We start from the raw sequence: 115,343 nt of genomic DNA on the forward strand, positions 1-115,343 counted from the left end.
AGTTAGCCTCCCTTTGTGATCTTATGGCTCTGCGCCCGGATTTGATCGCGTGTCGTCTGCATTCGAACGCCGCATCGTGGGACTTTGCTGCCGATCGCAGTTGCACCTGGAAGCGTCAGATTGCGCCAAGACCAGTCGTTGATGGAGCCAAGTAAGCCCTTTGACTCCGCCCGAGCCTTCAAACAGTCTGGAATGAGAGTGCGCACGACTCCGTGATCAAGACCGCAGTTTAGCGCGAATAAAGGTGCGTGGAGGTCAGTTCCTCAAGCGACTTGTCGTCAGGCCCGCATAGGACGGTGCATACGGTTGCCACCGTCCGCCCCCGCTTCACATATCTTGCGGTTGCCGAAGTGTGTCAGGTGCGTGCTCTGCCTTCTCTGGATTTGCACACGACGTCGCTGCTGGGTGTACGGTCGGCGCTCCAGCGCTAAGCTGCGCTCGCTGCCGAGATCGCGCGCAGCAGAGCGATGTTTTCCATCTCGCGGTTGGTGCTCTCGTCCATGGTCGTGCCATAAGCTGGATTGGCCGATAGCTTTACGATGGTCACACCGCGCGATCGATCAACGTAGACGAGCTGGTTGTAGATGCCGATCGCGCTAAACTCGCCGCTATCCCCGTCGGGCAACCACCACTGATATCCATAGCCTAGATCAAGCGGATGATCAGCAAGGATCGGCTGGCCTGGTTGCAGATGGGGGGGCATCTGCATGAATCGAGGCCTGGACCCAATCTTCCGGCACGATCTGGCGGCCGTTCCACAGCCCGTTGTTGCGATGGAGCTCACCCAGCTTGGCATAATCGCGTGCGGTCATGTTCAGACCGGCGAAGGCCATCTCCATGCCCGCTGCGTCGACCAGCCAGAAGGCGTCGGATTCAAAGCCCAATGGTTCGACAAGTTTTTCGCGCATGTAGTCGGTCAGCGAGCGCCCCGTCGCCTTGACCAGCACGCGCCCAGTGCCTGCGTATCGCCGCTGTTGTATCGGCAGACTGTCCCTGGTGGGGATTCAGCCACCATGGTCGCGACGAACGTGTCGAGCGACATTGCACCGGCCATCGTCGCGCCGAGCCGGTGCACGTCCGATGTTGTATCGGCATAATCCTCATTCCAGCGCGCGCCAGATGACATTTGCAGCACATCCCGAATGCGCACCCCCGCGTAGGCCGAACCAGATTCGACGGCGATATAGTCGCTGATCGCATCATCGATGCTGCGGATACTGCCTTCGGAAACGGCGATCCCGACCAGCGCCGAGACAAAGCTCTTGGCAACCGACCAACTGATCCATTGGACCTCGCGCCCACCCGTCAAGCGATAGAGTTCATGCACGACAACGCCGTCCTTCAGCACCAGCACTGCGGATGTGTCGGTGGCGGCCAGCAAGGCTTCTGTGGATCTTTCCTCGCCGGCAAATCTGTAGGTTTGCGGCAGGCTCAATGCAGGGCCTTCAGCGAAGTGATAGGGCGTGGTCGATGCCGCCATCCGTGATACCGGCAGGATATCCTTGAAGCGGCAGAAATTGTCATACTGCGGCTGGCCGCTGAACAGTCCTAACGAGATTAGCGAGGTTTGGGTCATGGTCTCAGGCTCCGTTCAAAAGGGCAAGGTCCGCACGCAGCACCCGGTGCGAAGCTGCGCGAACTTTGTCAGGGCTCGAGGCACCGAGCCCGAGGTGCCGAAAAAATGCTGCGCCGAAAGCAAGGGCGACGGCCGAAAACGCCTGATCCCTAGGATCCGGATCATCGAGCAGGGCCGAAATCTCGAAGATCACCCGGTCATAGATGGCCGCCAGACGTTCACGCAGGGCGTGATCGCGCAAGGATAGGTGCCAAAGCTCCATGATCACGATGTTGCTCGTCTCATCGGCAAAGACCTGATCGAGCAGGACATCAATGGCTTGTTCGGCTGTACCGCCCCTTGGAAGCTTCCGGAGCTGCGCCTCGCCACGCTCCAGCAGGCGATCGATCAAGGCCGTGACCATCGCCTCGCGGTTACCGATGAAATAGCGGACCAGCGGCCGCGGCTGACCAGCCTCCTCGGCCACATCGGCAAGGGTCGTCTTGGCCAGTCCCTTGCGAACGACACAGGTCTCGAAGGCCTTGAGAATCTGCTCTCGCCTCTCCTCGCCAACTCTCGGCCTGCCCATGCTCGGTGCTCCAACAAAGAATATTGTCACAAATGACAATAAACAACGGCCGGGGGTGAGGTCAAGCGTGGGGCACAGGTTCAAAGGCCGATTTCGCCCGATAGATGAAAGCTTCAGCTGGGTGCGCCAGACGGCCTGACTCAGGCTGATTGACCGGTCCTATCACTACGCGACGTTCGCGTAATCGGAAGCGAAGGTCGCATTCTGGTCGGAGATAGCCTTGAAACGCTTGTGAAATTATCGGGGCACCTTCGAGGATCGGCGGCCAGACTCTCGTTGATAACCTGCCCTGCCATCGGCGCCTCGCACTCTTAACGTGTAGAGTTCGGCCGGCCTGAACGGTGTATCGCTCTCGTGTTGGCCGGTTGCTTCGATCCACCCGGTGTCAAGCATGCGCCGGCGGAAGGCAGGCTTGTTGAAGGCGGTTCCGGTGATGGCTTCGTGCACGGTCTGGAGTTCGCGCAGGGTAAACAGGTCGGGCAGCAGTGCGAAGGCGACGGGCGTGTAGTCGAGCTTGCCGCGGAGCCGCTCATGCGCTGTGTCGATGATGGCGGCGTGATCGAAGGCCAGTGGTTCGCCTGGATCAGTGACTGGTTTAAGCGCGAGATCGGCTTTCGATGTCACTGCCTGTTGCAGGACCGCGTGTGACAGCAGAGCAAAGTAAGCGACGCTGACTGTGCGCATGCGTGGATCACGCATCGGATCGCCGAAGGTGTAGAGTTGCTCCAGCCAGGTGCTGGCTTGGGCGGCAAGGTTCGCCTTGTCCGTCAGCACGCGCCGTGCGGCTTCGTCCAATGTTTCGTCGATGCCCACGAATCCGCCCGGCAGTGCAAGCCGGCCGGCAAAAGGCTCCTCTTCGCGGCGCTGCAGCAGGACCGACAGAATGCCATCGGCCACGGTCATCAGCACAAGGTCGACGGTGACGGCAAAAGGCGGGTAGCTCATAGGGGCACCTTATATCTTGACTGAATATAAGTCCAGTGCGCATAAGGATGGCGCGAGTCGGGGAGTCCGTCTCGCTTCGATCATCTGGGGGAGCCTCGGATATGGACAAGTTTGATTTCGGCGTCTTCATCGGACGCTTCCAGCCACTGCACGTCGGCCACGAACACGTCATCGCGCGCACGCTCGAGCAGGTCGAGCGGCTGATCGTGCTGGTAGGATCGGCCAATGTCGCGCGCGACCCGCGCAACCCTTTCACTTATGCCGAGCGTGAGGCCATGCTGCGCGCCGCCTTCCGGCACGAAGTGGCGCAGGGCCGCCTGATCATTGCGCCGATCGGCGATCACCTTTACTCTGACACTGCCTGGGTCACGCAGGTCCAGCGCAAGGTCCGCGCGCTGGTGCTCGAGCATGGCAACGGCCGCGGCTTCCAGAACCACGGGCTGAGTGACTTCCGTGTCGCTCTGGCAGGCTACGGCAAGGATGCCTCGTCCTTTTATCTCAAGCTGTTTCCTGAGTGGGAGAACCTGCAGGTCGATAGTCAGTATGGCACCTTCTCGTCGAGCGACGTGCGCCAGCGCTATTTCCAGCGCATCCCGGAAGTGCCCGCCAGCATCCTTTCCGCTGGCGTCACTGATTTCCTGCGCGAGTTCATGCTGAGCGAGACGTTCAAAGCCTTGCTCGAAGAGGCCGAGTTCCTGGCCGCCTATCCTGCGCAGTGGGGCACGGGGCCCTTCGTCACTGCCGATGCGGTCGTAGTCCAGTCGGGCCACATCCTGCTGGTCGAGCGGGGCCGAGCGCCGGGCAAGGGCCTGCTTGCGCTGCCAGGCGGCTTCGTCAATCCGGCTGAGCGCATCCGCGATGCCGCGATCCGAGAGCTGCGCGAGGAGACCGCGATCAGCGACGGCAAGGGCCAGATCCCGCCGGCAATGCTCGCCAGCTTCATTGAGGATGCGCGCACGCGGGTGTTCGATGCGCCGAGCCGTTCCTTGCGTGGGCGGATCATTACCCACGCCTTCCTCTTCCGCCTGCCAGAACGTCGCAAGCTCTTCAGCGTAAAAGGCGGCGACGATGCGGCGCACGCGCAGTGGTACCGCTTCGGCGACCTTTCCCCGGAAATGCTGTTCGAGGACCACTGGGCCATCATCGAGGAAATGGCCGACCTTTGAAGACTGACGCGCCGCGCAGGGGAGTCCTGCATCGGCCAAGCATGTGAGGAGTTCACATCATGACCAATCTGATCCTGGCAACCGACAGCTACAAGCACAGCCACTTCCTGCAGTACCCACCGGAGGCCCGCGCGATGAGCGCGTATATCGAGGCGCGGCCCAACGACTTTGCCGACGAGGTCCTGTTCATGGGTCTCCAGCCCTATCTCATGGACCATCTGGCGCGCCCGATCACTGCGGCCGACATCGACGAGGCCGAGGCGATCTGCGCCGCCCATGGCGTGCCGTTCAACCGTGAGGGCTGGCAGATCATTCTGGACGAGCATCGCGGCTACCTGCCGATCGAGATCCGCGCGCTGCCTGAAGGCATGATCGTGCCGACCGGCGTGCCGATGGTGCAGGTCGAGACCACTGATCCGCGCCTGCCATGGCTTGCAACCTTCATCGAAACCGTGCTGCTCCGCGCGATCTGGTATCCGACGACCGTTGCGACGCTCAGCCGTCAGTGCCGCCTGATCATCCGCGCCGGGCTGGAAAAGACCAGCGAGGACGTGGAAGGCCAGTTGCCGTTCAAGCTGCACGACTTCGGCGCACGCGGAACCAGCAGCGGCGAGAGCGCAGGCCTTGGCGGCATGGCCCACCTCGTCAACTTCATGGGCACCGACACCATGGAAGGGCTGATCGCGGCTCGCCGCTATTATGGCGCGGACATGGCCGGGTTCTCGATCCCGGCGGCCGAGCACAGCACGATGACCAGTTGGGGGCGGGAGCGCGAGGAGAAAGCCTACGCCCAGATGCTCGATGCCTTCGATGGCGAAGGAAAGGTCGTTGCTGTCGTCTCGGACAGCTACGACCTCGATGCGGCGCTCACCGGCATCTGGGGCGGCACATTGCGTGAAAAGGTGCTGGCCCGCAAAGGCACGCTGGTGGTCCGACCCGACAGCGGCGATCCCGTCGAGACACCGGTGCGAGCGGTGAAGACCTTGTGGGAAGCTTTTGGGGGCACCGTAAACGCCAAGGGCTATCGCGTCCTCGATCCCCACGTTCGCGTGATCCAGGGCGATGGCATGACGCCTGTCACGATTGCCCGCCTGATCGACCGGCTGATCGAGGAAGGCTTCGCCATCGACAACATCGCCTTCGGCATGGGCGGCGGCCTGCTCCAGCAGGTCAACCGCGACACCCTGCGCTTTGCGATGAAAGCCAACGCGATGCGCGATGCGGAGGGAGTCTGGCACGATGTGGCCAAAGCGCCTGCCACAGATCCCGGTAAGGCGAGCAAGGCCGGGCGGCAGGCGGTCATTGCCGAGGCATGCCGCCTGGTTGCGCGGCGGGTAGATGACGTTGATGAGAGCAACGATCTCCTCCGCCCGGTTTGGCGCAACGGGGCCATGCTGGTGCGCCACAGCTTTGACGAACTGCGGGCAAGGGCAGCTTGATACTGGAAAGGGGGGCGCCAACTCTGGCGCTCCCTTTTGCAAGCCATGTCGCGCTTTGATAGCTCTTAAGAGTAGCCGTCGTTCAGGCTTGGGTACTGAAGTGACTGGGTCTGGTAGACTGCTGCCGACTCAATCAAGAGCGATGAACGGCATATGTCGCGATGTAGCGATATAGGTCTACTCAGCTTCAAATGGACATGAAGAATTGTGCGCTGCAGATCGCTGCCTGGCTCTTCTCCGTACCACCTGAATTGCGGAATTTCAGCTTCCAGAGCCGTCCACCTGACGGGTTCACGAGGAGGTAGAGCCCTTCTCATCCAACACTTTGTGAGACTTGGCGCGAGTCTTCAGTGAACGGATCGACATCTCGGTCAGGGGCATTTGGGGGCCTCCTAAAATCGGCGAGGCTAATCGATCCCCACAGAGGCCCCCAAAATCGACCGATTGCAGTCGAACTGATGCGAAATCGTTCGGACAGAACTGCCGATATTATGGCGGATTTCCGTGGTTTTAGCAACCAAATGCGGACGCTGTCGGATTAGGAAATGGTGCCGCTTAGGTGATTCGAACACCTGACCCCATCATTACGAATGATGTGCTCTACCGACTGAGCTAAAGCGGCCTGCCTCGTGGGCTGGCGGGCGCTTTAGCCAGAGGCTTGGCTCTAGGCAATGCCATTTCGTGGGTTGGGCGACGAGAACTCCGAATTACCCCGAATGTGCGCCATTCCTTGCGTGGAATTCGGAAGAAGCGTCGGGCGGGTCAGTCTCGCCGTGGCAGGATCAGCAGGAAGCTTGCGCCCCCGTTTGCCGGTTCGAGGGTCAGCGAGCCGCCGTTCCCTTCGATCAGGGCGCGGGCGATCGGCAGGCCGAGGCCGGTGCCGCCTTGCGCGCGTTTGCTGGTGAAGAAGGGTTCGAAGATGCGGTCCCGGTCGTTGGGTGCGATGCCCGAACCGTTGTCGCGGACCATGAGGTGCAGGTCCTGTCCTGCAAGGGCGGTTTCGAGCGTGACGGTGTCTGCACCTGCGGCGCGGGCGTTGTCGATCAGGACGGTGAGCACTGTTTCGAGCGCCGAGCCATCGATTCTCAGGCGGATTTGCCCGAGGTGGGCTGGTGTTCCCGCAGCGGTGAGCTCTATCGTGAAGCCGGTGCTGGCGAACCCGTCGGCAATGCGGGCGAGCACATCGGCAAGGTCGCAGGAGGCGTCTTCGTGCGGGCGCTGCATGTCTGCTCTGGCGAGATCGAGGAGGCGCGAGATCAGGCGGTTGAGGCGCTGGGTATCGGCGGCCATGTTGGCAAGAAAGCCCGCGCGTTCCGCTTCCGACATCGCGGCGCCATGATCCTGCAACAGCTCGATGCCGCCGGAAAGACCGGTCAACGGGGTCTTGAATTCGTGCGCTAGGGCCGTGGCAAAATCGCGCAAGTAGTGCGAGCGCACCTCGATTGCCGCAGCCATCGTCGCGAAATCGCGGATCAGGCTGTCGATTTCCTGCACTCGCAAGGTGGGCTGGGGCGGGGCGGCGGGGCGGCCTTCCGCCAGCGAGCGCGTCGTTCGGCTAAGCGCCTCGAGCGGACGCACGATGGTGCGGCCAAGCGCGGCCGTGACGCCCACGAGAAACAGGAAGATCGCCGCCGTGCCAGCCGCGATCTTGCCCCGGTCCTCGTACATCCCGCGAAACAGGGCGCGCGGTGAGCGCGAAAGCAGGATCACGCCGACAACACGGCCGTCCACTATGATCGGCCGGGCGTGGTGCAAGCGGATATCGGTCGCCCGGCTGATCCATTCGAGCGCGTAGGACTGCCGATAGGCGCCGTTGTGGCGCAGGGTGGTCAACGGTTTGCCTGCCAGCGCGGCGCGCACTTCGGGGAGGGTGGCCAGCGATTTCCCGGCATCGCGCCCGGTGAGCACGATGCCCTGCCGATCAAGGAGCATGATCGCCGCGAGCGTTGTCTCCTTGGTTTGATCGATAACCGGGGACCAGGCCAGGGCCATCTCCGCAGCGGCAGGATCGGGCTTCAGCGCGGTCGGTGCAGGATCGGGGCGTTCGCCGAGCACAGGTGTGGTGCGCAAGTCGATGTGCGTCGAGATGGTGCGATCATCATAGTCTTGCGGATCGGGCGAGGGGCCTTGCGCGGTTGGCACGGCGCTGCGGGTGAAGCCGAACGCCGTGCTGGCGGCAAGCGCGCTGCCCTGTGCGATAAGTTCCGCCTCGGTGCGGCGAACCAGGGCGTTCTCATAGACCCTGAGCCCGATGGCGGCGACTCCGGGCAGGGCGGCCACCAGAAGCAGCAGGCTGAACATGATCGAGCGCAGGCGCAGCACCGGCCAGAAGCGCGCGATCAGCCGTTTCACCTGGAGCATCAGTTGCTGCAAGGGCCAAGCCGGTAGCCGATACCCGCGCGGGTTTCGATCACGTCTTGCGCGCCGCACTGGGCGAACTTGCGGCGCAAGTTGCGGATGTGGCTGTCGATCGTGCGATCGGTCACCGCAAAGCCCGGGCCGTGCAGCCGGTCGATCAGCGCATCGCGCGAAAGGATGCGGTTGCCCGCTGCCAGAAGGGCCGCGAGCAGCGAGAATTCAGTGACCGTAAGTGCAACTTCCTCGCCGTTCCAGAAGGCCTGCCAGCCTGCGGTATCGAGCCGCAGCAGGCCGTGCCTGACCTCGCTCTCAGCACCGCGTGCGGGGGGCGGGGCTGGGGCTGGGGCCACACGGCGGAGGATTGCACCTGCGCGCGCCACGACTTCGCGCGGCGAGAAGGGTTTGACTACGTAGTCGTCGGCGCCCAGTTCGATCCCCAGCACGCGGTCGATCTCTTCATCGCGCGAGGAGAGGAACAGGATCGGTACCGCGCAATCCATCGCGCGCAGGCGGCGGCACACTTCGAGGCCATCCATGCGCGGCATGTTGATATCGAGCACGAGGAGATCGGGCGCAGCGGCGGACACCATGGCCAGCGCTGCCTCGCCGTCGATCGCTTCCTCGGTGCTCATGCCCGCCTTGGCGAAGGCGAAGGCAAGCACCTGGCGGATGTGCGGATCATCATCGACAAGGAGAACCTTGCGGGGGCCGGTGCTGGTCATCGGCTGATCTTTCATGGCTTCGCGGGCCGGGTCAATGCGGGTGCGAATGCGGGCGCGGGAACTGGCGGTTCGAGCCCCAAGGCTGCGCGCAGTTCACCCGGATCGCGGTGCGTGCAATCGATCCAGCCATGATCCGCAGGGTTGAGCGCGTCCTTGCGCAGAACCGCGCGCACTTCCGCAAGGCGCAGGGCGCCCAGCACGCTCCAGCGGTATTCGGCGAGATCGCGGGTAAGCTCTGCCTGTGCGTTCTCGCGCAGCAGACGCGCCCACAAATGGATCGCTTCCGGCGCGGGGCGTTGCTCCAGCCGGGCCAGCGCTGTGATCGCAGAGACTCCCATGCCCTGAAGGTGGCAGATATCAAGCGCGGCGCCGCTACCACCGAGTTCGCGGGCGTGGGCGACGTTGTAGCGCGCGGACACCGCATCGAGATCGACGAAGCTGCAGCTCATCAGCAGCGCGAGCGCGGCAGCGGCATTCCTGTTGATGAGCCATGATGCGCTCTTGTCGCGCAGCAGGCGCCACATGACGAGCAGGAGGCCGAGCGCGACGAGGCCCATCCACAGCAGTGCGGCGATGCGAAGTTCGGTCAGCGAGTAGGCCGCGATGTAGTCCAGCGTGCGCAGGGCCGCGTTGGCTACGAGCAGGACATTCTGCATGATCCACACTACGACGAGGCGGCGGACCAGCGGCATCGACGCGGTCTTCGAACCGGGGCGTAGCGCCACCAGGACGAACCCGGCCGCGAGCAGCGCGGTCACGATCAGGGGATAGGCGCCCCGATGCGCATATTCCGCAAGCGTCATGCCTTTGGGCAAGGGCGCGATGCCCCACAGCCACAGCAGGTCCATCGCATTCTGCAGTGCGAACAAGGCGTTGAACGCGATCAGCGACAGCTGAACCGACGCCGGCGTCACACCCGGCAGGGCCAGATCGCCCCGCCCATCGAAGGTGCCGAGCACGTGGCGGCAGAGGCGCGGGCGCAGCAGGCTCCACGCCATCGTGAACCAGATCGCGGCAATGGGGAGGCGCACGATCCAGAGTTCCGGCAGCGAAAGCGACAGGAGGCTATCGAACCAATGCTCGATCACCGGATTGGCCTTGGCAAACAGGCCCAGAATCACGCAACTGCCGATTGCGGGCAGCACCAGTTGCGGCAACGCGCGGCGCATGTGCCCCCGGCTGCTGCGGCGCTTCACGCGGAGCAGGCGGCGCGCGTCGAGCCAGGGGGCAAACCCGGCGCGCAGGGCGTGCCAGATCAGTTGCTGGCACCAGCCCCAGGCATCGCCAAAGCGCGCCGTGGCAGGCATCAGCGTGCCCATGCCGGCGAAGACCCAGAACAGCGACCAGGCCAGAAACCCCGGATCGATGAACATTGCGAGGGCAGCGATGGCGGCAAGGCCGAAGCAGAGGCGTGCCGGGCCGCTGTGCGCGATGGCCGGCCGCGCGGCGGCTGCCACGGCAAGCAGGAGCAGTTGCAGCGGGCCGACCGCCATCCGGCCTGCTTCCCAATCGAACAGTGCAATATCCGCACATGCGGCGAGGCCGACCGCCGCGCCAAGTTTGAACAGGAAACTCCCCCTGTGTTTCAAGCCGATCATGCCAATCTCCAACTCATGGACATGCCGGGGGTGGAGGCAGTGCGAGGAGAGCGGCCTGCACGTGTCGTGCAATTCCGAAGCGGCCTTCGTGCAGAAAAGATGCAGACGAACACCATGATGATCGCTTGACGCATTGGCGTGCGGTGCGAAGAATGACCGTCATCTCTCGGGCGCTGCGAAGCCTCCGAATTGGTTGGATTTTCGCACGGCGCCCACTCCGGTCGGGTGTCTGCACAGGGGCTGGGGGAAGCCGTGGCGTTGGGGATCTGGGACCGCTTCAAGACGTCGCTTGGTCTTGTCGGCACGGCATCGGCCGAAGCTATCGGCAACGCGCCTATCGGCAAGATCGTCAAGCACTTCGAAGTGCTCGAGAAGCAGGAGCGCGGCTTATCAAAGCAGATCGCCGCCTATGTCTGCGCGGGGGAGCAATCCTCGCTCTTGCTCAAGCTGCAAGGCAGCGCGGTGCAGCAGGCGTGGCGCGCGCGCCACCAGATCTTTCCGATCAGGGACGAGAGCGGTCTGTTCACGGCGCTGGCGGATTGGCGGGTGGACCAGATGTTGCGGCTGGGCGAGGTGCTCGCCGCAGTTGATCCGATCAACTGGGATTGGGGCTATTTCGGCACGAAGAAATCGCCCGACTGGCTGCGGCATGTGGTGACGCAGTGGCTGGGACATGGGCGCAAGAACCAGCCGGTGGAAACGCTCGAAGAACTCGCTGCGTTCGGCGAACTGGGCCTTGGCGCCGTGCTCGATATCCTGTTCTGCCGCGATGCCGCACAATATGGCACCAACACCTCGGTTGATCGCTTTGCCGGGGTTGAGGCGTTCCTGCAGGGCAGGAGCGACGCCATCAGCGCTGCTCTTCCCGATCTGGGCGCCGATGTTCGCGCCGAAGTGATCGCAAGCATCGGCCGCTTCGGGCAGCAGGCGCGCTATCTGCCCGTGCTGCTTGAGGCGTCTATCGGCTCGTCCAAGAAAGTGCGCACCGCCGCACGGCAGGCGCTGACCGGCAGCAATGGCGCGGTACTGGCCGCCGCCATCAGTGAACGCTTTGCCAAGGCAGCACCGGGCGCGCGCGCCGAACTGGTCGAAGTTGCCGCGCTGACTCTGGGCGATCTCGCCCCGCATGTGCTGGCGCAGCTGCGGGAGGGCGAGACATCGGCCAAGGTGCTTGCGGCGTTCGACCGCAGCAGCAGTGCCGCGCCCCTTGCAAGTGGTGCGGTGGAGGCGGTGCCACAGCGGCCGGACGGCGCGGAAGGTTATACCGCGGTCGATGGCACATGGGTCGCGCTGCCTCCGGCCGAGCCTGCTCCGGAAGCGACGCCGTTCGACCGCAGGGCGCTGGATGTGCTGGCGCCAGCAGTGGACGAGTTCAACCGCATGCTTGCAGCCGGCAAGAAGGAGGCCGAGCAGTTTCGGTGGCACTGGTCTAAGAACTATTCGCCGGTCAATCGCGGCGCGCTGGAACGGATCGCGGTGCTGGCGGAAAGCACCTACCAGATCAGTACGGCCCAGACCGCCATGGGCTGGCTGAATTTCGGGCAGTTCCGTCACCCCGCGGTGGACCAGTTCCTCGATGATCCGCGCATCACGTTGTACCATCTGGTGCGCATGGCGCTCGGTGCTTCGCACCGCCACTTTTCCAGCATATTCAACGGTTATTCGGGACCGGCGGGCGCGGCTGTCGTGCGGCGGCTCGCGGCAGGGCTCGATATTCGGACTCTCTATGCCGCGTGGCTTGAGAACGGCGGCCATGACTTCGTCCGCGATCATCTGACGCAGCGCTGGTATGGACCGCTGCCCGATCTGGAAGGGGCGCTCTGGCCGCTCCTGCCCGAGAGGATGGCGTTGATCGACGAGGCGCTGGGGATGGTCCCGCAAACGGGCGGCAGCGCGATGCGGGTTACGGCGGGGCTGGAAATTCTCGGCCATTTTCCCAAGCTGCCTGCGCGCTACCGTTCGCGTCTGCTGATCCTTGCGGGCGAGACATCGAGCCACGTTCGCACCCCGGCGCGCGCGCTGCTTGCCGGTACGCCGGGGCTGGGCGAGGCCATCGCGCGGCAGTTGGAAGACGGGCGGCAGGACGTGCGTGCGCAGGCGGCAGACTGGCTTGCCCGGCGCGGTGAGAGCGGCGAAGTGCCCGCGATCCGCCGCGCGCTGGCCAAGGACAAGAGCGATCTTGCCCGCGCCGCGATGATTTCCGCGCTTGAACGGCTGGGAGAGGACGTCTCCGAATTCTTTGCGCAGGATGCGATGCTCAAGGATGCCCGCACCGGGCTCGCCAAACTCAAGATCAAGGCGCTCGACTGGTTCCCGTTCGAACGGCTGCCGCCGCTGAAGTGGGACAGCGGTGAGCTGGTCGATCCGCTGCTGCCGCGCTGGTGGGTGATGCTGGCGGGCAAGCTCAAGCAGCCCGGCGGGAATGCGCTGATGTCGCTTTGGCTGGACCGGCTTGCGCCGGGTGATGCGCACAAGCTGGGCTGGATGGTGCTCACGTCATGGATCGACGAGGACACCCGCACGCCGACCGACGAGGAAGCCAACGCCTATGCCGCCGCGAATGTCGCTGCGGTGCTGCAGAACAATATCGCCAATGCCAAGCGCTGGCCGCAAAGCGCCGATTATTTCCCGACTGATCGCGATGTTGTCTTCGCGCGGCTCAGGGCGGGGATGGCTTCCACCTATCTGGGGAGCGCAGTGGACAGCAAGGGCATCCTCGCGCTTTGTGTGAAGGTAAACGGGGCCGATGCGGCGCAGCGTGTGCGTGCGTTCCTCAAGGATCACGGCGCGCGCGTCGCGCAGTCCAAGGCGCTGCTCGAAGCGCTGGCAGCCAATGGCAGCAGCGCCGCGCTGCAGGTCGTGCTTGCTGCCTCAAACCGCTCCAAGCAGAAGAGCGTACAGGCTCATGCCGGTGCGCTGATCGATGCGATTGCCGATCAGAATGGCTGGTCGGCGGCACAGCTTGCCGATCGCACCGTGCCCACCGCCGGCTTCGATGCCGATGGCGTGGTGGAGCTCGATTGCGGCGAGGGGCGGACTTATGTCGCGCGGCTCGACGAGCAGGATGCGTTGGTGCTGCTCAACGCCGATGGCCGCGAAGTGAAGGCGCTGCCCGGCCCCCGGATCGACGAGGAGCGCCCGGTGGTCGAAGCGGCGAAGAAGCTGCTGTCGAACGCGCGCAAGGAAACGAAGCAGGTCTTCGCAGCGCAGACCGAGCGCCTGAAGGAAGCGATGTGCCTGCAGCGAAGCTGGCCGCGTGAGGATTGGGAGAGCTTCGTGGCCGGTCATCCCATCGTCGGCCGGATCGCGGCGCGGCTGGTATGGCAGGGCTACGATCACGAAGCCCAGTCGCTGGGGCTGTTCCGCCCGCTGGGGGATGGCAGCTATACCGATGCAGAGGACGGCGATGTCGATATCGCCGCCTTTGCCGAGGTCCGGCTCACCCATTCCTCGCTGCTCGATACCGCCGCTATCGCCGCGTGGCGCCGGCATCTGACGGACTACGCAGTGCAGCCGCCATTCGACCAGCTGGGCCGGGATCTGCCGCTGCTCGATCCCGCAGATTATGGCAATCGCTCCATCAGTGACCGCGAGGGCTGGATGATCGAGACTTTCAAGCTACGCGGCGTTGCGACCAAGCTGGGCTGGCAACGCGGCCCGGCGCAGGATGGCGGGTGGTTCCTCACCTACGAAAAGGCCTACCGCGAAGCAGGGCTTCAGGTGGAGATCGAATTCACCGGCAGTCCGCTCCCCGAAGAGAACCGCCCTTCCGCGCTGCAATCGCTGCACTTCCGCAAGTTGCGCGGGGCCGGCTCCGGCGGCACGGCTGTGGCGCTGCGCGATGTGCCGCCGGTGCTGCTCGCCGAGTGCTGGCGCGATTATCATGATATCGCTGCCAAGGGCACCGGCTTCGATACCGACTGGAACAAGAAGGCTTACGCATGACCGAGCAGACCGAGGCGATTCGCAGACCGGCCGAGCAGCGCTATGCCGCAGAGCTTGCCGCGCTGGCGGCGGATGACGCAGGCAGTCCGCGTCCGGCGGGCTGGCGGCTTTCGCCGCGCGCGGTGCGCAAGTTTCTGCTCGGCGATGCGCGGCTGGGCATCACGCGCAAGTTCTATGGCGATGATCCGCTGGCCGACCGCGCTATCGTCAGTCTGATGAGCCAGCAGGGGCTCATGCTGGTGGGCGAGCCGGGGACGGCCAAATCGCTTCTCTCCGAACTGCTCGCTGCCGCGGTCTGCGGCACCTCGGCGCTGGTGGTGCAGGGATCGGCGGGCACGACCGAAGACCATATCCGCTACGGCTGGAACTATGCCCTGCTACTCGCCGAAGGGCCAAGCGAGCGCGCACTGGTGCCTTCGCCGGTGCTCAATGCCATGCGCAGCGGCCGCATCGTGCGCTTTGAGGAAATCACCCGCTGCCCGCCTGAAGTGCAGGACGCGCTGATCTCGATCCTTTCGGAAAAGGCGCTGGCGCTGCCCGAACTCGGCCCGGACGCTGTGGCAATGGCGGCGCCCGGCTTCAACGTGATCGCAACTGCCAACTTGCGCGACCGGGGTGTTCACGAGATTTCCAGCGCGCTCAAGCGGCGCTTCAATTTCGAAACGGTGCACCCGATCAGCGACCCTGATTTCGAGCGCGAACTGGTGCTTAAGCAACTTGCCGAGCGGCTGGAACCCGCGGGCGTCGTCGTGCGCGGGGAACGCGAGGTGGCTGATCTCCTCGTGCGCACGTTCCAGGATCTGCGCACCGGGCGCACCGCGGAAGGCGTGAACCTCAACCGGCCCGATGCGGTCATGTCCACGGCAGAGGCGGTCAACGTGCTCCATGCTGCTGCGCTGGAGGCGGCCTATCTCGACGATGGGCGGCTGTCGGGAGTCCACATCGCGCGCCAGATCCAGGGCGTTGTGCTCAAGGATTCGCCTGAGGACGGCAAGCGCCTGCGTGCCTATGTCGATCACATCGTCAAGGAGCGCGCCGGACGGTCTGGCGTGTGGAAGGAATTCTACTCGGCGGCGCGGTCGCTCAAGCTGGGGTGACCCCTCAGGTGGATGCGCCCCCACTCCGCGATTCCGCGCGCGATCTGTGGATCGTGCCGATCCGCCACCACAGCCCCGCCTGCGCATCGCAACTGGAGCGGTTGCTGGCGGAAGTTGCCCCCGCAGCGATCCTGATCGAAGGACCGCTCGATTTCGAGCCGCTGATCGAACAGGTCTGCGATCCCCGCACCCGCGCGCCGGTCGCCATTGTCGTGCTGCGCGATGTGGAGAAGGGGGGCGGCACCCGCCGCGTCGTCAGCTACTTCCCGTTCTGCAACCACAGCCCCGAACTCATCGCGCTGCAGACGGCGAAGGCGCGCGGCATTCAGGCGCGCTTTATCGACTTGCCTTCGACCGATGCGGCGATGGTCTCGGGCGATGAGGACGCTGGCGACCGCTCGCTCGTCGGCGACGAGACGCCATTTGATGTTGGCGATTACGTTACCGCGCTTGCCCGCGAACTGGGCTGCCGCGATGGCAATGAAGTGTGGGACCAGCTCTTCGAAGCCCGCATTGCCGAGCCGGACTGGGCGCGCTTTTTCGCCGATGTTGGGCAGTACTGTGCCTGCATTCGCGGCGCGGTTTCTGCCGAGACGATGGGACGCGACGGCACACTGGCGCGCGAGGCGCAGATGCGCGCGCTGATTGCGCGGCACCGCGCGGCGATCGAAGGGCCGATCGTGGTCCTCGTCGGCGGCTTCCATGCAGCGGCGCTGATCGATCCGGCTCATGGCAAGGTGGTGGAACCCAAGGCCGGGGCAGGTGCAGGGCGGTCCTACCTTGTCCGTTATGGTATGCGCCAGCTCGATGCGCTGGCCGGCTATGGCGCGGGCCTTGCGCTCCCCGGCTTCTATGAACGGCTGTGGCAGGCGCGCGAGAGCGGCGGGGCATCGCTTGCGCTGGACCTCATCACCGGCTTTGCGGCGCACCTGCGCGGCACGGACATGGCGGCGCCGAGCCTGCCGGTCGTGCTGAACGCGGTCGAGCAGGCCGAGCGCCTTGCTGCGCTGCGCGGGCGGCCGTTTCCAGCGCGCGACGATATCGTCGATGCCGTCCGTTCCAGCTTCATCAAGGACGAGATTCCGCTGGGCGACGTCCCGCTGCTTGCCGAATTGCGGACATGGCTGACCGGCAGCGCCATTGGCGATGTGCCGCCCTCTGCCGGCTCGCCGCCGCTGGTGGAAGCGGTGCGCGAGAAGGCGCGCGGGCTGGGCTTCACCGTTGCCGATGGCGAGCGCCGCACGCGCGAACTTGATATCTACCGCAAGCCGCGCCACCGCGAGGCAAGCCGCTTATGCCATGCGCTGGCGCTGATCGGCTCCGGCTTTGCCCAGCGCACGGCTGGGCCCGATTTTCGCAATGATGCCGGGCTCGACCGGCTGCACGAGATCTGGTCGGTGTGTTGGTCGCCGCAGGTCGAAACGCGCCTGATCGAGCTGTCCGAAGTGGCGGACACGCTGATGGATGCGCTCGCCGCCGTGCTGGCCGAGAAGCTCGCGGGGCTTGCCGAGCTTGGCCGTGGGCACAGCGCGCTGGCTGCGATCGATCTCTACGCCGCGGCGTGCCGGGCAGGGCTTGGCGAGGCGGCGGAAGCGGTGCTCGATGCGGTTGAGCGCCATGTTCTTGATGATCCGGAACTCGCTTCGCTCGTTGCGGCGCTCACCGATCTGGTGCTGCTGCGCCGCAGCCGCGACATGCTGGACATCGCCGATACGGTCACGCTTGACCGGATCATGGCCGCAACCTGGCGCCGCATCCTCACCCTGCTGCCAGAGCTTGCCTGGAGCGGGGAGGACCAATTGCGCCCCGCCATCGCCGCGCTGGCCGATTTGCGCGGCCTGATGGAACTTGCACGGTCGTCCGCCGCACCGCTCGACCTTGGCCTGTTCGACGAGGCGCTGGCCCGGCTCGGAGAAGCGGAACTGGATCCCATGCTGGCGGGCGCAGTCACCGCTTTTGCCATCACCGGCGGCCAGATCGCCCCCGCCGCGCTCGGGCAGCGGCTGCGCGGCGAACTGGCGAGCGGCTATGTCGATCCTGCCGACCGGCTTGCCTTCCTCGGCGGCGTCATCGCGATCGCGCGCGAATTGCTGTGGACCACGCCTGTCATCATCACCGCGCTCAACGATGTGGTGGCCGGCGCGAGCGAGGAGGATTTCGTCGCGCTCCTCCCGCACTTGCGCCTCGCGCTCATGCCGCTCGACCCGCGCGAGACGGACCGGCTGGCCAGCGAGGTCGCCGATCTCATCGGGGCCGATCCGAACCGGCTGGCCACGCTGCTCGAGATCCCCGAGGCCGATCTTGCCGCCAATCTCGCGCTCGACCGTGAATTGCAGGCCATCCTCGCGCTGGACGGTCTCGCATGACTGATCCGCAGCTCCTGCGCCGCTGGCGCCTTGCCCTGGGCCGCTACGCCGAACGCGCGCTGCCGTCCTCCGGGCTGACCGGCGAGGACCAGCGCACCGACCGTGCGCTTGATTACCTCTATGCGCGCGAGATGGAGAAGCGCGGGCTGCGGCGCGGCAAATCTGGCGGCAAGGGCGGCTCGCTCGATCCGACCAGCCTCACCCCACTCGGCTGGCTTGGCGAGCTGCGCGATCTGTTCCCGCAATCGGTCTACGAGACCGTGCAGGCCCACGCGATCGATAATCTGGGCATGAGCGAACTGCTCTCCGACCCTGCCGTGCTTGATGCGCTGGAGCCCAACCGCGATCTGCTCAAGGCGCTGATCGCGTTCAAGGGTGCGGCCAATCCGGCGGCGCGTGAAAAGATCCGTGAAGTGACGCGCAAGGTGGTGGAGGAGATCCTGCGCCAGCTGCGCCCCCGTATCGAGGCCGCGCTGGCCGGCAGGCCCAACCGCTTTCGCCGCAGCCAATTGAAGGCGATGAAAAACTTCGCCTGGCGTGAGACGATCCGCGACAACCTCAAGAACTGGGACAGCGAGCGTAGCCGGATCGTGGCGGACCGGCTGCGCTTCCATGGGCGTAGCCGCCGGCGTCTGCCGTGGACGATCATTCTATGCGTCGACCAGTCCGGTTCGATGCTCTCCTCGACCATCTACGCCGCTGTCATGGCCTCGATCCTCACCGCGCTGCCCTCGGTCGAGGTGAAGCTCGTGGTGTTCGATACGGCCATCGTCGATCTCTCGAGCGAGGCGCACGATGCCGTCGAAGTCCTGATGTCGGTGCAGCTTGGCGGCGGTACCAATATCGGCGCAGCAGTCGAATATTGCGAGGGCCTCGCGGTCCAGCCCACGCGGACGATTTTCGTGCTGATCAGCGATTTCGAGGAAGGCGCGCCGGTCGGCCGCCTGCTTTCAGCCGTCCGCAGGATGGCTTCGGCGCGGATAACCATGCTCGGCCTTGGCGCGCTAAGCGATGACGCTGCGCCGGTCTACGATCGGCGCATGGCCGAACGGCTCGCGGGCTGCGGCATGGAAATCGCTGCGCTGACGCCGGACCGCTTTGCCGAATGGATCGGGGCGCGCATCGCATGACGGGTGCTGACCTGCGCGAGAGTCTGGTGGCCTATGACGACACCGCGCTGGCAGCGCTCGCCAATCCGGGGTTGGTGCGCCGCGCCCACCGCGATGTGGACGAAGGCAAGGTGCGGCTGGTCAGCGGATCACCGGGCAAGGCCGAAGTGGAAGCTGACGGTCATCTCGTGATCCTCGACATGCGCGGCCCCGGCGCGGCGCAATGTGCATGCAAGTCGACCGCGATGTGTCGTCACCGCATCGCGGCGGTGCTGTTCGTGCTGGCGCAGCCGGCTGGAGAAGCGGCGTCCGAGGAGGCTCCGGCGGAGGCCACTGCTGCCGAACCTGAGGATCTGCTCGCCGCCTTCGATCCTGCCGCGCTTGCGCGTTGGGCCGGGAAGGCAAGCTGGCGCGCCGCGCTGGAGATGGCGGGCGATCCGGCGACGGTCACCTCGCAGCCAAACGCCGTCGCGGTCGAATTGCCGGGCCTTGAAGACCCTGTCCTTATCCTGCGCGGTCAGGGCTTCGATGGCGTGATCTCGAAAGCGCCGAAAGCGCAGCGCAAGGCGCTTCATGCCGCCGCCGTGCTTGCCGCGCGCCGCCACTTCGGCCTCGCTACGCCTGATGCCGAGCCGGAGCCCGATGCCAATGCGCCTGCGGATGCCGTGGCTGCCTTCGTGCCCGATCCCGCCTTCCTCGCCGGCATCGCCCGCGCGCTCGGTGAGGTCGCCGCGCTGGGCTTCAATCTTGCGCCGGTCCCGCTCGAGGAATCGCTGTTCGAGCTTTCAGTCTCCTCCCGTGCGGACGCCTTGCCGCGCCTCGCCGCCATGTTGCGGACGATTGCCGCGCAGATCAGGCTGCGGCGCCAGCGCGCCTTGTCGTTCGATCCCGATACCCTGCTGGAGCAGACCGCGACTGCGTTTGCCCTTGCGCGTGCGCTGGGCAGCGGAAATGCAGACCGGCAGGCGGCGCTTGTCGGGCAGGTCCGGCGCAGTTTCGCACCGGCAGCACCGCTTGATCTGATCGGTTGCGGCGGTGAACGCTGGCGTACCGCGACCGGTGCACGCGGAGTGACGGCGTGGTTTGTCGAGCCGGACAGCGGCCGCTGGCTGAGCACGAGCCTGGCGCGCGGCCCCGGGCAGGACCCGCAGTTCATGCCCGGCGAAGCATGGCGCTACCAGTCTGTCTGGCAGGCAGCGCCGCTCGCCACATTGGCGCATGCGCGGCTGGCGCTGGAAGGCGCCAACATGTCTGTGGACGGCCGCCTCTCCGCACCAGCGGCGGCTCGCGCCACGGTTGTCGAGCCGTTCGCGAAACCGCCCGCCGACCTGCCCGGCACGGTGCGCCAGTGGACCGATCTGCGCGGGGTGCATCAGGCGCAGTCGGGGCTGGGGCTGGATGCGGGACGCGGTCCGGCAGCATGCCTGATCGCGCCCGCGCAGACCGCTGCGCCCTATTTCGATGATTTCGCGCAGCAACTGATCTGGCCGGTGCTCGATGAAACCGGTGCGTGGCTCGCGCTGACGGTGGATCACGATGATCCCGCCGCCACTGCAATCGAGGCGCTGGAGACGGCTGTGACGCATGGCTGGCGTGGGCTGGTGCTGGTCAAGATCAGTCGCGAACGCCAGGGATTGGCGGTTACCCCGCTCACCCTGATCGGCGATGGATCGCCGGTCGATCTCACGCTGTGGCAGCCGCCAGCCCGCAAGGGCGCGGGTGTGGCGCAAGGCTGGCTGGCCCGCCTGCGCCAGCGCCGGGCAGGGAGCCGGACCTTCACCCGGCTGCCGCGTGATGGCACACAAGCCGCGCTCGATGCCGTTTGGCAGCATCTGATCGACCGGCTGGAAGCAGGCCCCGGCCTGCAGGCCATGCTGGAAGGTGCTCGCGCTGCCCATGCGGAACGGCTCGATGCGTTCGGTCTGCCGGTGCTCGCCGACCTGCTCCGCAAGGCCGAGAGCGCCGAGGCGATGCTTGTGGCCGCCTACGCTCTCATGGTGGCGCGCCAGCAGCGTTCGGCCATTCCCCTGCTGGGTTGACCGGGCGCCACTGGTGCTACGAAAAGCCGAGCAGATGTTCCCCGGCCGGCGCTTGTTCGATCGTGATCCGGCGCCCGGTGAAGCGCTGCGCGATGTCGATCGCGGTCAGCAGATGCTGGCTCGGCTTGACCGTCGAGAACGCGCCGCCGTCCGCCAGTACAAAGGGCAGGATCAGCTGGTCGGCCAGGTAGGGGCCCGCGAAAGCGTTTGCCGCGAGGTAGCCGTTCATCCGTGCGGCCGATGTACGGGCAAGCCGTTCGCCGGGCACGCCGAGCTGGCCGAACCCGCTGACGAGCTCGGTCACTTCGGAATGCGCGGCCTCCAGCATCAGGATGATCCCCGGACCTTGCTCTGCCGGCAGCTGCCTGACCGAGAAGGCATCCTCCGGCCAGTCTGCCAGATCGTGCCGGGCGCGCGCCAGCATCCGCTCGGCAATCGCGAACGGCATGCCAGAGAACACCACTTGCGCCGCCACGCCCGTCCGCGCGCCGCGCGTTGTGCAGGTCTGCGGCTGGAGCGGAGCGGGCGTGATGTCTACCTCGATCCGCCCGCCGCCGCGCGGGTAGAACCCGTGCCTGACGAGCCGCGCCGAGACCTGCGGGCCCATGCGGTTGATGATCGGGAGGAACGCCCGCTCGATGAAATCGAACGGAGGCGCGAGCATGTTGTGCGTGCCGCCTTCGAGCACGAGGCGCGAGGGGGTAGATGCCAGCACCAGCGGCATGAGGATGGTCTGGAGCACCAGTCCGGTCGATCCGGCGGTCCCCACCGCGAAGTGGTATTCGCCGCCCGCCACCCGTCCGGGCCTGAACGTGAGCTCCGAAGCGCCCACGGCAAGCCCGCTGCATTCCGCGCCTGAAATCACGCACGCGGCCTCCACCGCCGTCACATGCTGGCGCATCAGGCCGGGCTTGGAGCGCTTTCCGCGCACGTTGGTAATGCGGAAGGGCTCGCCGGTGACAAGCGAGAGGGCGCAGGAATTGCGCACCATCTGCCCGCCGCCTTCGCCTTCCGAGCCGTCAATCGTAATCATTGGTCTGGCGTAATCATTGGTCTGGTCATTCAATCAAGGCCGATGGCCTGCGCCAAGGGGATCACCCCTTCACGCAGACCACCTGCTTCAGCGTGTGGACGATCTCCACCAGATCGGCCTGCGCGGCCATCACGGCTTCGATCGGCTTGTAGGCCTTGGGCGTTTCATCGATCACGCCCGCGTCCTTGCGGCATTCGACCCCGGCGGTATCGGCGATATGCTCGTCGAGGCTCACCAGCTTCTTGGCCGCGGTGCGCGACATTACGCGGCCCGCACCGTGGCTGCAGCTGTCGAAGCTTTCCGGGTTGCCCAGCCCGCGCACGATGAAGCTCTTCGCGCCCATCGAGCCCGGGATGATCCCCAGCACGCCCTTTGCCGCGCGTACCGCTCCCTTGCGGGTAACGAGCACGTTCGCGCCGAAGTGCTGCTCGCGCGCCACGTAGTTGTGGTGGCAGTTCACCGCTTCGAGTTCGGCCTCGAACGGCTTCGTGATCACCCCGCGCAGCGCAGCGATGACGTTCGTCATCATCATCCGGCGGTTGAGCGCCGCAAAGTCCTGCGCCCAGCCGACCGCCTCGACGTAGTCGTCGAAATGATCGGTCCCTTCCGGGAAGTAGGCGAGGTCCTGGTCCGGCAGGTTGATGTGCCACTTGCGCATGTCCTGCTTGGCCAGTTCGATGAAGAACGTGCCGATGGCGTTGCCCACTCCTCGCGAACCCGAATGCAGCATCACCCAGACGCGGCCCTCTGTATCGAGGCACAGCTCGATGAAGTGGTTGCCCGTCCCCAGCGTGCCGAGGTGCGTGAGGTTGTTGGTGTTCTTCAGGCGCGGATGCTTGTCGCACAGCCGCTCGAAACGCACCGCAAGGCCGACCCAGGCTTCGACGATCGCAGGCGGGGGCGCACCCCATGATCCGTGATCGCGCTGCCCGCGCCCGACCGAGCGCCCGTGCGGCACCGCCTGCTCGATCGCAGCGCGGACGCCTTCGAGGTTGTCGGGCAGGTCATGCGCCATCAGCGAAGTGCGCGCGGCCATCATGCCGCAGCCGATGTCGACGCCCACCGCCGCCGGGATCACTGCGCCCTTGGTCGGGATCACCGAGCCCACCGTCGCGCCGATACCGACATGAACGTCGGGCATCGCGGCAACGTGCTTGAACACGAACGGCATCGCCGCCGCCCGCGCAAGCTGCGCCCGCGCCTCGTCTTCCACCGGCACGCCGCGGGTCCACATCTTGATCGGCACCCCGCCGGGCACGTGCTGGCATTCAAAAGTCGTATCGGCCATCGGGGCCTCCTGCTCGTCATCATGGTATCGGGGGCAAGGCGTTGGCGAGAGCTTTCTCTTGGGCCTTGCGCCTTCCCGGAGAACCTTCGAGGCGGCCGGCCCATTCCGGCCGCCTCTGGGTTCCGCTGTTGCCGAGCTGTTCGACCGACCCGGCGCAGATACCATTGCAGGCGGCATGCCAATTGCGCTGCCAACACTGGCAGTGGCGACAATCTTATTGAAAATAAATCACTATTTGCCGAATCGGAAACTTTGGTCGCTGAGTGGAGGTGCGTTGAAGGCCCGAAAATTGATAATCTGATATAAGGTGATATACATTTAGCGCATGAAGCCCACCACCGTCATCGGTTTCCTCGGCTCGACACTCGATGCCGCCAAGTTCGGCCCGTCGCGCTGGATGAAGTGGCGGCCTTCGGTCGGGGTTTGCATGCACGAGGACTTGCGGGTCGATCGCTTCCTCCTCATCTACGGCACAATGCACCGCCGCCTTGCCGAACTGGTGCGCGATGATATCGCCTCCGTTTCGCCAGAAACGCAGGTCGAGCTCCATCTGATCGATTTCGCCGACGCGTGGGATTTCGAGGAAGTCTACGGCAAGCTTCTCGATTTCGCGCGCGGTCAGCCGTTCGATCCCGATGTCGAGGACGTGCTCGTCCACATCACGACCGGCACCCACGTCGCACAGATCTGCCTGTTCCTGCTGACCGAGGCGCATTACCTGCCGGGCCGATTGCTCCAGACCCAACCGCGGCGCGGTGGTGCACCCGATGCGGCGGGCACATGGAGCGTGATTGACCTCGATCTCTCGCGCTATGACAGCATTGCCACGCGCTTTGCCAGCGAAGCGCAGGCCAGCACATCGTTCCTCAAATCGGGGATCGAGACAAGCAACGCCGCGTTCAACACGATGATCGACGAAATCGAGCAGGTTGCCGGGCGCACGCGCGCGCCGATCCTGCTGATGGGACCGACCGGCGCCGGCAAGAGCCAGCTTGCCCGCCGGATCTTTGAACTCAAGAAGCTCAAACGGCAGACGAGCGGCCAGTTCGTCGAGGTCAACTGCGCGACCTTGCGCGGTGACAGCGCGATGTCGGCGCTGTTCGGCCACCGCAAGGGGGCATTCACCGGCGCAGCGGCTGACCGGCCCGGCCTCCTGCGCACGGCCGACGGCGGCATGCTGTTCCTCGACGAGATCGGCGAACTTGGCCTCGACGAGCAGGCGATGATCTTGCGCGCGATCGAGGACAAGCGCTTCCTGCCCGTCGGCGCGGACCGCGAGGTAGAAAGCGATTTCCAGCTGATTGCCGGCACCAACCGCGATCTGGCGCGCTGTGTCGCCGAAGGCACCTTCCGCGAAGACCTGTTCGCCCGGCTCAACCTGTGGACCTTTTCGCTGCCGGGCCTTGCCGACCGGCGTGAGGACATTGCTCCCAACCTTGACTACGAGCTTGATCGCCATGCTGAGCGCGAAGGCGAGCGGGTGACGTTCAACAAGGAAGCGCGCGAACGCTATCTTGCCTTTGCAATGAGCCATGCGGCGCGCTGGCCCGGCAATTTCCGTGATCTGGCGGCCAGCGTGACGCGCATGGCAACTTTCTCGCCCAAGGGCCGGATCGATAGCGACGTGGTCGCCGCAGAGATTTCGCGGCTGCAGCGGTTGTGGGGTGCCGAAACGGCGCGGGGCGATGGCATCGAAGCGCTGCTCGATGCCGATGCACTGGCCGCGATCGATCCGTTTGACCGGGTGCAACTGGCCCACGTCGTCGCCGAATGCCGCAGCAGCCGTTCCTTGTCCGAGGCCGGCCGCCGCCTCTTCGCCGCCTCCCGCACGCGCCGTGCGAGCACCAACGATGCGGACCGTCTGCGCAAGTATCTGGCCCGCTTCGGGCTGGATTGGGATCAGGTCAGCGCAGTGCCCTGACGAACTGCGCGGTTCTGTGCGGCTTCAGCGCTTCACGCTCAGCCGCAATCCACTGCGCACGATGAAGCCCAGTGCCAGCATGCCAAAGCTGATGAGGCAGCCGGACCAGCCGACGTAGATCACGCTGCTATAGAGCACGCCCGCGCAGGCCGCGGCGAAGATCAGCGGCAGGACCGGGTAGAGCGGCACCTTGTACGGGCGCTCCACCTCCGGCTGGCGGCGGCGCAGGATGACGACGGCGAGGCCGCTCATGGTGAGGAACAGCCAGTAGATCGGCGAGAGGTAATCGACCATCGTTGCAAAGCCCCGGCCCGAGGCGGCGCCCCACGCGATCAGCGCAAGTTCCACCGCCGTCTGCACGAGGATGGCCGCGCGCGGCACGCCCTTGCTTTGATCCCACTGCGCAAGGGCGGCCAGTGCCGGCTCGTCCTCCGCCGCAGTGTAGAGCGTGCGCCCGCCGACGATGATGAGGGCATTGAGCACCGAAAACGCGGCAATGGCGACGCAGATCACGATCACCGTCTCGCCCGCTGGCCCGAACGCGCGCGCCATCAAAGCGGCCGCGGGGGCCTCGCTGCCGGCAAGGCCTGCCATGCCAAGGCCGCGCACATAGGCCCAGTTGGCGATCATGTAGAGCGCGGTGATGAGGACCATTCCGCCAAGCAGCGCGCGCGTCATGTCTGCGGGTGTGCGCACTTCGGCGGAGAGCGTCGAGGCATCGTTGAAGCCGCCATAGGCCAGCATGATGAACACCATCGATTGCCCGAAGGCCGCGAGCGTGACCGGAGCCGCCGCGACGGTGGCAACCTGCTGCGGCGCGATCCCCTGATGCGCCAGCCATAGCGCCGCAGCGCCGAGCGCCAGCAATGCGGCGACATCCATCGCCACCATCGCGATCTGCGCGCGCGTACCCGTCTGCACCCCGCGCAAGTTGAGCGCGGTGAGCAGGATGACCATGCCGCCCGCGACGGCCGCCCGGGTGAGCGTGTCCATCGGCACGAGTTCGGCGAGGTAATCGATCCCGACGAACGCCAGAAGCGCGCCCGATGCAGAGAAGATCACCGCAAAGCGCGACCATGCGAATAGCCACGCCGCGTCGCCGCCGAAGGCCTCGCGCAGGAAGCGGTAATCGCCGCCGGTATCCGGATAGGCGGCGGAAAGCTCGGCATAGCAGAGCGCACCGATCAGCGCGAAAACCCCGCCGAGCGCCCAGGCCATCATCAGCGCGCCTTCGCCGCCAAGGCTTTGCGCCACCAGTTGCGGCGTTCGGAAGATGCCGGCGCCGATCACCATGCCCATGACGACGGCGGCAGCGGCGGTTGTGCTCAGCACGCGCTTAGGCTGGTGGTGCGGCGGAAATTCTTGCGCGGACTGCATCAAGCGGAACGGTAGAGAAATTTACCGCCGGGGAAAGGTCAGTTTGCCGATTTCACGTAGATCGATTGGCGCAGCACGCTGGATTTGCCGCCAAGGGTAAGCGTGACCGGGCCTTCCAGCTTGATCTTGAGCGATGCCGCCTGCTGTGGATCGAGTTCGAGGCGGTATTGGCCGGCGGGGAGGCGTTCGAACAGGAAGAAGCCATCGGATTCGCTGCGCGCCCGCGCGGCAAGGCTGCCATCGGAGCGGAGCAGCCGGAGTTGCAGGCGCGAGACGGCGCGGGTGCCGGTCCCGGCGCGGAAGTAGGCGGTGCCTTCGATGTCGCTCAGCGTCACGATCGCGAAGTTGCTGGTGTGGATCCGGCCCGGGCGCGGCACCAGTTCGATCCCCGGGCGCGACGGCGCAAGGGCGATGTCGGGCATGGAATCGCTGTCCACCCTGATCGACGCCCGCGCACCGTCGCCAAGCGCCGGGATGAAGGCATGCCCTTGCGCATCGGTCTGGCTTTCGTGCGTGCCGGAAAGGAAGGTCACGCCCGCAACCGGGGCCTCGTCCGCATCGCGCACGCCGTTGCCGTTGGTATCGGCAAAGGCGGTCAGGGCCGCAGCGCCGCCGCTGGTCAGCCCCGGCCGCGCGAGGAAGCCGTGTCCCGAAAGCGGATTGCGCCCGAAGCTGAAGCCGATGCGCAGCGCGACCGCGTAATTGCGCCGTGGAAAGCCGTAGGAACTGTCCAGCGCCACGTTGACCGGGCCGATGCGGCGGATCGCGGAAAGGCTCAGCGTGGTCTGGTTGTCGGTCAGCGTATGCGTCACCCCGCCGCGCAGCAGCGTGTTCTCGCCAAAGCGGCGGTCTGCCTCCAGCGTTACCGTCTGCAGTTTGACAGTGGGTGTCAGCGCATAACCGAGGCCCGCGCGGTAGCGCATTTTCGATCCCGATAGCGTGGCAAGGTCGAAGTTGCCGAGCAAGCGGCTGCTGGCGGGCGTGGAGGGGGCGCTCACGCGGTTGTAATCGAAGGTGTTGGACAGCAGCACGCCGCCGAGCGGCAAGGTGGCGCGCAGCGCGGCGTCGGTCTGGCGGCGGCCATCGGCAAACTCGATGCGCCTCACCTGCCCGGTCAGCGGCATGATGCGCGCATTGGCGCCCGATCCGAAGCGGAGCGTCGTATTGAGATTGAACTCTGTCGCGCGGCGCAGCGGATCGGAGGTGAACGCGCGCACTTCGTCGATCGCGCCGCCGGCATATTCGGCATGGTTGAGGCTGTAGCCAAGGCCGAACAGCTTGCCGCCAAGGCCCATCTCGACCGTCGTCCCGCCGCCGTCCTGCAGGCCAAGGTCAAGCCGCAAGGCGGTTGCGCCGATCCCGCTGCGCAGCCCGGTGGTGGCGAGCCAGTGCTGCTTGCCGCCGCTGTCCCAGATCGCAGCGCCGAGCGTGGCCGTGACCGCGCGCGAGAGGCCGTAGCCCAGTTCCGCCGTCGCGCGCCACTTGCCGAAATCGGGAGCCGGGCTGAAACGCGGGCCGCGCACGCCGAACAGGTTCATGTCCTTCTGCGCCGCGCCCACGCTGTAGACGAACTGGCCCGGGGCAAGGCGGCCATCGCCCACGCTGATCTTGCGCACCACTTCGCGGCGCTGCCCCTGCGGCCCGTAGAACACGAGCCGAAACACGTTGAGCCCGAAATCGACCGGAACCTGCAGGAAGGCATATTGGCCGTTCACCGGGGTCCGGGTCGATCCGATCAGGGTGTTGTTGCGATAGAGTTCGACCTCGTAGCCATCGAGCAGGTCGCCGCGCAGATCGACGGAATCGAAGATCGAGGCCTGTTCGAGCGGCGCATTGGTCACGAACGCCCCGCGTCCGCTCACCCCGCGCAGGCCGATGGGTAGCGCCCCGGTGGCGACATCGCCGAACTGGAACTCGGTGGCCTTGAGGGGGCCGAGCAGATCGCCATCAGGATCACGCCGGCCGAGTTCGAGCCGCGCTGCGGTGAGCCCGTCGCGCGTCGAGGCACTGGCGTAGGCGCGCGCGGTCATGAAGGCGAGGTCGCCGGCAAGCCGAAGGTCCGCTTCCAGCCGCGTGCCGAGATCGTCGTCGGTCAGCGCGCGAATTTCGGTCTCGCCAACGGGGACCGAAATGCCGCGCCACGGCGTTTCCTCCCGAGGGAAGCGCGCGGGGGCTTCCTTGTTGGACCGCGAGGACAACCGGTCGCGATCCGCTTCGCGGGCAAGGCGTTCCTCGAAGGGAAATGGCTCGCGGGTCTTCACCGCGATCGTCTGCGCGCGCAGATCGACCTTGAGATCGAGCGGGAAGAGATCGGAAAACCGCTCGGCCTTCAGGTAGAGCTCGCCTTCGAATGCGACCGCATCGCCCTTGCCGAGCGGGACCGGCTTGCCCGAGACAACCAGCGTGCCATCGCGCAAGTTGAGCGTGATGGTGCGTTTTTCATTGAGGAACCAGCCGCTTGCATAGTGCCCATCATCGCTCACCGCGATTGGCAGGTCGAGGAACCGGGTCAGCGCCCCGAGCGGTAGATAGACCCCTTCGCGCAGGCCATAGGCGACGATGGTGTCGCTCATCTCACCCTGCGAGGTTTCGATCTGGAGGATGAGTTCGTCATCCTCGCTGATGACCGGCGTGCCCGTGGCAGCGCCAAGGCCAGCCTGGTTGGTGACATTGGCGCGAAGCGGCGAGGCGGTCAGTGCCGCTTTCGGCGCAGCAGCGGGCGCGCCGAAGGCGGGCTCAGGAAGAGCGCGGCGGCTTTCGGCAAAGCTGCGCGAGGCTGGCTTTGCGGCAGGAGCCGGGGCTGAACTGGGGATGGTCGCCGCGACCGTCGTCAGCGGGAGGCTGGTCGGCGCGTAGGCGAGGCGTGTGGGCTTGGGCGCGGGTTCGCGCGGCAGGGCCGGGACGGCCTCAGCGGTTGGAAGCGGCGTAGCGCCAAATGCTGGACGCGGCATCGCTTCAGCGAGCTTGACCGGTGCTGGAGACGGAGCGGGCGGGGCAGGAGGCGCCACTTGCTCTGGCGTGGGCTGGTTAGGTGGTGGCGGCGCAGCAACCGGTGTTGCCGCTGCGGCCGGCGTTTCGGCGAGGGCAGGGGCCAGCGGACGCGTTGCCTCAGGCGCTGGTATGGCTGCCACCATTGCGGGCTTCACTGCTGCTGCCGCCGGTTCAACCTGCGGATCTGCTGCCTTTGCCAGCGCGGGTGCGGGATGCGGCGCTGCCGGGGCCTCCACCTTCGGCGCAGCGGGAGGTGGGGCTGGTGCGGCCTCCACGACAGGTGAAGCCAAAGGTGGAGCGGGGGCAGTTGCTGCCGGAGGTCCGAACGCTGGTGCCGGGAGCGGATCTCTTGCCGCCAGAACAGGCGGCTGCGGTGGTTCGGGTGGAACTGCGGCAGGTGTCGTTTCGACCGGTGTAGTTTCGGTATGCACAGGCTGCGTAAGGGCAGCAGGCTTGGCTACCGGCACTGGCGGCTGGGCTGGTTCAGGCGCAATCGCTTCCCTAAACTCGGCGGAAAGCACGCCGGTGCCCTCGAACGACGGCTTGGCCTCGGCTAGTTGGGACGCTGTCGGTGGAGCCTTGGACCGCGCGGCTTCCGCCTGTTTCTTGCCCGATTGCCTGGCGCTTGCCTTCCTGCCCGGCTTGGCCTCGGGCAACGGCGTCGTAGCGGCAGCAAAGCGCGGCTCCGGCAGTTTTTCCTGCCGCCGCGCCTTCTTCGCCTCGCGCACCGGATCGGGGGCGGGGCCTTCCGGCGGCGTCAGCTCACGGCGCGCGGCATCGCCCGCGAGCGCGAGGGTGGCGCCCAGCACGACCCGCAGCGAAGTGGAGGATCCGCGATCGTCTCCCCCGCGCCGCTTCACGGCACGACGAATTCCTGCCGCGCGAGCACTTTGCCGGGTGACATATCGTCATCGACATAGCTCACCGTCCAGCGCGCGCCCTTGGCAAGGAAGCGTGCTTCGGTCGCCGGATCGATCAGCACTTGCACCGCGCGCTCGGCAATTTCGGTGTAGACGCCGATGCCCTTGATTTCGGCGATCGGCCTCTTGGCGCCGGGCGCGGTGATGGTGACATCGCCGAAGGCCGAACGCGTGCCCTCGCGCGTGATCGTCAGCGAAAACGCACTTGGGCCACCGGGCTGGGCCGTCAGCTTCATGTCCTTGAAACCGGCGCTCAGCGTCGTCTCGCCCACGCGCACGATCACCGGGATCGAAATGCCGAAGCGCGGCACGATGCGCACGCCGATGCCGTCGCTCTTTTCGGCCCCGGCCGCTTCGTCGATGCTGGTGCCGCCGGTTTCGGGCGGGACGGAGACGACGGTAAAGTGCGAGCGGTATTCGCCCGGCGGCAGATCGGGCGGCACGCGCGCCATGATCCGCACCATCTGCGCCTCGCTGGCCGGTAGCGTGACATGGCGGGGCGACCAGCGCAGGAAACCGCTTGCCGTATGGACCGCATCGCGCGCGGCGGCATCCTGCAACGATGCAAGCTCGACGAGCCGTCCATCGCGTTGCATCACCATGTCGCTCACGGTGATTTCATACTCACCCGAGGCGGCCGCGCGGTTGTAAAGCCCGACGCTGGCGATGCGTGTGCGGTCGTCGATGACGACACGTTTGGGGAAGAGGTTGATATCGCCCATGCCGCCGACGGCCCCGGAAGGCAGCGCAGCAGGGGCAGGTGGCGCGTCGGCCGGTTCTTCAGCCTGCGCTGCCGCTTGGGCCAAGGCACTGGCGGGCAACGCAAAAACGAGACTGAAACCGAGTATTGCGGTGTTCAGTCGAGCCGCAAGGCCGCGATGTCCGATGTGAAGCAAGAGGTACGTCCCGGGTCAGCGAAATAGGTTAATGCCCTTATGGGGAATCCCTGATTCGCTGGCAATCGCAGACTACTGATAAGTCACAGTTACGGCATATGTGCCGGTGTAGGTGCCGGTCCTCTGGTTCGCCCCGACATTGAGCGTAGCGCCCACCGAAAGCGCGAAGCTGCGCTGGGCACTGAAGACAGCGCCGGGCGTCCAGTTGCTGCGGAAGGCGCTGAGGCGCATGTTGCGGGTGCCCTGGCGCAAGATCACCACGGTTGGCAGATCAACGCTGAACGCGCGCGCCGCTTCACCGACGACCGCAAACGTGCCGGGTCCGCGACGGATGGTCTGCACGATAGCGGTGCTGGTGACAACGCCGCCGGTGGTGGTGATCGCGCCCGAGGGTGCAAGAACCACCGTGCCGGCTGCGGTCGGCCTCGTGAGTTGGCCGAACGACAGGGCGTCGATCGGCGCGATTGTCAGCGGCGTGAGGATGGTCGCCTGCGCCGAGCCGCTCATGGTCGAGCTGCTCGGGGCTGCGAATGCAGTGCTGGAAAGAGCTGCCAGGGCGCAGGCCATGGCCGCCATTCCAGACAGGAATCGCGCGGGCGAGAACATCAGGGTTATCCGAAAGGAAATTGGCGACTGAAGCGGAATGACAGGGCCGGGGGATGCCGCAGCGGGCGGCCCCCGGCCGGATCAGTGCGATCAGTTGTAGGTGACGGTTGCCGAGTAGGAACCGACATAGGCACCGGCGGGCAGGCCCGCAGCCACGGTCAGCGTGCCGCCGACGGTGAAGCTGGCAACGCCGTTGGTGTCGAGCGCGCCCGACGAAGCCGAAGCCGTCGTGGTGAAGGGCATGTCGTTGCCGCTGAACGAGACGACGCCGCTCGTAGTGGCGATCGAGAACGAGCGGCCGGCATCGCCGGTCACGCCAAAGGCGTCTGCCGAATTGGTCGAGCCGGGAACGAAAGCAACATCGCTGCCGGTCGAGCCGACGCCAGCTTCGGTAACCGTGACCGTGCCGCCAGTGCCGGTGGTGAAGCGACCGAAGCCGAGCGCGGCGCCCGAGGTGTGGGTCAGTACGATGGGTTCGACGATGGTCGCGGTGGCGCTACCGTTGGTGCTCGAGGTGTTGCCCGAAGCCGCGAAAGCCGGCGTGGCCGAGATGAAGGCGATGGCCGAAGCGAGAATGATCTTCTTCACGTGTATGCTCCCGAATTGTGGCCATGGCGCCTCCCCCCTGGGCTGCGACACGACCGCGAAACTGCGGTACTGCGAAATCGGGCTGGATCGCCGTTATTCGGTACGTAGTCGTACGTATTCGGGGCGAGTTAATGGGTAGTTATTCGCATTTTTACTTAAAAAGTGCCCCAAAATGGGAATATAAACCAGTCAGTAATCTCTCTTTATTCGTAATTAACCATGCAAGTACCGGCCTGGATATGAATAATCGCGTTTAGTCATGCGCAATCGCATCGCCATGAGCGCCCTCATCAGGGAGCCTAGATCGCGGAAAAATTACGAAAATTTTTTTCCGCAGGTAATTTTCCGGTGCTGGAATCGGTTATCTCACCGCTGCGCGTGCCTCGCAGACGCAAAAAAGCCCGCGACCGGTGCGGCGCGGGCGGGTGGTTGCAGCGCTTTCGGCGCGGCGTCAGTTGTAGGAGGCGGTGATCTGGTAGGTGCCGTTGTAGGTGCCGATGGGCTGCGCCGCGCCAACGGCGAGCGTGCCGCCCACTGCGATATCGAGCGTGCCGACGGGAGATCCGGTCAGCGCGCCGACCGTGAACAGGGTGATCGTCATCGATCCGCCGCTGCGGGTCACCGTCGCTGCAGCCGGCAAGGTGACGAAGAACTGGCGGCCGGGTTCACCACTAACGCGGAACTTGCCGGCCTGTGGGCCAGAACTGCCCTGCGCAATCGCGGTGTTGCCCACCATGCCGCCGCTCGTCGAGACAGTCCCGGCCGTGCTCACGGTCACCGTGCCCGCCGCGGTCGGCCGGGCCATCACGCCAAATCTCAGGGGCGCTGTGGCGACGATGCTGATGGGGGTGATGATCGTGGCGCTGGCCGTTCCGGTCATCGTGGCCGTACCGCCAGGCGCCGCGAGCGCCGGGAGCGGCACTGCGAGCGCGGCAAGCGCGATCAGCAAGGAGCGGAAGCGAAAGGTCATGGCCTGGCCTGATTCGGAGGTTGGTGGCGAGAGCCCGGCTGCCGCCCGCAGGGCGACAGCCGGCGCAATCCCGGGCTCAGTTGTAGGTAACGGTCGCGGTGTAGCTGCCGGTATACGCACCGGCCGGCGCAGTGCCCGTCACGGTCAGCGTGCCGCCGACGGTGAAGCTGGCGGTGCCGGTCGTGCTGAGCGAAGCGGATGACGCCGAGGCCGAGGTGGTGAAGGCGAGGTTGGTCGCGCCCGAGGTCACGTTGCCGCCGGTCGTCGTGATCGAGAACGAACGGCTGGCGTCACCCGCGACAGTGAACTGGTCGGCCGAGTTGGTCGAGCCGGGCACGAACGTCACGTCGCTGCCAACCGAGCCAACGCCCGCGGCGGTGACGGTCACGCTGCCGCCGGTGCCGGTGGTGAAGCGGCCGAAGTTGAGGCTGGCCGAAGCCGGGTGGGTCAGCACGATTGGCGCAACGATGGTCGCGGTCGCGGTACCGGTGGCGGTCGACTGGTTGCCCGAGCCGGCAAAAGCGGGCGTCGCGGTGGCGAGAATCCCGATAGTGGCGAGAATGATCTTCTTCACGTCGTATGCTCCTGGTTTTCAGTTTCGCCCCGCGACGTCCCGGTCATGGAGCTGGTAAACGCGGTTTCATCAGGGCCTCGGTTTCCCGTTTCCTGATAAGTAATCTTCCTAAGGAGAGATGGTTAACAAACGGTTTGCCTGCGAAACCATTTGCAAGGAATTTGCGCCTGCCGACCTGAAAATCTGCACTTAGCTGGGCGATTTAGGTATCTGAAATTACGCGAATTTTATGGATTCGACGTTTGTCTCGGATGCGAAACAGGCGGCTCCGCTTTCGCGTGCCGCCTGGTAAAAAAATGCCGATTTTTCGTTAATGCTTGTTACGCTCAGTAGTACCCTCCGAAGAAGGCCATCGCGCGCGGATCAGTTGTAGGCGACTGTTGCCGAATAGGTGCCGGTATAGGCGCCAGTCGGAGCCGTGCCGGTCACGGTGAGCGTGCCGCCAACCGTGAAGCTGCCGGTCCCGGTCGCGCTCAGCGTACCACTCGCGGTCGATGCCGTGGTGGTGAAGGCGAGGTTGGTTCCGCCCGAGCTGACGTTGCCGCCCGTCGTCGCGATCGAATAGGAGCGGTTGGCATCACCTGCGACGGTGAAGCTATCGGCTGCCGTGGTCGAGCCGGGCACGAAGGTCACGTCGCTGCCGACCGAGCCGGTGCCGGTTGCGGTCACCGTAACAGTGCCGCCGGTGCCGCGCGTGAAACGCCCGAAGTTGAGGCTGGCGCTGGCGGGGTGGGTGAGCACGATCGGCGCGACGATGGTCGCGGTCGCCGTACCTGTTGCAGTTGATGTGTTGCCCGAGCCGGCAAAGGCCGGACTGGCCATGGTGAGCGCGATCAGCGCTGCGGGAAAAAGTCTATTCACCGGTTAAGCTCCTGGTCCCTTTCGCCCCGCACCGGAGAGTCGGCGAAGCTGGAGGGGCCGGGCTTCCCCGGCGTCCTCTTAGGTATATTTCCTAAGTAGGTATGGTTAATGAAAAGTAAGTGCTGCGGGAAGTGGCGCAATTTGGCTCAGCTGAGGACAATCAGCTGTAGGTTACCATGATCGTCAGCGTCGCCCGGTAATGCGCCGGTGCCGTGCCGGCAGGCACATTGAGCCGGCCGCCGACGGATATGCGATCTTCGCCCTTTTCATCGAGTTCGCCGATGCTGGTAACGCTTCCGGCGTGGCTGGCGAGGTGGACCTCAAGCGCGTCTATGGCGAGCGACGGTGCGCTGCCTCCGCTGACCAATGTCCCGCTGGCGCTGATCGCGGAAGGCGCGTTGACGGTGTAGCTGCGGCCCGGCTCCCCGCTCACGAGAAAGCGGGCGGGCGCGACCCCCGCGCAGGCACCGCCGCCCGCGCAAGCCGGCGAAGTGCCGCCGGCATAGGTCGCGCCGCCTTCCGATCCCACCGTCACCGATCCGCTCGCGAAGCGTGATGAGGTGAGCGAACCGAAATCCAGATCGTTCAGCGATACCGCAATGATCGGCGAAATGATCATCGCTTGCGCCTGCCCGAGTGCGGTCGCAGTCTGGCCGGTAGCGGCAAGGGCGGGTGATCCGATCAGCGCGGCGGCTGCAAGAAGATGGCGCGCGCGCATCACAGTTCCGCCAGCACGGTCACGACGATCGGCACCGGAATGGCCAGCTCCGCGCCGCCCGAGGTCCGCGCGACCTGAAGCGTGCCGCCGACGCGGAATGTCCGGCTGCAGATCCGGCGCTGGCAGCCGGTCAACGTCACTTGCGCGGTCTGGCCCGGAACCAATGCGGAAACGCCCGGCAGATCGGTGTCAAAGCTGGCGATCGTGCCGGTCACGCCGCCGCTGATCTGGCTTGCCGCTCCCGGCACAAGCACTGCAATCAGCAGCGAATAGTTCGTGTTGGCGTTGTTACCGCGGTCATAGGTGAAGGTGAACTGGGCGGGACCGGGCGCTGTCCCCGTCAGCGGGACAATGGCTGATCCGGTAACCGATCCGGTTGCTGAAACGGTTCTGGTGCCGGAAGTATCGGTGAAAAAGCTGCCAAAGCGCAGGGCTTGGTCTGCGCTAACGGTCGCCGATGGCGCGGCGGCGAGGGCAGGGGAGGTGCCGCACGCAAGGCTTGCAACCATGACCGCCGCCGCCATCCGGCGGATCGTTCGGTGCGGGTACGTGGTGCGAACGCAGTGCAAGCTGACCATCCCTGCGCAAACGGCGGAGATATGGTTGATAAACCTGCACTCGCGCTGCGGCAATACGCGGGAAGGCGCAGTCCCCCGTTGGAACATCCTTAGCCAAGTCGTTAACGCGAATGTTTACCGCCCGATGCCCAGCGCGGCGAGGCTGTTCGAATCGAACTTGATCCGCATCGTCGCAAACACGCCCTTGGTCGTGTTGCGCGCGCCGGCAAAATCGCGGTCGCGGAAGCCGGTGAGGTTATAGCCGATCACGACCATCACGTTATCCGCCGGGACGATGCCGATCTGCGGGCCAATCGCGTAGGAGGTCGTGCCATCGGACAAGCTGCGACGCACCGTCGCGCTGCCGCCGACTTCGATGCGCTTGCCGATGCCGATGCGCGCATCGACACCGCCGAGCGCGGTCGTGCCGGCAAGGTCAAAGCCTTGATAGCGATCGAGATTGTGCCGCGCGGCAACGAATAGGCCAATTTCCGTGCGCTGGACCATTTGCCCGTCGACCCGGCCAGTGGGGGCCCAATCCCCCGAAAAGCTGGCCACGATCCGCCGCGAGCGGGCATTGCCGTCAACCGTCAGCGCCGTGCCATCAGTGGCCGAACCGGCGCCGGTTCCGGTCGCCGCCGTCACGCCCGAGATGCGGTCGCTGCGGAATTCCAGCTTGCTCAGGAACGCGAAGGCAGATGTTGCCGGGCGGTGCGCGATCGAGATCGCGGCGCTGCCCACTTCGCTCGTCGCGCCGGTCGCATCGTGCGATCTGGCCCAGGTCACCGCGCCGCCGACCACGCTGCCTTCACCAAGCTGGCGGATCATGCCGAAGGTCACGCCCTTGCGCTTGGTCAGTTCGCCATCGCGCAGTTCGGCGCGTGCGGTCGCGCTCCAGCGGCCCGAACGCCACGTCGCGCCCAGCGTATAGGCGGTGAAGTCCTCGGCAATCGTGGACTGGCTGCTCGCGCCGACTACTGCGGTGCCGCCATTGGTGGCGCGCGCGCTCTTGCCGCCAATGACCTTGTTGCCGTCAATCGTCGCGTCGAGCGTCAGCGCCTTGCTCACCGGCAGCGACTGCGCGAGGCCATAGGATGCGAAGGCGCGCTTGCCCTGTTCCGTGATCGACTGCTGCTGCTGCTCGCCCGTAACGGGAAGGCCCTTGTTCGATTGCTGGCCGATCACCGTGGCGATCTTGGCACCGGTCCACGGCTGCACTTCCAGCCCGCCGCGCAGCGTGCGCGTTTCGCCCTGGCTGCCATTGCCGATCTCGTAATCGCTGATAACGCGGACATCGGGCGTGATCGCATAGCGCATACCAACGCGGTAGCGCGGCGCCTGATACGATGTCGCATCGCTGCGGCCGATCGAGATCGAGCCCGCCGCGCTCAGTTCCAGCTTGTTGTCGAACAGGCGCTTGGTGCTGCCCGCTTCGATCAGCGTTGTGCTGCCGCCCTTGGCGCCGGTGGGGCCGGTTGCCGCGCCCTGCGCCAGCGTCTCGCTGTAGCGGGCCACGGCAAGGCGCATTTCTGTCCCGGCGGAGTTCCACGTCGTGCCCAGCTGGATCGCGCTGCGCTTGGCGCCATCGACCAGCGAGGTGTCCTGCCACGCGGTGCCGCTCACCAGCCATTTCTGGCTGAGGCGGTAGCGCGTATCGATGCCGATCTTGCGGCGGCCCAGTTCGCCGATGCTGACCTGACCCACGCCGAAATTGGCATCGAGCGAACGGATGTAGGCCAGCACGTCGAGCCGCGCATCATGGCGTTCGGCCTCGATCATCCACGCCGCCTTGGTGCCGCTGCCCGCCTGACCGGCCGCGAGGTTGCCGCCGGTCGCATGGCTCATCGCCGCTTCCGCGCGCACTTCGGTCTTGCTGCCGATGTAGAGCTTGGCATCGACCGCGCCGAGATTGGTGCGCGTGACCGCCGCGCCCGCCGCGGCCGAGGCATCGCTGATCGCGGTCGCGCCGAGGCGGACCTTCTCCGACTTGTTGCGCCATTCCGTACGGGCGCCGGCGTTCCATGCACCGCCGTTCAGCGTGTCGATTTCGTAATCAACCACAATCTGCTGCGGATTGAGGTTCGCATCGCGGCTCAGCACCGGCTGCTTGAACGTGATCGTGCCTGCCAGCAGATCGATGTCGTAGTCGAGGAAGCGGGTGAGGGTCTGGCTGTTGACCACCACTTCCGACCGGAACCGGTCGCGCACTTCGATCGTCACCGTCTCGCTGTTGGGCACGATGGCGCGGCTGGAGAGGCGATAGGGGCCGCTGATGCCGCCACCGGGAATCTGGTCGCGCCGATGCGTGGTGGCGACCTTGGCGGCGTAGGCTTCGGTCCGCAGCTGGCCCAGCCGCGCTTCGGCTTTCACGCCGGTCATCGTGCGCTGGTAGCGGCCGAGCTGGGTGTGATCGAAGCCGGTGTTGAAATCGCCGAACATCGCCCGCACCTTGGCGCTCTCGATGCGGACATAGAGCTTGTTGACGCTTGCGGCGTCGAAGCGGCGGTCGGATCCGTCGGCGAACACAGTGTAATAGGCCTTGGGATCGAGCCCGCCCAGCAGGCGCTGCTCGGCGCGCTGCTTGGCGCTGTCATAGGCGATCGTGGTCAGCCATTTGCCCTTGATCCGGCCCTTGGCGTAGAACGCGACGCGGCCGTGATCGCCAAGATCGCTGTCGAACTTGCCGGTGCGGTGCATGTGATCGGCAATCGTCTTCGCGCCCACTGCGCCCTCGGCAAGGCCCACCAGCGTCCACTTCGCTTCACCCGGCACGACCCAGGTTTCGAGAACCTGCTGGCGCTTCACCTCGCGGTCGGTGAACTGGAACGTGAGGTCGAGGCCGCCGCTGACCATCGTCGGGGCGAGTTCGATCAGCGCGATGCCGTCGTCGCCCTTGACGATCCACGTCGGCGGCGTGCGGTCGAGGCCGGAAAGCACGCGGCTCTGCATGGCATCGAGCGCCGCCGCGCTTTCGTAGGGCGCAGAGAGCGTGATCGGGCCGGAAATGCCGGCATGAACCGGGCGGCCGGTGCGATCGAGCACGCGCACCGCCACCACCGGGCGGGTGGCGCCATCGGCTACGAGGTGGGTGCGCTCGGGCACCAGCTCGACCTTTGCCGGGGTCGCGCCAAAGTGCACCGTGCGGCTCAGCGTCTGCACCACGGCGCCGCTGGGATCGCGGACTTCCGCGTCGAAACGGGTATCTTCCCCATTCAGCGGCAGGCCGCGCCAGACGCTGACGGCAAAGCCCTCGGGCGAGCTCTGCGCGCCGTCGAAGGCGAGCTTGTCGACCGGCTTGCCATCGATCTTGAGCGCCACGGTCTGCCCCTTGCGGTGGCGGATCACCACGCGGGTCGTCGGTGCGCGCGGGTTGTAGTCAGCCGTGGGGAACACGAACTCGGTGGGCCCGTCGCCCTTGGCGATCCAGTCGGTATCGCCGCCCGCGGCAGTACGGTCGCTGTCCGCAACCGGCTTGGCGGCCGCTGCAGCAGCTGCGGCAGCGAGCGTCTCGGCAGGCACGGTCGCCGCGAAGTTGGCGACGACGAGGCTGCCACCCTGGCCAATCACGAACCGGCTGGAGGCGCTGCCGGCGCTGCGGGTGGAGCGTGTGCAATCAACGAACTTGCCGCCCTTGGGCAGCGTAACTGCTTGTGCCTCAACGACATGCGTGCCGGGCATCAGCCCTTCGAAGTGGTAGCGACCTTCGGCATCGGTAACGGCGAAGCTGCCATCCTCGAGCACGAGGCGCACACCGCCGATGCCGGGACGGGGCGCTGCCTTCGTGTTCGGCACATCGCAGCCGCCCAGCGTAATGCGGCCGATCAGCGTCATCGTCGAGGCAAGGTTGTCGCGCTCGATGCGTACTGCAGAACTTGCCGTTGCGGTTAGTCCACGAGCATCAACTGCGTCAATTCGGTTAATGGCATTGCCGGCTGAGGCGTCCGGACGCACCGTCATCGCATAAGTCACGGTGCGGCTTGCACCCGGTGCAATTGCGCCGACGGCAATGGTCATGGTGCGGCCATCGGGCGCTACGGTAACAGCGTCGGACGCCGGTTTTGCGCCGTCGATGCGGATCGTGTTCACGCGCAAGCGCAGGTTGGCCGATGGCGTGTCACTCAGCACGACACCGCGTTTCGCGCGCCCCGGATCGGTGTTCCGCATGGTAATCGTGTAGAACACGGCATCGCCCGGTTGGGCGACCTGCCGTGAGGCAACCTTGCTCAGGCTCACCGCAACGGGTGGCCGGTCCACCGGTATGTCGACGCGAACTGGTGATGGGTTTGTAAGTGCCAGATTCTCACCATAAGATGCTGGCAAAATAACCAGATCGCCCCCATCGGGGCGCACCAATCCAATGAAGTTCTTGGGCGTCAGCGCAGATGGCGCCGTATACGGGTCAGGTGGGACAACCACCAGCCGGTAGGTGCCGAGCGGTGCGAGCGGGAAGCGGTATTCGCCCTCCGGCATCTGCCAGGTGCGGCCTGCGCCGTCGGTTATCAGCGAGCCTGTGACGATCGTCGAGGGCCAGGTCGTCACGCCGTCATCGGCAAAGACGCGTGCCGGCTGGCCGGTAGCGACATCGACCAGCGTGACCCGTGCGCCGTCGATCGGAGCCGCATCTTCGCTATCGAAAACAAGACCATAAGGGTCGGCGAGCACGTCCACATCGGTCTTGATGACGGTGCCGTCACCGGTCGCGCCATTGTAGGAAACGGTGACCTTGTCGCCAGCAGAGACGCTGAGGCGGCAATCGCCGTCCCTCGGCTGCGGCGGGATCGCGCTGGTGGGGATCGCCCCATAGAAAACGCCGCTGTCCGCAGCGGTTTCGGTGACGGTCAGCTGTTCCTTGTCTCCGCTCGCCGATGTGATCGTGACCTTGACGGTATCGATCAGCCCCGGATTGAGGCCGGTGTGGAGCCGGAAGAGGCGGAAAACGACCGGTTGGCCGACAACGATACTGGAAATCGCCGCGGGCTCGGATGGATCGGCGCCCTTGGGGTCGATATTGACGCTGGGGAGGGGCGTGCCGCCGCAACTGCCGGCGTTGATCGCCAGCGTTTCGCTGCCGTTGGGCAGGGGCAGCACGAAAATCTTGGTAGCTTCCTGCACCACATCGAACGACACCACGTTGGAGTCGGCGGTCAGTTCAGTGCCGCTCTGGCTCCAACGGGCATATGCGGTGTTGGTGATGGTGTTTGCCGCGGCGGGAACGCTGGTCATGGCAAGCAGCGCTGCAAAGAGCAGCGCGGCGATTGCCCAGATCCTGTTCCTCAATGCCAGCATGGCGTTTGTTCTTTGTTTTCAAGACAAAAGGAGGGTGTGGCGGCGGCCTACCCCCGGGTCTGCCGCCGCCGTCCTGTCCTGGTTCATCGATTGATTGGGAGGTGCCCGCCTAGGGCCCGCTCAATTAATCGTGGCTTGGAACACCACTGTCTTGGTTTCCCCGCCGGCCACCGAAGCGAGCGTGCCGCTCACGGTGTTGGAGGCCATCGTGCCCGTACCGGTCGTGTCGGCCGCGCAGGTCGCAACGCCGCTGGCGATGGTCGCCGTGCCGTTGGTCTTCACGCCGAACGACGAATCGTAGGTCAGGTTCGCGGGAATGGGGTCGGTCACGGTGATCGAGGTTGCCGTGGCGCTGCCCGAGGCGTTGCTGATCGCGATGCAGTACTGGATCGTCGCGCCCGGGATCATCTTCGGGTTCACCGTCAGGTTGATCGGATCGCTGATGATGCGCGAAGACTTGATCGCGCTGAGCGTCGCGGCGGAGACCGTGTAGTCGTCCTTGGCCGAGAACGCGGCATCGCGCGCCGTGTCGGTCGCGCCGGCGCTGTCGGCGAACACCGTATCCATGCCAGCGGAGTTGGCACCGGAGGTCTGGACAAGCGCAGCACCCTGGCTGCCAGCCCCACCGGCCTCGCGGCCCGTTGCGGTGAGCGTGACTGCGGCCACGGCGTTGTTGGCCTGGGCCAGCGGCACGTCGGCCACGACGAATACGGTGGACGAAGCATCGGCCGCCACCTCATCGAGGTAGGTGACGAGCGCATCCCCGGCGTCATACGAGCCGACGGTACCGGTCGTGGGGTTGTCGCGGTAGATCCGCACGTTGGTCACGTCGAATGTGTCGGTATTCGAGTGCGCGCCGGCGTTGCCCGTCTGCTGGGCTACGCTGAGCGCGAGGTCGAGCGCGGCGTTCGAGGTGTTGACCACGGTGAAAGCCGTCACCTGGTTCGTTGCACCCGGCGTGACCGTCGTCGTCGTCGTGCCGACTTCGGCAACGGTCAATTGGATACGGCGGTCGACCGTGAGCGTGTCGGACGCGCTCGTACCGGTCTGGGCGATGCCGCCGACCTGAAACGCCACCGACACAGTGTTGGTGATCGTCGAGCCGGCGGTGGTACCGGCCGCGTGGGCCGGATTGGCGCCGAGAGCGGCAAGGGCGAGAACGCCCGCCGCACCCAGCAGTCTGCTGCGATACGTCATTTTCTTATGCTCCACTGGGTTGCCTGCGAATATTCCGGTCGCTCACAGGCCTGGCGACCCCCCGTCTCGCCGTTTTAGCGAACGATTCCGTGGTATTGGACTTCACCCGAAGCGCCCGGAGCGATCGTCGGGATTGTCCAGCGAACATGCGTCACATCGGCTGCGGTGGCTGAGCGCGACGCGCCGTCGGTGCCGGTGACCTTGAGGCTGCCGAGCTGCCCCCAGGTCTTGCCGCCATCGATGGAAACTTCCGTGCCCGGCGCGCTCTCGCTCGCAAGGGCGACCGCCGAAGGCAGCGGGTTGGTGACGACGAAGTTGGTCACCGCCTGCGCGCCGTCGTTGTGATAGCGCGTGGTGAACAGCAGGTGGTCGCCGGGAATGACGACCTTGGGCTCGACCAACTGGGTCTTGCTGACGCCATTTTCGGTCACGATCTTCTCGAGCATGACATCGCCCTTGAGCGTGACCGGAGACGGCGCCGACTGGGCAGCCGCGAGAGCCGGGCCGGCCATGGCAACCATGGTGGCAGCGCCAGCAAGAGACTTGATGAGGAATGAAAGCTTCATGGTTTGCCTCCCTGGCTAATCAGTTGATCTTGACGGAGAAAGCGACGGTCTTGGTGGTGCCGCCGGTGATCTTGCCGAGTGTGACGTCGATCCCGCTGGCGCCGCCGACGCCGGCATCGCCATCGACCCCATCGGTGAGGGCGGCAGAATCGAGCTTCAGCGAGCCGGGCACGTAGGTCGTCCCGTCAGGAATGGTGTCGATCACGTGCAGGCCGTCGAGCGTACCGCTTCCGGTGATCTTGGCGGCAAGCGAATAGGTTACGATGGCCCCAGGAACCGGCTTGGCGGTACCGAATGGATCAAGGATCGTTGCCGACTTGCTCAGCGAAATGTTGGCAAGGCTGGCGATCAGCGCAGCGAGCGAATTGGCCGAGGCCGTGGTCAGGCCGACGACCGCATCGCCGCCGCCTTCGCCCTTGCCCGAGAAGCTGGTGCCGGGGGTGCCGCTGCCGGTCTGCGCCGTGGCGGTGAGACGGACCTGGCTGGTCTGCGCGTCGGTAGCGCCCGCGGGCAGGTCGACGAGGACGAAGACCTTGGTGCTCTTGTCCGGGGCAAGCACTGGTGTGGCCAGCGCGCCGGCAGTGAGCACGGTGTCAACGCCGGGATCATAGACCCCGTTGCTGTTGCTATCGAGGACGACGGACTTGATCGTGCCGTCGAAGCCATTGCCGGAAGTCTTGGGGTCGGCTGCAAGGTTGAACGCTTCGGGGCCGTTGCCGCTGTTGGTAACCGAATAAATGAGCACCGCCGGCTCGCTGGTTGCAGTGGCGGGCGCTGTGCTGAGCGTCGCCACGGCAACGTCGAGAAGTTCGTCGACCTTGACCGTCACCTTGTTCGACGTGACCGATCCGGTGGTCGAACCAGACTGGTAGGTCGCGGTGGCGGTGTTCTCGATCAGCGTGCCCGCGAGCACGCCAGTGGCATGCGCGGTGTTCGCGAGAGGCGCGGTTACGGAAAGGGCGACAAGCGAGCATCCAGCGATGCCCGCAGCCCGGCTCAAGGGGGAGAGGTACGTATTCATACGTGGGCCTTTCCACCGGGTGTGGTTAACATCAGGTAAGAGCGGGGCGGCCCGGAGTGGCGGAAGGCCGACAGGAGCGGCTTATGACTTTCGCGCTCGCGTTAACCAACCATGGTTAAGCTGTGTCAGGATGAGGGCCATAAAGAACTTGAAAACATTGATAAATTTAGGGTGCGTTGGCCCGGCCAGGCCAAATTGTTACCGCGCAATTGGCTAGGGGAAGCGCCAGATGCCCTTGAAAATATTTTTAAAAATGGTCCGAAACGGTTATGAAACCTCGTTACCAAAGATGAACTGACGGCCCCCGGCAATAATTGGTTACCGCATCGCGCCGGAAGGTAACGAGCCAGCGTGCGAACCCGTCCACCACCGGGCGCACTGATGCTCAGCGCTTGTCCGCGCGCGCGGCGCAGCCTAGAGGGACGGAATGCCGGGAGAAATTCTAGACAATCGTGGGCGCGGTTCCGCCGGGTTCACCTGGCCCGCCATCCATCCGGAAGGGCGCAAGTTCGGGGCTATTGCCGCCGCGCTATGCCTGGCCGGCGTGCTGCTGGGCGGATCGCTGCTGGGCTGGCCACTGGCCGTGCTGACACTCGGCGTGCTCGCCTTCTTCCGCGATCCGGAACGCGTGACCCCGCGTGATGACAGCATGATTGTCGCGCCTGCGGACGGTCTCGTCACCCAGATCCGCACGGTTGTCCCGCCCCGCGAGATGACGGCGGACGATGGTAGCGGCCGGCCTGCATTGGCGGATGGGCCGGTGACACGCATCTCGATCTTCATGTCGGTGTTCGACGTCCACGTGAACCGCACGCCGATCGGCGGGACGATCCGCCGCGTGGTCTATATTCCAGGCAAGTTCCTCAATGCCGATCTCGACAAGGCGAGCGAGGAGAACGAGCGCCAGCACTTCGTGGTTGAGCGCGGTGATGGTGTGCGCGTGGGCTTTACCCAGATCGCCGGCCTTGTCGCGCGTCGCATCGTGCCGTTTGTGAAGGCGGGCGACATAGTTGCGAGCGGTCAGCGCGTTGGCCTTATCCGTTTCGGCAGCCGCGTCGACGTTTACCTGCCCGCCGGAACCGAGCCGCGCGTACTGATCGGGCAGCGCATCGTTGCCGGTGAGACGGTTCTGGCACTGCTCGGACAGGCCCCGATGATCGAGGGCGTGCGCCAGTGAACGAGGTGCCTCCGCCCGGCAAACGTGCTGCGGCAAGGGACGGAGCTGACCGGGAATTTTCGGGTGAGGATTTTGGCCGCCACCGTCTGCCGCGCGGGCTGACCTTGCGGGCGCTGGTGCCCAATGCGATCACCTCGGCGGCGCTTTGCAGCGGCCTCACCGGCATACGCTTTGCCATTGGCGGCGATTTTCATTCGGCTGTTCTGGCGGTCATGCTCGCCGGCGTTCTCGACGGGATCGACGGCCGGGTTGCCCGGCTGATGAAGGCGCAGTCGCGCTTCGGGGCGGAGCTCGACAGTCTCTCCGATGCGATTGCGTTCGGGGTCGGTCCGGCCCTGATCCTTTATCTGTGGTCGCTTAGCTCCGTACCTCGCTACGGCTGGTTTGCCGCGTTGGCGCTGGCGGTATGCTGCGCGTTGCGCCTGGCGCGTTTCAATGCCTCGATCGATCTGCCGGGCCAGCCGCACAAATCGGCAGGTTTCATGACCGGCGTGCCCGCTCCGGTAGGGGCCGCCCTTGCTTTCCTGCCGCTTTACTTGTGGTTTGCCAGTGGGCTTGAAGAGTTTCGCCAGCCCATCGTGGTTGGCCCTTGGGCGCTGCTCATCGCGTTCCTGATGATTTCCAATCTGCCGACGCTTGGCTGGGGAGCGCTCCGGCCGCGCCGCGCGATCCGGCTCGAGGTGATTGCGCTGTCCGGCATGATTACCGTGGCATTGCTGACCGAACCCTGGCTGACCCTTGTGGGGATCTGTGCGCTCTATCTTGCGCTGATGCCGGTGGGCGTATGGCGATATCGCCGGATCAGGCTGCAGCGCGCAAACGCGAACCCGCTGAAACCTGAGCAGGCCTGACTAGGCGCACAGGCGCGCGCCGCGTCCGTACCGGCAAACGCGGCGCCGAGGGCAGCGACGTCGTGGTAATCTCCACCAGGAACTCCCGGTCCGCCGCGAGTGCGCGCGAATCCGCCAGCAGCCTGCGCACGGCGGGCAATTGGCCACGCACGGTGACAGCGATCGCCGCAAAAGCCACGCAGCCAGCACCGGCCATGACAAGCGAGGCGAGGAGGGAGACCATGGACATGGAAACGCTGCCTTTCGAACGTGGGCGAACCGCTTGACAGGCGGTGGATACCCTGTGGATAAGATGGGGAGAGAATCGGAAACTCCAAGTCTTCCCTCTCGATGAGAACAATGTTCTCTTTTTGTTCCGTACCGTCAAGCCGATTCGGTATGGCCCTGCGAAATTTTCGACAAAGTTGAATCCGGCAGCGCGGATTCCGACGGTGCGGTTCTCGTAAGCAAGCTGCGCATTGGATGCGCTGGAACTGATTCGCCCGGAAATATCTGGTGGTTACAGCAGTCTCGCCGAGTTGCGGTCCCCGCGCACGGGGCGCGCGAGGACCGCTGCAGCGGTCTGGGAGGGCGCCTGATCAGGGCCGCGACCGCCAAGGCCGCTTGGGTATGCGGCCGGCTTGGCCGCCTGGGTGTGCGGCCAATCACGTTGAAATCACACAAGTGAACCCGGCCAAGGTACTTGGCCAAACGAAACGGCAATTCCGGTCTGAAACCGGTCGGCGCTCGGCAAGATCCGCTTGCCAAAGCAGTAAGCCAGATAAGCCAGAGAAGTCGCGATCCATCCCGTGAGTCTTGAAAACGCCGGGAAACATGGCGACTGGCGGAGTTGCCCGTCGACAACTTTATGGCTGTATCCAGATTTTTTGACAAGTAGTATTCACTGCCTATTTGACACTTGTCAGCCGGACTTGACGCCCTGTCGCGGCAGTTGTGCAGGGTTGCGGGGCCACTTGCTTGTAGACGCTGCGCTTTTCCGGCGCTAACGGCGCCATCGCTACATCGCGATTCGGGCATGGTGCCTGCGGAGCGCTGCGGCAATCCACATGGAATGCGCACATACCGGTGCCGCGTTGGGGTTTCTCCCGCCCGCGGTTCCTGCATTCCAGAGGCTCAACCGGAAAGGAAAGTCCTATGGCGGCTCCCGTCGTCACCATGCAGCAATTGATCGAGGCCGGCGCACACTTCGGCCACCAGACCCACCGCTGGAACCCGCGGATGAAGCCGTACATCTTCGGCGCCCGCAACGGCATCCACATCCTCGACCTCTCGCAGACCGTGCCGCTCTTCGCCCGCGCGCTCGAGTTCGTTTCGGCCACCGTGCAGGGCGGCGGCAAGGTGCTGTTCGTCGGCACCAAGCGCCAGGCGCAGGAGCCGATCGCTCAGGCCGCGCGCGCTTCGGGCCAGCACTATGTCAACCACCGATGGCTGGGCGGCATGCTCACCAACTGGAAGACCATCTCGGGCTCGATCAAGCGCTTCAAGGCGCTCGAAGAGCAGCTCTCGGGCGACACCGCGGGCCTCACCAAGAAGGAAGTGCTCCAGCTGACGCGTGAGCGTGACAAGTTCGAGCTCTCGCTCGGCGGCATCCGCGACATGGGCGGCATTCCTGACGTGATGTTCGTGATCGACGCGAACAAGGAAGAGCTGGCGATCAAGGAAGCCAACGTCCTCGGCATCCCGGTCGTCGCGATCCTCGACTCGAACGTCTCGCCCGATGGCATCGCGTTCCCGGTTCCGGCGAACGACGACGCCAGCCGCGCCATCCGCCTCTACTGCGAGGCCATTGCTGCTGCCGCCACCCGCGGTGGCCGCGATGCCGCGATCGCTTCGGGTGCGGACCTCGGCGCGATGGCCGAGCCGCTGCCGGAAGAAGCTGCGGTCGAGCCGACCGAAGCCTGATTGTATCGGTTCAGGTGGCGGGGCCTTTCATGGCACCGTCACCGAACTGACCCGCATACCCCTTACGGGCCGCGCCAGGTAGCTGTGACCGGGCTGCGGCCTCACCCATATTCACGAGACAAGAAGGATCACCGCAATGGCCTATACCGCCGCTGACGTGAAGAACCTGCGCGAGCGCACTGGCGCGGGCATGATGGACTGCAAGAAGGCGCTGAACGAGACCGGTGGCGATTTCGAAGCCGCGGTTGACGCGCTGCGCGCCAAGGGCCTTGCCGCCGTTGCCAAGAAGTCGAGCCGCACGGCTGCTGAAGGCCTCGTCGGCGTTGCCGTTTCGGGCACCCGCGGCGTGGCCGTCGAAGTGAACTCGGAAACCGACTTCGTTGCCAAGAACGAGCAGTTCCAGGATTTCGTGCGCAAGACCACCGAAGTCGCGCTCGGCCTCTCGGCTGACGACGTCGAGGCGCTCAAGGCCTCTGCCTATCCCGATGGCGGCACCGTTGCCGACAAGCTGACCAACAACGTCGCGACCATCGGTGAGAACCAGCAGGTTCGCCGCATGAAGACCGTTGCGGTCTCGTCGGGCCTCGTCGTGCCCTACATGCACAACGCTGCTGCGCCGGCGCTCGGCAAGATCGGCGTGCTCGTCGCGCTGGAATCCGAAGCCGGAGCCGATGTGCTCGAACCGCTCGGCAAGCAGATCGCGATGCATATCGCGGCTGCTTTCCCGCTGGCTCTGAAGGCCGAGGACCTCGACCCCGAAACGATCGCGCGTGAACGCAAGATCGCGGCGGAAAAGGCTGCTGAAAGCGGCAAGCCCGCTGAAGTGCAGGCCAAGATGGTCGATGGCGCGGTCGCCAAGTATGCCAAGGACAACGCGCTGCTCTCGCAGCTCTTCGTCATGGACAACAAGACCCCGGTCGCGCAGGTCGTCGAGGCTGCCGGCAAGGCTGCAGGCTCCAAGATCACGCTGGTCGACTACGTCCGCTTCCAGCTCGGCGAAGGCATCGAGAAGGAAGCCACCGACTTCGCGGCTGAAGTCGCCGCGGCTGCCGGCATCAAGTAAGCACTGCACACCTCGCGGCGCTTCCCGCCTTGCGGGGAGCGCCGCTGTGCATCTGCACACAAACCTGTGCCCGATACCCTTGGCACGAGCCGCCCCGCGCGTATAAGAGCGGCGCTTCCCTCTCTGACGAGTTCTTCCAGACGATGAGCCTTCCTCCCATCAAGCGCGTACTTCTCAAGCTTTCGGGCGAAGTGCTGATGGGGAGCCAGCCCTTCGGCATCGATACCGATTTCGTCGCGCAGATGGCTGAGGAACTGAAGTCGGCGAAGGAAACAGGGCTCGAGCTGTGCCTCGTCATCGGCGGCGGCAACATCTTCCGCGGCATGGCGGGCGCCGCCAAGGGGATGGACCGCGCGCAGGCCGATTACATGGGCATGCTCGCCACGATCATGAACTCGCTCGCGATGCAGAGCGCGCTGGAAAAGATCGGCGTTGAAACCCGCGTTCAGTCCGCCATCCAGATGGACGAAGTGTGCGAGCCGGTGATCCGCCGCCGCGCCGAACGGCACCTTCAGAAGGGCCGTGTGGTGATCTTCGCAGCAGGCGTTGGCGCCCCCTATTTCACCACCGATTCCGGTGCTGCGCTCCGCGCCGCCGAGATGAAGTGCGATGCCCTGTTGAAGGGCACCAGCGTCGACGGCGTCTATGACGACGATCCGAAGAAGAACGCGAACGCCAAGCGCTACGACATGGTCGATTTCGACACGGTGCTGGCTGATAATCTCAAGGTGATGGACGCATCCGCCGTGGCGCTGTGCCGCGACAATGCCATCCCCATCGTGGTGTTCTCGATCCGTGAGCGCGGCAATCTTGCCCGCGTTCTGGCCGGTCAGGGCACGCAGACCATCGTTCAGAAAATCAGCGCATAAAAGGAACGTTTGCTCATGGCCAAGTATGACAAGGCCGATCTCGAACGCCGCATGAAGGGCGCGGTGGAATCGCTCCGGAGCGATCTTTCGGGCCTGCGTACTGGCCGTGCCAATACCGCACTGCTCGATCCGATCATGGTCACCGTCTACGGCGCGAATACGCCGCTCAACCAGGTCGCCTCGGTCTCCGCGCCCGAGCCGCGCATGCTGTCGGTGCAGGTATGGGACAAGTCGAACATCGGCCCTGTCGAGAAGGCGATCCGCTCGGCCGGTCTCGGCCTCAATCCGATCAACGATGGCAACACGCTGCGCCTGCCGATCCCGGATCTTACCGAGGAGCGCCGCAAGGAACTGGCGAAGCTTGCCTCGCAGTATTCTGAGAAGGCCAAGATCGCCATCCGCAACGTCCGCCGCGACGGGATGGACGCGCTCAAGGCCGACGAGAACAAGAAGGAAATCTCGGAAGACGAGCGCAAGCGCTTCGAAACCGAACTGCAGAAGCTGACCGACGAGCAGATCAAGGCTGCGGACGAGGTCAGTGCGGCCAAGGAAAAGGAAATCCTGGGCAAGTGAGCTCCGCTGCGGCGCCTCAGGGAAGCGAAGCGGTTGCCGGCCAGACGGGCGGCGGCTACTCTGGTCCGGCGCGCCATGTCGCGATCATCATGGATGGCAATGGGCGCTGGGCGAAGAAGCGCTTCCTGCCGCGCGCCGTGGGCCACAAACGCGGCGTCGATGCCGTGCGCGAAGTCGTCCGCGCCGCGCGCCATATGGGGCTTGAAGCGCTCACGCTCTATGCCTTCTCGTCCGAGAACTGGAAGCGGCCCGAGGACGAGATCGCCGATCTCATGGGCCTGCTGCGCGCCTTCATCCGCAGCGATATCGACGAGTTCGCCGCCAACGACGTGCGGCTGAAGATCATTGGCGATTACAAGGTCCTGCCTGCGGATATCGTCGATATGATCGAGGATGCGCTGGCCCGTACCGCGCATGGCCGCAGCACCACGCTGGCGATCGCGCTGAATTATGGCTCGCAGCAGGAAATCGCCCGCGCCGCGGCGGCTGCGGCAGCCAAGGGCGAAGTGACCGTCGCCGCGATTGAGGCCGAACTCTACACCTCGGACCTTCCGCCGCTCGATCTCATCATCCGCACCTCGGGCGAAGTGCGCCTCTCGAACTTCCTGCTGTGGCAGGCGGCCTATGCCGAGATGTGGTTCACCGACATTCTCTGGCCCGATTTTACCCCCGGCCACCTGCGCGAGGCGCTGGACCATTACGCCACCCGCGAGCGCCGCTATGGAGGGCGTTGAGCCGGCTCCGGCCGAGCCCACCAAACCGCGCAGCGATCTGCCGGTGCGCGTGGCTTCGGCGGTGGTCATGCTTGGGATCGCGGGGTTTGCGCTGTGGCAGGGCGGCCTCGTGCTCAAGGGCTTCATCGCGCTGGTCGGCTTCGGCGTGTTTGCCGAATATGCCATGCTCGCCGCGAAGATCGCGCCAGATCCGGCGCGGATGGTAACGGCGGTTCTCACTGGCGGGCTCTACATCGGCTGGGCGGCGTTCGCGCTGATCGTCATGCCGCCGGTGCTGCTCATCGCGGTGCTGGGCCTCGTCATCTGCACCGATACCGGCGCCTACTTCGCTGGTCGCGCCATTGGCGGGCCGAAGATCGCGCCAAGCATCAGCCCGTCCAAGACCTGGGCCGGCCTTGCCGGCGGCATGGCGGCGGCGGCGCTTTGGGCAACGCTTTACATCCTGTTTGCCGCCTATGTGCTGTCTGCGATGAGCCCCACCGGGCCGAGCCTTGCCGAAGCGTTTCGCACCACGCGCATTGGCATGGCGGCGCTCGCGGGGGCAGGGCTTGCCGTTGCGGCGCAGGCGGGCGATTTCTACGAAAGCTGGCTCAAACGCCGCGCCGGCGTAAAGGACAGTGGCCGCCTCATTCCGGGGCACGGCGGTTTGTTTGATCGGGTTGACGGACTGCTCCCGGTCGCCATCATAGCGGGAACAGCCTGGGCTGCAGGCGGGGGAGCGGTTGGCGCATGACGCGCACGATAACAATTCTGGGCGCTACCGGTTCTGTAGGCGCCTCCACACTCGATCTGGTGCGGCGCAACCGCGACATGTTCCGGGTTGTCGCGCTGACGGCCAACGGCAATGCCGCGATGCTCGGCGAACTGGCGCGTGAATTCGGCGCTGAAGTGGCCGTTGTCGCTGATGAAGGCTGCCTTCCGGCGCTGCGTGAAGCCCTTTCCGGTAGCGGTATCGAGGCGGCGGGCGGTGCGGCTGCTGTCGTCGATGCAGCGGCACGCGGGGCGGATATCACCATGGCTGCCATTGTCGGCTGTGCGGGTCTTGCGCCCACCATGGCCGCGATCGAATGCGGCAAGGCCGTCGCGCTCGCCAACAAGGAAGCGCTCGTTTCGGCGGGCGAGGTGATGACCGCTGCGGTCAAGCGCACCGGCGCGACGCTGCTGCCGGTGGACAGCGAACACAACGCGATCTTCCAGTGCCTTGCCGGCAATGATCCCGCGCATGTCCACGCGATCACGCTGACGGCGAGCGGCGGCCCGTTCCGCGAATGGGAGATGGAGCGCATCCACCGCGCGACGCCCGCCGAAGCGGTCAAGCATCCCACCTGGTCGATGGGCGCAAAGATCAGCGTCGATTCGGCGACGATGATGAACAAGGGCCTCGAATTCATCGAGGCGTACCATCTGTTCCCGGTCGGCGTCGAACGGCTGCGCATCGTGATCCACCCGCAGTCGATCGTCCACTCGATGGTCGAATACCGCGATGGCTCGACGCTCGCGCAGCTAGGCCCGTCAGACATGCGCGTGCCGATCGCCTCCGCGCTTGCCTGGCCTGCGCGGATGAACACGCCCTGTGCCCCGCTCGATCTCGCCGCCATTGGCAGCCTGAGCTTCTTCAAGCCCGACGAGGAGCGCTTCCCCGCCACTCGCGTGGCGCGCGAGGCGGTCATCGCCGGCGGCGCGGCGCCTGCCGTGCTCAACGCCGCGAACGAGATCGCGGTTGCCGCCTTCCTCGCCGGTCAGATCGCGTTCACGCGCATCGTGCAAAGTGCCGAGGACGTGCTGGCGCGCGGCGTGCCCCGGCCTCCGGTGACCCTCGAAGAGGTGATCGCGGTGGACCGTGAAGCCCGCATCCGCGCGGCCGAGATGATGGAGACCGTGTCCTGAACGCTGCCGTGCAAAGTCCCGGGATCTTGCTCACCGTGCTGGCCTTCGTGCTGGTGCTGGGGCCGCTCGTCTTCATCCACGAGTTGGGGCATTATCTAGTCGGCCGTCTGTTCGGCGTGAAGGCAGACAGTTTTTCCATCGGTTTCGGCAAGGAAGTTGCCGGCTGGACCGACAAGCGCGGCACCCGCTGGAAGCTCTCTGCGCTGCCGCTTGGCGGCTATGTCCAGTTCGCGGGTGACATGAACCCCGCTAGCACGCCGAGCGCTGAATGGCTTTCGCTCCCTGCCGAAGAGCGCGAACGCACTTTTCAGGCCAAGCCGGTGTGGCAGCGCGCACTGATCGTGCTGGCCGGACCGCTGACCAACCTGCTGCTGGCGGTCGTGATCCTCGCCAGCTTCACGCTCGCCTATGGCAAGGTCTTGATCCCGCCCGTGGTTGGCATGGTGCAGGAAGGCTCGGCTGCTGCGAAGGCTGGTGTGCAACTGGGTGACCGCGTGGTCTCGCTGCAGGGTTCGCCGATCGACAGCTTCCTCCAGATCCGCCTTGCGGTCGCGCAGCATCCCGGTGAGCCGCTTGATCTCGTGATCGAGCGCGGCGGGCGGCGCATCGCGCTTCCGGCCGTCGCGGCCTACAAGGAGGTCAGCGATCGGTTCGGCAACACGCAGAAGATCGGCTACCTCGGCATTGGACCCGCATCGGCAGAGCGCGTCTCGGTCGGTCCGGTTGAGGCTGTCGGCGATGCGGTGGTGCAGACGCGCGACATCATGGGCATGATGATCACCGGCATCAGCCAGATCGTGACCGGCAAGCGCGAGATCAAGGAACTCGGCGGGCCGATCAAGATCGCCAAGTATTCGGGCGAACAGCTGGTCTCGGGCTGGGCGAACTACGTCTGGTTCATCGCGCTGATCTCGATTAACCTCGGGTTCATCAACCTGTTGCCAATTCCGGTACTCGATGGAGGCCACCTCGCGTTCTACGCGATCGAGGCGGTCAGCCGCCGGCCGGTCAGCCAGCGCGGGCAGGAATGGGCCTTCCGCACCGGCCTGGCTCTGGTCGCTGCGCTGATGCTGTTCGTGACCTTCAACGACGTTGCGTCACTGCGCGTATTCGGAGGGTGAGAAGAGTTACGTCGACCCGGTCTGGTTTGCGCTTCATGGCGCAGCAGTTTGGGAAGCCGGATTTTCCACAAAATGCGGGGCAATTACGGTCTGCCGCGGTGAGCTTGCTTGATTGGCGGGCTTGCTTCGGGCAGGAGGCGGCATCGCGGGGCGTGACGGATTGTTGCCGTCGCGCGCCATGGTGCGGGGCGGAGCGGCGGGTGCCGCTTCGCTGCACGAACAAACGGGATGGCGCTTGGTGATGAATGCTTGCAACTTGCCCCGGACCGCACGTGGCATGACTGGTCAGAACAATCTGGCAGCCACGCTGGCGGCGCTCGCGGCAACCACCTGCCTTGCCGGGATGCCCGTGCTCGCCAGCGCCCAGACGGCTGAGGCGCCTGCCGCGGCACCGGCTGCCGCACCTGCTTCGGCTGCCGCTGCTCCCGCGCCGGCTCCGGCGCCAGTCGAACTCGTCCGTTCGATCACCATTTCGGGCGCCCAGCGCCTCGAACCTGATACGATCCGTTCGTACATCCGCCTCAAGGAAGGCGACAAGTACACCCAGGCCGCCGCCGACCAGGTCCTCAAGGACCTCTACGCGACCGAGCTTTTCGCCGACGTGCAGGTGCGCGACAATGGCGGCGACGTGGTGATCGAGGTCAAGGAAAATCCGGTCGTCAACCGCATCATCCTCGAAGGCAACAAGCGCCTGAAAGAGGACAAGATCCTGCCCGAGATCAAGCTCGCGGCACGCCAGATCTTCACGCGTTCCAAGGTCCGTGCGGACGTTGCCCGCATCATCGAGCTCTACAAGCGCCAGGGCCGCTTCGCCGCCTCGATCGAGCCCAAGATGGTCATGCTCGATCAGAACCGCGTCGATATCGTGTTCGAGATCAACGAAGGCCCGAAGTCGCGCGTTCGCCAGATCAACATCATCGGCAACGAGAAATTCAGCGCCAGCCAGCTGCGCGGCGAGATGGTGACCAAGCAGTCGCGCGTGTTCCGCGTGTTCTCCAGCGGCACCAGCTACGATCCGGATCGCCTTGCGTTCGACCAGCAGAAGCTGCGCCAGTTCTACCTGACGAACGGTTATGCCGATTTCCGCGTCGTCTCGGCCGTGGCGGAACTCACGCCCGACAAGCGCGATTTCATCATCACCTACGTGGTCGAGGAAGGGCAGCGCTATCATTTCGGCGACGTGAAGGTTGATAGCCAGCTGCGCGATTTCGATGGCGATGCGCTGGCCAAGCGCCTGCCGCTCAAGCCCAAGCAGTGGTACAACGCCAAGCTGGTGGAAGACACGGTCGACAGCCTGACCGAGACGGCAGGCAGCTTCGGCTATGCCTTTGCCGACGTGCGGCCTGACTTCAACCGCAACAAGGACGACCTGACGATGTCGGTCACCTTCCGCATTGCGGAAGCACCGCGCGTCTATGTCGAACGGGTCGACGTCAACGGCAACACCCTGACGCAGGACAAGGTCGTCCGCCGCGAATTCCGTGTGGCCGAGGGTGACGCGTTCAACTCGTTCCAGATCAAGCGTTCGTCGAATCGCATCAAGTCGCTCGGCTACTTCCAGGAGAAGTTCGAGGTCGAGCAGAAGCCGGGTTCGGCGCAGGACCGCATCATCCTCGAAGCCAACGTCGAGGAGAAGCCCACCGGGCAGCTGCAGCTTTCGGCTGGCTTCTCAAGCCTTGAGAGCTTCATCTTCCAGGCCTCGATCCAGCAGAACAACTTCCGCGGGCGCGGCCAGACGATCGGTCTTTCGGGCGATTTCTCGCGCTATTCGCGCTCGGTCCAGGTGAGCTTCACCGAGCCCTATCTGTTCGATCGCAACGTTTCGCTTGGTGTTGATATCTATCGCCGCGATTTCAACAGCTTCAACTTCTTCAACGCGAACCGCAACACGACCTACAAGCAGTCGACCACCGGCTTCCAGGTCCGCGCCGGTCTGCCGTTGACCGAGTACATGTCGCTGATCGGGCGCTACACGCTCAACCTCGAGAACGTGACGCTCGACCAGAACACGTATTACCTGCCCGATGCCAACGGCAACCTGCAGTGCTCGATCTACCTTGCCGGCCGCTATCTGTGCGATGCCATTGGCAAGCGTACCAGCTCGATCATCGGCGCCAGCGTGGTCTACGATACGCTCGATAACCGCCTGCGCCCGACGAGCGGCTCGCAGTTCGTGGTGGGTGTCGATGTCGCGGGCCTCGGCGGTTCGGTGCGCTATGCGCGCATCAATGCGAATGCTTCGCGCTTCTTCGCGCTGGGCAAGGGCTTCGTGTTCTCGGTGCGCGGCGAGGGCGGGGCGATCAAGGCGCTCGGCAACCGCACCAACGATCCCACGATCGACGATGTCCGGCTGACGGACCGCTACTTCCTCGGCCAGCCGCAGCTGCGCGGTTTCGACATTCGCGGCGTCGGCCCGCGCGTGCTGCGCAAGTTCTACAGCGGGTTCGATCCCAAGGATGGCAGCGGCGGCGTGACGAGCCCGGATCGCAACCAGTGGGTCGATGACGCGCTGGGCGGCAAGTACTACTACCTCGGCCATGCCGAACTCGAGATCCCGCTGGGTTCAGGCGCGCGCGAACTGGGCCTGCGTCCTTCGATCTTCGTCGATGCGGGTGCGGTGTTCAGCGTGGCCAAGCCAGCCGTGTTCGGCACGACCCTGCTCTATCAGGATAACATCACCGGCCGCCTCACGACGTCTTCCTCCGATTCCGCAGGCAAGGCAAACAACGTGGCCCAGAAGTTCGACGAGACCTTTGTTGGCAACAGCCCGAAGCCGCGTATTTCGATCGGCTTCGGGGTCAACTGGAACTCGCCGTTCGGACCGTTCCGCATCGACGTGGCCAAAGTCCTCAGCAAGGTCGATGGCGACGATACTCAGACAGTCAACTTCAACGTAGGAACCCAGTTCTGATGCAAAACCGTATTATCGCGGCATTTGTTGCCGCCCTCGCGCTTGGCGCGGCGCCCCATGCCATAGCGCAGGCAGCGGGCGTGGCCGCTCCGGCTTCGAGCACCCCCGGCGGCATCGTCGCCCCCGGCATTGCTTATGCCAATGCCCAGGCCGTGGTCGGCGCTTCGGCTGCCTACAAGACCGCGATGGTCCAGCTTCCGGTGACCTACAAGGCGCAGATCGATGCGGTGAACACCCGCCGCAACCAGATCGCTGCCCAGCTCAAGCCGCTCTACGACAAGTTCGAAGCGGATCAGAAGGCTGCCAAGCCCGATCAGGCCGCGCTCCGTACGCAGGCCGCGCAGATCCAGCAGATCGAGCAGTCTGCCGAGCGCGAGATCCAGCAGATGGCCGAGCCGCTCAACGTGGCGCAGCAGTACATCATTGAGCAGATCAGCGACAAGCTCACCGCCGCCACCCAGGCCGCGATGACCAAGCGCAAGATCACGCTCGTGCTCGATTCGCAGAGCGTCCTGAAGGCCGATGCGGTCTACAACCTCAATCAGGATATCCTGAACGAGCTCAACACGCTGATCCCCAGCGCCCAGCTCGTCCCGCCCGCCGGCTGGTTGCCGCGCGCGCAGCGTGAAGCTGCCGCGCAGCAGGCCGCAGCGCAGGGCGGTGCGACTGCTCCGGCTCCCGCGGCTGCCGGCAAGCCGCCCGAAGGCCGCTGAGGCGATCGCGAGATGAGCGAGGATACGACCGAAGCGGGTGCGCCCGCTTCGCTCAGCCTGGACATCCGGGGGGTGATGGCGGCGCTTCCGCACCGCTATCCCCTCCTGCTTGTCGATCGGGTGGTCGAACTGGTCGTGGGTGAGCGCATCCACGCCATCAAGGCGGTCTCGATGAACGAGCAGTTCTTCCAGGGCCACTTCCCCGGACGGCCGATCATGCCGGGTGTCCTGCAGATCGAAGCGCTGGCGCAGGCCGCTGGCGTGCTGGCGGTAGAATCGCTCGGTCTCGCCGGCACGGGCAAGCTCGTCTATTTCATGGCGATCGAGGAAGCCAAGTTCCGCACGCCGGTGGAGCCGGGCTGCCTGCTCGATCTCCACGTCGAGTTCACCCAGAAGCGCGCCCGCGTCTGCAAGTTCGCCGGCAAGGCCATGCTGGGCGACAAGATCGCAACGGAAGTCAGCTTCACCGCGATGATCGCGGATAGCTGATCGGTTGCCTTTTCGGTGCGAACCGTATAGGGGCGCGCCTTTCCGAGATTCCCTGAGGCCGGTCGGAACCGGCTTCGCATTGTGGAGCGAGACCCATGAAGGCCAATACCCACCCCGATTACCACATGATCAAGGTGCAGATGACCGACGGCACCGTGTTCGAGACCCGCTCGACCTGGGGCAAGGAAGGCGACACCATGGCGCTCGAAATCGATCCGTTGTCGCACCCGGCGTGGACCGGCGGCACCCGCCAGCTCGATCAGGGCGGCCGCGTGGCGCAGTTCAACAAGCGCTTTGGCGGTCTCACGCTCAAGAAGTGAGCGCTGGATCGGACGTGAATTACCGGAAAAGGGCGGCTTCGGTCGCCCTTTTTTCGTGAAATGCGTCTGCACCGGCTCTTGCCTTCACCACGCGGCGGGATGAAAGAGCGCGCATGGCTGTTCTGACCAATGCCCTCGACAAGCTGCTTGGCTACCAGATGCGCCGCGCGACTGCGGTGCTCATGGCCGATTTCGTGCGCACCCTCGCCGATTTCGACATGCGCCCTGCCGAAATCACCACGCTGCTGGTCATCGCCGAGAATCCCGATTGCTCGCAAAGCGAGGTAGGCGAGGCAATCGCGATCAAGCGCGCCAACATGGTGCCGATCATCGCCCGCCTGATCGAGCGCGGCCTTGTTGCGCGCACCCGGGTCGATGGGCGAAGCCTTGCCTTGCGGGTGACCGGCAAGGGGGCAGAACTCGCCGCCGAAGCTTGGCGCCGCATCGCCGAACATGAAGCCCGTTTTCGGGACCGGCTCGCCCCGGCAAACCTCGATACGGTGCTTGCCGCGCTTCCGGTCTTGCGCTCGGCGGTCGATGATGGTGGTCCCGCCGACGGGCAATAGTCCGTCACATCGGCTGCCTCACTAACCATTGGTACTGTAACCAGAATACACAGGGGCCGCGGATTCGGCGCGAACCTCTCATTTTTGGCGGTTGTCGCGTTAGGGTCCGCTGCCAAACCTCTCCCTCGAAGCCGGGACTACGCACTGCGGACTAACCGCGGGCTCCGGCCGTCCATTGGATGAGAGGAGAATGCCATGCGGTATACGCACGTACTGGGCTGGTCGTCACTCGCGGCGGTTGCCGTTTCCCTGGCCATGCCTGCCCACGCGGCGGAAGCCGCTGATGCCGCCGATCAGGGCGGCACTTCGGCGGAAGCATCGGGCAAGGACGTCATCATCGTGACCGCCACGCGTCAGGCGGCCGACAAGCAGAAAGTCGGCGTCGCGCTGACCGCGATCACGTCGGAGGACATCGCGCTCCTCGCGCCGCGCACGCTGCAGGATATTCAGGGCACCGCGCCCAACGTGTTCATCGGCAGCGGCACCGCCGCACCGGGGCAGAGCGCCATCTTCATCCGCGGCCAGGGCTATGCCGACGTGGAAAAGACGCAGAGCCCGCCGGTTGGCGTGATCCAGGACGGCGTGTTCTTCGGCAACAACACCGGCCAGCTGCTCGACATGTTCAACGTCTGCTCGGTCGAAGTGGACCGCGGGCCGCAGGGCATCTTCTACGGCAAGAACACCACTGCCGGCCTCATCAACCTCACCCGCTGCGCGCCCACCCGCAAGCTCGGCGCCAGCTTCGAACTGGGCTATGGCTCGTTCAACGAGTTCTACGGTCGCGGCGTGCTGAATGCGCCGCTGGGTGACAAGGGCGGCATCGCCTTCTCCGGGCAGTATCGCCGCATCGACGGCATCCTCAACAATGTGTTCACCAACAAGCGCGCTGGTGGTTCGGAATACCGCGCCTTCAACCTCAAGCTGAACTACGACCTCACCGACTGGCTCAAGGCGGACCTCAGCCTCGATCACATCCACCAGTCGGGCGGCGGCACGCCGGTCCAGTTCGGCAACAAGCTGTCCGCCTCGATACTGTCCGGCGGCAACCCGGCCGCCGTCTGGCCGAGCTACAACGCCGAGACCGGCAGCCCGGATGGCCTGAAGCCGCGTGAGATCGGCAATAACCTCGGCGCCGACAAGGACCGCCTGAACACCAACATGGCGAGCCTCACGCTCAAGGCGCAGACCCCGATCGGCGAGCTCGTCTCCCAGACTTCGTACATGTCGTCGGGCGATACGGTGAACCAGGACTTTGACGGCACCTGCAAGGGCGCGCCGGGCTGCACCAGCGTCGGCAACCCGCTGCTGGCCGCAACCGGCAGCCAGCTGCTGACCTTCCGCGACCAGACCTACAAGCAGTTCACCCAGGAAATTCGCCTCCAGGGCAAGGCGGCGGACGGTCTCATCGATTACATCGCCGGTGCCTACTACTACAATCACAAGATCACGCTGCACCAGAATACCAATGCCGTGATCGATCAGTTCTCCGGCGAAAAGGACCACAGCTGGTCGTTCTTCGGCAACGTGGACATCAACCCCACGCCCACGATCAAGATCTCGGGCGGTGTGCGCAACATCTTCGAGGCCAAGCGCTTCAATACCGAGTATACCCTGTTCGGCACGATCCCGATTGTCCCGCGGATCGGTGACCGCCGCAGCTGGCAGAAGCTGATCACGCGCTTCAATATCCAGTGGCAGGCTGCGCCCGATGTGCTGCTCTACGTGAACCGCTCGGAAGGTTTCCGCTCGGGCGGCTTCTCGATCCGCGGTACGCTTTCCGAACAACAGGCTGCCTCGACAAACTGTGGCACGGTCGGCGGCTGCCCGGGCAACAACTTCCTCTCGTTCCTGCCGGAAACCAACACGACCTATGAAGGCGGTATCAAGACCCGCTTCTTCAACCGTGCGGTCACCTTCAACGCGGCTGGCTTCATCAACGACATCAAGGACTTCCAGCAGTCGCAGGTTGTCGTGACGCCCGGCTACGGCCCCGGCACCAACACCTATGTCGTCAGCTTCCCCAAGGTCCAGATCAAGGGTCTCGAGTTCGAGCTCGATCTCGATGCCGGCAAGCTGAGCGAACCGCTGAAGGGCCTCTCGCTTTCCGGCACGCTCGGCATTCAGGATGCCAACGTTAAGAACGGCAAGGTCAACGGCCAGACATCATCGATCGGTCCGGCCGCGCAGGGCGGTGCCCCCGGCACCGTTGCCGACTTCACGGGCGTGCTGCTCCAGCGCGTACCGAAGACGAGCTACACCGTCCGCGGCAGCTACGTCCGCGATCTCTCGGATGATGCGAAGATCTCGCTGACAGCGGGCTATTCGTGGCTGTCGAGCTTCTCGCTCGGCACGTTCGGCACGCTCAACGATATCCAGCCCAGCTACGGCCTGCTCGATGCCTCGGCCTCGCTCAACTACAAGGGCTACTTCCTGCGCGTGGCGGGCAAGAACCTGACCAACGTGGCCTACCGCACGCAGTCGCTGCCCACCGTGTTCTTCCAGGGCTGGGCGGCCCCGGCGACGTTCACCGTCTCGGTCGGCGCGAAGTTCTGATCCTCGCGTAATCGCTGAACACAAGGAACCCCGGCGGATGGCCTCCGTCGGGGTTTCTGTTTGCCTGCGGTGCACCCCTCGCATCTGCAAATAGGCTTCTGTAGAGGGGTGTCGGCATTGATCCTTCCTGCCCGCAAGATTCCGCTTCCCATTTGGCGCTCATTCTGCAAAAGCGCGCGTCCGCAGTGCCGATCATTTGGTGCTGCGTGATCCTGTGGCGATCGTAGCTCAGTTGGTTAGAGCGCCGGTTTGTGGTACCGGAGGTCGTGGGTTCGAACCCCATCGGTCGCCCCATTTCTCCCCATCGAGAGACATATCTCGTCCCTGCACCTTGGTTCAGGCGCGCTAACCCCTTGCTCCCTATGCGGGCAGGTGGCAGAGGTAAGCCTTGCAAGGACAGGTTCGACTGCCCTGCCGAGTTTACGGACGTACCTGTCAGCCCATGCACGGCTTTGCCAATCCTGCCCGTTTCCTGCGCATGGCGCGCTGGCTGATGCCGCTGATGCTGGTGCCGGGTCTGATCCTTGCTTTCGGTGCCGTGGCCTGGGGCCTGTTCATGGTCCCGCCGGACCGGCTGATGGGCCAGACGGTGCGGATTCTCTTCATTCACGTTCCCTCGGCATGGCTTGGCATGGCCGGCTGGTCGACCATCGCGATCGCCAGCCTCGTCGAACTCGTCTGGCGCCATCCGCTTGCGGGAATCGCCGCCCGCGCGGCCGCCGTGCCGGGCGCTGCCTTCACGGCGATCTGCCTCGCCACCGGCTCGATCTGGGCGCGGCCGACCTGGGGCACCTGGTGGGTGTGGGATGGCCGGCTGACCAGCTTCCTCATCCTCCTGTTCCTCTATTTCGGCTATATCGCGCTTGCCGGCGCCGCGCAGCGCGATGCTGCGGCAGGTGAGGGGGCGAGCCGCGTTACCGCGATCTTCGGCCTCGTCGGCGCGGTCAACATCCCGATCATCAACCGCTCGGTGGTGTGGTGGAACAGCTTGCACCAGCCGCCGTCGATCACTGCGGGCAAGTCGTCCATCGACGCCGCGTTCCTCTACCCGCTGCTGATTGCGGCGCTGGGCTTCACCCTGATCTTCGGCGGGCTCGTGCTGGCGCGCATGCGCATGCTGCTTGCCGAAATCCAGACCGAGGCGCGTCTGCGCCGCAAGGCGATGGCATAAGCGGGCTCCTGATGCACGAACGTCTCGATCAATGGCATTTTGTGGTGGCGGCACTCGCCATCGGGGTGATTGGCACTCTGGTCCTTGTTGGCTGGACGCTGCTTGCCATGCGCCGCGCTGAAGCGCGCCGGGACAAGGCTCGCGGCAAATGAACACGCAGACAAAGCCCCCCATGATCAAGGCAAAGCATCAGCGCCTCGTGCTGATCGTCTTCGCAGTGGCCGCGCTGATCGGCGCAGGGCTGCTCGCCGCCTATGCGCTCAGCAAGCAGGCTGCCTACTTCTACCTGCCGAGCGAACTCGTGGCGAAGCCGCCTGAAGCCGGCCGCGCGGTGCGCCTCGGCGGCATGGTCGAAAAGGGCTCGATCAAGACGCAGCCCGATGGCGTGACGATCAATTTCTTCGTCAAGGACGACAAGGCCCGCGTGCCCGTCCGCTTCTCCGGCATCACCCCCGATCTCTTCGTCGAAGGCTCGGGCGTTGTCGCGGAAGGGCGCATGGAGGGCACCACCTTCGTCGCCGACAACCTCCTCGCCAAGCATGACGAGAAGTATGTCCCGCGCGAAATGAAGAACATGAGCACGGCTGAGGCCAAGGCCGTGATCTCGGAGACGAAATGATCGCTGAACCCCATGATTGCTGAGCTGGGTCTTGCCGTGCTGTGGATGGCGGCGGCGCTTGCCGTGCTCCAGTTGGTTGCTGGCGCGCTCGCGCTTCGGCCAGCCACTGCGCATCTCGCTGGCGTGGTCCGCCCCGTTGCGATACTGCAGGGCGCGCTGGTCGCCTGCGCCTTCGCCGCACTGATCTGGCTGTTCCTGAGCACCGACTTGTCGGTCAAGCTCGTTGCGGAAAACAGCCATTCGGCGAAACCGTTCATCTTCAAGCTGGCGGGCACCTGGGGCAACCACGAAGGCTCGATGCTGATGTGGGTGACGATCATGAGCCTTGCGGGCGGTTTCGTCGCGCTCATCGAAAAGCGCCTGCCTGAAAACACGCTGATCGCCACGCTGGCCGGTCAGGCCTTCGTCAGCCTTGGCTTCTATGCGTTCCTTTTGCTCGCCTCGAACCCGTTCGAGCGCCTGCCGGAGCCCGCGCCTGAAGGGGCCGGGCTCAATCCGCTGCTGCAGGACATCGGCCTCGCCTTCCATCCGCCCACGCTCTACGTCGGCTATGTCGGCCTCTCGATCGCGTTCAGCTTCGCGATTGGTGCGCTCGTCACGCGCGATGTCGGCCCCGCGTTCGCCCGCGCGATGCGTCCGTGGGTGCTCGGCGCGTGGATCTTCCTCACGCTCGGCATCACCGCCGGTTCGTACTGGGCCTACTACACGCTCGGCTGGGGCGGTTGGTGGTTCTGGGACCCGGTAGAGAACGCCTCGCTGATGCCGTGGCTCGCCGCCACCGCGCTGCTTCATTCGTGCAGCGTGCTCGCCGCGCGCAATGCGCTGCGCACGTGGACGGTGATGCTCGGCGTGGTTGCCTTCTCGATGTCGATGGTGGGCACCTTCCTCGTCCGCTCGGGCATTCTCACCTCGGTCCACGCCTTCGCGGTCGATCCCACGCGCGGCACTTTCATCCTCGCGCTGCTGGCGATCTACATCGGCGGCGCGCTGCTCCTCTTCGGCCTGCGCGCCAGCACCGTAACCGAAGGCGCGCGCTTTGCTGTGTTCAGCCGCGAATCGAGCCTTGTGTTCAACAACGTGATGCTCTGCGGCATTCTCGGCATCGTCCTCGTCGGCACGCTTTATCCGCTGCTGACCGAGGCGATGGGCGTGAAGGTCTCGGTCGGCCCGCCCTATTTCAACCCGGTCTCGTCCGTCTTCGCGATCCCGATGATGATGGTCATGGCGGTTGGCCCCGTGCTGCGCTGGCGTGAGGACAAGGGTGGCCGGATCACCTGGCAAGTCGCCGTGCCCGCGCTGGTGTCCGCCGCCGCGCTGCTCGCCGTCGAACTGATCTTCGCTCCGATCAACTTGCTGCCCGCGCTCGGCCTCGCCATCGCGCCGGGTCTTGCGGTCGCCTCCTTCCAGCCGCTCGTCGGCCGCAACCTGCGCCGCACGCCGCTGCCGATCTATGGCATGGTGGTCGCGCACTTCGGCATCGCCGTCGCCTTGTTCGGCATGGCAAGCGAAGGCGCTTTCTCGACCGAGCGCCTCGCCGCGATGAACCCCGGCGACAGCCAGCAGGTTGGCCCGTTCAAGGTCACGCTGCAGGATATCGGCCCCATCGCCGGCCCCAACTGGACCGCGCTCGAAGCCACCGTCTCCGCCAGCTATTCGGGCGGTGAGCCGACCATTCTCCATCCGCAGGCGCGCACTTTTGCCAATCCCCCGGGCAACCGCACCGAAAGCGCGCTGCTCACCCGTTGGAACGGCCAGCTCTATGCGGTGCTCGGCGAAGAGGGTGACGATGGGCGCTGGCAGATGCGCTTCTGGTGGAAGCCCTTCGTGCCGATGATCTGGTATGGCGGCGCACTTGTCGCGCTCGGCGGTCTGCTTGCCCTCCTTGGCCGCGTTGCGCGCGATGTGAAGCGGCTCGTGGCTGTCGACAAGATCGCCTACCGCCGCGAAAGGCAGGGCCGATGAGCGAGCCTGTCCCGAGCAAGCGTCCGGGCATCGCCGTCTGGCTCCCGCTGGGCCTGTTTGCCGCCTTCCTCGTGCTCGTCGTGGTCGGGCTCTACTGGCCAGCTGACCGCGAGGTTTCGAGCGCCTTCATCGGCAAGCCGCTCCCCGCCTTCGATCTGCCGCCCGCTTCGGAGGACCGCCCCGGCCTCGCCACCACGGTGTTCAAGCAGGATGGCAAGCCGCGCCTCCTCAATGTCTTCGCCAGCTGGTGCTTCCCCTGCAAGGTCGAGGCGCCACAGCTCGCCGCGCTGGCGCAGCAGGGCGTGGAGATCGACGGCGTTGCCATTCGCGATCGCAAGGAGGATGTCGCCGGCTTCCTCAAGCAATACGGCAATCCCTTCAAGCGCATCGGCAAGGATGATCTCAGCCAGGTACAGCTCGCCATCGGCTCCTCCGGCGTGCCCGAGACGTTCGTTATCGATGGCAAGGGGATCATCCGCTACCAGCACATCGGCGATATCCGGCAGGAAGACATCCCGCTGATCCTGCGCAAGCTGGCGGAGGCAGGTCAGTGATGCGCGGTCTGCTGCTCGCCTTGCTGGCATTGTTCGCACTGTCGGCGCCCCTTGCCGCGCAGGATATGCTCCCGCCCGCGCCCTATGCCTACAAGCAGCTGGCGGACCCCAAGCAGGAAGCCAAGGCGCAGGCGCTGATGGAGACGCTGCGCTGCCTCAAGTGCCAGAGCCAGTCGATCGCCGATTCCGATGCGCCGATGGCCGGCGACATGCGCCATCAGGTGCGCACCCGCATCGCCGCCGGTGAGGATCCCGAGGCGATCCGCCAGTGGCTGATCGAGCGCTATGGCGATTACGTGAGCTACACGCCGCAGGTGAAGCCGATCACGTGGCCGCTGTTCGCCGCGCCGCTCCTGTTCCTCGCGCTGGCGGCGTTCCTGCTGCGCGGCCGTTTTCGCCGGAGGAAGGGCGCATGACCTGGGTCTTCATTCTCGTCATCGCGGTGCTTGTCCTCGGCGTGATGATCTTCGTGCTAAAACTGCCGCGCACCGGCTGGGAAATCACCGCCGCCGCGCTGCTATTCGGCGTTTCGGGCTATGCGCTGCAAGGCCATCCCGGCCTTGCCGGTGCCCCGCAGGCCCCGGTCGAAAACGCCAAGCTCGCCGATCAGACGCTCATCAAGGAACGCCAGCAGATGGGCGCCGCCTTCGGGCAGGGCCAGTCGTGGCTCATCCTCGCCGATGCGCTGACCCGGCAGGGCCAGTTCGGCGCGGCATCCGAAATCCTGCGCAAGGCCATCGCCAAGTCGCCCAACGATGCGGACTTGTGGGTTGCGCTCGGCAACACCCTCGTCGGTCACACCGATGGCGTGATGACGCCCGCCGCGCAATTCGCGTTCCAGAAGGCGGCGAACATCGCGCCGGATCATCCCGGCCCGCCGTTCTTCATGGGCCTTGCGCTCGCGCAGGGCGGACGACTTGCCGAGGCGCGGGCGCTCTGGGCCGAGCTCCTCGCGCGCTCTCCTGCCGATGCACCCTACCGTGCCGACCTGCAGGAACGGCTCCAGCGGCTCGACTCGATGATCGCGGAACAGGCCCAGATGCAGGGGGCTGTGCAGGGCGCTCCGGCTGTACCGCCACCCGGCACCAAGTCTTCGCAGCAGTAATGCCTGTTTTTCAGTAACTTGACCTGCCGCAGCGGCGTTACTGACAGTGCTGTGCATCCCATTGCGAGCGCCATGGGCCGGTGCTAAAGCGCGCCGCCGTCCGGGGTCGATTGTGCTATTGTGCCATGATCTCGGTGGTTTGGGCCAAGGCCCGGGGGCTTGCTGACAATGAACGAAGCCGTGGTTGACGCAGCACCCGAGAGCGGAGCCCCGTGCGCCGCGGATGCGTCAGTGCCAGCAGTGAAGCAAGTCGGCGCGCTCGGCCTTGCGGTCGGCGCGATCGGTGTCGTTTTCGGTGATATCGGCACCAGCCCGCTCTACGCGCTGCGCGATACCTTTGCCGGGCACCATCCCCTCCCGCTCGACCGGCTGCACATCTTCGGCATCGTCAGCCTGATGTTCTGGTCGATGATGCTGATCGTGACGCTCAAGTACGTCACGGTCATCATGCGCGCGGACAACAAGGGTTCGGGCGGCAGCCTCGCGCTTCTCGCGCTGATCAATCAGCAGGGCACGGGGCGCCGTTGGGGCAAGGGCGTGGTCCTGCTCGGTGTGCTCGCCACGGCGCTGTTCTACAGCGATTCGATGCTCACGCCGGCCGTCTCGATCATGAGCGCGGTCGAGGGCATCTCGGTCTACAACGGCTCGCTGCATGGCGTGGTCGTGCCGCTCGTGGTCGCCATCGTGATCGCGCTGTTCGTCATCAAGAGCCAGCATACCGGCTCGCGCATCAACTGGGCATCGCGCTGGGCGGGGCCGTTCATGCTGCTCTACTTCGCCACGATCTCGCTGCTCGGCCTGCGCAGCATCGCGCAGGATCCGGGCGTCATCTTCGCGCTCTCGCCGCAGTGGGCGCTGGCTATGTTCATGGCCGATCCGTGGCACGGCTTCATCGCGATGGGCACCGCCGTGCTCGCGGTGACCGGGGCCGAGGCGCTCTATGCCGATATGGGCCAGTTCGGCCGAGCGCCGATCCGTGTTTCGTGGCTGGTCTTCGTGCTGCCGTCGCTGGTGTTCAACTATCTCGGGCAGGCCGCGCTGCTGCTGCGCGATCCCAGCGCGATCCACAGCCCGTTCTACCTGCTCGCACCTCCGGGCTTCGAATGGCCGCTGCTGCTGATCGCGACGACCGCTGCTGTGATTGCCGCGAAGGCCGTGATCTCGGGCGCGTTCCTCGTCACGCAGCAGGCGATCCAGCTCGGCTTCATCCCGCGCATGACGATCCGCCACACTTCCGCGAGCGCGGGCCAGATCTACATCCCCACGATCAACTGGGTGCTGATGATCGCGGTGATCGTGCTGGTGCTGGTGTTCGAGCGTTCGCGCAATCTCACCGCCGCCTATGGCATCGCGGTGACGGGTGCGATGCTGATCGACAACATCCTGCTGGCGGTGGTGCTGTTCAAGCTGTGGCGCTGGAAGCCGGTGTTCGCTGTGCCGCTGCTCGGCCTGTTCTTCGTGATCGATGCAACCTACCTCGGCGCGAACCTTGCCAAGATCCCCGATGGCGGCTGGGTGCCGCTCTTGATGGGCACGGCGATCTTCACGCTGCTTACCACCTGGTCGCGCGGGCGTACCCTGATGCGCCAGCACATGGCCGAAGGCGCGCTGCCGCTGGAGGTGTTCACCCGTTCCGCCCACACCAGCGCCGCGCGCGTGCCGGGCACCGCGGTGTTCATGGCCTCAGCGGCGGCGGGTGTGCCTTCCGCACTGCTTCACAACATCAAGCACAACAAGGTGCTGCACGAGCGCGTGGTCGTCCTCACCGTACAGATCGCCGACGTGCCGATGGTCGAGGCGTCAGACCGGGCGCAGGTCAAGGACTTCGGGCAGGGCTTCTACCGGCTGATCCTGCGCTTCGGCTTCATGGAAGAGACCGACGTTCCGGCGGCGCTGGGCAGCGTTTCAGTCTGCGGTGAACCATTCGACATGATGCGCACCAGCTTCTTCCTCTCCCGCCAGACGCTGATCCCGGCGGACGTGCCCGGCATGGCGCTGTGGCGTGAAATGCTCTTCGCGTGGATGCTGCGCAATGCAGCGGACGCGATGGGCTTCTTCCGCCTGCCGACCAACCGCGTGGTCGAACTCGGCAGCCAGCTGAAGATCTGAGGGAGCCGCTCCTCGTCATGGCGAGGAGGCTCAGCCGACGACGCCGTCCAGGGCGGCCAGAGAGCCAATCCCATCCCCCAAACGAAAACGGCGCGGGAGCCCGAAGGCACCCGCGCCGCTTGTCGGCAACCTAAAGCTGAAGGATCAGCCGAGGTTCGCGCTCACCATGCAGTAGAGCATCGGCAGCGAGAGCAGCAGGTTGGTGCGGCTGGCATAGAGCGCGCGGGGCGCCACAGCGGCCTTCTCTTCGGCGGTCGCTTCGACGATGCCGAGGATCTTCTTCTGGGCCGGCCAGATGATGAACCACACGTTGAACGCCATGATGATGGCGAGCCACATGCCGACGCCGATCAGCTTGACGTTACCTTCGCCGCTGAACATCAGCGCTTCATGGCCGTAACCGTCGACGATCGAGATGCCGAGGCCGGTAATCAGCGTCAGCAGAGCGCCGTAGCGGAAGAAGAAGAACACCTTCGGCGCGATGTGGCCGGTGATCGCGCCCTTCTGCTCGGCCGGGATCTTGGGCATGGTCGGCACCTGCACGAAGTTCAGGTAGTAGAGCAGGCCGATCCACAGGATGCCGAAGAAGGCGTGCGCCCAGCGAAACAACGAATTGCCGTCAACCGGCGCGCTGGCGTGGAACGCGATCATCACGCCGATCGCGGCGGCAAGGCCGACCACGAGGACGAGATGAAGATTTCCGAAGAACTTTGCCATTTATGTTTCCCCCGAAGAGATGGTTTTTGATGGCTGTCCGGCCACCCAGCCGGTCCGCAGTGGTTCATATGCGGGAAAAGGCCCGCTTGTCATTGCATTTTAGTGCGAGGCATTAACCAGTTGGCGGGTTCTGTTCGACCTCCGCCTCAGCTTCCTCGCCAAGGCCATGCCGCAGCAGCATCGGGATCTGGGCGAAGGTGAACAGGAACGAGAGCGCGCTCACCCCCCACAGCTTCACGAGCAGCCAGGTGTCGAACGACACAACGTGGCGCAGCACTTCGTTGAGACCGGCGAGGAACAGGAAGAACCACGCCCAGTTGCGTGAAAGCTTGAGCCAGCCTTCCTCAGAAAGCCCGTCGAACGCGCTTTGCAGCAGGGTGCGCAGCATCGCCTTGCCGCGGAACAGGCCGCCAAACAGGGCGGCAGAAAACAGCAGGTAGATCGCGGTCGGCTTGATCTGGATCCACACCGGATCGCCGAGGAACACCGTCAGCGAACCGAAGCCCACGATCAGGATGGTCGAGAGCCATAGCATCGGTGAGATATGGCCCAGCCGCCACTTCGAGATCACCAGCGCCGCCACAGTCGCGGCCATGAACACCACGGTCGACTTGGTGACAGCCACGACCGCACCAAGGCTCTGGCTGCCTGCATCTTTCGGGCTGAACCAGCGGTAGGCGAGGAAGAACACCAGCAGCGGCCCGTAATCGACCAGCAGGTTGATCCAGGAGGACTTGGGGGCGGATTTGGGCTTGCTGTCGTTCACCGCAGCACTCCTGCGATCACCTTGGCGACAAGGTCGGGATCGAACGGGCGCAAGTCGTCGATCTTTTCGCCAACGCCGATGGCGTGGATGGGGAGGCCATACTGCTCCGCCGCCGCGACCAGCACGCCGCCGCGCGCAGTGCCGTCTAGCTTGGTCATGATGAGGCCCGAAACGCCAGCCACTTCCTTGAAGATCTCGATCTGCTGCAGCGCGTTCTGCCCGTTGGTCGCATCGAGCACCAGCACCACATCATGCGGCGCTTCCGGATTGAGCCGGCCCAGCACGCGGCGCACCTTGGCAAGCTCGTCCATCAGCTCGCGCTTGTTGTGCAGCCGGCCCGCGGTGTCGACGATCAGCGCGTCGATGCCCTTGTCGGTCGCGGCCTTCACCGCGTCGAACACGATGGAAGCCGGATCGCCCCCTTCCGCGCCCGAGACGATCTCGATGCCCAGCCGGTCCGCCCACACGCGCAGCTGGCCGATCGCGGCGGCGCGGAAGGTATCGCCCGCCGCCAGCATCACCGAATAGTCCTGCTCCTGAAACAGGTGTGCCAGCTTGGCGATGGTCGTCGTCTTGCCCGAACCGTTGACCCCGATCACCAGGATCACCTGCGGGCGCGGGAAGGCGATGATCTCGAGCGGCTTGGCCACCGGGCGCAGGATCGCCGCGATTTCCCCGGCGACGGCTTCGGCCAGCGCAGCCTCGTCCACGCCCTTCTCGAAGCGAGTGGACGCGAGTTTCTCGCGGATGCGCCCGGCAGCGCGCGGGCCAAGGTCCGAGAGGATCAGCGCGTCCTCAAGGTCATCGAGCTGCGCATCGCTGAGGCGCGTGCCTCCCGCGAGGCCTGCGAGGTTCTCGGTCAGGCGTTCGGATGTCTTGCGCAGGCCGCCGAGCAGGCGATCCGTCCAGCCACCTGCCTCGTTCGTGGTTGCGCTCTCGTCGGGGGTCATTCCAGCAGGCCTTCGCGGATACGGGTCGGGGTCAGCGTCAAGAGTGTGCCCGGCGCGGTGCCATCAGGCAGCCGGTAGGGCGCGAATTCGGGGGAATGGCCGGTTCCGTCGCGCTCGGCAAGCACTTCGCGCGGCACGCCCACCAGACTTTCCAGCCAGCGCGCGCGGGTCGCGGCCACCGCGGCACGCACTTCGGCGGCCCGCTCGCGCACCAGCGGCGGCGGCACCTGCGGCATGCGCGCGGCGGGGGTGCCGGGGCGGGGAGAGTAGGGGAACACGTGGCCATGCACGATCCCGCAGTCCTCGACGATGGCGACATTGGCCGCATGCATTGCCTCATCCTCGGTCGGAAATCCGGCGATGAGGTCCGCGCCGATGGCGATATCGGGCCGCGCGCTGCGCAGCCGCTCAGACAGGGCGACAGCCTCCTCCCGCGTATGGCGGCGCTTCATGCGCTTGAGAGTCAGATCGTGCCCAGCCTGCAGCGAAAGGTGCACATGCGGCATCACCCGCGCCTCGCCGGTGATCAGCTCGAACAGCAGTTCGTCGATTTCCACGCCGTCGAGCGAGGAGAGCCGGAGGCGGGGGAGGGCAGGGAACTCGGCAAGGATAGCGGCGACCAGATCGCCCAACCTCTGGCCATCGGGCAGGTCCGCGCCCCAGCCGGTTACGTCCACGCCCGTCAGCACCACTTCCCGCGCGCCCGCTGCGAGGTGGCTTTCGACCACTCGCAGCACTGCGCCGATCGGCTGCGATACGCTCTTCCCGCGCCCCTCGGGGATGATGCAGAACGTGCAGGCATGATCGCACCCCGTCTGCACCGGCACGAATGCGCGGGTATGGCGAGACGCCGTGGGAGGGGCGGGTGTGATCAGAGCAGGTCGCGCCTGCCACGCCGCCGCGTCCAGCTTCACCGCATTCGCCACCACGCCGTCCACTTCCGGCATTTGGGTGAAGTCGTCCGGCGTGATCGTCGCGGCACAGCCGGTCACCAGCAGCCGCGCATCGGGGTTGGCCGCGCGCAGCCGCCGCACTGCCCTGCGCGATTGCCGCACGGCTTCGGCCGTCACGGCGCACGAATTGACCACGACCGTGCGCTGCGCCGCGCCGTCGATCAGGCTGCGGATCGCCTCGCTCTCGGCCAGGTTGAGCCGGCAGCCGAGCGTCACCACGCTATCGCTCACAGCGGATATGCATCCTCATCGAAGCTGCCGGCAAAGCTGAAGGCGGCAGGTCCCGTCATCAGGATCGAGCCGCCCGCCTGCCACGCGATTTCCAGCGGACCGCCCGGCAGGTCCACACGCACCGGGCCCGTCACCAGCTTCCGCCTGATCGCCAGCACCGCCGCCGCGCAGGCGCCTGTCCCGCAGGCTCGGGTCAAGCCGGCCCCGCGCTCCCACACGCGCAGCTTGATGTGGCGCGGCCCCAGGACTGAGGCGACGCCGACATTCACCTTCTCCGGAAACAGCGGATCGGTTTCGATCATCGGCCCCAGCCGCGCAAGATCGACCGCATCCACGTCGGGCACGAAGAACACCACGTGCGGATTGCCCACATTCACCGCCGCCGGATTATCCAGCTCTTCCCAGCCAACCGGCATGGACAGGGTATCCATCGCATAGGCCAGCGGGATTTCGTCCCAGCCGAACCTTGCCGGACCCATATCGACACTGGCGCCGCCCGCGGTTGCCGTCGCGGTGATCGTCCCGCCCAGCGTCTCGATCCGCTGCGCGCCGCCCAGCAGCAGGCCAACCGCGCGTGAGGCATTGCCGCAGGCTTCCACTTCGCTGCCATCGGCGTTGAAGATGCGCATGCGCACATTGGCGGCGGATGAAGGCTCCAGCACGATCAGCTGGTCGCAGCCGATCCCGGTGCGCCGATCGGCAAGCGCAGCGGCCCGCGCGGCGGACATTGCCACGGGCTCCGCTCGCGCGTCGATCACGATGAAATCGTTGCCGAGGCCGTGCATCTTGTGAAAAGCGACAGACATGGCGCCCGTCTAAGACTCTGCGCCGCCGGGCGCAACGGGTTCAGGCGCTGCGCGCGTTCGGCGTTTCAGGTGCCGGATCGCTGTCTGTCACGCTCGTCAGCAGGCCTTGTGCCGCCAGTTCGCGCCGCACCGCCTCTGCCGAAGCCGGCTGGCCATAGAGATAGCCCTGACCCTTGAACTGGCCGAACCGGCGCAATGCGCTGAGCACTTCTGCGCTTTCAACGCCTTCTGCGGTGATCGGCAGCGCCATTCCCCGGCCAAGCGAGGAGATCGCCTCGACAATCGAAGCGCTGTCCGCACTGCGCGCCAAAGAAGAAACGAAGCTGCGGTCGATCTTGATCCGGTCGAACGGCAGCGTGCGCAATTGGGCAAGGCTCGAATAGCCGGTGCCGAAATCGTCGAGACTGATGCGGATGCCCTGGTTCTTCAGGCTGGTGATGAGCGAGCGGACCACCGCGATGTTCTCGTGCAGGCAGGTCTCGGTAATCTCGATCTCCAGCCGGGTCGGCGGGAAATTCGCCGCGACCAGCAGCTTCAGCAGGCGCTGGGCAAACCACGGATCCCGCAGCTGCAGCGGCGAGATGTTGACCGAAAGCGTAAGGCTCGCATCCCACGCCTTGGCATCTTCCAGCGCCATCGTGATGAGGGTTTCGGAAAGCTCGGCGATCAGGCCGATCTCTTCGGCCACCGGGATGAACACTTCCGGGCCCACCATGCCGTGGCGCGGGGATATCCAGCGGGCGAGCATCTCGAAGCCGGTGATCTCGCCCGATTCGAGGTCGATCTGCTTTTCGTAGTACGGCACGAATTCGCCGCGCTTCAGGCCCTCGCGGATGCCCTGCTCAAGCTCGCCGCGGAAGCGCAGTTCCTTTTCCATGCTCTGTTCGAACCACGCGAAGCGGTTCCGCCCGCGCCGCTTGGCCTGATACATCGCAAGGTCTGCACGGTGGAGCAGATCCTGCGCCACCTGCGCCGAACTGTGGACCGCGCCGCCCGCGCCCTGCGCAATGCCGATCGAAGCCGTGACTTCCGCGCGCAGCCCGCCCGAAACGATCGGTTCGGCCAGGCCATTGTTGATCCGCACAGCCAACCGCTCGATCGCGCTTTCGCTGCCCGTCGCGAAAATTGCGGCGCAGATGAATTCATCGCCGCCGAGCCGCGCGACGATGGCGCGGGGCGGCATCAGGGCCTCGATCCGGCGCGCGGTCTCCACCAGTACTGCATCGCCCACCTTGTGGCCGAGCAGGTCGTTGGAGCGTTTGAACTTGTCGAGGTCGATCATCATGACCGCCACGCCTTCATTGCACTCCGCTGCCTCGTCGATCAGCCCGGCGATCGCCTCGTCAAGGCTGCGGCGATTGAGGCAGCCGGTCAGCGCGTCGGTGCGCGCCAACCGCGTCGCGTTTTCCTCGGCCTTGCGGCGTTCGGTGATTTCGGTCTGCAATTCGGCATAGCGGCGCCAGCCGAAGATCAGCAGCGCGATGTTGAGGATGAGGGCATTGGTTAGCAGCACGTCCGGGCTGCCGACACCGTAGATCCAACTGCGGACAATGCCGGTCATCACGGTCGACCCGGTGCCGACGAACAGGAAAATGGCCGCAACAAGGATGCCGAGCGCGACGAGATCCCGCTCAGCGCGTTCGAGCGGTGCCGCGTGCCCCGCCTGATCAGTCTTGTCTTGCCCAGTCGTCGCCATGATCGGCTTGCTCAATTCCTTCGGGTCCGATCCGGATGTTTAGCCATCTGGCCTGAAATTTCGGTTAAGATCGTCTTGCTTTCGGGCTGCAAAGCGAAGCACTTGCCCCGCCGCGCCAATTGGCGTAAGCGCGCCCCAACTGCGATGGGCTGCATGCTCGGCGCAGGTCAGTTTTATCCCGGTTCTCCGTGATGGACGCCATACGCTGGTCGGCGAGGTTTCGCCCACCGGCGTTTTTCGCGTTTTGCCATTGGTCCACCGGGAAAAGGAGCGAAACCGCGTGTTCGATAGTCTGTCAGACCGGCTTGGAGGCGTTTTTGATCGCCTGCGCGGCCGCGGCGCGCTGCGCGAGGAAGACGTCCAGGCGGCCATGCGCGAAGTGCGCATCGCGCTGCTCGAGGCAGACGTTGCGCTCCCGGTCGTTCGCCGCTTCGTCGATTCGGTAACCGAGCAGGCCACCGGCCAGCAGGTGCTCAAGTCGGTCACACCCGGCCAGCAGGTCGTCAAGATCGTCAACGACGCGCTGGTCGAGATGCTGGGCTCGGAAACCGCCGATCTCGATCTCGCCGCCACGCCGCCCGTCGTTATCATGATGGTCGGCTTGCAGGGCTCGGGCAAGACGACGACGACCGCCAAGATCGGCAAGCTGCTCAAGGAAAAGCAGGGCAAGAAGGTCCTGATGGCCTCGCTCGACGTCAATCGTCCGGCGGCGCAGGAACAGCTTGCGGTGCTGGGCGAGCAGGCAGGCGTCGCCACGCTGCCGATCGTGGCTGGCCAGTCGCCCGTCGATATCGCCCGCCGCGCGCTCAATGCCGCGAAGCTGCAGGCGGTCGATGTGCTGATGCTCGATACCGCGGGCCGCCTCCACGTCGATCAGGCGCTGATGGACGAGATGAAGGCGGTCGCCGAAGTCTCGACCCCGCGCGAAACGCTGCTGGTGGTCGACTCGCTGACCGGTCAGGACGCGGTCAACGTCGCGCAGAACTTCGCCGGAGAGGTCAATCTCACCGGTGTCGTGCTGACCCGCATGGACGGCGATGCGCGCGGCGGTGCGGCGCTTTCGATGCGCGCCGTCACCGGCAAGCCGATCAAGTTCGCGGCGACCGGTGAAAAGCTCGACGCCATCGAGCAGTTCAACCCGGAGCGCGTCGCCGGCCGCATCCTCGGCATGGGCGATATCGTCTCCATCGTCGAAAAGGCCGCCGCGACGGTCAAGGCCGACGAGGCCGAGAAGCTCGCGCAGCGCATGGCCAAGGGTCAGTTCGACATGAACGACCTGCGCACGCAGCTTCAGCAGATGCAGCGCATGGGCGGCCTCGGCGTGCTCGCGGGCCTCATGCCCGGCATGAAGAAGGCCAAGCAGGCCATGGCCAACTCGGGCATGGACGACCGCGTGTTGCTCCACATGGATGCGATCATCGGCTCGATGACGCCCAAGGAGCGCGAGCGCCCCGAACTGCTCAACGCCAAGCGCAAGATCCGCGTCGCGAAGGGCTCCGGCACGCAGGTGCAGGACGTCAACAAGCTCATCAAGATGCACATGGAAATGGCGAAAGCCATGAAGCAGATCCGCAAGATGGGCGGGCTCAAGGGCCTCGCTGCGATGTTCGGCGCCGGTGGTCCTGGGGGCGGCATGGGCGGTCTTGGCGGCGGCGGCGATGCTGGCGGCGCTGGTCCCGGCCAGCTTCCTGGCGGCGGCATGGGGGCAGGGATGGGCGGAATGCCCGGCCTCCCCGGTTTGGGCGGCGGCAACATGCCCGCCAACCTCGGCGATCTTCTTCGGAAAAAGTGATTTCGGTTTCAGTTTCAAGTTTACTCGGAAAGGTTTGAATTATGTCGGTTTCCCTTCGTCTTTCGCGTGGCGGTTCCAAGAAGCGCCCCTACTACAAGGTCGTCGTTGCCAACAGCCGCTCGCCCCGCGACGGCGCCTACCTCGAGCAGGTCGGCACCTACAACCCGCTCCTCGCCAAGGATGATGCGAACCGCGTCCGCCTCGTCGAAGACCGCGTGCGCTACTGGCTCGGCGTTGGCGCGCAGCCGACCGACCGCGTCGCCCGCATGCTCGACAAGGCTGGCATCAAGGAACGCGCTGCCACGGTGAACCCGGCCAAGGGCGAACCCGGCAAGAAGGCCAAGGAGCGCGCTGAAGACCGCGCCAAGAAGATCGCCGAGGCCGAAGAAGCCAAGCGTGAGGCCGAAGAGGCCGCAGCTGCTGCTGCCGCTGCTCCGGCTGCCGAAGAAGCACCGGCTGAAGAAGCCGCTGCCGAACAGGCCGAAGGCTAAGTCCGCATGATTGGTCGCCCCGTCACGCTTGCCGCGATCAGCGGTGCGCATGGCGTGGGCGGCGAAGTGCGGCTCAAGCTGTTCGGGGAAGGGGTGGAGAGCCTCAAGTCCCACCTCAACGCTCACCGGGCCTTCAACGACGGTGCCCTCACGCTCACTAAGCTGCGTGATGACGGAAAGGGCGGCGCGATCGCCCGTTTCGCTGAAGTGGCAGACCGCACTGCGGCTGAAAAATTGCGCGGCACCGTGCTCACGGTGCCGCGCGCCAGCCTCCCGCCGCTGGCGGAAGGCGAATACTATTACACCGATCTGATCGGCCTCGCCGCCGTCTCGACCGAGGGTGAGGCGCTCGGCACCTGCATCGCGGTCGAGAATTTCGGTGCTGGCGATGTACTCGAAATCGAGCGCGCCAATTCCAAACGCTTCATGGTCCCCATGCGCCCCGAAGCCGTGCCCGAGTGGAACGGCGAGCGCCTGGTGATCGCAGCGGCCTACGCGGCCGACTGACAGGTCTGCGGGTCGCAGCAAGTCTCGCTGCATTTGGCCGTAACCGGCGGCGAAATGAGATCACGCACCAGCTTGCGCAGATCATCCCAAAGCGTCGGCACCGGGCGGCCATTGCGCGCCAGATCTTCGCGCGCCTGCAAGGCTGCCTTGTGGGCTTCGGCCCAACCCCGGCTCCACAGTTCATCCATCATCGCTCATCTCCATTGCTGATGGGGGCATTGTGCCGGCTCGGCGCGTGCATGGCCAACAAATGCTCTGGCATATCCTATAAGGTGCCCTTATTTGTGAAGTATGCCTGAGCTTCCCCCTTTGTCCGCCGTTCGTGTGTTCGAAGCCGCCGCTCGGCTGGAGAATTTCAGCCGAGCGGCGGAAGAGCTGGGGATGACGCAGGCCGCGGTCAGCTATCAGGTCCGCCAATTGGAAGACCGCGTCGGCAGGCCGCTGTTCATCCGCGATAAGGGCCGCGTTCGCCTGTCCGAAGCCGGTCGCCGCCTCGCCCCGGCGATTTCCGCCGCGCTGGCCGATATCGCCGCCGCCTTTGCCGATCTCGGCGCGGATGACACCGGCATTCTCGCCATCAGCACGATCCCCTCGTTCGGCGGCACCTGGCTCAGTTCCCGGATCGGGCGCTTTCAGGTCGCCATGCCCGATCTTGCGCTGCGCCTCGCCACCACCGGCCGCATCACGGATTTCGCGCGGGACGGTATCGACGTCGCGATCCGGTCGGGGCAGGGGCCATGGCCCGGCCTCCATGCCGAATTCCTCATGCGCTACCATGTCACCCCGGTCTGCTCGCCGGGCTTCATTTCAGCGCATGGCATCCGCGAACCGGCAGACCTGCTCCGTGCCGAGCGCCTCGCACCCGAGGATCCGTGGTGGGCAGGTTGGTTCGCGGCGGCTGGCGTTCCCGCGCCGCCCGTGCCCCCGCGCGCGGGCATCGCGCTCGATAGCCAGCTGGAGGAAGCCCGCCTCGCCGGTTCCGGCTTCGGCGCGGCCTTGATGACCCCGATCTTCTGGCGCGACGAACTCGCCGCAGGCACGCTCGTCCAGCCCTTCCCGCAAGTCTATCTCACCCCCGCATCGCTCTGGCTGGTGCGCCCTGAGGGCCGCCACAGCGTGCGCAAGATCGAGCGCTTCCGCGAATGGCTCGTCGCCGAAATGGCTGCCGAACGCGCGCGCGGCGCCGCGCCGGAGGCCGTCTGGACGCCGCCCGATTGGTCATGAAGCGGTAACACTTGAGCTGTATATGGACGAATAGATGAACGCGCCTTTCGCTTCGTCCGTATCGGCAACAGCAGACCCGCTGTGGCTCTCCCTTTCAACTTACGAAGTCGGCCCTGCAGACGCAGCGCTGCCGTTCACCCAGCGCCTTGCCCGCGAAAACGGCTGGAGCCCCGCACACGCCGCGCGCGTGTTCGAGGAGTACCGCCGCTTCCTCTACCTCGCGATGACCGCCGCGCATCCCGTCACCCCGTCCGATGCCGTCGATCAGGCCTGGCACCTCCACCTCACCTACACGCGCGACTACTGGGAGCGCCTCTGCCCCGAGGTGCTCGGCCGCGCCCTCCATCACGGCCCCACTAGGGGCGGCCGCGAGGAAGGCGAGCGTTTCTTTGACCAATATGCCCGGACCCTGCGCAGCTACGAGGCCGCATTCGGCCCCGCGCCCGAGGATATCTGGCCCGATGCGCGCCGCCGCCTAATGATCGATCCCAAGGCGCGGCGCGTGCACCCCCATGAAGCGCTGATCCTGCCCTACCGCTGGCTTCTCGGCGGCGGGCTGGCGGCGCTCCTGACTTATGCTCTCTGGAGTGTTCTATGACCGGTCTTGGTCCTTTTGACCTCAATGGCCCTGAATTTCTGCTGCTTTATGGCGAACTTGCGCTGATCGCGCTGGTCGCGGGGTTCCTGATCCCCCGCTATCTGCGCCCTGAAGGTCGAACTGGCTACCGCCCTAACGAGGACGAGTTGGCGCTGCTCGCCGGTGGCCGCGAACGCTTTGCAGAAACGGTCGCGGTTCGACTGTTGTCTGCCGGTGCGGCCAGCATGCAGAGCGACGGCATGCTGCAAATCCGCGATCAGACTGGTGGCGGCACTGTGGCGGAACGCCGCGTTATCGCGCTAGGCTCGCCAGTGCGTTGGCGCGATCTGCTCCTTGCCGTCACTGGGCCCGCAGAGAATGCTGAACACAAGCTCAGCCAGCGCGGGTTGCTGATGGACCCTGCCACCCTGCTCCAGATGCGCCTGCTCCAGACCGCGCCTTCGGCGCTCCTGTTCCTATTCGGTGCGGCCAAGTGGGGTATTGGCACGCTACGCGACAAGCCAGTCGGTATGCTCACTGCGCTGCTTGCTGTCACGGCGGTCGTAGCCGCTTTGCGTTTTGCAGCGGTTGATCGCCGGACCCGCGCCGGCAAGGCGGCCCTGGCTGACGCTCGCTTCGCAGCCGCCCGCCTTCGCCGTGCCACGCCCAACGACGAGACCCCGTTGGCCGTTGCATTGTTTGGTACCAGTGTGCTCATCGGCTTGTACCTCTCCGATTTCCACCGCATGCGCAGTGCCGGAAGCGGCGGCGACACCACTAGCAGCAGCGGCTGCAGCGGCGGGGGAGGGGGCTGCGGCGGCGGCGGCTGCGGCGGCTGCGGGAGCTGAGCCCGGTCCCGTCCCGACACCAGCGCTCGCAATGGCGAGGAAAAGATGCAAACCTGCCAGCCTCACAAGGGAAGGGCAGCACATGCGGTTCAAGGCAAGACTTCTGGCAATGCTCTTCGCTGCAATGCCGCTTCCCGCGCTGGCCCAGTCCGCCGACCCCGCCGCGCTCGACGCCGAAATCGATACGATCCTCAAAAGCTGGATGTCCGAAAACCACATCCCCGGCATGGTCTTCGGCGTGGTGAAGGATGGCCGCCTCGCCTACGTGAAGAGCGAGGGCGTGCAGGACCTCGCGGCAAAGCGCCCCGTCACGCCGGATACCCTGTTCCGCATCGCCTCGATGACGAAGGCATTCACCGCCATGTCGATCCTCAAGCTGCGCGACGAGGGCCGCCTTGCGCTTGATGATCCGGCGGACCGCTATGTTCCCGAAATGCGCGGCTGGACCTATCCCACCAGCGATTCCCCGCGCATCACGATCCGCGATCTGCTCACTCACAGCGCCGGTTTCGTGACGGACGATCCGTGGGGCGATCGGCAGACGGTCCTCTCGCAAACTGCCTTCACCGCCATGCTGCGCGCAGGCATACCGTTCACCCGCGCCCCCGAAATGCGCCATGAATACGCCAATCTCGGCTACGCGATCCTCGGCCGCGTGATCGCCAACATCACCAAGGCACCCTACCGCCGCTTCGTCGAAACGCGCCTGCTCACCCCGCTGGGCATGACTGCCAGCGGCTTTGACGTCTTCGCGCATCCCAAGGAAAAGCGCGCCGTGGGATACCGCTGGGAAAATGAGGCCTGGGCCGAAGAGCCGACGATGAAGGACGGCGCGTTCAATGCCATGGGCGGCCTTGAAGTCAGCGCGACAGACTACGCCAAGTGGCTCGGCTTCATCGTGTCCGCCTGGCCCCCGCGCGACGGGGAGGACGTCGGCATCGCCAAGCGCGCCACAGTCCGCCAGATCATGCGCGGGGCCAACAACGCCAATGTGTTCCACCGCTATGCGACGGACGGCGACAAGCAGTGCCCCGGCGCCATCGCCTATGGCATGGGCTGGCGCGTCATCACCGATTGCGATTATGGCACCGTCCTCGCCCACGGCGGCGGATACCCGGGCTATGGCAGCCACGTCCTGGTCCTCCCCGAGTACGGCGCCGCGCTCTTCGCGCTGACCAACAAGACCTATGCCGGCCCCAGCCAGCCGGTTTGGGATATCGCCGCGCTGCTGACGGCCAAGGGTGTGCTGGTGAAGCGCACCGAACCCGTCTCGCCGGACCTCGCCGGGTTCTACACCGCCGCGCAGACCGTTTGGACCTCCGGCACCATCGACGCCCTCCAAGGCCGCGTCGCCATGAATTTCCCGATGGACCGCACCGCTGTGAACTGGGCCAAGGTCCTCGCCGAAACCAAAGCCCAATCCGGCACCTGCGCCACCGCCGCGCCGATCACCGCTGAGGGCGCGATGAGCGGCACCTTCACGTGGACATGCGAGAAGGGCACCATCAAGGGCACAGTCCTCCTCGCGCCGACCAAGCCGATCACGCTGCAATCGCTGGGCTTCGCCTTCGAGGGGAAGGATTGATCCAACCGGGGATGCAGTCCATTGGCGAAAGCCATGACCTTCCAAGCCACCGTCCTCACGCTCTACCCGGAGATGTTCCCCGGCCCACTCGGCGTTTCGCTGGCGGGCCGCGCCATGGCGGAAGGCAAATGGGCGCTGGATACCGTCCAAATCCGCGATTTCGCTGCGGACAAGCACCGCACCGTCGATGATACGCCCGCTGGCGGCGGCGCGGGCATGGTGCTGCGCGTTGATGTGCTCGCCAAGGCCATCGACCACGCGCGCGAAGGCGCCGCAGACCGCCCCGTCATCGCGCTCACCCCGCGCGGAAAGCCCCTCACTCAGGCCCGCGTGCGCGAGCTTGCGGATGGCCCCGGCGTCATCCTCCTGTGCGGGCGATTCGAGGGTTTCGACGAGCGGATCTTCGAGGGAAGGGCGGTCGAGGAAGTCTCAGTCGGCGATATCGTGCTCTCGGGCGGAGAGCCTGCTGCGCTCATGCTCCTCGATGCTTGCATTCGGCTGCTTCCCGGCGTAATGGGCGCGGCTTCCAGCGGTACCGAAGAGTCGTTCGAGAACGGCCTCCTCGAGTATCCGCACTATACCCGCCCCCAGGAATGGGAAGGGCGCACGATCCCTGAAGTGCTGCGATCGGGGGATCATGCGAAAATCGCTCAGTGGCGGAAACGCCGTTCTGAGGATGACACTCGGTCACGCAGGCCGGACCTTTGGGAGCGCCACACCGGCGTTCGGGTCCAGTCTGCCTCTGGCGCGCAGCATGAAGTGCAGGACGATTGAGTCATGAACATCATTCAGCAGCTCGAAGCTGAAGCCATCGCCGATTTCAAGGCGAAGAAGACCATCCCCGATTTCCGCGCCGGCGATACGCTGCGCGTCGGCGTGCGCGTCGTTGAAGGCGAGCGCACCCGCGTTCAGGCCTACGAAGGCGTGTGCATCGCACGCTCGAACCGTGGCCTCGGCTCGAACTTCACCGTTCGCAAGATCTCGTTCGGCGAAGGCGTGGAGCGCGTGTTCCCGCTCTACTCGCCCAACATCGACAGCATCACCGTGGTCCGCCGCGGCGTGGTGCGTCGTGCCAAGCTCTATTACCTGCGTGGCCGCACCGGCAAGTCGGCGCGTATTGCCGAGCGCAAGAACATTAAAACCAGCACGGAAAGCTGACCGGGGCGGGCTACATAGCCCACCGCCTGGGGCACCGCAGCGTGCTTCAAGAGGCGCCCCGGCAGAACCGCCGGGGCGCCTCTTTTCGTTTTGCCATACCTTCCCGCCCAGATTTCCCAGCAAGGACCATCGCTCTCATGCGACTGCTGACCTCACTGCTGGCCGCAAGCGCGCTTGCAGCCGCCGCGCCCGTTCTTGCCGCCGAGACGAAGGATAGTGCCGTGACCGCACCCCAAGCTGCCCCTGCGCTGACCCTCGAACGCGTCTTCGCGAGCCCCGGCCTGGCGGGGCCGGTGCCGCGCGCGGTCAAGCTTTCGCCCGATGGCCGCTATGTCACCGTGCTCCGCAACCGCCCGGACGACCGCGAGCGGTATGATCTCTGGGGCTTCGACAGGAAGGCCGGCCAATGGCGGATGCTGGTCGATTCGAAGAAGCTCTCCTCGGGCCGCGAACTCTCCGAAGCGGAAAAGATGCAGCGCGAGCGCCAGCGCATCGGCGATCTGAAGGGCATCGTCAGCTACGAATGGACCGCAGACAGCAGCGCCGTCCTCGTCCCCATCGACGGCGAACTGATCCTTGCTGGCCTCGATGGTTCAGTTCGCAAGATCGCCGGCACCAAGGGCGGCGAGCTTGATCCCTCGCTCAGCCCGAAGGGCGCGCATGTCGCGTTCCTGCGAGACCAGCGCCTCTTCGTCGGCCCGGTCGATGGCAGCAGCGAGCCCAAGGCCGTCACGCCTGACGAAACCGCCGCCACCGTCCACTGGGGCGAGGCCGAGTTCGTCGCGCAGGAGGAAATGAACCGCTTCAAGGGCTACTGGTGGTCGCCCGATGGCGCGCGTCTTGCCGTCGAGCGCTTCGACGAGGCCAAGGTCGGCACGGTCACCCGCGCCGCCATTGGCGCCGATGGCACCAAGACTTTCGAGCAGCGCTATCCCGCCGCCGGCACGCCCAACGCCGAAGTTTCGCTCTGGGTGATTGGCGCAGATGGCCAGAGCCGGGTGCAGGTCGATCTCGGCAGTGACAAGGACATCTACCTCGCCCGCGTCGATTGGGCGCCCGATGGCAAGGCGCTTTACGTCCAGCGCGAGGACCGCGCGCAGAGCCGGCTCGACATGCTCAAGGTCGATCCCGCCACCGGCAAGGCCGAAGTCCTCTTCACCGAGACAGCCGCCAAGGACAGCTGGATCAACCTCTCGGACGGCTACCGTTTCCTCGCGGATGGCAGCCTGATCTGGACGTCCGAGCGCGATGGTTTCGCGCACCTCTACCACTACAAGGCGGGCGCATTCACCCAGCTCACCAAGGGTGAATGGGTCGTCACCGATCTCCTCGGCGTCGATCAGAAGAGCGGCCGCATCACCTTCATCGGCACCAAGGATGATGTCCTCGCGCCGCAGGTCTATGCCTTCGATCTCAACCACCCGGAAAAGATCGACCGGCTGACCGATCTCGCCTTCCACAACAGCGCCGCGATGGACCGCAAGGGCCAGACCCTCGTCGTCACGCGCAGCGCAGACAATCAGCCGCCCCAGTCCTATCTCGCGGACGCCACCGGCAAGCGCCTCGCGTGGATCGAGGAAAACCGCGTCGAGGGCATGCACCCCTATGCGCCCTATCTCGCCAGCCACCGCGCAGCGCAGTTCGGCACGATCCCGGCGGAAGACGGCACCCCGCTCCACTGGATGATGATCACCCCGCCGCTCGAGCCCGGCAAGCGCTACCCGGTGTTCTCCTACCACTACGGCGGCCCGCACGCGCAGGTCGTCGCCAAGGGCTGGCAGGGCGCGCTGGCGCAGGCCATCGCCAGCAAGGGCTATATCTACTTCGCGATCGACGGGCGCGGCTCGGACAATCGCGGCGTGAAGTTCGAAAGCGCGATCAATCGCGCGATGGGCTCGGTCGAAGTGGCCGATCAACTGGCCGGTTCGCACTACCTCAAGTCGCTGCCCTTCGTTGATGCGAAGCGCGTCAGCACGTTCGGCTGGTCCTACGGCGGCTACATGACGCTCAAGATGCTCGAACAGCATCCGGGCGAGTGGGCGGCGGGGGTCGCGGTTGCCCCCGTCACGCGCTGGGAGCTCTACGACACGCACTACACCGAGCGCTATCTCGGCGATCCGAACAAGGAGCCGAAGGTCTATGAAACCTCGGGCGCCCTCAAGGATGCCGCGAAGATCAGCGATCCGCTCATGCTCATCCACGGCATGGCCGACGACAACGTGGTGTTCGAAAACTCGACCGCGCTCATCGCCAAGCTGCAGGGCGAGGCCGTGCCCTTCGAAATGATGCTCTACCCCGGCTTCACCCACCGCATCGGCGGGCCGAAGGTCAGCAAGCATCTCTACGAAACCGTATTCCGCTTCCTCGACCGTCACGGCGTGGGTAGCGGGCAATAGTCATCTGGGGCCGCAAAGGCCGCCGCAAGGAGAGTACAATGGGTTACCGGGTAGTGGTCGCAGGCGCGACCGGCAATGTCGGGCGCGAGATGCTCAACATCCTCGCCGAGCGCGAGTTCCCCGTGGACGAGATCGCGGCGCTGGCGTCCTCGCGTTCGCAGGGCACCGAGATCGAGTTCGGTGAGACGGGCAAGATGATCAAGGTCCAGAACATCGAGAACTTCGATTTCACCGGCTGGGACATCGCGCTGTTCGCCATCGGCAGCACCGCCACGAAGGTCCACGCGCCCCGCGCAGCGGCAGCCGGCTGCACCGTGATCGACAACTCGTCGCTCTACCGCATGGACCCCGATGTGCCGCTGATCGTGCCCGAAGTGAACCCGGATGCGGTCGACGGCTACAAGGCCAAGAACATCATCGCCAACCCCAACTGCTCCACCGCGCAGATGGTCGTCGCGCTCAAGCCCCTCCACGACAAGGCGAAGATCAAGCGCGTCGTCGTCGCGACCTACCAGTCGGTTTCGGGCGCGGGCAAGGAAGGCATGGACGAGCTGTTCGAGCAGAGCCGCGCGATCTTCGTCGGCGATCCGATCGAGCCGAAGAAGTTCACCAAGCAGATCGCCTTCAACGTGATCCCGCACATCGACAGCTTCCTTGATGATGGTTCGACCAAGGAAGAATGGAAGATGGTCGCCGAGACCAAGAAGATCCTCGATCCTAAGATCAAGCTGACGGCCACTTGCGTGCGCGTCCCCGTGTTTGTCGGCCACTCCGAAGCGATCAACATCGAATTCGAAGAGGAAATCTCGGCCAAGGAAGCGCAGGACATCCTGCGCGAGGCGCCCGGCGTCATGCTGATCGACAAGCGCGAGGACGCTGGCTACGTCACGCCCATCGAATGCGTCGGCGATTTCGCGACCTTCGTTTCCCGCGTGCGTGAAGACCCGACCGTCGACAGCGGCCTGTCGCTGTGGTGCGTCTCGGACAACCTGCGCAAGGGCGCCGCGCTCAACGCAGTGCAGATCGCCGAACTCCTCGGCCGCCGCCACCTCAAGAAGGGCTGAGCCTTTCTGTAAAGCCCCTCCCCGCACGGGGAGGCTGGCACAAAAGCCCCTCCCCGTGCGGGGAGGGGTTGGGGAGGGGTAACCCACCCCTCGGCAAGGGTCCCCCCACTTCGGCGCAAAGCATTTCCAACCTCTGCGATAGAGATTCTTGGATTGCCGCCGCGCCGCTGCGGTTCTAATCCTCCCGGCACGAAAGGGACCCGACCACGGGACCTGCCGGGGGATTGCCATGTTGGCCCATTTCGATCTGCTGCACGGCGTCGCCGGCCTGCTCGTGGGCTTTCTCGTCGGTCTGACCGGCGTCGGCGGCGGATCTCTGATGACGCCGATCCTCGTGCTGATGTTCGGAGTCGCGCCCGGCACCGCTGTCGGCACCGACCTGCTCTTCGCCTCCGTCACCAAGATCGCCGGGTCCGCCATCCACGGCAAGCGCGAGACGGTGGACTGGCACATCATGCGCCGCCTCGCGATGGGCAGCGTCCCTGCGGCTGCGATCACGCTGTTCCTGATCTCGGACTTCGGCAAGCTGAGCAAGGCATCAAGCCACATCGTCCTGCTGTGCCTTGGCGCCATGCTGATCGTCACCTCGGTCGCCACGCTGTTCCAGAAGCAGCTCGCCGTCATGGCCAAGCAGCATGAGCGGCTTGACGACCGGCAGGCCCTGATCCCCACGGTGATGCTCGGCGCGCTGCTGGGGGTTGCGGTCACGATCACCTCGGTCGGGGCGGGGGCCATCGGCGTCACCGTCCTGCTCATGCTCTACCCTGCGCTGCGTGTGGCGAAGATCGTCGGCACCGATATTGCGCATGCCGTGCCGCTCACGCTCGTCGCCGGTTTCGGTCACTGGGTGATCGGCGATGTCGACATGGGCCTGCTTGCCAGCCTGCTTGTCGGCTCGCTCCCCGGTGCGGTAATAGGGAGCATGCTGTCCTCCCGCTCCCCCGATCACGTGCTGCGCCCCGCGCTGGCCGCCGTCCTGATGATCTCCGGCATCCGGCTCCTCACGCAATGAGCGAGAATGGGAGCGAGACCTACCCCGGCTTCGACGGCGCGCCCCTCGTGCTCCACCGCATGGGTGAAGGGCGCCCCGTCATCCTGCTCCACGGCCTGTTTTCCTCGGCGCATGTCAACTGGGTAAAGTTCGGCACCGCGGCGCAGCTCGCCGCTGCGGGGATCGAGTGCCTGATGCCGGACCTGCGTGCGCACGGTGCCAGCGCCGCCCCGCACGATCCCGCCGCCTATCCGCCCGATGTCCTCGTGCGCGATCTTGAAGCCCTCGTCGCGCATCTCGGCCTTACGGACTACGATCTTGTCGGCTTCTCGCTCGGCTCGCGCACCAGCGTCCGTGCCGTCATCGCCGGTCTCTCCCCCCGGCGGCTGGTACTCGCCGGCATGGGGCTCGAAGGCCTCGCCGGCTGGCTGCGGCGGCAGGCTTTCTTCAGCGAAGTGCTCGACAAGTTCGGCACGATCCGCCCGGGCGAACGTGGCTATCCGGCGCAGCAGTTCCTGAAGACCATGGGCACCGATCCGCAAGCCGCGCGCCTTCTGCTCGGGACGATGGACGATACCGATCCGGCCGCGCTCGCCGCGATCACCATGCCCACGCTCGTCCTCTGCGGCGATCAGGACAACGACAACGGCAGCGCCGACCGCCTTGCCGAAGTGCTCCCCAATGCCCGCCGCGCGACTATCCCCGGCACCCACATGAGCTGCGTGACCGAACCCGCGATGGGCGTCGAACTGGTTTCATTCCTGACCACTTGACGGAGATTTCCGGGGGGCTAACGGTGCGCGCCAAGGGCTGCCCGCAGATGCGGCCCACCCGAACCGTCCGGAGAGCCGTTCCCATGAAAAGCCTCGTTTCCCTCGCCGCCATCGCGGCCGCCCTCGTCGCCGCGCCCGCCATCGCCCAGCAGGCCCCCGACGCCGCCACTGCCGAAGCATGGATCAAGGCCGCCGATCAGGCCTACTTCGATGAGACCGTCCGCGCCGGCCGCACCCAGTGGGTCTACGAAACCAACATCACCGACGATACCGAAGCGCTCGTTGCGGCTTCCAACGCCGAATCCAACACGCTGATGGTCAAGACCGCCGCCGAAGCCGCGCGCATGGCCAAGGTGCCCGGCCTTACCGCCGAAGACCAGCGCAAGCTCGTCATGATGCGCACCCAGATCACCAGCCCGGTGCCGACCACCCCCGGCGCGGCGGAAGATTTCGGCACCCGTCAGGCCCGCATTCAGGGCCTTTACGGCAAAGGCCACGGCACGCTCAACGGTCAGCCCGTCAACGGCAGCGATATCGAAGCGGCGATGGGCACCAACCGCAATCCCGACCAGCTCAAGGAAATGTGGCTCTCGTGGCACGACAATGTCGGCAAGCCGATGAAGGACGACTACGCCAAGATGGTCGAGCTTTCGAACGCCGGCGCGCGCGAACTCGGTTTTGCCGATACCGGCGCGCTGTGGCGTTCGAATTACGACATGGACCCGGCCGCCTTCGCCGCGCTCACCGAGAAGATCTGGAACGACGTCCGCCCGCTCTACGTCCAGCTCCACTGCTACACCCGCGCCAAGCTCAACGAGAAGTATGGCGACGCTGTCCAGAAGAAGACCGGCCCGATCCGCGCCGATCTCCTTGGCAACATGTGGGGCCAATCGTGGGGCAACATCTACGATGTCGTCGCCCCCAAGGGCGCGGGCGATATCGGCTACGACATCGGCGATCTGCTCAATGCCAAGGGCTATGATCCCGTGAAGATGGTCAAGACGGGTGAGGGCTTCTACTCCTCGCTCGGCTTCGCCCCGCTGCCCGAAACCTTCTGGGCCCGCTCGCAGATCACCAAGCCGCGCGACCGCGAAGTGGTGTGCCATGCTTCCGCGTGGGATATCGACAACAAGGACGACCTGCGCATCAAGATGTGCACCAAGGTCAACGCCGATGATTTCGTGACGATCCACCACGAACTCGGCCACAACTACTACCAGCGCGCCTACAACCAGCAGCCCTCTCGCTACTACATGGAAGGCGCGAACGACGGCTTCCACGAGGCGATCGGCGATACCATGGCGCTGTCGATCACGCCGGAATACCTCGTCCAGATCGGCCTCCTCAGCCGCGACAAGGTGCCCAGTGCCGACAAGGACACCGGCCTCCTCCTGCGTCAGGCGCTAGACAAGGTGGCGGCGATGCCGTGGACTCTGCTGGTCGATCGCTGGCGCTGGGGCGTGTTCGATGGTTCGATCAAGTCCGACAGCTACGAAGCCGCGTGGAATCAGGTCCGCCTCAAGTATCAGGGCCTCGTCCCGCCGGCCGAGCGCCCGGCTGATGCCTTCGATCCCGGCGCCAAGTTCCATATCCCGGCGGTCGTGCCCTACACGCGCTACTTCCTCGCGCGCGTGCTGCAGTTCCAGTTCTATGAAGCAGCCTGCAAGGAAGCCGGCTGGCAGGGCCCGCTCCACCGCTGCAGCTTCTATGGCAACAAGGCCGTCGGCGCGAAGCTCAATGCCATGCTCACGATGGGCGCCAGCAAGCCCTGGCCCGATGCGCTGGAAGCCTTCACCGGCACCCGCGAGATCAGCGGCAAGGCGATGATCCGCTACTTCGCGCCGCTCCAGAAGTGGCTCGAGCAGCAGAACAAGGGCCAGAACTGCGGCTGGTAAGGCCTTCGATCCTCCCCATTTTTGCGGCACGCACAAATGGGGAGGTGGCAGCCCACAGGGCTGACGGAGGGGGTATTCTCGTCCAGACCGTTGGGGAGGAGAATCACCCCATGCTCAAGACCGTGCTTGCCCTGCTCGCTTCATTTGCGCTCACCACGCCCGCCCTTGCCGCCGAGCCACCGGTCGAGGTCATGGTCCTTGGCGCCTATCATTTCGGCAATCCCGGCCTCGACGTGAATAACGTCAAGATCGACAGCGTGCTCACGCCGGAGAAGCAGCGCCAGCTGGAAGCCGTCGCGCAGGCCTTGCTCACGTTCCGGCCCACGCGCGTCATGGTCGAGCGGGAGAGCAGCGCGCCCGATCTGGCGGTGGCCGATTATGCCGCCTTCACCCCCGCCAAGCTCCTCACCGAAGCCAACGAGATCACCCAGATCGCCTATCGCGTCGCCCATCTCGCCAAGCTGCCGATGGTCAGCGGCATTGATGAGCAGCCCGGCGAGGGCGAGCCTGATTACTTCCCCTACGACAAGATGCAGGCCGCCGCGCAGAAGTTCGGCCAGCAGGCGCTGATCGACGAACCCCAGGCCGCGCTCCGGAAACAACTGGCGAAGTTTGAAGTCGATCAGAAAACCGCCAGCGTCGCTCAGCTGCTGCTGCGCGTGAACACCGATCCAAGTTACACGCGGATGGACGATTACTACGCTTGGCTGCGCATCGGCGATCACGACAATCAGGCCGGCGCCGATCTCAATGCCATGTGGTATCTGCGCAATGCCAAGATCTGGGGCAAGCTGCTGTCCGTCGCCAAGCCGGGAGACCGCGTGCTCGTCCTCTTCGGCGCAGGTCACGGCTACTGGCTGCGGCATTTCGCTTCCGCCACGCCGGGCGTCGTGGCGGTCGATCCGGTGCCGCTGCTGAAGAAGGCTGCCGCCGGGAAGCGCTGACAGGCGCTAGATCCCGTTGTACCAGGCCCAGCCGCCGCTGATGTTGCCGAGGTCCTGAAACCGGTCGCTCACCACGATGCGGCGCAGGAACTTCAGGCTCTTGTAGCCGATCTGCCGCTCGAGCCGCAGCCGCAGCGGCGCGCCGTGGCCGATGGGCAGGTCTTGCCCGTTCATGCCATAGGCAAGGATCGTCTGCGGATGGAGCGCGTCGATCATGTCGATGTTGTCGGCATTCTTGTCGTAGGTGTAGAATTCGACATAGCGCGCCGAAGGCTGCATCCCGCAGGCCGTGAGCAAGCTGTGCAGCGGCACACCGGTCCACTCGGCAATGGCGGACCAGCCTTCCTCGCATTGGTGCTTGGTGATCTGCGTCCTGCGCGGCAGGCGCTTGATGTCGGCCAGTGAGAAACTGGTGGGCCGGTCAACGAGACCCGTCACCTCGAGCCGCCAATCAGCAAACGCGCCCTTGCGCAGCACCGCATAATCGCGCCCGGCTTCGGGATCATGCGCGCCGGTGCTGGCGATTGCCGGATCGTACGTGCCGGTGGCCGGCATCGAAGTGACCTCGCTGCGATCATATTCGCGCACCAGCGAGGTGGGGGAAAGCAGGCTGCGCTGCATCGCATACGTGAAGTTGTCGCCCATCCGCAGCAGGTTGCCATAGGTCGGCGGCTGGCTCTCGCCGCAGCCCGTCAGCAACAGCGCGCTGCTGGAAGTGAGGCCGCCGATCAGGCCGCGGCGCGAGAGCAGGAAGCGGTCATTCGCCATGTCAGGCTCCCACAATCATGGCGCGCAGGTGCCGCACCGGGCCGGTCAGGGCGATCATCATGAGGTGGACCAGCAGGAACATGGCGATGACGCTGAAGGAAAAGAAATGCAGCGTCCGCGCCGATTGCGTGCCGCCGAAGATGTCGAGGAGCACCGGCCAGTTCGCGGCAATCGCGGGTGACATGGTGACGCCGGTCAGCACCATAAGCGGCAGCGCAATGAACACGATCAGCGCATAGGTGAGCTTCTGGAGCAGGCCATAGGGCGCGCCCGGCGGCGGTGCGGGCATGGGCAGCGTGAGGTGCGCCTTGATGTCTTGCCCCAATGCGCTCCCGGTCAGTTCGCCGCGCCGGGGCAGTAGCCGCTGCCGCGCATGGCCGGTCAGCGTGCCCAGCGTGAGATAGGCGGCGAGGCCAAACAGAAACGCCCACGCACCTAGGAAATGCAGGCTGCGCGCCCAGCCATTCTGGTTCCACGGTTCTGCCAGCCGGTCCGCCGTCGCGGCGCCGCCGGGCCCGGTGAGGAACGGCGTCTGCGCAGAGAATTGCTGGGTGTGGTAGTTGGGGCCGAGCGGCACTTCGAACAGCGGACGCATCAGATCGTTGCCGGCCTGCCCCCAATAGAAGCGCGGGTGGACCATCAGGATCGCTACGCCCGAATAGAGCAGCACCAGAACCGCCAGCGCGATCATCCAGTGAGTCAATCGCACCCAGCGGCTATGGCCGCGTCGCTCAAATTCCCCCGTGGTGCTCATGCGCCGCCTCCGAGGGGGGAGGCTATCACTGGCCGGAGGCTTGTAAAGGCCTGCCGGATAGGCCCAGCGGAAATCATTTTCCTACAGGTCGCTTCATGAGGCATTGGCGGGCTCAGATCTTTGCACCGTGGCCCGGCCATGCCGCTACGCTCGCCCACCATCCCCGCCGGAGGCCATCTCATGCGCCCGCCAGAATTGTCCAACAGACTGCGTCCCGCCGGCTTCGGAAACCCGTGCGCCGTTTCGGGATATTATGCTGTTAAATCAGCAGGAAAGATGGCCAAGCCGGGGACTGGCAGTTTGCTCTCAGGACTGTGTCAACCGTGTCAACTTGGCCGCTTAACGGAAAGGCGGCTCGTTAAACGCGCGCAGCTTGCGGCTGTGGAGGCGAGCGCCTTCGGCCCGCAGCAGTGCGCAAGCGGTCGTGCCGATGGCGAGGTGGCTGGAGATCGCCTCTTCATAGAACCGGTTGGCCTGCCCCGGCAGCTTCAGTTCGCCGTGGAGCGGCTTGTCCGAAACGCACAGCAGCGTCCCGTAGGGCACGCGGAAGCGGTAGCCCTGCGCGGCGATGGTCGCGGACTCCATGTCGATGCCAACCGCGCGGCTCAGGCTCAGGCGGCGGGCGGAGTGCGAATAGCGCAGCTCCCAGTTGCGATCATCGGTGGTGACGACGGTGCCGGTGCGCATCCGCCGCTTGAGGTCCGAACCGCCCGCACCGCTGACGATTTCCGCCGCCCGGGCCAGCGCGACCTGCACTTCGGCGATGGCGGGGATGGGGATTTCCGGCGGCAGCACCGGATCGAGCACGTGGTCGTCGCGCAAGTAGGCATGGGCGAGCACGTAGTCGCCGATCTTCTGGGTGGGGCGCAGGCCGCCGCAGTGGCCGATCATCAGCCACGCCTCCGGGCGCAGCACCGCAAGGTGGTCGCAGATCGTCTTGGCGTTCGATGGGCCGACGCCGATGTTGACCAGCGTGATGCCCGAGCGGTCCGGCGCGACGAGGTGGTAGGCGGGCATCTGGTGCCGTCGCCACGCCGTATCAGACATGCGGGCGCGGGCGTTGTCGGTCTGCTCGGTCAGATGCAGCCCGCCCGCGCCGGAGAGCGCGGTATACTCGCCGGTGCCAAGCTGCTTGCCCGCCCAGTCCACGAACTCGTCCACATAGCGGTGGTAGTTGGTGAACAGGATGTAGCGCTGGAAGTCCTCGGCCGGGGTGCCGGTATAATGCGTCAGGCGGGCGAGGCTGAAATCGGTGCGCAGGCCATCGAACAGCGAGAGCGGCAGCGGCCCATCGCCAACGTTGTACTCGCCGTCCGCGATCTCGTCTCCGATATGGGCGAGGTCGGCGTTCGGGAAATGCCGCGCCAGCTCCTGCGGCCCGATGCTTCCCATCTGCGCGCCAAGGCTGCCATCGAGCACATAGGCAAACGGGATTTCCTGCCGCGAGACGGCGGCTTCCACCGTGACATCGAAGCCCTGCAGGATGATCGCCAACTGCTCGGCCAGATAGTCGGCAAACAGCGTCGGGCGCGTCACCGTGCAGGTGTAGGTGCCCTTCTGCGTGAGCCGCCCGAACGAGTGACCGGTCGGCTCGATGCTCGGCTCCCCGCCGAAGTGGATGCGCAGCTCCGGGTAGCAGTAGCTGCCATCATGCCGGCGCTCCTCCGGCGGCAGCGTACCCTTGGCGGCAAAGGCCATGACATCCGCGCGAAGCCGGGCGACCGAGGCGTTGTAGATGCGCGAAAGCTCGTCGAGCACGGAGGTGATATGATCCATCCCCGCGAGTGTACCTGCCCGCCGTGACCTTTGGAAGTCAGGCGATCAGCGCATTCGATTGAGCACTTTGGTCGAGACGACGTGGGCCTTCAGGTCTTCCGGATAGAACCACACCTCGCGCAAGTTGCCAGTGGCGTAGCGCTCCACCTGATCGCCGAAGTGGGGCGAGGCGGGATCGGCGCTCGTCCCGCCGATGCTGACGGCGCGGGCGCGGACCTTGGGTCCAAACTCGACCACCGCGACGAAGCTGTTGCCGCTGGTGCCGTACATCCGCTTGGTGCCCGGATAGCGCGCCGCGCCGAACGAGGCGAGGCTGCCCCAGTTGCCGCTGGCGAACGCGATCGGGGTGCTTGGCTTGCTATCGTCGAAGGTTTGCGTGATCGCGCCGTCGTTGCGCTGATAGCGGTTGATCGCGCCCCACTGCACCTGCCACGATCCGAAATCAGTCACGAGCCGGTTTACCGCATCATCGAGCGCCGCAAGCCGCTGGGCATCGGTGATGCGGTTGTTCATCTGCTCCCACAGGCTTTCCTCATCGCCGTCGCTCATCGAGGAAACCCGGTTCCACAGCGCTTCGGCATAGCCGACGGCGAGGCTGGTGGCGGTCGAGTTCAGCGCCCACTTGTGATCCCAGCCCTTCAGCAGCGCGATGGGCCCGTCGCGCTTCGCATCTGGCGCCGCGGCATTTGCGGCGAACAGCGCGGGTAGCAGCCGGTCGAACGCGGGGAGGGCGGGGTCGTAGGCTGCGGCCATCAGCTTCTCGAGCGTGAAGTCATGCCGGTCGCCGAGCACAGCGAGCGCGTGGGCTTCGCGTGCATTGGCGCCAACCTCGTCCATGTAGCGCGGGTAGGCATCCTTCTTCGGACTGTCCGCTCCGGCTGCGGTCCACGGCGCATTGTTGACGTTGAACACCCAGCCGTTGGCGGGCCTCAGCACGTTGGGCAGGCTAGAGACCGGATGAAGCCCCTGCCACCGCGCCGCCGGATTGCTGCCATCGACGGGCCTGCGCCAATCAAGGCTATTGTCGCGGACGGGAATGAACTGCGGGTGCAGATAGGCGATTTCACCCTTGGTATCGGCGAACAAGGTGTTGTTGCTCGAATTGGCCTGCAGGCTGGCCACCCTGAGAAAGCTGTTCAGATCGCTCGTCTTGGTGCGCAGGAAGCTCTGCTCCAGTGCGGGGACCGGCCGGTTCATCAGGCCATAGGCGATCCACTTGCCACCTTCCTCGCGCACCACCGGACCATGTTCGCTGGCATAAGTGGTGAAGCTGCGTTCGGCAAACGAGCCGTCCGGCTGGCGAACCTTCAGCGAGACGGTCTGCGCCGAGAAAGGCTTCACCACTTCCCCGACGCGGTAGGCCGGCGCCTTGCCGGGCTCCTGCACCACGGTCTCGGCGAATTCGTCGATCCGGTCGGACCCGGTCGTCGTGTGCATCCACCCGGCGTTCTGGTTGAAGCCCTGATAGATGAAGAACTGCCCCCAAGTCGCTGCGCCATAGGCATTGAGGCCTTCGCCGCTCGTGACCTGCTGTTCGGCACGGAAGTAAAAGCTGGTGTGCGGATTGATCAGCAGCAGGGCATGGCCTTCAGCCGTGCGGGAAGGGGCAATCGCGATCCCGTTGGAGCCGGCGGGTTCTTTCAGGATGCGGCCGCGTTCATCGTCAGTCATCGCCACCTTGCGGGCGCCGTAGAACGCTTCGAGCTGCGAGACCGGGACGCGTTCGATATCGCCGCCGATGCTGCCTTCGGTGAAGCTCAGCGCCATCCACGGTTCGAAATGCGTGAGGACTTTGGGCTTAACCTCCGGATGATCGGCAAGGTAGGCATTGAGCCCGGCCGCCCAGGCGTCCATCAGTTTGCGCAGCCACGCCGGGCTCTTCGCATAGTCCGCCTTGAGCACCGCCGGGTCGATCCACAGGCGCTGGCGCAAGTCCTGCCAAAGCGCGCTTTCCCCGTCCGCTTCGGCCAGACGGCCGAGGCTCACCAGATAGTTGCGCTCGATTCTCGGGAAGTCGTCCTCTGCCTGCGCATAGATCATGCCATAGATGGCGTCGGCATCGGTCTTGCCGGTGACATGCGCGATGCCCCATTCGTCCCGTTCGATCTTCGCTTCGCCGATTATTGCAGAACTTTTCGCAGCGGAGTTAACGGGGGTTAGTCCGATGAGAAGTGCCGCAACTGCGACGGCGTGTGCATGTTTCATGGTCTACTCCCGGCAAACACTTGTCAGAAATGATCCGTAAGTGACTGGGATCAAGTCCTGTTTCTATAAAAGTTCAATATTCCAACCCCGTAGGTTCTAACGATATTAGTTAACGCCTTAGGGCATTTACGCAGGCAATGTACTTAAAACGTCCTTCGGCACGCTCCGCACATATGGCGTAAAGCCAAGGAGATGCGCGATGGGGATCATAGGCACTACTGGCACGGGACTCGACCGTGCCATCGATCTGATTGCAGGCGATTACGGCCTCAACATGGGACTGTCCGGCAGCGCGATCCGCGAAGGGGCCGCCGCTGCCGATGCCATGAACGGGATGATCGTGAGCGCGATCAAGGCGCTCGGCCTCGCCAACGATGGCGAAATCACCGTTTCGGACATCTATTCGCTCAACTCCTATCTTCGATCCAACGGATACAGCAAGTTCACCACTCTCTACGGTACCGAGAAGGCCGGCGTCGAGAGCGGTTTCCAGCGCATTTCCGGTGAAGGCGCCGTGACAAGGCTGTTCGGCGAGGCAGGTGTCGACCGGGTGCTCGAGGGGGTCTACGAGCTCGCCTTCGAAATCAAGGATGGCCACCTGACCTCCCCCCGCAACTACTGGGGGCCAGGGGTCGATGATGTGGCCCATTGGCTCAACACCCTGCTTGCGCCCGAACTTGCTGCCGGGACATTGAAGAACGGCAAGGCGGATCCGCAGGCGCACGGCACCACCGGCACCGGTCTCGATCTCCTCACCGAGCGGCTGCTTGACGATATTGGCCTCAATCACCGCATCTCGCAGAAGCAGATCAACGATGCCGCCAAGGCCGCCGACGGCATGGCCAAGATCATGCTGCAGGCGATCAAGGAAACCGGCGTCGCCGACGACAACAAGCTCGACCCGATGGACATGGTCGACCTCAATCGCTGGATCATCGTCAACAAGCTCGACGAGTGGACCAAGCTCCACGGCGACGACAATGGTGCATTTGAAAGCGGTCTGCACTACGCGCAGGGCGATGGCGGGCGCGACTACATCTACGGCGACCTTTCGGTCGATACCGTGGCCGACGGGATCTACCACATAGGGTTCAAGATCAGCGGCGACCGGTTCGAGAACGAGGACGGCAACGCCAACCAGCGCATCAGCGATACCTCGGATTGGATCAGTCTGCTGCTGGCCAAGGACCTTGCCTCGGGCGCGCTCCATTCGAGCCATGCACCGGTCGATGCGGTGACGCTCAAGCCGTCGCTCGTGTTCAGCAGGGGCGGCATGGTGACCGATGATGGCACCAAGGGTGCGATCGATCTTGGCAAACTTACGCCGAGCAGCGTTGCGGAAGGCACCATCGCGCTCGATTTCGTCGCCAACCATCCGGATGACGGCCGCACGCATGTCGTCTTCTCGAAGGACGGTGCCTCCAACGCTGACGGGGATATTGCGGCCTTCATCCGCGACGGCGAGCTTTATGTGCTACTGCAGGATGGCAGCCGCGACTGGTGGCTCAAGGCCGATGGCATAACGATTGATGCTGGCCGCCAATACTCGCTGGCCATCACATTCGGCCAGGACGGGCTTGGCCTGTTCCTTGACGGCAAGCGGGTTGCCGCGGATGTCGATGCCACGAGCGGGCTTGGCCCCAACGTACGCGGCCTGGTGCTGGGCGCGGGCACGTGGGGCCGCGATGCAAAGCATCTCACGCAGATGGACGATCACCTCGATGGCAAGGTCGGCAATCTCGCAATCTACGACCGCATCCTCGATCCTTTCGAACTGCGGGCGATCAATCACTCCGGCGCGCTTCCGGCGGAATGGAGCGGTGCTGCGGCATTCGAGGGCGATCAGCCGGCGGTACGCGCCGGCACGGGCCTGAAGGGCGAAGTCTTCGATCGCGGCACGAGCTTCGATTCGATCGACGATCTCATCGCCCAGGCAGCCACCAAGGGCGCCGACCATCACCTCACGGCATCGACGGTGAACTTCGGCGGCTTCAAGGAAGTTGCCACGCTCGGCCAGTTTCTCGACGGCAAGGCGCAACTGACCGATGGCGGCGCGGATAGCGCGATGAACACCATCGGGCTCCGGCTCCAGGGCTATATCTGGCTGGAAAAGGGCCAGCACCTCGTCAACGTGCGTTCGGACGACGGCTTCTTGCTCAAGCTTGGCGGTGACGAGCTTTCCAGTTTTGCCGGCAATCGCGGCTTCAGTGGCACGAGCGAAACGATCAACATCCAGAAGTCCGGCCTCTATGCGGTCGACCTCTACTACTTCGACAACACCGGCTCGGAAGGGCTGCGCCTCGAACTAGATGGCGATCCGGTCAGCGCAGGCCGGCTCTATGCCTCGATCGATGACTACAAGGCTGCGCTGGCTGCGAATGGTGCAATGCCGGTGGGCGGGCTGCCTTATGCCTATGATGGCCCGCAAGGCACGACCGGCACCGGGCTTGACCAGCTCATCCAGATCATCGGCGAGGATGTCGGCCTCAAGAACAACATCTCCGCCAGCCAGATCCGCGAAGGTGCCGCCGCAGCCGACAAGCTCAACCACATCATCATCGATGCGATCAACGCTACCGGCGCACTGGATGACGGGCACCTCACGGTGGCGGAGACCTATGACCTCTCCGCCTGGATCCGCGAGAATCAGCAGGCTGCTTTCATCGCGGCCCATGGCAACGACGAGAACATGGTCGAGACCGGCTTCCATCTGATCCAGGGCGATCGCGGTGCAAGCTATCTGCTCGGCGACAGCGCGATCGATACGGTGATGGACGGCATCTACCACATCGGCTTCGACACCAATTGGGACCGCTTCCTCAACGAGGACGGGAATGCCAATGCCCGCGTGGAAACGGTGACCTACTGGCTCAACGAACTGCTCGGCACGACCCCGCTACCGGCCCCGGGGCCCGGCACGGCGCCGCTGGTAGGCAGCGCCGCGCAGCCCAACGTGACCGTGACGTCCGGCCTCAACGTGAGGCTCGCGGCCGAGGCAAAGTCGCTGACCCTGGCCGGGACGGCGATGAACGCAGCGGGCAATTCGAACGACAATGCCCTCACCGGCAACGATCAGGCGAACCTGCTGGAGGGCGGCTCAGGCAACGACACGCTCAATGGCGGCAACGGCAACGACAGCCTACTTGGCGGCACCGGAGCCGACACGATGGTGGGCGGTGCCGGCGATGACAGCTATTGGGTCGACAATGCCGCTGACGTGGTCAAGGAGATCAACGGGATCAGGGGCGGGATCGATACGGTGCACATCGCATCGAGTGCCAACCCGGTCTACACACTCGGCGATAGCGTCGAGAACCTGATTGTGGATGTCGGCACGTCCGAGAAGATCACCGGCAACACGCTGGCCAATGCCATCACGGGCGGCACTGGCGTCGACACCATCTACGGCCTCGACGGCGACGATTTCCTGAGCGGCGGCGCGGGCAACGATACGCTTGTGGGCGGCTCCGGCAATGATGTGCTGGAGGCGGGCGGCGGGGTAAACACCCTGATCGGCGGCCTCGGAAACGACACTTACGTGGTCGTCTCACGTGCCGATACCATCACCGAAAATGCCAACGAGGGCACCGACACGGTCCGTTCCTCGGTCGACTACACGCTTGGCGCCAACCTCGAAAAGCTCGAGCTCACCGGGTCGGCGAAAGTTGCGAACGGCAATGCGCTGGCCAACACGATCACCGGCAACAGCGAGGCCAACTACATCGACGGCAAGGCCGGTGCCGACGCGATGATGGGCGAGGGCGGCAATGATACCTATGTGGTCGACACGCTTGGCGACCGGGTGATAGAGAACGCCAACCAGGGCATCGATCTGGTCATTTCGAGTGTCAGCTATGTGCTTGCGGACAATGTCGAAAATCTGCGGTTGGCAGGGACCGGGCCGAATTCGGGCGTGGGCAACGACCTGTCGAACTGGTTGAGCGGCAACGATGCCGACAACGTCCTCACCGGTCTTGGCGGCAACGATACCCTGCTCGGTCTGGGCGGAAATGACATTCTGCGCGGCGGCACCGGGGCCGACAAGCTGACAGGCGGAGCGGGAGCGGACACGTTTGCCTTCTCCGGCTTCTCGGAATCAGGCGTGGACGCCAATCGCCGCGACACGATCACGGATTTCAGCCACGCGGAGCATGATCTGATCGATCTCTCGAAGATCGACGCCAACGCGGGTGATGCCGGGGAAGGCGCATTCAAGTTGATGGCGGCCTTCGACGGCACGCACGGCGCACTGACCGTGACCGCGCAGGGTAGCCAGTGGCTCGTCTCCGCAGACTACAACGGTGACAAGATCGCCGACTTCGCGATCATGGTGACGAGTGCCACGGCGCTGGTGGCGGCCGATTTCGTGATGTGAGGGGAGGGCGCGGCGGATCCTGCGATCTGCCGCGCCGCACCAAACAAAAAAGGGGCGCTTCCTTGCCGGAAGCGCCCCTTTTTGTTGCCGTCAGGCCTTGCCTCAGGCGTCAGCGCCCTCGGCGCGATCCTCGAGCAGGTCAGCCGGGATTTCGCCCGGTTCGGCATTCGGGTCGTAGGCTTCGGTGAAGCCGCCGACTTCGGTATCGAACATCGCGTCGATGACGTCGACGCCCTGCGACTGCAGCGCGGCTTCGTCGGGCGAACGGGCGACGTTGACCTTGACCGTCACGCTCACTTCGGGGTGCAGCGCGACCTTCACGGTCGAGATACCGATGCTCTTGATCGGGCGTTCCAGCACGACCATGGACTTCGACACCTTGGCGCCCTGTTCGACCAGCGCGTCGACGATGTCGCGCACCGAAACCGAACCATAGAGCTGGCCGGAGTTGGACGAGGCGCGGATCAGCACCACTTCCTTGCCCTCGACGTTTGCCGATTCGGTCTTGGCGTCTTCACGGCGTGCCGCGTTGTCCGCTTCGATGCGGGCGCGGTTGGCTTCGAAGACCTTGCGGTTGGCTTCGTTGGCGCGGAGAGCCTTCTTGTTGGGCAGCAGGAAGTTGCGCGCGTAGCCGTCCTTGACGGTCACGACGTCGCCGATGGAGCCCAGCTTCTCGATGCGCTCGAGCAGGATGATCTGCATGTCTCGCGCTCCTTACTTGACGATGTAGGGAAGCAGGCCGATGTGCCGGGCGCGCTTGATCGCCTGGCCCAGCTCACGCTGCTTCTTTGCCGAAACGGCGGTGATGCGCGAAGGCACGATCTTGCCACGCTCGGACATGAAGCCCTGAAGCAGGCGCACGTCCTTGTAGTCGATGACAGGGGCGCCCTTGCCCGAGAACGGGCACGACTTGCGGCGACGGAAAAACGGACGAGCCATGGCTTATTCCCCTTCGCGTTCGCGGCGGCGGGTCCGCTCGCGGTCGTTCTTGCGCATCATCACCGAGGGGCCGGCTTCGTGCTCGTCGACGCGGACGGTCATGAAGCGGATCACGTCTTCGTTGATCGCGGTCTGGCGTTCGAGCTCTGCGACCACGCCAGCGGGGGCGTCGATGTCGAGCAGCACGAAGTGCGCCTTGCGGTTCTTCTGGATCTTGTAAGCCAGCGAACGGAGACCCCAGGTCTCGGTCTTGACGACCTTCCCGTTGTTGGTCTCGACGATTTCGGTGGCGGTGGCGGCAAGCGCGTCAACCTGAGCCTGGCTCAGATCCTGACGCGCAAGGAAGACATGCTCGTAAAGCGGCATGAGGCCTTGCGTCCTTCATCAATCTAACCGATCGCTGGCTGATCCGCGGTATTGCGGGGCCCCTCCGGCTTTCTTCAGGTTTCCGCGACAAGGCCGTCACCTCGCCGCGGAAGCGATGCCCCTTAGCGGGAATTGGTGAGGATGCAAGGCGAAACTCGGCGCTCAGGCCGCATGGCGCGCTGGTGGAACCTCGGGTTTGCCACGAGCGGGCTTGCCATGAGCAGCCACATCGGTTTCGGGTCGGCCCATCTCGATCCGTTGCAGATGCCCGATCGCAAAGTCCGCCACAAGGTTCGCGAACACGTTCTCATGCAGCGGCAATTCGAACTCTAGGCCGGAGGTCTTGTCCTTCGACCACACGACAAGAGCGATCTTCGGTGCCAGTTCGGGCAGGAACAGCGTGACCGTATCGCCGATGCGCTGGCGGGGAATGCCCTCGATCCGCGCGCCGTGCGTGGTCATGTCCTTAAGCATGACGGTTGACCGCGTCACCCCGTGCTTGCAGCGCACCGGAAGCTCGAACCCCACGCGCCGCGCGCGCCGGTGGTTGAGATGCTCCACTCCCTCGAACTCGTCGAACATGGCCTGCTCCTGCCGCTGGCGTTTACCACATGCATTCAGAACGGCCGGAACAGGCCAAGGTTCAGGGCTTACGCATTAATCCCATTGGGCTTTGCAGTTTGATCCGGATCGGTTCATTGTCGTTCCAGCAATCTTTCGGAAATATGGGCTGGGTCGGGGATTGCTGCGCACGCATGTGCCGCAGGGGAGGCATCGGTGGGGGATGAAAGCAAGAGTGCGATCGCGATGAGCCGCCCGGGGCTGTTCAGCCGCTTTGCCGATGACGCGACCGAGCGCCGCTATTCGGAGCGCGCGCGCACGCTGCGCCTGCCGTTCGTGCGGCTTTACGGCGTGATCTTCATGGTCGTGGCGCTGGCCTATTCGATCGTGAACCCGATGTTCCTCGCGCCGACAGACAATGCCCAGCTGGCCATTTTGCTCGGCCTCGCGCTGCTGGCCTGCGGTGCCTACATCGGCGTGACGTTCTGGGATGGGTACATCCGCTATGCTCTGATCGATTTCATCGCGCTGCTGACGATTTCGCTGCTGGTCGGCAAGATCAACGTCGTGCTGTTCGAGCATCTTTCCAGCCTCGATGCCACGTTGCACGCCGTGGGAACGGTCAACCGGCTTATCATCACGGCCTTCGCTGCCGTCACGCTGGCTGGCCGGCCGCGCATGTTCATTGCCTGGCTCAGCTTTGATGCGCTGGTGTGGTTTGCGCAGATCAGCAGCGGGCAGCCGCACCTCTCGGCGGTGGTCTATGCCGTGCTCAGCTTTTCCAGCGGCGCAGTGGTGATGATGGCGATCAATCTTGCTGTCGGGCGCACCAGCCGCGCGGCGTTCCAACTGGCGGATTCGCTCGATGCAGAACGCGAGAGGAACGAGGAGCTGGTGCTGAACATGTTGCCGCCTGCCGCCGTCAACCGTATCCGCAGCGGCCTGCTCGTCGCCGATTCCTACGCCGACGCCAGTGTGATCTTCATCGACATGGTCGGCTTTTCCACCTTGGCCAAGCGCGTCTCGCCCGGGCACCTCGTCGAACTGCTGAATGCCTTCTTCAACCACGCCGATGCCTGCGCGCGCCAGTTCGGGGTTGAGAAGGTCAAGACGGTCGGCGATGCCTATCTCGCCATAGCGGGCGGCAACGTGCCTTCGGGCAACAGCGCCGATGCCGCGATCGCCTTTGCCCGCGCGGTGATCGCGGGCGTTGCTGAAATGGGGCGGGGTGCGGGCATGGAAGTCGCTCTGCGCGCCGGCATCCACAGCGGCCCGGTGGTCGGCGGCGTGATCGGCGAGACGCGGATGGCCTATGACTACTGGGGCGACACGGTGAACATCGCCGCACGGCTCGACGGCACCGCGCCCGTGAACGGCATTGCCGTTTCCGAGATAACCTGGCTTCGTGCGCGGGACCGCGAAGGCTTCGGCGCGCCTGTGACCATTGCGCTCAAGGGCGTGGGCGATGTCCTTGTCTATCACATGCAGCCGCCGATTGGCGGGCAGGTGGAACAGGCCGCTTAGGGGGCGTAGCGCATCGCCACGTCGCAGCGGGCATAGCGCGTGCCGTACTCGGCCATGATCCCGGCATCGTGCCGGAAGCCCAGCTTTTCGTAGAGGTGGATCGCCGCCGCGCAGGTGTGGTTGGTGAGGAGATAGAGCGGATCAGCGCCGATCCGCTGTGCCCGTGCGATGGTCGCCGCCAGCAGGAATGCGCCAGCACCAAGCCCGCGCGCACTTTCGAGCACCCCCATCTTGGTAAGTTCGTAACCGCCACCGCCCGTCGGCTTGAGCGCACACGTACCAACCACGCCGAGCCCTTCCGTCTCGACGAACAGGATCGTGCCGCCCGGTGCGATGATCTTCTCGTGCGGATTTTCCAGCACTTCGCGATCCACCGGCTCGAGCACGAACATCGCCTGAATCCATTCGGCGTTGATGTCATGGAAAGCCTGCGCAAGGTCGTCGCTGTACTCGCGCAGGCGCAGCGGCGTCTTGCGGGCAGGGCCGACGCGAGCGAGCAATGGCTGGGCCGCAAGGGCGTCCTCGATCCGCTCAAGATCCCGCAGGAAGTCCCCGGGCACAGCTGCAAGCAGTGATTGCACCGCGCCTCCGATGCGCGGCCAGACGTCAGTCATCGCTGCGGCGTGAGCTTCCTCGCCAGCAGGCGTCAGCGAGACGAGACGTTGGCGCTGGTCGCGACCGGGCACGGTATCGACAAGGCCCAGCTTGGTGAGTTGGCCGATCGCGCGTGTCACTCCCGGCTGGCTGATGCCGATGGCGGCAACGAGTTGATTCACGCTCTTCGGTCCGCGCGCCAGCGCAGTAATCAGGGCCATATGGCCTGGCTGGCAGGGCAGGCCCGCCTCGCTTATCGAGATGGCAGCCTCCGCCTGCATGCGTTCAGCAAGTCTTTTCAATCGGCTGCCGAGATAGACTGGCCCGGCTTCGCGCAAGATATCGGTCACGGCATTCTCACTTATATAACACGTTATATATCATGTTATATAAGTGGTGATGTCAAGCCTGCAACTGCTTTTCGACAAGCGCAATCGCCGCAGCAATGGCTGCATCGATGGGGAGGTCCGAGGTGTCGAGCAACGCAGCCCCATCGGCCTGCCGCAGCGGTGCGGCGGCGCGGGTGCGGTCGCGTTCGTCGCGGGCGGCGAGGTCCGCCTCGATTTCCTCGCGGGTCACGTTCTCGCCGCGCTTCTGCATTTCCGCCCAGCGGCGCAGCGCACGGGCCGCTACGCTCGCGGTTACGAAGAGCTTTGCCTCGGCTTCGGGCGCGATGACGGTGGCGATATCGCGGCCATCCAGCACCGCCCCGCCGGGCTGGCGTGCGAAGGCCTGCTGGCGCGCAAGCAGCGCGGCGCGCACGGCGGGATGGATCGAGACCCGGCTGGCGAGCGCCCCTGTCTCTTCGCTGCGCAGGGCATCGTCTTCTAGCAGGCTTTCCGGAAAATCGGCGGCGGCGAGGGCGTGGTCCGGATCATCGGGATTGCCCGCGGTGAGGAATACCTGGCGACCAACGGCCCGATACAACAGGCCGGTATCGAGGTGCGGCAGGCCGTAATGCGCGGCAAGCGCCTTGGCGATGGTGCCCTTGCCCGAAGCGGTGGGCCCGTCGATGGCGATGATCATGCGGCTTCTCCTGCCTGTCCGGAAGCCTTTGCCAACAGCGCTTCGAACACAGGGAAGCTGGTGGCGATGGGGCGGGTGTCGTCGATGTCCACACCGGCGCGGCTGGCGAGGCCGGCCACGGCCATGCTCATCGCGATGCGGTGGTCGAGGTGAGTGGCAACGGGGGCGTTGTCCGTGCCGCGCAGCGGTTCGCCGCCAGTGCCGTCGATGATCAGGCCGTCGTCGGTTTCGGTCACGGTCGCGCCGGCCTGCTCCAGCGCCACGCGCATCACCGTGATCCGGTCGCTTTCCTTGACACGCAGTTCTTCAAGACCGGTCGTGACCGTGCGCCCACTCGCAAGCGCTGCCGCCACGAACAGCACCGGAAACTCGTCCACCATGCTCGGCACAACCGCCGGATCGACTGCAATGCCGGTAAGCGCCGAGTGCCGCACCCGCAGGTCCGCCACCGGCTCGCCGCCAACATCGCGGCGATCGAGTTCCTCGATCTGCCCGCCCATATCGCGCAGCACGCCAAGCAGCGCGGCGCGGGTCGGGTTCAGGCCGACGTTCTCGATCACGAGGTCCGAACCCGGCACCAGCAGTGCCGCCACCACAAAGAACGCAGCGGACGAAGGATCGCCGGGCACTTCGATGGTCTGAGGCCTCAGTTCAGCCTCGCCGGTGAGACGAATCGTGCGCGTGCCGTCCGCCGCAACTTCAACCGTGAGGTCTGCGCCAAAGCCTCGCAAAATGCGCTCTGAATGGTCGCGCGTCGGCACCGGCTCGATCACCGTGGTCACGCCCGGCGTGTTGAGCCCCGCCAGCAGGACGGCGCTCTTCACTTGCGCCGAGGCAACCGGCAGGCGGTAGCTGATCGGCACGGCAGGCGCGATGCCGCGCAGGGTCAAGGGGAGGCGGCCACCCGGCGCCGAAGTGAAATCCGCGCCCATCTGCGAGAGCGGATCGATCACGCGGCCCATCGGGCGCTTGGACAGACTGGCATCGCCGATGAACGTGGCGGTGATCGCATGGCTGGCGACGAGGCCCATGAGGAGTCGTGTAGATGTGCCCGAATTGCCCATGTCGAGAGCCTGCTTCGGCTGGAGCAACCCGCCCACGCCGACGCCGTCGATGACCCACTCACCATGCGCCAGCCGTTCGATGCTGGCCCCCATCGCGCGCATCGCGGCGGCGGTCGACATCACGTCCTCACCCTCCAGCAGCCCCGTAACGCGCGTGCGCCCCACTGCCAGCGCACCGAGCATGATCGAGCGGTGGCTGATCGATTTGTCGCCCGGCACGCGGATCCGCCCGGTGAGTGGCCCGCTGGCCGTGAAGCGGCGAGGGCGCGGAGCGGAGGTTTCGGCTGAATGCACTTTGGCGGGTCTTTCCGGGGTCTGGTACGGTCGTGGAAATGGGCGCGCTTTTGACAGCGCCCCGCGCCTATGGCAAGGCGCGCGCCGCGCTTGATTCTAAGGACTGCCGTCCCCATCAAGCACCGCTATTGAGCCGTCCGCACCTGCCGCGGGCGCCAGACTTAAGGATTACGCATGGTCAAGCCTGAATGGGGCGCAAAGCACGGCTGCCCGAAGTGCGGCACCCGCTTCTACGACATGGGCAAGGATGACCCGGTCACCTGCGTCGAATGCAAGTACAGCTGGACGCCTGAACCGGTGCTCAAGTCCAAGCAGCCGATCCCCTACGAGGAGATTCAGAAGGAGAAGGCCGACGTCGCGCCCGACGTCGATCTGGCCGACGAAGATCTCGACATCGACGAGGATGCCGATTCGCCCGACAACGACGTCGATCTTGGCGGCGATGACGATCTTGGCGTCCCCGGCCACGACGGCGAGGACGAAGAAGTCTGAGTTTCCACGCGCCGGAGCGTTCGGGCCCCCCCACTTTTTGAGGTGGCGGCCCGGCGCTCCGGCAGTGAATTTCCGCTGTTGCAAATTTTGTGTTGCCAGCGCGATGGGCCTCGCATAAAGGCGCGGTCCTCCGGCGGTTCGCCCGCCGGTCCGTAGTGCCTCCAGCGGCACTTCGCGAAATGGTTATGGGGCCTTAGCTCAGCTGGGAGAGCGCCTGCATGGCATGCAGGAGGTCAGCGGTTCGATCCCGCTAGGCTCCACCATTTCTCCTCACATCGGCAATCAGTGCTTGGCACGGGGCGAAACCCGCCGCGCGAAATGCGGTGCCATTGACGCACATCACACCCCTCCTTAGGCATGCGCGGTATCGGGTTCATCGGCGATACAATCTTCGCCGGATAACAAAGGCCATGCAGCGGCGGCAAAGCTCCGGATCAGACCGGAGCCGGCGTCAACGTGCATTTCAGGGGTGCCATTGCTGATGAACACGTCTCGTCCGTCCCTCCGCCGCAGGCTGAGCGCTGCTATCGGCATTGTCGCCTGCGGTTCACTCGCGGCGACAAATGCCAGCGCGCAGTTCGGCGGGTTCGGCTTGCCTTCATTGCCGAGCGTGCCGACAAGCTCGTCGAAGAGCTCTGACGGCTGCCCCAAGGGCAAAAGCAAGAGCGAAGGCTCGGCGGTGCTGGGCGGCCTGATCGGGCAGGGCCTTGGCCGTGCTGCGGGCTCGGCCGGGGTTTCGAGCTACTTTCCGATCGCAGACGTTGCGGGCACGCTGACCAACGCCATCGCCTGCAAGCTGGATCCTGCCGAACAGAAGCAGGCCGCCAACGCCACGATCGAAGCGACGCGCGGCGAGACGAGCGATGTCGAGCCGCCGCCCGTGGGTGCGTCCTCCTCTTGGACATCCGAAACGCGCGAGAACGTGTCGGGCACCTCCACCGTGGTCGCGCGCAATGACAACGATCAGGGCGGCATGCAGTGCATCACCGTCAGCGACGTCATCATCGTCAATGGCGAGGAGACCACCGCCAACAAGCGCATGTGCCGCAAGCCCGGCCAGGCGCGTTATGCGCTGATGGCCTGAGCGATGGGCCGCTTGCGCAGCCTTGCCCTTGGTGCTGCCGGGATTGCGCTCATTGCCGCCAAGCCCGTTGCCGTGGTGATGGACAAGGACAATCCCTCCTGCCCCGCCGCGCCCGATTGGGGGCAGGCCAAGGCGATTGCGCTGACCGCGGCCGACATGGGCGGCAAGCACGTGCTGATCGCCGACGGGATCATCGATTCGACCCTGCCCAAGCGTCTCAAGGCCGCGCTCGATGCGGATGAGCGGATCGAGGAGATCTGGATCAAGTCGCGCGGCGGCGATGCGCGTGCCGGCAACCTCGCCGGCAAGGTGATCCGCAGCTATCCGGGCATGGTGACGCGCATTCCCCGGGGCTGGACCTGCTTTTCCGCGTGCAACTTCGTGTTCATGGGCGGCGACCGGCGCTTCGTCGATCCCGGCGGCGTGTTCATGGTCCACATGTTCACCCATACCGGCGACCGCGACACGATCGAGATTTCGGTCGAGGAGGGCAGCGCCGAGACCACCCGCCTGATCGGCCAGATCGAACAGGACAGCGCGCTGCTTGCCAGCGAGGACAATGATTTCCTCATCCGCATGGGCATCAGCCGCAAGTTGCTGACCGAAGTAATGTACAAGCAGCAGGCCGTGGCGACCGCGGCCAACAAGACCACCCGCTATTGCCTGAGCCAGGACGAAGTGCGCAAATATAACGTGGTGCCCAAGGAGACGGCAGGCTAGGGGCGTCGGCCCGCTGCGAATCGGCGGCGGCTCCTGATCCGAAAGCTGCGTTCCTCCATGCCTGCCCAGACCTCCCTTGCGCCTGCGGTCGGCATCGACTTCGGCACGACCAACTCAGTCGTCGCCCGCGCCGCGGCTGCCGGCAGCGTCGATCTCGTCCGGTTCACCGCGCCCGATCAGGCTAGCGCGGTGTTCCGGTCCGCGCTGTGCTTCTGGCAGGACGACGCCCTGCGCGGCGGATTGGGCCACGAAGCAGGGCCTTGGGCCATCGCCGAGTTCCTTGCTGATCCGCAAGGCTCGCGGTTCCTGCAGTCGTTCAAGTCGGTAGCGGCCAGCGCGACCTTCGAGCACGCTCCGGTCTTCAACAAAAGGCTGACATTCGAAGTTCTTGGCCAGCGGTTTCTGGATCACCTGATCGATCATGCGGGCGATGCCTTGCGCGATCTGCCGGAACGGATCGTGGTGGGGAGGCCGGTGCGCTATGTCGGCGCGCGGCCCGATCCGGTGCTGGCGCGGTCGCGCTATAACGGGATGTTTGCCCGGCTGGGGTGCGAGATCCACTATGTCTATGAACCGCTCGGCGCTGCCTACGGCTTCGCTTCGCGGCTCAGCGATCCGGCAACCTTGCTGGTGGCTGATTTCGGCGGCGGCACGAGCGACTTTTCGATTGTCCGCGTCGAAGCGCCGGATGCGCCGCGCCGCTGTGTACCGCTTGCTTCGGCTGGTGTCGGCATCGCGGGCGACCGGTTCGATTTCCGCATCATGGACCAGCTTGTCCTGCCGTTGCTGGGCAAGGGCAGCACCTACCGCTCGTTCGACAAGGTGCTCGAGATCCCGCCCGGCTACTTTGCCGATTTCAGCGATTGGTCCCGGCTGGCCCTGATGCGCAACCGGCGCACGCTGGCGGAACTGGGCAAGCTGCGCATGGCCGCGACCGATGCGGAGGCGATTGGCCGAATGATCGCCGTGGTCGAGAACGAGCTTGGCTACGGCCTCTATGAAGCGGTCGGCGCTGTGAAGCGTGATCTTTCAAGCCAGACCCACGCCGCATTCACGTTCGAGGGGGAGGGGCTTTCCGTGAGCGCAGATGTCAGCCGCGCCGACTTCGAACGCTGGATAGCGCCCGATCTTGCGCAACTTGAGGCCGGCGTCGACCGCGTGCTGGCGCGGGCGGGGATGGAGCCGGGGCAAATCGACCATGTCTTCCTGACTGGCGGCTCATCGCTGATTCCGGCCGTGCGCCGCCTGTTCGAACAGCGTTTCGGCGAATCGCGCATTGCCAGCGGCAATGAATTGACGTCCATTGCCCACGGCCTTGCGCTGATCGGCAGCGCGCCCGATCTTGCCGAATGGACGGTCGAGGAAGTGGAGGAAGCATGAGTGTCGCATTCCGCCGCGAAAGCGATGACGAACATCTCGAGCCGAAATTCGAGCTGCCGATCCCGCCTGGGCCGAACCTTGTCACCGAGCGCGGCCTCGCGCTGATCGCGGCGCGCGTCGAAACGCTGGAGGAGGAGCTGGCCGGGCTCTCCGATGAAACCGAAATCAAGCGCGTGAAGCGCGATCTGCGCTACTGGCGCACCCGGCAGGCGACTGCGCAGGTCATGCCAATTCCGGACGGCGGCGTTGTCGCGTTCGGTTCGAAAGTCACTTTCACGCTGAACGGCAAGGAGCGCACGATCACGCTCGTTGGTGATGACGAGGCTGATCCCGCCGCTGGCCTGCTCTCGTTCACCGCGCCGCTCAGCCGCGCGCTGATGGAGGCCGAGGTGGGCGACGAGATCGACTTTGGCGGAAAGCCGGGCGCGATCGAGGTGCTGGGCGTCGGCGCCTAGACCTTCAGGCCAATCTCGCGCAGCCGTTCGTGGAGGTATTCGTCGGCGGTGATCGGGACCGGATAGCGATCCGGGTTTTCCGCGCTCACGCAGCCGGGCAGAGTGCGGATCGCGAAATCGCTGCGCAGGTGCAGGAAGAACGGCATCGAATAGCGGCTGTGCGCGGCGCGCGTGCCGTCGGGGTTGCGCACGCGGTGCGTGGTTGAAGGCAGCACGTGGTTGGTGAGGCGCTGCAGCATATCGCCGATATTGACCACCAGCGCCCCCCGCGGCGGCGAGGCGGGAATCCAGCGACCATCGCGGGTGAGCAGTTCGAGGCCTGCTTCCTCGGCCCCCAGCAGCAGCGTGATGAGATTGATGTCCTCGTGCGCGCCTGCGCGGATCGCGCCGCCCGTCTCGCCGGGAATCGGCGGATAGTGGAGCAGGCGCAGGATCGAATTTCCACCTGCGATGGCCGGATCGAACCAATCCGGCGCGAGGCCGAGCCTGACCGCGATGTGCGAGAGGATCTCGGCGCCAATGCGGTCGAACTCGGCGTAAAGCGCGGTGAAGGTCTCGCGGAAGTCTTCGGGCGCATCGGGCCAGACATTTGCGGGCATCGTCGCCGCAAGCGGGTCACCCGCCGCCAGTTCGCGGCCGACATGCCAGAATTCCTTGAGATCGTGATGCGCCGCGCCCTTGGCGATCTCGGTGCGGAACGGGGTGTAGCCGCGCTGGCCGCCGCCGCCAGCGATGTGCCAGCGCCGCTTGTCCGCCTCGCCTTGTGCGAAGAAGGCACGCGTCAGTTCCCACCCGCGCGCGACCAGCGCCGAATCGAGCCCGTGGTCCTTCACCAGCGCGAAGCCGAAGTGCTGAAAGCTGGCGCCGAGATCTTGAGCCAGATTGCCCGATGGGGCGGCCAGCGAAAGGACGGGGAGGGTATCGAGGTTCATGGCTTGCGTGCGATCCAACAGCGATTATGAGCCCTCCCATATCCCGATCCCGGAAGGCATGCATGAGCAAAATCAAGGCGACCGAACAGGCCTGGCTGATGAAGTCGGAACCCGACGTTTATGGCTGGGATGACCTCATTGCCGAGGGTGAGGGCACTTGGGACGGTGTGCGCAACCACCTCGCCGCGCGCAATCTGCGCACCATGCAGGTTGGCGATCTGGCCTTCTTCTATCACTCGAACATCGGCAAGGAGATCGTTGGAATCGTTCGGATCAGCGTGGCTGGCCTGATTGATCCCACGGACCCGGACGGCAAATGGGCGGCCGTAAAGGTGCAGCCCGTCGCCAAGCTCAAGACGCCGGTCACTCTGGCGACGATCAAGGCAACGCCCTCGCTCGCGGAGATGGAGTTGCTGCGGCTTTCGCGGCTCTCGGTCTCGGCCGTTCGCGCCGGTGAGTGGGACATCGTGCTGGATATGGCTGGCGGCACGACTGAAGCTTGACCACCATGCGGCCTGAACCTGCCAGTTGTGTGCCGGATCGAAACAGTTTTGCATTGGAGTGAGGCGCACCGATTCGGGGCCTCCCCGAATGGTAAATAAAGTCTTAAGACGACGGCATGTTCCTGCGCCGCGCCCCGAATCCTGAACTTGCCGGACATCCCTTCCGCCGCACGCTTCCCGCGCATGTGCTGAGGCCGCTTCCGATGTTCGAACCCGAAGTGGAAGCCGCGATTGCGGCGCTGCAGTTGCCTGAAGGGGTGCGCTCCAAGCCGGTCGATCCCAAGCGGATCACACGGCAGGATGTGAAGGACTTCCTGCTCGCCTACTGCGCCTGCTTCATGGCGGTTTCGGCGTTCATCTTCTGAAGCCTACTCGAAAGTGTGTTCGATCTCGCCCACATGGGCCAGTTCGGCCTTGTGGAGCACCCGCGCGAGCCATGCAGCGATGATGCACATCGCCGCGCCAAGCAGCAGCTGATCGGCCAGCGCCACGCCCCCGGCGCTGAGGCCGATGGCGATCAGCGAGCCCACGACCATCGCGCCCGCGTTGACGATGTTGTTCGCGGCAATCGTCCGCGCGGTTTCAGCCTTGTCGACCACCGTCGTCAGGAAGGCATAGAGCGGAACTACGAACATGCCGCCCGAAATGGCGATGCCGAGCAGGCTGAGCAGCAGCGGCACCGCAAGCGGCTGCATCACGAACTGCGGCACATCGAGCAGCGCCGAGCCGACTGTGTGCTGCCACATCTTGCAGACGAAATGGAACGCGACGACGAACAGGCCCATCACGATCACCGAGGCCGGGCCGAAACGCGCTGAAACAGTGCCCTTCAGGAGGTGATTGATCGAAACCGAGCCGATCGCGACCCCGATCGAGAACACCACGAGGAACAGGCTCGCGACTTCCTTGCTGGCGGACAGCACATTCTTGGCGAGCGGTGGGAACTGGATGAACAGCACCGCACCGATGGTCCAGAAGAAGCTGATCGCGGCGATGGCAAGGAAGACACGCGGGTGGCGCGTCGTCATTCGCACCAGCGTGATCGAAGAGCGGATCACGTTGAAATCAAGCGGAATGGGCTCCATTTGCGGCGGTGCCGACGGCACGAACTGTGCGGTGCAGAAGCCGATCATGGCGGTGCCGATGCAGATCATCGCGGCCCACTCGACCGGGATCCAGCCCGCGAAGATCGTGCCGGCGAGGATCGCGATATAGGTGCCCGCTTCGACCAGGCCAGTTCCGGCGAGCACTTCTTCCGGACGGAGGTGCTGGGGCAGAATCGCGTACTTGATCGGGCCGAAAAAGGTTGAATGCACGCCCATTGCAAGCAGGGCTGCCAGCATGAGCGGGATGGCCACGATCTGAACCGCCATGCCGCGCCATGCCATGAACAGCCCCGCCGCGCCGACCAGCATGATGGCGATTTCGGCTGCCTTCACGATGCGGATGAGCCGGGCCTTGTCGCGCATGTCAGCCAGTTGTCCGGACAGTGCGGACAGCAGGAAGAAAGGCAGGATGAACACCGCCGAGGCAATCGCCGAGAAGCGTGCTTCTGCCGCCTCGGAGTGGTATACGGTGTACACCACGTAGAGGATCATCGCGTTTTTGTAGAGGTTGTCG

At 65.2% G+C, this 115,343-nt stretch carries 99 protein-coding genes, 3 tRNA genes and 1 pseudogene (1 of these 103 running past the window's edge); 59 read left to right on the top strand and 44 right to left on the bottom strand.

What is annotated here, in order from left to right; translation table 11 throughout:
- Window positions 1-427: 427 nt before the first annotated feature.
- From NSE01_RS21550 to NSE01_RS15860, 4 genes and pseudogenes are all read right to left on the bottom strand, one after another.
- Entirely contained in the window at window positions 428-625 is a 198-nt protein-coding gene (locus NSE01_RS21550; RefSeq protein ID WP_218033286.1) for a hypothetical protein, read from the bottom strand.
- A gap of 37 nt (window positions 626-662) precedes the next feature.
- A pseudogene (locus NSE01_RS21560) lies at window positions 663-1,576 on the bottom strand (serine hydrolase domain-containing protein).
- A gap of 4 nt (window positions 1,577-1,580) precedes the next feature.
- A complete protein-coding gene (locus tag NSE01_RS15855; protein WP_147160631.1) occupies window positions 1,581-2,228 on the bottom strand; it encodes a TetR/AcrR family transcriptional regulator in 648 nt (215 codons plus the stop codon).
- Between the two features lie 153 nt (window positions 2,229-2,381).
- Window positions 2,382-3,089: an NUDIX hydrolase gene (locus NSE01_RS15860; protein ID WP_147160632.1), complete on the bottom strand. Its 708-nt coding sequence runs from the start codon at window positions 3,087-3,089 to the stop codon at window positions 2,382-2,384.
- A gap of 101 nt (window positions 3,090-3,190) precedes the next feature.
- Here NSE01_RS15860 and NSE01_RS15865 point away from each other — a divergent pair, with 101 nt between their 5' ends.
- Both NSE01_RS15865 and NSE01_RS15870 read left to right on the top strand, forming a co-directional pair.
- Window positions 3,191-4,255 (top strand): bifunctional nicotinamide-nucleotide adenylyltransferase/Nudix hydroxylase, encoded by a 1,065-nt coding sequence (locus NSE01_RS15865; protein ID WP_147160633.1) that lies wholly within the window; start codon window positions 3,191-3,193, stop codon window positions 4,253-4,255.
- 59 nt (window positions 4,256-4,314) lie between these two features.
- Window positions 4,315-5,694 carry a nicotinate phosphoribosyltransferase gene (locus NSE01_RS15870; RefSeq protein ID WP_147160634.1) on the top strand — a complete coding sequence of 460 codons (1,380 nt, stop codon included), beginning with the start codon at window positions 4,315-4,317 and terminating at the stop codon, window positions 5,692-5,694.
- 546 nt (window positions 5,695-6,240) lie between these two features.
- On the opposite strand, the gene NSE01_RS15875 is transcribed toward NSE01_RS15870, so the two are convergent.
- From NSE01_RS15875 to NSE01_RS15890, 4 genes are all read right to left on the bottom strand, one after another.
- Window positions 6,241-6,316 (bottom strand) — tRNA-Thr (locus NSE01_RS15875).
- Window positions 6,317-6,456: 140 nt separating this feature from the next.
- Window positions 6,457-8,055 carry a sensor histidine kinase gene (locus tag NSE01_RS15880; protein WP_246135245.1) on the bottom strand — a complete coding sequence of 533 codons (1,599 nt, stop codon included), beginning with the start codon at window positions 8,053-8,055 and terminating at the stop codon, window positions 6,457-6,459.
- Window positions 8,055-8,774 carry a response regulator transcription factor gene (locus NSE01_RS15885; protein ID WP_147160635.1) on the bottom strand — a complete coding sequence of 240 codons (720 nt, stop codon included), beginning with the start codon at window positions 8,772-8,774 and terminating at the stop codon, window positions 8,055-8,057. Before NSE01_RS15885 ends, NSE01_RS15880 begins: the two co-directional genes overlap by 1 nt.
- Before the next feature lie 11 nt (window positions 8,775-8,785).
- Entirely contained in the window at window positions 8,786-10,372 is a 1,587-nt protein-coding gene (locus NSE01_RS15890; RefSeq protein ID WP_147160636.1) for a DUF4153 domain-containing protein, read from the bottom strand.
- A gap of 252 nt (window positions 10,373-10,624) precedes the next feature.
- Between NSE01_RS15890 and NSE01_RS15895 the strand changes: the two genes are divergently transcribed.
- The 5 genes from NSE01_RS15895 to NSE01_RS15915 are packed head-to-tail and all read left to right on the top strand — an operon-like array spanning window position 10,625 to window position 20,928.
- Window positions 10,625-14,317 (top strand): DUF4132 domain-containing protein, encoded by a 3,693-nt coding sequence (locus NSE01_RS15895; protein WP_147160637.1) that lies wholly within the window; start codon window positions 10,625-10,627, stop codon window positions 14,315-14,317.
- Window positions 14,314-15,414 (top strand): ATP-binding protein, encoded by a 1,101-nt coding sequence (locus NSE01_RS15900; RefSeq protein ID WP_147160638.1) that lies wholly within the window; start codon window positions 14,314-14,316, stop codon window positions 15,412-15,414. Before NSE01_RS15895 ends, NSE01_RS15900 begins: the two co-directional genes overlap by 4 nt.
- Before the next feature lie 8 nt (window positions 15,415-15,422).
- Window positions 15,423-17,780 (top strand): DUF5682 family protein, encoded by a 2,358-nt coding sequence (locus NSE01_RS15905; RefSeq protein WP_147160639.1) that lies wholly within the window; start codon window positions 15,423-15,425, stop codon window positions 17,778-17,780.
- The gene (locus NSE01_RS15910) at window positions 17,777-18,910 is read left to right on the top strand and encodes a VWA domain-containing protein (protein ID WP_147160640.1); all 1,134 of its coding nucleotides are present in this window, start codon (window positions 17,777-17,779) and stop codon (window positions 18,908-18,910) included. Before NSE01_RS15905 ends, NSE01_RS15910 begins: the two co-directional genes overlap by 4 nt.
- A complete protein-coding gene (locus NSE01_RS15915) occupies window positions 18,907-20,928 on the top strand; it encodes a YehQ C-terminal OB-fold domain-containing protein (RefSeq protein WP_147160641.1) in 2,022 nt (673 codons plus the stop codon). Before NSE01_RS15910 ends, NSE01_RS15915 begins: the two co-directional genes overlap by 4 nt.
- A 16-nt stretch (window positions 20,929-20,944) precedes the next feature.
- Here the strand turns inward: NSE01_RS15915 and rtcA are convergent, their stop codons facing one another.
- Window positions 20,945-21,961 (bottom strand): RNA 3'-terminal phosphate cyclase, encoded by a 1,017-nt coding sequence (rtcA, locus tag NSE01_RS15920; protein ID WP_147160642.1) that lies wholly within the window; start codon window positions 21,959-21,961, stop codon window positions 20,945-20,947.
- 61 nt (window positions 21,962-22,022) lie between these two features.
- The gene (locus tag NSE01_RS15925; protein WP_147160643.1) at window positions 22,023-23,249 is read right to left on the bottom strand and encodes an RtcB family protein; all 1,227 of its coding nucleotides are present in this window, start codon (window positions 23,247-23,249) and stop codon (window positions 22,023-22,025) included.
- A gap of 325 nt (window positions 23,250-23,574) precedes the next feature.
- Between NSE01_RS15925 and rtcR the strand changes: the two genes are divergently transcribed.
- On the top strand, window positions 23,575-25,170 hold the full coding sequence (gene rtcR / locus NSE01_RS15930) for an RNA repair transcriptional activator RtcR (protein ID WP_147160644.1): 1,596 nt from the start codon (window positions 23,575-23,577) through the stop codon (window positions 25,168-25,170).
- A gap of 24 nt (window positions 25,171-25,194) precedes the next feature.
- Here the strand turns inward: rtcR and NSE01_RS15935 are convergent, their stop codons facing one another.
- The 4 genes from NSE01_RS15935 to NSE01_RS15950 all read right to left on the bottom strand — a co-directional run bounded on the left by NSE01_RS15935 (window position 25,195) and on the right by NSE01_RS15950 (window position 31,861).
- Window positions 25,195-26,502, bottom strand: a complete 1,308-nt coding sequence (locus NSE01_RS15935) for an APC family permease (RefSeq protein WP_170233869.1) — start codon at window positions 26,500-26,502, stop codon at window positions 25,195-25,197.
- A gap of 83 nt (window positions 26,503-26,585) precedes the next feature.
- Window positions 26,586-30,398, bottom strand: a complete 3,813-nt coding sequence (locus NSE01_RS15940) for a hypothetical protein (protein WP_147160646.1) — start codon at window positions 30,396-30,398, stop codon at window positions 26,586-26,588.
- Window positions 30,395-31,180, bottom strand: a complete 786-nt coding sequence (locus tag NSE01_RS15945; protein WP_170233870.1) for a fimbrial biogenesis chaperone — start codon at window positions 31,178-31,180, stop codon at window positions 30,395-30,397. Before NSE01_RS15945 ends, NSE01_RS15940 begins: the two co-directional genes overlap by 4 nt.
- Before the next feature lie 246 nt (window positions 31,181-31,426).
- The gene (locus tag NSE01_RS15950; RefSeq protein ID WP_170233871.1) at window positions 31,427-31,861 is read right to left on the bottom strand and encodes a DUF4402 domain-containing protein; all 435 of its coding nucleotides are present in this window, start codon (window positions 31,859-31,861) and stop codon (window positions 31,427-31,429) included.
- Between NSE01_RS15950 and NSE01_RS21895 the strand changes: the two genes are divergently transcribed.
- Window positions 31,860-31,991, top strand: coding sequence for a hypothetical protein (locus tag NSE01_RS21895; protein WP_281289524.1), 132 nt, complete (start codon window positions 31,860-31,862; stop codon window positions 31,989-31,991). The two genes, NSE01_RS15950 and NSE01_RS21895, sit on opposite strands and share 2 nt — an antisense overlap.
- Before the next feature lie 59 nt (window positions 31,992-32,050).
- Here NSE01_RS21895 and NSE01_RS15955 read toward each other — a convergent pair whose 3' ends face one another.
- The 10 genes from NSE01_RS15955 to NSE01_RS16000 all read right to left on the bottom strand — a co-directional run bounded on the left by NSE01_RS15955 (window position 32,051) and on the right by NSE01_RS16000 (window position 44,298).
- On the bottom strand, window positions 32,051-32,548 hold the full coding sequence (locus NSE01_RS15955) for a DUF4402 domain-containing protein (RefSeq protein WP_170233872.1): 498 nt from the start codon (window positions 32,546-32,548) through the stop codon (window positions 32,051-32,053).
- A 451-nt stretch (window positions 32,549-32,999) separates the two neighbouring features.
- The gene (locus NSE01_RS15960; protein ID WP_147160650.1) at window positions 33,000-33,518 is read right to left on the bottom strand and encodes a DUF4402 domain-containing protein; all 519 of its coding nucleotides are present in this window, start codon (window positions 33,516-33,518) and stop codon (window positions 33,000-33,002) included.
- 76 nt (window positions 33,519-33,594) lie between these two features.
- Complete coding sequence (locus NSE01_RS15965; RefSeq protein WP_147160651.1) at window positions 33,595-34,092, bottom strand: DUF4402 domain-containing protein; 498 nt, start codon at window positions 34,090-34,092, stop codon at window positions 33,595-33,597.
- A gap of 363 nt (window positions 34,093-34,455) precedes the next feature.
- Window positions 34,456-34,953, bottom strand: a complete 498-nt coding sequence (locus NSE01_RS15970; protein WP_246135246.1) for a DUF4402 domain-containing protein — start codon at window positions 34,951-34,953, stop codon at window positions 34,456-34,458.
- Window positions 34,954-35,113: 160 nt separating this feature from the next.
- Entirely contained in the window at window positions 35,114-35,671 is a 558-nt protein-coding gene (locus NSE01_RS15975; protein ID WP_147160652.1) for a DUF4402 domain-containing protein, read from the bottom strand.
- Window positions 35,671-36,180: a DUF4402 domain-containing protein gene (locus NSE01_RS15980; RefSeq protein ID WP_170233873.1), complete on the bottom strand. Its 510-nt coding sequence runs from the start codon at window positions 36,178-36,180 to the stop codon at window positions 35,671-35,673. Before NSE01_RS15980 ends, NSE01_RS15975 begins: the two co-directional genes overlap by 1 nt.
- Window positions 36,181-36,363: 183 nt before the next feature.
- Window positions 36,364-41,514: a COG1361 family protein gene (locus NSE01_RS15985; protein ID WP_147160654.1), complete on the bottom strand. Its 5,151-nt coding sequence runs from the start codon at window positions 41,512-41,514 to the stop codon at window positions 36,364-36,366.
- A gap of 120 nt (window positions 41,515-41,634) precedes the next feature.
- Complete coding sequence (locus NSE01_RS15990; RefSeq protein WP_147160655.1) at window positions 41,635-42,711, bottom strand: DUF11 domain-containing protein; 1,077 nt, start codon at window positions 42,709-42,711, stop codon at window positions 41,635-41,637.
- 74 nt (window positions 42,712-42,785) lie between these two features.
- Window positions 42,786-43,277 (bottom strand): DUF11 domain-containing protein, encoded by a 492-nt coding sequence (locus NSE01_RS15995; RefSeq protein WP_147160656.1) that lies wholly within the window; start codon window positions 43,275-43,277, stop codon window positions 42,786-42,788.
- Between the two features lie 19 nt (window positions 43,278-43,296).
- Entirely contained in the window at window positions 43,297-44,298 is a 1,002-nt protein-coding gene (locus NSE01_RS16000) for a hypothetical protein (protein ID WP_147160657.1), read from the bottom strand.
- Window positions 44,299-44,725: 427 nt separating this feature from the next.
- Here NSE01_RS16000 and NSE01_RS16005 point away from each other — a divergent pair, with 427 nt between their 5' ends.
- The 25 genes from NSE01_RS16005 to NSE01_RS16120 all read left to right on the top strand — a co-directional run bounded on the left by NSE01_RS16005 (window position 44,726) and on the right by NSE01_RS16120 (window position 69,547).
- Window positions 44,726-45,475: a phosphatidylserine decarboxylase gene (locus NSE01_RS16005; RefSeq protein ID WP_147160658.1), complete on the top strand. Its 750-nt coding sequence runs from the start codon at window positions 44,726-44,728 to the stop codon at window positions 45,473-45,475.
- Window positions 45,476-45,561: 86 nt separating this feature from the next.
- Window positions 45,562-46,326, top strand: a complete 765-nt coding sequence (locus tag NSE01_RS16010; protein ID WP_246135253.1) for a CDP-alcohol phosphatidyltransferase family protein — start codon at window positions 45,562-45,564, stop codon at window positions 46,324-46,326.
- A gap of 1,134 nt (window positions 46,327-47,460) precedes the next feature.
- Window positions 47,461-48,228, top strand: a complete 768-nt coding sequence (rpsB, locus tag NSE01_RS16015; protein WP_147160660.1) for a 30S ribosomal protein S2 — start codon at window positions 47,461-47,463, stop codon at window positions 48,226-48,228.
- Window positions 48,229-48,364: 136 nt separating this feature from the next.
- On the top strand, window positions 48,365-49,291 hold the full coding sequence (gene tsf, locus NSE01_RS16020) for a translation elongation factor Ts (RefSeq protein WP_147160661.1): 927 nt from the start codon (window positions 48,365-48,367) through the stop codon (window positions 49,289-49,291).
- Window positions 49,292-49,434: 143 nt separating this feature from the next.
- Window positions 49,435-50,160 carry a UMP kinase gene (gene pyrH, locus NSE01_RS16025; protein ID WP_147160662.1) on the top strand — a complete coding sequence of 242 codons (726 nt, stop codon included), beginning with the start codon at window positions 49,435-49,437 and terminating at the stop codon, window positions 50,158-50,160.
- 15 nt (window positions 50,161-50,175) lie between these two features.
- A complete protein-coding gene (gene frr / locus NSE01_RS16030) occupies window positions 50,176-50,733 on the top strand; it encodes a ribosome recycling factor (RefSeq protein WP_147160663.1) in 558 nt (185 codons plus the stop codon).
- An 89-nt stretch (window positions 50,734-50,822) separates the two neighbouring features.
- Window positions 50,823-51,467 carry a polyprenyl diphosphate synthase gene (uppS, locus tag NSE01_RS16035; protein ID WP_246135254.1) on the top strand — a complete coding sequence of 215 codons (645 nt, stop codon included), beginning with the start codon at window positions 50,823-50,825 and terminating at the stop codon, window positions 51,465-51,467.
- Complete coding sequence (locus NSE01_RS16040) at window positions 51,454-52,200, top strand: phosphatidate cytidylyltransferase (protein WP_147160665.1); 747 nt, start codon at window positions 51,454-51,456, stop codon at window positions 52,198-52,200. The genes uppS and NSE01_RS16040 overlap by 14 nt, the downstream gene beginning before the upstream one ends.
- Window positions 52,197-53,354 carry a 1-deoxy-D-xylulose-5-phosphate reductoisomerase gene (locus NSE01_RS16045; protein ID WP_147160666.1) on the top strand — a complete coding sequence of 386 codons (1,158 nt, stop codon included), beginning with the start codon at window positions 52,197-52,199 and terminating at the stop codon, window positions 53,352-53,354. The genes NSE01_RS16040 and NSE01_RS16045 overlap by 4 nt, the downstream gene beginning before the upstream one ends.
- Window positions 53,355-53,362: 8 nt before the next feature.
- On the top strand, window positions 53,363-54,475 hold the full coding sequence (rseP, locus tag NSE01_RS16050) for an RIP metalloprotease RseP (RefSeq protein ID WP_246135247.1): 1,113 nt from the start codon (window positions 53,363-53,365) through the stop codon (window positions 54,473-54,475).
- Between the two features lie 277 nt (window positions 54,476-54,752).
- Window positions 54,753-57,386, top strand: coding sequence for an outer membrane protein assembly factor BamA (gene bamA, locus NSE01_RS16055; protein ID WP_147160667.1), 2,634 nt, complete (start codon window positions 54,753-54,755; stop codon window positions 57,384-57,386).
- Window positions 57,386-58,099 carry an OmpH family outer membrane protein gene (locus NSE01_RS16060; protein WP_147160668.1) on the top strand — a complete coding sequence of 238 codons (714 nt, stop codon included), beginning with the start codon at window positions 57,386-57,388 and terminating at the stop codon, window positions 58,097-58,099. Before bamA ends, NSE01_RS16060 begins: the two co-directional genes overlap by 1 nt.
- A 12-nt stretch (window positions 58,100-58,111) precedes the next feature.
- On the top strand, window positions 58,112-58,588 hold the full coding sequence (fabZ, locus tag NSE01_RS16065) for a 3-hydroxyacyl-ACP dehydratase FabZ (RefSeq protein ID WP_147160669.1): 477 nt from the start codon (window positions 58,112-58,114) through the stop codon (window positions 58,586-58,588).
- A gap of 95 nt (window positions 58,589-58,683) precedes the next feature.
- On the top strand, window positions 58,684-58,908 hold the full coding sequence (gene rpmE / locus NSE01_RS16070; protein WP_054123190.1) for a 50S ribosomal protein L31: 225 nt from the start codon (window positions 58,684-58,686) through the stop codon (window positions 58,906-58,908).
- Between the two features lie 113 nt (window positions 58,909-59,021).
- Window positions 59,022-59,474, top strand: a complete 453-nt coding sequence (locus tag NSE01_RS16075; protein ID WP_147160670.1) for a MarR family winged helix-turn-helix transcriptional regulator — start codon at window positions 59,022-59,024, stop codon at window positions 59,472-59,474.
- 195 nt (window positions 59,475-59,669) lie between these two features.
- Window positions 59,670-62,027: a TonB-dependent receptor gene (locus tag NSE01_RS16080; RefSeq protein WP_147160671.1), complete on the top strand. Its 2,358-nt coding sequence runs from the start codon at window positions 59,670-59,672 to the stop codon at window positions 62,025-62,027.
- A gap of 217 nt (window positions 62,028-62,244) precedes the next feature.
- Window positions 62,245-62,321, top strand: a tRNA-His gene (locus NSE01_RS16085).
- Between the two features lie 148 nt (window positions 62,322-62,469).
- Window positions 62,470-63,198: a heme ABC transporter permease CcmC gene (gene ccmC, locus NSE01_RS16090; protein WP_147160672.1), complete on the top strand. Its 729-nt coding sequence runs from the start codon at window positions 62,470-62,472 to the stop codon at window positions 63,196-63,198.
- Window positions 63,199-63,209: 11 nt separating this feature from the next.
- Window positions 63,210-63,350, top strand: coding sequence for a hypothetical protein (locus NSE01_RS21350; protein ID WP_170233874.1), 141 nt, complete (start codon window positions 63,210-63,212; stop codon window positions 63,348-63,350).
- Window positions 63,347-63,817, top strand: coding sequence for a cytochrome c maturation protein CcmE (gene ccmE / locus NSE01_RS16095; protein WP_147160673.1), 471 nt, complete (start codon window positions 63,347-63,349; stop codon window positions 63,815-63,817). The genes NSE01_RS21350 and ccmE overlap by 4 nt, the downstream gene beginning before the upstream one ends.
- Before the next feature lie 12 nt (window positions 63,818-63,829).
- Complete coding sequence (locus NSE01_RS16100) at window positions 63,830-65,779, top strand: heme lyase CcmF/NrfE family subunit (RefSeq protein ID WP_147160674.1); 1,950 nt, start codon at window positions 63,830-63,832, stop codon at window positions 65,777-65,779.
- Window positions 65,776-66,333, top strand: coding sequence for a DsbE family thiol:disulfide interchange protein (locus tag NSE01_RS16105; RefSeq protein WP_147160675.1), 558 nt, complete (start codon window positions 65,776-65,778; stop codon window positions 66,331-66,333). The genes NSE01_RS16100 and NSE01_RS16105 overlap by 4 nt, the downstream gene beginning before the upstream one ends.
- Window positions 66,333-66,749 carry a cytochrome c-type biogenesis protein gene (locus NSE01_RS16110; RefSeq protein WP_147160676.1) on the top strand — a complete coding sequence of 139 codons (417 nt, stop codon included), beginning with the start codon at window positions 66,333-66,335 and terminating at the stop codon, window positions 66,747-66,749. Before NSE01_RS16105 ends, NSE01_RS16110 begins: the two co-directional genes overlap by 1 nt.
- On the top strand, window positions 66,746-67,438 hold the full coding sequence (locus NSE01_RS16115; protein WP_147160677.1) for a tetratricopeptide repeat protein: 693 nt from the start codon (window positions 66,746-66,748) through the stop codon (window positions 67,436-67,438). Before NSE01_RS16110 ends, NSE01_RS16115 begins: the two co-directional genes overlap by 4 nt.
- Window positions 67,439-67,606: 168 nt before the next feature.
- On the top strand, window positions 67,607-69,547 hold the full coding sequence (locus tag NSE01_RS16120; protein WP_147160678.1) for a potassium transporter Kup: 1,941 nt from the start codon (window positions 67,607-67,609) through the stop codon (window positions 69,545-69,547).
- 144 nt (window positions 69,548-69,691) lie between these two features.
- On the opposite strand, the gene NSE01_RS16125 is transcribed toward NSE01_RS16120, so the two are convergent.
- From NSE01_RS16125 to NSE01_RS16150, 6 genes are all read right to left on the bottom strand, one after another.
- Complete coding sequence (locus tag NSE01_RS16125) at window positions 69,692-70,264, bottom strand: urate hydroxylase PuuD (RefSeq protein ID WP_147160679.1); 573 nt, start codon at window positions 70,262-70,264, stop codon at window positions 69,692-69,694.
- A 112-nt stretch (window positions 70,265-70,376) separates the two neighbouring features.
- Complete coding sequence (locus NSE01_RS16130; protein ID WP_147160680.1) at window positions 70,377-71,030, bottom strand: inner membrane-spanning protein YciB; 654 nt, start codon at window positions 71,028-71,030, stop codon at window positions 70,377-70,379.
- Window positions 71,027-71,980 (bottom strand): signal recognition particle-docking protein FtsY, encoded by a 954-nt coding sequence (gene ftsY, locus NSE01_RS16135; RefSeq protein WP_147160681.1) that lies wholly within the window; start codon window positions 71,978-71,980, stop codon window positions 71,027-71,029. Before ftsY ends, NSE01_RS16130 begins: the two co-directional genes overlap by 4 nt.
- Entirely contained in the window at window positions 71,977-73,164 is a 1,188-nt protein-coding gene (locus NSE01_RS16140; protein ID WP_147160682.1) for a MiaB/RimO family radical SAM methylthiotransferase, read from the bottom strand. Before NSE01_RS16140 ends, ftsY begins: the two co-directional genes overlap by 4 nt.
- Window positions 73,161-73,970 (bottom strand): diaminopimelate epimerase, encoded by an 810-nt coding sequence (gene dapF / locus NSE01_RS16145; RefSeq protein ID WP_147160683.1) that lies wholly within the window; start codon window positions 73,968-73,970, stop codon window positions 73,161-73,163. The genes NSE01_RS16140 and dapF overlap by 4 nt, the downstream gene beginning before the upstream one ends.
- A gap of 40 nt (window positions 73,971-74,010) precedes the next feature.
- Window positions 74,011-75,666, bottom strand: a complete 1,656-nt coding sequence (locus NSE01_RS16150; RefSeq protein ID WP_147160684.1) for a putative bifunctional diguanylate cyclase/phosphodiesterase — start codon at window positions 75,664-75,666, stop codon at window positions 74,011-74,013.
- Between the two features lie 280 nt (window positions 75,667-75,946).
- Here NSE01_RS16150 and ffh point away from each other — a divergent pair, with 280 nt between their 5' ends.
- Genes ffh through rimM form a run of 3 tightly spaced genes read left to right on the top strand, consistent with a single transcriptional unit; the run spans window position 75,947 to window position 78,456 of the window.
- On the top strand, window positions 75,947-77,458 hold the full coding sequence (gene ffh / locus NSE01_RS16155) for a signal recognition particle protein (RefSeq protein ID WP_147160685.1): 1,512 nt from the start codon (window positions 75,947-75,949) through the stop codon (window positions 77,456-77,458).
- A gap of 41 nt (window positions 77,459-77,499) precedes the next feature.
- Window positions 77,500-77,949 (top strand): 30S ribosomal protein S16, encoded by a 450-nt coding sequence (gene rpsP / locus NSE01_RS16160; protein WP_147160686.1) that lies wholly within the window; start codon window positions 77,500-77,502, stop codon window positions 77,947-77,949.
- A gap of 6 nt (window positions 77,950-77,955) precedes the next feature.
- Window positions 77,956-78,456 carry a ribosome maturation factor RimM gene (gene rimM / locus NSE01_RS16165; RefSeq protein ID WP_147160687.1) on the top strand — a complete coding sequence of 167 codons (501 nt, stop codon included), beginning with the start codon at window positions 77,956-77,958 and terminating at the stop codon, window positions 78,454-78,456.
- Here the strand turns inward: rimM and NSE01_RS16170 are convergent.
- Window positions 78,441-78,647, bottom strand: a complete 207-nt coding sequence (locus NSE01_RS16170) for a hypothetical protein (RefSeq protein ID WP_147160688.1) — start codon at window positions 78,645-78,647, stop codon at window positions 78,441-78,443. The two genes, rimM and NSE01_RS16170, sit on opposite strands and share 16 nt — an antisense overlap.
- A gap of 118 nt (window positions 78,648-78,765) precedes the next feature.
- Between NSE01_RS16170 and NSE01_RS16175 the strand changes: the two genes are divergently transcribed.
- The 12 genes from NSE01_RS16175 to NSE01_RS16230 all read left to right on the top strand — a co-directional run bounded on the left by NSE01_RS16175 (window position 78,766) and on the right by NSE01_RS16230 (window position 91,911).
- On the top strand, window positions 78,766-79,680 hold the full coding sequence (locus NSE01_RS16175; protein WP_307725992.1) for a LysR substrate-binding domain-containing protein: 915 nt from the start codon (window positions 78,766-78,768) through the stop codon (window positions 79,678-79,680).
- 34 nt (window positions 79,681-79,714) lie between these two features.
- The gene (locus NSE01_RS16180) at window positions 79,715-80,278 is read left to right on the top strand and encodes a glycine-rich domain-containing protein (protein ID WP_147160690.1); all 564 of its coding nucleotides are present in this window, start codon (window positions 79,715-79,717) and stop codon (window positions 80,276-80,278) included.
- Window positions 80,275-81,105 carry a TIGR04222 domain-containing membrane protein gene (locus NSE01_RS16185; RefSeq protein WP_147160691.1) on the top strand — a complete coding sequence of 277 codons (831 nt, stop codon included), beginning with the start codon at window positions 80,275-80,277 and terminating at the stop codon, window positions 81,103-81,105. The genes NSE01_RS16180 and NSE01_RS16185 overlap by 4 nt, the downstream gene beginning before the upstream one ends.
- Window positions 81,106-81,214: 109 nt before the next feature.
- Complete coding sequence (locus tag NSE01_RS16190; RefSeq protein ID WP_246135248.1) at window positions 81,215-82,690, top strand: serine hydrolase domain-containing protein; 1,476 nt, start codon at window positions 81,215-81,217, stop codon at window positions 82,688-82,690.
- 33 nt (window positions 82,691-82,723) lie between these two features.
- Window positions 82,724-83,464 (top strand): tRNA (guanosine(37)-N1)-methyltransferase TrmD, encoded by a 741-nt coding sequence (gene trmD / locus NSE01_RS16195; protein ID WP_147160693.1) that lies wholly within the window; start codon window positions 82,724-82,726, stop codon window positions 83,462-83,464.
- Between the two features lie 3 nt (window positions 83,465-83,467).
- Complete coding sequence (gene rplS, locus NSE01_RS16200; RefSeq protein ID WP_147160694.1) at window positions 83,468-83,848, top strand: 50S ribosomal protein L19; 381 nt, start codon at window positions 83,468-83,470, stop codon at window positions 83,846-83,848.
- 137 nt (window positions 83,849-83,985) lie between these two features.
- Complete coding sequence (locus tag NSE01_RS16205; RefSeq protein WP_147160695.1) at window positions 83,986-86,244, top strand: S9 family peptidase; 2,259 nt, start codon at window positions 83,986-83,988, stop codon at window positions 86,242-86,244.
- A gap of 38 nt (window positions 86,245-86,282) precedes the next feature.
- Complete coding sequence (locus NSE01_RS16210) at window positions 86,283-87,308, top strand: aspartate-semialdehyde dehydrogenase (protein WP_147160696.1); 1,026 nt, start codon at window positions 86,283-86,285, stop codon at window positions 87,306-87,308.
- Window positions 87,309-87,537: 229 nt separating this feature from the next.
- Window positions 87,538-88,320, top strand: coding sequence for a sulfite exporter TauE/SafE family protein (locus NSE01_RS16215; RefSeq protein WP_147160697.1), 783 nt, complete (start codon window positions 87,538-87,540; stop codon window positions 88,318-88,320).
- Window positions 88,317-89,072 carry an alpha/beta fold hydrolase gene (locus NSE01_RS16220; RefSeq protein ID WP_147160698.1) on the top strand — a complete coding sequence of 252 codons (756 nt, stop codon included), beginning with the start codon at window positions 88,317-88,319 and terminating at the stop codon, window positions 89,070-89,072. Before NSE01_RS16215 ends, NSE01_RS16220 begins: the two co-directional genes overlap by 4 nt.
- Window positions 89,073-89,155: 83 nt before the next feature.
- Complete coding sequence (locus tag NSE01_RS16225; protein WP_147160699.1) at window positions 89,156-90,967, top strand: M2 family metallopeptidase; 1,812 nt, start codon at window positions 89,156-89,158, stop codon at window positions 90,965-90,967.
- A 110-nt stretch (window positions 90,968-91,077) separates the two neighbouring features.
- The gene (locus tag NSE01_RS16230; protein WP_147160700.1) at window positions 91,078-91,911 is read left to right on the top strand and encodes a DUF5694 domain-containing protein; all 834 of its coding nucleotides are present in this window, start codon (window positions 91,078-91,080) and stop codon (window positions 91,909-91,911) included.
- Between the two features lie 6 nt (window positions 91,912-91,917).
- Here NSE01_RS16230 and NSE01_RS16235 read toward each other — a convergent pair whose 3' ends face one another.
- The 4 genes from NSE01_RS16235 to NSE01_RS16250 form a co-directional block, all read right to left on the bottom strand.
- Window positions 91,918-92,679 (bottom strand): molybdopterin-dependent oxidoreductase, encoded by a 762-nt coding sequence (locus NSE01_RS16235; RefSeq protein ID WP_218033289.1) that lies wholly within the window; start codon window positions 92,677-92,679, stop codon window positions 91,918-91,920.
- A 1-nt stretch (window position 92,680) separates the two neighbouring features.
- Window positions 92,681-93,433, bottom strand: coding sequence for a cytochrome b/b6 domain-containing protein (locus tag NSE01_RS16240; RefSeq protein ID WP_147160701.1), 753 nt, complete (start codon window positions 93,431-93,433; stop codon window positions 92,681-92,683).
- 339 nt (window positions 93,434-93,772) lie between these two features.
- Window positions 93,773-95,209 carry an AMP nucleosidase gene (locus NSE01_RS16245; RefSeq protein ID WP_147160702.1) on the bottom strand — a complete coding sequence of 479 codons (1,437 nt, stop codon included), beginning with the start codon at window positions 95,207-95,209 and terminating at the stop codon, window positions 93,773-93,775.
- 45 nt (window positions 95,210-95,254) lie between these two features.
- Window positions 95,255-97,414, bottom strand: a complete 2,160-nt coding sequence (locus NSE01_RS16250; protein WP_147160703.1) for a penicillin acylase family protein — start codon at window positions 97,412-97,414, stop codon at window positions 95,255-95,257.
- Between the two features lie 199 nt (window positions 97,415-97,613).
- Between NSE01_RS16250 and NSE01_RS16255 the strand changes: the two genes are divergently transcribed.
- Complete coding sequence (locus NSE01_RS16255) at window positions 97,614-101,789, top strand: hypothetical protein (protein WP_147160704.1); 4,176 nt, start codon at window positions 97,614-97,616, stop codon at window positions 101,787-101,789.
- 102 nt (window positions 101,790-101,891) lie between these two features.
- Here NSE01_RS16255 and rplI read toward each other — a convergent pair whose 3' ends face one another.
- The 4 genes from rplI to NSE01_RS16275 form a co-directional block, all read right to left on the bottom strand.
- Window positions 101,892-102,491, bottom strand: coding sequence for a 50S ribosomal protein L9 (gene rplI, locus NSE01_RS16260; RefSeq protein ID WP_147160705.1), 600 nt, complete (start codon window positions 102,489-102,491; stop codon window positions 101,892-101,894).
- A gap of 12 nt (window positions 102,492-102,503) precedes the next feature.
- Window positions 102,504-102,728: a 30S ribosomal protein S18 gene (gene rpsR, locus NSE01_RS16265; protein ID WP_054121790.1), complete on the bottom strand. Its 225-nt coding sequence runs from the start codon at window positions 102,726-102,728 to the stop codon at window positions 102,504-102,506.
- A 3-nt stretch (window positions 102,729-102,731) separates the two neighbouring features.
- The gene (gene rpsF, locus NSE01_RS16270) at window positions 102,732-103,094 is read right to left on the bottom strand and encodes a 30S ribosomal protein S6 (RefSeq protein ID WP_067908416.1); all 363 of its coding nucleotides are present in this window, start codon (window positions 103,092-103,094) and stop codon (window positions 102,732-102,734) included.
- Window positions 103,095-103,256: 162 nt separating this feature from the next.
- Window positions 103,257-103,676: a PilZ domain-containing protein gene (locus NSE01_RS16275; RefSeq protein ID WP_147160706.1), complete on the bottom strand. Its 420-nt coding sequence runs from the start codon at window positions 103,674-103,676 to the stop codon at window positions 103,257-103,259.
- 195 nt (window positions 103,677-103,871) lie between these two features.
- On the opposite strand from NSE01_RS16275, the gene NSE01_RS16280 reads away from it, so the two are divergent.
- Window positions 103,872-105,179 (top strand): adenylate/guanylate cyclase domain-containing protein, encoded by a 1,308-nt coding sequence (locus tag NSE01_RS16280; protein WP_147160707.1) that lies wholly within the window; start codon window positions 103,872-103,874, stop codon window positions 105,177-105,179.
- Here NSE01_RS16280 and NSE01_RS16285 read toward each other — a convergent pair.
- Genes NSE01_RS16285 through aroA form a run of 3 tightly spaced genes read right to left on the bottom strand, consistent with a single transcriptional unit; the run spans window position 105,176 to window position 108,157 of the window.
- Window positions 105,176-106,123 carry a bifunctional helix-turn-helix transcriptional regulator/GNAT family N-acetyltransferase gene (locus NSE01_RS16285; RefSeq protein ID WP_246135249.1) on the bottom strand — a complete coding sequence of 316 codons (948 nt, stop codon included), beginning with the start codon at window positions 106,121-106,123 and terminating at the stop codon, window positions 105,176-105,178. The genes NSE01_RS16280 and NSE01_RS16285 overlap by 4 nt on opposite strands.
- A 52-nt stretch (window positions 106,124-106,175) precedes the next feature.
- Window positions 106,176-106,799: a (d)CMP kinase gene (locus NSE01_RS16290; protein ID WP_147160708.1), complete on the bottom strand. Its 624-nt coding sequence runs from the start codon at window positions 106,797-106,799 to the stop codon at window positions 106,176-106,178.
- Complete coding sequence (aroA, locus tag NSE01_RS16295) at window positions 106,796-108,157, bottom strand: 3-phosphoshikimate 1-carboxyvinyltransferase (RefSeq protein WP_147160709.1); 1,362 nt, start codon at window positions 108,155-108,157, stop codon at window positions 106,796-106,798. The genes NSE01_RS16290 and aroA overlap by 4 nt, the downstream gene beginning before the upstream one ends.
- A gap of 174 nt (window positions 108,158-108,331) precedes the next feature.
- Here aroA and NSE01_RS16300 point away from each other — a divergent pair, with 174 nt between their 5' ends.
- From NSE01_RS16300 to NSE01_RS16325, 6 genes are all read left to right on the top strand, one after another.
- Window positions 108,332-108,649 (top strand): FYDLN acid domain-containing protein, encoded by a 318-nt coding sequence (locus NSE01_RS16300; RefSeq protein ID WP_147160710.1) that lies wholly within the window; start codon window positions 108,332-108,334, stop codon window positions 108,647-108,649.
- Between the two features lie 187 nt (window positions 108,650-108,836).
- Window positions 108,837-108,912 (top strand) — tRNA-Ala (locus tag NSE01_RS16305).
- Window positions 108,913-109,130: 218 nt separating this feature from the next.
- Entirely contained in the window at window positions 109,131-109,733 is a 603-nt protein-coding gene (locus tag NSE01_RS16310) for a hypothetical protein (protein ID WP_174812059.1), read from the top strand.
- A gap of 3 nt (window positions 109,734-109,736) precedes the next feature.
- Window positions 109,737-110,453 (top strand): COG3904 family protein, encoded by a 717-nt coding sequence (locus tag NSE01_RS16315; RefSeq protein WP_246135250.1) that lies wholly within the window; start codon window positions 109,737-109,739, stop codon window positions 110,451-110,453.
- Window positions 110,454-110,510: 57 nt separating this feature from the next.
- Window positions 110,511-111,833, top strand: a complete 1,323-nt coding sequence (locus tag NSE01_RS16320; RefSeq protein WP_147160711.1) for an Hsp70 family protein — start codon at window positions 110,511-110,513, stop codon at window positions 111,831-111,833.
- Window positions 111,830-112,288, top strand: a complete 459-nt coding sequence (locus tag NSE01_RS16325; protein ID WP_147160712.1) for a GreA/GreB family elongation factor — start codon at window positions 111,830-111,832, stop codon at window positions 112,286-112,288. The genes NSE01_RS16320 and NSE01_RS16325 overlap by 4 nt, the downstream gene beginning before the upstream one ends.
- Here NSE01_RS16325 and NSE01_RS16330 read toward each other — a convergent pair.
- Complete coding sequence (locus NSE01_RS16330; RefSeq protein WP_147160713.1) at window positions 112,285-113,220, bottom strand: isopenicillin N synthase family dioxygenase; 936 nt, start codon at window positions 113,218-113,220, stop codon at window positions 112,285-112,287. The genes NSE01_RS16325 and NSE01_RS16330 overlap by 4 nt on opposite strands.
- Window positions 113,221-113,282: 62 nt before the next feature.
- Between NSE01_RS16330 and NSE01_RS16335 the strand changes: the two genes are divergently transcribed.
- Complete coding sequence (locus NSE01_RS16335; protein WP_147160714.1) at window positions 113,283-113,723, top strand: EVE domain-containing protein; 441 nt, start codon at window positions 113,283-113,285, stop codon at window positions 113,721-113,723.
- A gap of 116 nt (window positions 113,724-113,839) precedes the next feature.
- Window positions 113,840-114,088: a hypothetical protein gene (locus tag NSE01_RS16340; protein WP_147160715.1), complete on the top strand. Its 249-nt coding sequence runs from the start codon at window positions 113,840-113,842 to the stop codon at window positions 114,086-114,088.
- Between the two features lie 3 nt (window positions 114,089-114,091).
- Here the strand turns inward: NSE01_RS16340 and NSE01_RS16345 are convergent, their stop codons facing one another.
- On the bottom strand, window positions 114,092-115,343 hold the 3' portion of the coding sequence (locus tag NSE01_RS16345) for an MFS transporter (protein ID WP_147160716.1). 77 nt of this gene lie beyond the right edge of the window; the window shows 1,252 of its 1,329 coding nt (coding positions 78-1,329); its start codon lies off the right edge, out of view — the gene reads right to left on this strand; its stop codon occupies window positions 114,092-114,094.

The organism is Novosphingobium sediminis (genome assembly GCF_007991615.1).
Lineage (GTDB): Bacteria > Pseudomonadota > Alphaproteobacteria > Sphingomonadales > Sphingomonadaceae > Novosphingobium > Novosphingobium sediminis.

Bases quoted from the DNA above. Each gene is read 5' to 3' on its own strand.
- NSE01_RS15860 (WP_147160632.1), bottom strand. From the start codon at position 3,089: ATGAGCTACCCGCCTTTTGCCGTCACCGTCGACCTTGTGCTGATGACC.
- NSE01_RS15865 (WP_147160633.1), top strand. From the start codon at position 3,191: ATGGACAAGTTTGATTTCGGCGTCTTCATCGGACGCTTCCAGCCACTG.
- NSE01_RS15870 (WP_147160634.1), top strand. From the start codon at position 4,315: ATGACCAATCTGATCCTGGCAACCGACAGCTACAAGCACAGCCACTTC.
- NSE01_RS15880 (WP_246135245.1), bottom strand. From the start codon at position 8,055: ATGCTCCAGGTGAAACGGCTGATCGCGCGCTTCTGGCCGGTGCTGCGC.
- NSE01_RS15885 (WP_147160635.1), bottom strand. From the start codon at position 8,774: ATGACCAGCACCGGCCCCCGCAAGGTTCTCCTTGTCGATGATGATCCG.
- NSE01_RS15890 (WP_147160636.1), bottom strand. From the start codon at position 10,372: ATGATCGGCTTGAAACACAGGGGGAGTTTCCTGTTCAAACTTGGCGCG.
- NSE01_RS15900 (WP_147160638.1), top strand. From the start codon at position 14,314: ATGACCGAGCAGACCGAGGCGATTCGCAGACCGGCCGAGCAGCGCTAT.
- NSE01_RS15910 (WP_147160640.1), top strand. From the start codon at position 17,777: ATGACTGATCCGCAGCTCCTGCGCCGCTGGCGCCTTGCCCTGGGCCGC.
- NSE01_RS15915 (WP_147160641.1), top strand. From the start codon at position 18,907: ATGACGGGTGCTGACCTGCGCGAGAGTCTGGTGGCCTATGACGACACC.
- rtcA (WP_147160642.1), bottom strand. From the start codon at position 21,961: ATGATTACGATTGACGGCTCGGAAGGCGAAGGCGGCGGGCAGATGGTG.
- NSE01_RS15925 (WP_147160643.1), bottom strand. From the start codon at position 23,249: ATGGCCGATACGACTTTTGAATGCCAGCACGTGCCCGGCGGGGTGCCG.
- rtcR (WP_147160644.1), top strand. From the start codon at position 23,575: ATGAAGCCCACCACCGTCATCGGTTTCCTCGGCTCGACACTCGATGCC.
- NSE01_RS15945 (WP_170233870.1), bottom strand. From the start codon at position 31,180: ATGGGCGATATCAACCTCTTCCCCAAACGTGTCGTCATCGACGACCGC.
- NSE01_RS21895 (WP_281289524.1), top strand. From the start codon at position 31,860: ATGGTCGAGCTGCTCGGGGCTGCGAATGCAGTGCTGGAAAGAGCTGCC.
- NSE01_RS15950 (WP_170233871.1), bottom strand. From the start codon at position 31,861: ATGAGCGGCTCGGCGCAGGCGACCATCCTCACGCCGCTGACAATCGCG.
- NSE01_RS15960 (WP_147160650.1), bottom strand. From the start codon at position 33,518: ATGACCTTTCGCTTCCGCTCCTTGCTGATCGCGCTTGCCGCGCTCGCA.
- NSE01_RS15975 (WP_147160652.1), bottom strand. From the start codon at position 35,671: ATGCGCGCGCGCCATCTTCTTGCAGCCGCCGCGCTGATCGGATCACCC.
- NSE01_RS15980 (WP_170233873.1), bottom strand. From the start codon at position 36,180: ATGGTTGCAAGCCTTGCGTGCGGCACCTCCCCTGCCCTCGCCGCCGCG.
- NSE01_RS15985 (WP_147160654.1), bottom strand. From the start codon at position 41,514: ATGCTGGCATTGAGGAACAGGATCTGGGCAATCGCCGCGCTGCTCTTT.
- NSE01_RS15990 (WP_147160655.1), bottom strand. From the start codon at position 42,711: ATGACGTATCGCAGCAGACTGCTGGGTGCGGCGGGCGTTCTCGCCCTT.
- NSE01_RS15995 (WP_147160656.1), bottom strand. From the start codon at position 43,277: ATGAAGCTTTCATTCCTCATCAAGTCTCTTGCTGGCGCTGCCACCATG.
- NSE01_RS16000 (WP_147160657.1), bottom strand. From the start codon at position 44,298: ATGAATACGTACCTCTCCCCCTTGAGCCGGGCTGCGGGCATCGCTGGA.
- NSE01_RS16005 (WP_147160658.1), top strand. From the start codon at position 44,726: ATGCCGGGAGAAATTCTAGACAATCGTGGGCGCGGTTCCGCCGGGTTC.
- rpsB (WP_147160660.1), top strand. From the start codon at position 47,461: ATGGCGGCTCCCGTCGTCACCATGCAGCAATTGATCGAGGCCGGCGCA.
- tsf (WP_147160661.1), top strand. From the start codon at position 48,365: ATGGCCTATACCGCCGCTGACGTGAAGAACCTGCGCGAGCGCACTGGC.
- pyrH (WP_147160662.1), top strand. From the start codon at position 49,435: ATGAGCCTTCCTCCCATCAAGCGCGTACTTCTCAAGCTTTCGGGCGAA.
- frr (WP_147160663.1), top strand. From the start codon at position 50,176: ATGGCCAAGTATGACAAGGCCGATCTCGAACGCCGCATGAAGGGCGCG.
- uppS (WP_246135254.1), top strand. From the start codon at position 50,823: ATGGATGGCAATGGGCGCTGGGCGAAGAAGCGCTTCCTGCCGCGCGCC.
- NSE01_RS16040 (WP_147160665.1), top strand. From the start codon at position 51,454: ATGGAGGGCGTTGAGCCGGCTCCGGCCGAGCCCACCAAACCGCGCAGC.
- NSE01_RS16045 (WP_147160666.1), top strand. From the start codon at position 52,197: ATGACGCGCACGATAACAATTCTGGGCGCTACCGGTTCTGTAGGCGCC.
- bamA (WP_147160667.1), top strand. From the start codon at position 54,753: ATGACTGGTCAGAACAATCTGGCAGCCACGCTGGCGGCGCTCGCGGCA.
- NSE01_RS16060 (WP_147160668.1), top strand. From the start codon at position 57,386: ATGCAAAACCGTATTATCGCGGCATTTGTTGCCGCCCTCGCGCTTGGC.
- fabZ (WP_147160669.1), top strand. From the start codon at position 58,112: ATGAGCGAGGATACGACCGAAGCGGGTGCGCCCGCTTCGCTCAGCCTG.
- rpmE (WP_054123190.1), top strand. From the start codon at position 58,684: ATGAAGGCCAATACCCACCCCGATTACCACATGATCAAGGTGCAGATG.
- NSE01_RS16075 (WP_147160670.1), top strand. From the start codon at position 59,022: ATGGCTGTTCTGACCAATGCCCTCGACAAGCTGCTTGGCTACCAGATG.
- NSE01_RS16080 (WP_147160671.1), top strand. From the start codon at position 59,670: ATGCGGTATACGCACGTACTGGGCTGGTCGTCACTCGCGGCGGTTGCC.
- ccmC (WP_147160672.1), top strand. From the start codon at position 62,470: ATGCACGGCTTTGCCAATCCTGCCCGTTTCCTGCGCATGGCGCGCTGG.
- NSE01_RS21350 (WP_170233874.1), top strand. From the start codon at position 63,210: ATGCACGAACGTCTCGATCAATGGCATTTTGTGGTGGCGGCACTCGCC.
- ccmE (WP_147160673.1), top strand. From the start codon at position 63,347: ATGAACACGCAGACAAAGCCCCCCATGATCAAGGCAAAGCATCAGCGC.
- NSE01_RS16100 (WP_147160674.1), top strand. From the start codon at position 63,830: ATGATTGCTGAGCTGGGTCTTGCCGTGCTGTGGATGGCGGCGGCGCTT.
- NSE01_RS16105 (WP_147160675.1), top strand. From the start codon at position 65,776: ATGAGCGAGCCTGTCCCGAGCAAGCGTCCGGGCATCGCCGTCTGGCTC.
- NSE01_RS16110 (WP_147160676.1), top strand. From the start codon at position 66,333: ATGCGCGGTCTGCTGCTCGCCTTGCTGGCATTGTTCGCACTGTCGGCG.
- NSE01_RS16115 (WP_147160677.1), top strand. From the start codon at position 66,746: ATGACCTGGGTCTTCATTCTCGTCATCGCGGTGCTTGTCCTCGGCGTG.
- NSE01_RS16120 (WP_147160678.1), top strand. From the start codon at position 67,607: ATGAACGAAGCCGTGGTTGACGCAGCACCCGAGAGCGGAGCCCCGTGC.
- NSE01_RS16125 (WP_147160679.1), bottom strand. From the start codon at position 70,264: ATGGCAAAGTTCTTCGGAAATCTTCATCTCGTCCTCGTGGTCGGCCTT.
- ftsY (WP_147160681.1), bottom strand. From the start codon at position 71,980: ATGACCCCCGACGAGAGCGCAACCACGAACGAGGCAGGTGGCTGGACG.
- dapF (WP_147160683.1), bottom strand. From the start codon at position 73,970: ATGTCTGTCGCTTTTCACAAGATGCACGGCCTCGGCAACGATTTCATC.
- NSE01_RS16150 (WP_147160684.1), bottom strand. From the start codon at position 75,666: ATGGCGACGACTGGGCAAGACAAGACTGATCAGGCGGGGCACGCGGCA.
- rpsP (WP_147160686.1), top strand. From the start codon at position 77,500: ATGTCGGTTTCCCTTCGTCTTTCGCGTGGCGGTTCCAAGAAGCGCCCC.
- rimM (WP_147160687.1), top strand. From the start codon at position 77,956: ATGATTGGTCGCCCCGTCACGCTTGCCGCGATCAGCGGTGCGCATGGC.
- NSE01_RS16170 (WP_147160688.1), bottom strand. From the start codon at position 78,647: ATGATGGATGAACTGTGGAGCCGGGGTTGGGCCGAAGCCCACAAGGCA.
- NSE01_RS16180 (WP_147160690.1), top strand. From the start codon at position 79,715: ATGAACGCGCCTTTCGCTTCGTCCGTATCGGCAACAGCAGACCCGCTG.
- NSE01_RS16185 (WP_147160691.1), top strand. From the start codon at position 80,275: ATGACCGGTCTTGGTCCTTTTGACCTCAATGGCCCTGAATTTCTGCTG.
- NSE01_RS16190 (WP_246135248.1), top strand. From the start codon at position 81,215: ATGCTCTTCGCTGCAATGCCGCTTCCCGCGCTGGCCCAGTCCGCCGAC.
- trmD (WP_147160693.1), top strand. From the start codon at position 82,724: ATGACCTTCCAAGCCACCGTCCTCACGCTCTACCCGGAGATGTTCCCC.
- rplS (WP_147160694.1), top strand. From the start codon at position 83,468: ATGAACATCATTCAGCAGCTCGAAGCTGAAGCCATCGCCGATTTCAAG.
- NSE01_RS16205 (WP_147160695.1), top strand. From the start codon at position 83,986: ATGCGACTGCTGACCTCACTGCTGGCCGCAAGCGCGCTTGCAGCCGCC.
- NSE01_RS16210 (WP_147160696.1), top strand. From the start codon at position 86,283: ATGGGTTACCGGGTAGTGGTCGCAGGCGCGACCGGCAATGTCGGGCGC.
- NSE01_RS16215 (WP_147160697.1), top strand. From the start codon at position 87,538: ATGTTGGCCCATTTCGATCTGCTGCACGGCGTCGCCGGCCTGCTCGTG.
- NSE01_RS16220 (WP_147160698.1), top strand. From the start codon at position 88,317: ATGAGCGAGAATGGGAGCGAGACCTACCCCGGCTTCGACGGCGCGCCC.
- NSE01_RS16225 (WP_147160699.1), top strand. From the start codon at position 89,156: ATGAAAAGCCTCGTTTCCCTCGCCGCCATCGCGGCCGCCCTCGTCGCC.
- NSE01_RS16230 (WP_147160700.1), top strand. From the start codon at position 91,078: ATGCTCAAGACCGTGCTTGCCCTGCTCGCTTCATTTGCGCTCACCACG.
- NSE01_RS16235 (WP_218033289.1), bottom strand. From the start codon at position 92,679: ATGGCGAATGACCGCTTCCTGCTCTCGCGCCGCGGCCTGATCGGCGGC.
- NSE01_RS16240 (WP_147160701.1), bottom strand. From the start codon at position 93,433: ATGAGCACCACGGGGGAATTTGAGCGACGCGGCCATAGCCGCTGGGTG.
- NSE01_RS16245 (WP_147160702.1), bottom strand. From the start codon at position 95,209: ATGGATCATATCACCTCCGTGCTCGACGAGCTTTCGCGCATCTACAAC.
- NSE01_RS16250 (WP_147160703.1), bottom strand. From the start codon at position 97,414: ATGAAACATGCACACGCCGTCGCAGTTGCGGCACTTCTCATCGGACTA.
- NSE01_RS16255 (WP_147160704.1), top strand. From the start codon at position 97,614: ATGGGGATCATAGGCACTACTGGCACGGGACTCGACCGTGCCATCGAT.
- rplI (WP_147160705.1), bottom strand. From the start codon at position 102,491: ATGCAGATCATCCTGCTCGAGCGCATCGAGAAGCTGGGCTCCATCGGC.
- rpsR (WP_054121790.1), bottom strand. From the start codon at position 102,728: ATGGCTCGTCCGTTTTTCCGTCGCCGCAAGTCGTGCCCGTTCTCGGGC.
- rpsF (WP_067908416.1), bottom strand. From the start codon at position 103,094: ATGCCGCTTTACGAGCATGTCTTCCTTGCGCGTCAGGATCTGAGCCAG.
- NSE01_RS16275 (WP_147160706.1), bottom strand. From the start codon at position 103,676: ATGTTCGACGAGTTCGAGGGAGTGGAGCATCTCAACCACCGGCGCGCG.
- NSE01_RS16290 (WP_147160708.1), bottom strand. From the start codon at position 106,799: ATGATCATCGCCATCGACGGGCCCACCGCTTCGGGCAAGGGCACCATC.
- NSE01_RS16300 (WP_147160710.1), top strand. From the start codon at position 108,332: ATGGTCAAGCCTGAATGGGGCGCAAAGCACGGCTGCCCGAAGTGCGGC.
- NSE01_RS16310 (WP_174812059.1), top strand. From the start codon at position 109,131: ATGAACACGTCTCGTCCGTCCCTCCGCCGCAGGCTGAGCGCTGCTATC.
- NSE01_RS16315 (WP_246135250.1), top strand. From the start codon at position 109,737: ATGGGCCGCTTGCGCAGCCTTGCCCTTGGTGCTGCCGGGATTGCGCTC.
- NSE01_RS16320 (WP_147160711.1), top strand. From the start codon at position 110,511: ATGCCTGCCCAGACCTCCCTTGCGCCTGCGGTCGGCATCGACTTCGGC.
- NSE01_RS16325 (WP_147160712.1), top strand. From the start codon at position 111,830: ATGAGTGTCGCATTCCGCCGCGAAAGCGATGACGAACATCTCGAGCCG.
- NSE01_RS16330 (WP_147160713.1), bottom strand. From the start codon at position 113,220: ATGAACCTCGATACCCTCCCCGTCCTTTCGCTGGCCGCCCCATCGGGC.
- NSE01_RS16335 (WP_147160714.1), top strand. From the start codon at position 113,283: ATGAGCAAAATCAAGGCGACCGAACAGGCCTGGCTGATGAAGTCGGAA.
- NSE01_RS16340 (WP_147160715.1), top strand. From the start codon at position 113,840: ATGTTCCTGCGCCGCGCCCCGAATCCTGAACTTGCCGGACATCCCTTC.